This window comes from Pseudomonas sp. LPB4.O (genome assembly GCF_038383825.1).
Taxonomy (GTDB): domain Bacteria; phylum Pseudomonadota; class Gammaproteobacteria; order Pseudomonadales; family Pseudomonadaceae; genus Aquipseudomonas; species Aquipseudomonas putida.
On record NZ_CP151298.1, the window covers coordinates 2,520,218 to 2,634,532 of the forward strand.

General features: G+C 59.6%; 102 protein-coding genes (2 of these 102 only partly in view). 71 read left to right on the plus strand and 31 right to left on the minus strand.

All coding sequences use genetic code 11. The features are described from left to right. The 3 genes in view from MRBLPB4O_RS11290 to MRBLPB4O_RS11300 are tightly spaced (at most 12 nt apart) and all read left to right on the plus strand, a layout consistent with a single transcriptional unit that may run on beyond the window. Positions 1 to 3, plus strand: partial view of a glucose 1-dehydrogenase gene (locus MRBLPB4O_RS11290; RefSeq protein WP_341798469.1) — the end only. It extends 774 nt beyond the left edge of the window; 3 of the gene's 777 nt are visible here — the last part of the coding sequence; the start codon falls outside the window, past its left edge; its stop codon occupies positions 1 to 3. Positions 4 to 15: 12 nt separating this feature from the next. Beyond that, entirely contained in the window at positions 16 to 1,227 is a 1,212-nt protein-coding gene (locus tag MRBLPB4O_RS11295; RefSeq protein WP_341798470.1) for an acyl-CoA dehydrogenase family protein, read from the plus strand. Positions 1,228 to 1,237: 10 nt separating this feature from the next. Beyond that, positions 1,238 to 2,392: an acyl-CoA dehydrogenase gene (locus MRBLPB4O_RS11300; protein WP_341798471.1), complete on the plus strand. Its 1,155-nt coding sequence runs from the start codon at positions 1,238 to 1,240 to the stop codon at positions 2,390 to 2,392. A 60-nt stretch (positions 2,393 to 2,452) separates the two neighbouring features. On the opposite strand, the gene MRBLPB4O_RS11305 is transcribed toward MRBLPB4O_RS11300, so the two are convergent. Continuing rightward, positions 2,453 to 3,247, minus strand: coding sequence for an IclR family transcriptional regulator (locus MRBLPB4O_RS11305; RefSeq protein ID WP_341798472.1), 795 nt, complete (start codon positions 3,245 to 3,247; stop codon positions 2,453 to 2,455). Positions 3,248 to 3,573: 326 nt separating this feature from the next. Here MRBLPB4O_RS11305 and MRBLPB4O_RS11310 point away from each other — a divergent pair, with 326 nt between their 5' ends. Both MRBLPB4O_RS11310 and MRBLPB4O_RS11315 read left to right on the plus strand, forming a co-directional pair. Next, positions 3,574 to 4,488 carry an SDR family oxidoreductase gene (locus tag MRBLPB4O_RS11310; RefSeq protein ID WP_341798473.1) on the plus strand — a complete coding sequence of 305 codons (915 nt, stop codon included), beginning with the start codon at positions 3,574 to 3,576 and terminating at the stop codon, positions 4,486 to 4,488. An 81-nt stretch (positions 4,489 to 4,569) separates the two neighbouring features. Further along, positions 4,570 to 5,364: an enoyl-CoA hydratase-related protein gene (locus tag MRBLPB4O_RS11315; RefSeq protein ID WP_341798474.1), complete on the plus strand. Its 795-nt coding sequence runs from the start codon at positions 4,570 to 4,572 to the stop codon at positions 5,362 to 5,364. A gap of 93 nt (positions 5,365 to 5,457) precedes the next feature. Here the strand turns inward: MRBLPB4O_RS11315 and MRBLPB4O_RS11320 are convergent, their stop codons facing one another. From MRBLPB4O_RS11320 to MRBLPB4O_RS11335, 4 genes are read right to left on the minus strand one after another with little or no spacing between them, the layout of a single operon-like run. Further along, positions 5,458 to 6,654, minus strand: coding sequence for an acetyl-CoA C-acetyltransferase (locus MRBLPB4O_RS11320; RefSeq protein ID WP_341798475.1), 1,197 nt, complete (start codon positions 6,652 to 6,654; stop codon positions 5,458 to 5,460). 19 nt (positions 6,655 to 6,673) lie between these two features. Further along, positions 6,674 to 7,930 carry an acetyl-CoA hydrolase/transferase C-terminal domain-containing protein gene (locus MRBLPB4O_RS11325; RefSeq protein ID WP_341798476.1) on the minus strand — a complete coding sequence of 419 codons (1,257 nt, stop codon included), beginning with the start codon at positions 7,928 to 7,930 and terminating at the stop codon, positions 6,674 to 6,676. Further along, entirely contained in the window at positions 7,923 to 8,939 is a 1,017-nt protein-coding gene (locus MRBLPB4O_RS11330) for a nitronate monooxygenase (RefSeq protein WP_341798477.1), read from the minus strand. The genes MRBLPB4O_RS11325 and MRBLPB4O_RS11330 overlap by 8 nt, the downstream gene beginning before the upstream one ends. Positions 8,940 to 8,944: 5 nt before the next feature. Next, positions 8,945 to 9,430 (minus strand): PaaI family thioesterase, encoded by a 486-nt coding sequence (locus MRBLPB4O_RS11335; RefSeq protein WP_341798478.1) that lies wholly within the window; start codon positions 9,428 to 9,430, stop codon positions 8,945 to 8,947. Positions 9,431 to 9,749: 319 nt separating this feature from the next. Here MRBLPB4O_RS11335 and MRBLPB4O_RS11340 point away from each other — a divergent pair, with 319 nt between their 5' ends. Genes MRBLPB4O_RS11340 through MRBLPB4O_RS11360 form a run of 5 tightly spaced genes read left to right on the plus strand, consistent with a single transcriptional unit; the run spans position 9,750 to position 17,639 of the window. Then, positions 9,750 to 11,333: a DUF1302 family protein gene (locus MRBLPB4O_RS11340; RefSeq protein ID WP_341798874.1), complete on the plus strand. Its 1,584-nt coding sequence runs from the start codon at positions 9,750 to 9,752 to the stop codon at positions 11,331 to 11,333. A 29-nt stretch (positions 11,334 to 11,362) separates the two neighbouring features. Continuing rightward, on the plus strand, positions 11,363 to 12,736 hold the full coding sequence (locus tag MRBLPB4O_RS11345; protein ID WP_341798479.1) for a DUF1329 domain-containing protein: 1,374 nt from the start codon (positions 11,363 to 11,365) through the stop codon (positions 12,734 to 12,736). A gap of 57 nt (positions 12,737 to 12,793) precedes the next feature. Then, positions 12,794 to 13,876: a YCF48-related protein gene (locus MRBLPB4O_RS11350; RefSeq protein ID WP_341798480.1), complete on the plus strand. Its 1,083-nt coding sequence runs from the start codon at positions 12,794 to 12,796 to the stop codon at positions 13,874 to 13,876. Positions 13,877 to 13,887: 11 nt separating this feature from the next. After that, positions 13,888 to 16,287 (plus strand): MMPL family transporter, encoded by a 2,400-nt coding sequence (locus tag MRBLPB4O_RS11355; protein ID WP_341798481.1) that lies wholly within the window; start codon positions 13,888 to 13,890, stop codon positions 16,285 to 16,287. Continuing rightward, entirely contained in the window at positions 16,284 to 17,639 is a 1,356-nt protein-coding gene (locus MRBLPB4O_RS11360; RefSeq protein ID WP_341798482.1) for an MFS transporter, read from the plus strand. The genes MRBLPB4O_RS11355 and MRBLPB4O_RS11360 overlap by 4 nt, the downstream gene beginning before the upstream one ends. A 104-nt stretch (positions 17,640 to 17,743) precedes the next feature. On the opposite strand, the gene MRBLPB4O_RS11365 is transcribed toward MRBLPB4O_RS11360, so the two are convergent. From MRBLPB4O_RS11365 to MRBLPB4O_RS11385, 5 genes are all read right to left on the minus strand, one after another. Further along, a complete protein-coding gene (locus MRBLPB4O_RS11365; protein ID WP_341798483.1) occupies positions 17,744 to 18,190 on the minus strand; it encodes a PaaI family thioesterase in 447 nt (148 codons plus the stop codon). Positions 18,191 to 18,198: 8 nt separating this feature from the next. Beyond that, complete coding sequence (locus MRBLPB4O_RS11370; RefSeq protein ID WP_341798484.1) at positions 18,199 to 18,975, minus strand: enoyl-CoA hydratase; 777 nt, start codon at positions 18,973 to 18,975, stop codon at positions 18,199 to 18,201. 43 nt (positions 18,976 to 19,018) lie between these two features. Continuing rightward, positions 19,019 to 20,659 (minus strand): electron transfer flavoprotein-ubiquinone oxidoreductase, encoded by a 1,641-nt coding sequence (locus MRBLPB4O_RS11375; RefSeq protein WP_341798875.1) that lies wholly within the window; start codon positions 20,657 to 20,659, stop codon positions 19,019 to 19,021. A 63-nt stretch (positions 20,660 to 20,722) separates the two neighbouring features. Beyond that, complete coding sequence (locus MRBLPB4O_RS11380; protein ID WP_341798485.1) at positions 20,723 to 22,330, minus strand: MFS transporter; 1,608 nt, start codon at positions 22,328 to 22,330, stop codon at positions 20,723 to 20,725. Between the two features lie 79 nt (positions 22,331 to 22,409). Then, a complete protein-coding gene (locus MRBLPB4O_RS11385; protein ID WP_341798486.1) occupies positions 22,410 to 24,917 on the minus strand; it encodes an alpha/beta fold hydrolase in 2,508 nt (835 codons plus the stop codon). 162 nt (positions 24,918 to 25,079) lie between these two features. Here MRBLPB4O_RS11385 and MRBLPB4O_RS11390 point away from each other — a divergent pair, with 162 nt between their 5' ends. Together MRBLPB4O_RS11390 and MRBLPB4O_RS11395 are read left to right on the plus strand one after the other, a co-directional pair. Beyond that, on the plus strand, positions 25,080 to 25,880 hold the full coding sequence (locus MRBLPB4O_RS11390; protein WP_341798487.1) for a crotonase/enoyl-CoA hydratase family protein: 801 nt from the start codon (positions 25,080 to 25,082) through the stop codon (positions 25,878 to 25,880). Between the two features lie 22 nt (positions 25,881 to 25,902). Next, complete coding sequence (locus tag MRBLPB4O_RS11395; RefSeq protein WP_341798488.1) at positions 25,903 to 27,138, plus strand: CaiB/BaiF CoA-transferase family protein; 1,236 nt, start codon at positions 25,903 to 25,905, stop codon at positions 27,136 to 27,138. Positions 27,139 to 27,368: 230 nt separating this feature from the next. Here MRBLPB4O_RS11395 and MRBLPB4O_RS11400 read toward each other — a convergent pair whose 3' ends face one another. From MRBLPB4O_RS11400 to MRBLPB4O_RS11420, 5 genes are read right to left on the minus strand one after another with little or no spacing between them, the layout of a single operon-like run. Then, positions 27,369 to 28,145, minus strand: a complete 777-nt coding sequence (locus tag MRBLPB4O_RS11400) for an enoyl-CoA hydratase-related protein (protein ID WP_341798489.1) — start codon at positions 28,143 to 28,145, stop codon at positions 27,369 to 27,371. Positions 28,146 to 28,170: 25 nt separating this feature from the next. Beyond that, positions 28,171 to 28,935: a glucose 1-dehydrogenase gene (locus tag MRBLPB4O_RS11405; protein WP_341798490.1), complete on the minus strand. Its 765-nt coding sequence runs from the start codon at positions 28,933 to 28,935 to the stop codon at positions 28,171 to 28,173. 23 nt (positions 28,936 to 28,958) lie between these two features. Beyond that, a complete protein-coding gene (locus MRBLPB4O_RS11410; RefSeq protein WP_341798491.1) occupies positions 28,959 to 30,245 on the minus strand; it encodes a CoA transferase in 1,287 nt (428 codons plus the stop codon). Positions 30,246 to 30,247: 2 nt separating this feature from the next. Then, positions 30,248 to 30,727, minus strand: coding sequence for a MaoC/PaaZ C-terminal domain-containing protein (locus MRBLPB4O_RS11415; RefSeq protein ID WP_341798492.1), 480 nt, complete (start codon positions 30,725 to 30,727; stop codon positions 30,248 to 30,250). Positions 30,728 to 30,776: 49 nt separating this feature from the next. Beyond that, on the minus strand, positions 30,777 to 31,955 hold the full coding sequence (locus MRBLPB4O_RS11420; RefSeq protein ID WP_341798493.1) for an acyl-CoA dehydrogenase family protein: 1,179 nt from the start codon (positions 31,953 to 31,955) through the stop codon (positions 30,777 to 30,779). A gap of 376 nt (positions 31,956 to 32,331) precedes the next feature. Between MRBLPB4O_RS11420 and MRBLPB4O_RS11425 the strand changes: the two genes are divergently transcribed. From MRBLPB4O_RS11425 to MRBLPB4O_RS11510, 18 genes are all read left to right on the plus strand, one after another. Continuing rightward, positions 32,332 to 32,700: an OB-fold domain-containing protein gene (locus tag MRBLPB4O_RS11425; protein ID WP_341798494.1), complete on the plus strand. Its 369-nt coding sequence runs from the start codon at positions 32,332 to 32,334 to the stop codon at positions 32,698 to 32,700. Between the two features lie 58 nt (positions 32,701 to 32,758). Beyond that, complete coding sequence (locus tag MRBLPB4O_RS11430; RefSeq protein ID WP_341798495.1) at positions 32,759 to 33,910, plus strand: thiolase; 1,152 nt, start codon at positions 32,759 to 32,761, stop codon at positions 33,908 to 33,910. Continuing rightward, complete coding sequence (locus tag MRBLPB4O_RS11435; RefSeq protein ID WP_341798496.1) at positions 33,907 to 34,704, plus strand: enoyl-CoA hydratase-related protein; 798 nt, start codon at positions 33,907 to 33,909, stop codon at positions 34,702 to 34,704. Before MRBLPB4O_RS11430 ends, MRBLPB4O_RS11435 begins: the two co-directional genes overlap by 4 nt. Before the next feature lie 10 nt (positions 34,705 to 34,714). Then, positions 34,715 to 35,503 carry an enoyl-CoA hydratase-related protein gene (locus MRBLPB4O_RS11440; RefSeq protein WP_341798497.1) on the plus strand — a complete coding sequence of 263 codons (789 nt, stop codon included), beginning with the start codon at positions 34,715 to 34,717 and terminating at the stop codon, positions 35,501 to 35,503. Positions 35,504 to 35,513: 10 nt separating this feature from the next. Continuing rightward, the gene (locus MRBLPB4O_RS11445) at positions 35,514 to 36,305 is read left to right on the plus strand and encodes an enoyl-CoA hydratase/isomerase family protein (protein WP_341798498.1); all 792 of its coding nucleotides are present in this window, start codon (positions 35,514 to 35,516) and stop codon (positions 36,303 to 36,305) included. Positions 36,306 to 36,308: 3 nt separating this feature from the next. Further along, complete coding sequence (locus MRBLPB4O_RS11450; RefSeq protein ID WP_341798499.1) at positions 36,309 to 37,160, plus strand: SDR family oxidoreductase; 852 nt, start codon at positions 36,309 to 36,311, stop codon at positions 37,158 to 37,160. A 1-nt stretch (position 37,161) separates the two neighbouring features. Next, positions 37,162 to 38,307: a CaiB/BaiF CoA-transferase family protein gene (locus tag MRBLPB4O_RS11455; RefSeq protein WP_341798500.1), complete on the plus strand. Its 1,146-nt coding sequence runs from the start codon at positions 37,162 to 37,164 to the stop codon at positions 38,305 to 38,307. Positions 38,308 to 38,317: 10 nt separating this feature from the next. Further along, complete coding sequence (locus MRBLPB4O_RS11460; protein ID WP_341798501.1) at positions 38,318 to 39,514, plus strand: acyl-CoA dehydrogenase family protein; 1,197 nt, start codon at positions 38,318 to 38,320, stop codon at positions 39,512 to 39,514. A 2-nt stretch (positions 39,515 to 39,516) separates the two neighbouring features. Beyond that, a complete protein-coding gene (locus MRBLPB4O_RS11465; RefSeq protein ID WP_341798502.1) occupies positions 39,517 to 40,671 on the plus strand; it encodes an acyl-CoA dehydrogenase family protein in 1,155 nt (384 codons plus the stop codon). Between the two features lie 17 nt (positions 40,672 to 40,688). Next, on the plus strand, positions 40,689 to 41,852 hold the full coding sequence (locus tag MRBLPB4O_RS11470; RefSeq protein ID WP_341798503.1) for an acyl-CoA dehydrogenase family protein: 1,164 nt from the start codon (positions 40,689 to 40,691) through the stop codon (positions 41,850 to 41,852). 10 nt (positions 41,853 to 41,862) lie between these two features. Continuing rightward, positions 41,863 to 42,675, plus strand: coding sequence for an enoyl-CoA hydratase (locus MRBLPB4O_RS11475; protein ID WP_341798504.1), 813 nt, complete (start codon positions 41,863 to 41,865; stop codon positions 42,673 to 42,675). 63 nt (positions 42,676 to 42,738) lie between these two features. Beyond that, positions 42,739 to 43,656, plus strand: a complete 918-nt coding sequence (locus MRBLPB4O_RS11480) for an SDR family NAD(P)-dependent oxidoreductase (protein ID WP_341798505.1) — start codon at positions 42,739 to 42,741, stop codon at positions 43,654 to 43,656. Between the two features lie 70 nt (positions 43,657 to 43,726). Then, a complete protein-coding gene (locus MRBLPB4O_RS11485) occupies positions 43,727 to 44,596 on the plus strand; it encodes a MaoC/PaaZ C-terminal domain-containing protein (protein WP_341798506.1) in 870 nt (289 codons plus the stop codon). A 13-nt stretch (positions 44,597 to 44,609) separates the two neighbouring features. Continuing rightward, positions 44,610 to 45,806: an acyl-CoA dehydrogenase family protein gene (locus tag MRBLPB4O_RS11490; RefSeq protein WP_341798507.1), complete on the plus strand. Its 1,197-nt coding sequence runs from the start codon at positions 44,610 to 44,612 to the stop codon at positions 45,804 to 45,806. 28 nt (positions 45,807 to 45,834) lie between these two features. Next, the gene (locus tag MRBLPB4O_RS11495; RefSeq protein WP_341798508.1) at positions 45,835 to 46,968 is read left to right on the plus strand and encodes an acyl-CoA dehydrogenase; all 1,134 of its coding nucleotides are present in this window, start codon (positions 45,835 to 45,837) and stop codon (positions 46,966 to 46,968) included. A gap of 540 nt (positions 46,969 to 47,508) precedes the next feature. Next, the gene (locus MRBLPB4O_RS11500; protein ID WP_341798509.1) at positions 47,509 to 48,258 is read left to right on the plus strand and encodes an electron transfer flavoprotein subunit beta/FixA family protein; all 750 of its coding nucleotides are present in this window, start codon (positions 47,509 to 47,511) and stop codon (positions 48,256 to 48,258) included. Further along, on the plus strand, positions 48,259 to 49,191 hold the full coding sequence (locus MRBLPB4O_RS11505) for an FAD-binding protein (protein ID WP_341798510.1): 933 nt from the start codon (positions 48,259 to 48,261) through the stop codon (positions 49,189 to 49,191). It abuts the gene before it with no gap. Positions 49,192 to 49,311: 120 nt separating this feature from the next. Continuing rightward, a complete protein-coding gene (locus MRBLPB4O_RS11510) occupies positions 49,312 to 50,847 on the plus strand; it encodes a long-chain fatty acid--CoA ligase (RefSeq protein WP_341798511.1) in 1,536 nt (511 codons plus the stop codon). A 48-nt stretch (positions 50,848 to 50,895) separates the two neighbouring features. Here the strand turns inward: MRBLPB4O_RS11510 and MRBLPB4O_RS11515 are convergent, their stop codons facing one another. The 4 genes from MRBLPB4O_RS11515 to MRBLPB4O_RS11530 all read right to left on the minus strand — a co-directional run bounded on the left by MRBLPB4O_RS11515 (position 50,896) and on the right by MRBLPB4O_RS11530 (position 54,492). After that, the gene (locus tag MRBLPB4O_RS11515) at positions 50,896 to 51,807 is read right to left on the minus strand and encodes a LysR family transcriptional regulator (protein ID WP_341798876.1); all 912 of its coding nucleotides are present in this window, start codon (positions 51,805 to 51,807) and stop codon (positions 50,896 to 50,898) included. 76 nt (positions 51,808 to 51,883) lie between these two features. Beyond that, entirely contained in the window at positions 51,884 to 52,834 is a 951-nt protein-coding gene (locus MRBLPB4O_RS11520; RefSeq protein WP_341798512.1) for an SDR family NAD(P)-dependent oxidoreductase, read from the minus strand. A 61-nt stretch (positions 52,835 to 52,895) separates the two neighbouring features. Continuing rightward, a complete protein-coding gene (locus tag MRBLPB4O_RS11525; RefSeq protein WP_341798513.1) occupies positions 52,896 to 53,216 on the minus strand; it encodes a 2Fe-2S iron-sulfur cluster-binding protein in 321 nt (106 codons plus the stop codon). Between the two features lie 19 nt (positions 53,217 to 53,235). Next, positions 53,236 to 54,492 (minus strand): FAD-dependent oxidoreductase, encoded by a 1,257-nt coding sequence (locus MRBLPB4O_RS11530; protein ID WP_341798514.1) that lies wholly within the window; start codon positions 54,490 to 54,492, stop codon positions 53,236 to 53,238. A 226-nt stretch (positions 54,493 to 54,718) separates the two neighbouring features. Between MRBLPB4O_RS11530 and MRBLPB4O_RS11535 the strand changes: the two genes are divergently transcribed. From MRBLPB4O_RS11535 to MRBLPB4O_RS11630, 20 genes are all read left to right on the plus strand, one after another. Beyond that, the gene (locus tag MRBLPB4O_RS11535) at positions 54,719 to 55,966 is read left to right on the plus strand and encodes a cytochrome P450 (protein WP_341798515.1); all 1,248 of its coding nucleotides are present in this window, start codon (positions 54,719 to 54,721) and stop codon (positions 55,964 to 55,966) included. A gap of 4 nt (positions 55,967 to 55,970) precedes the next feature. Beyond that, positions 55,971 to 57,575, plus strand: coding sequence for a GMC family oxidoreductase N-terminal domain-containing protein (locus tag MRBLPB4O_RS11540; RefSeq protein WP_341798516.1), 1,605 nt, complete (start codon positions 55,971 to 55,973; stop codon positions 57,573 to 57,575). A 57-nt stretch (positions 57,576 to 57,632) separates the two neighbouring features. Further along, positions 57,633 to 58,796 (plus strand): serine hydrolase domain-containing protein, encoded by a 1,164-nt coding sequence (locus tag MRBLPB4O_RS11545; RefSeq protein WP_341798517.1) that lies wholly within the window; start codon positions 57,633 to 57,635, stop codon positions 58,794 to 58,796. A gap of 58 nt (positions 58,797 to 58,854) precedes the next feature. Beyond that, positions 58,855 to 60,069: a cytochrome P450 gene (locus tag MRBLPB4O_RS11550; protein WP_341798518.1), complete on the plus strand. Its 1,215-nt coding sequence runs from the start codon at positions 58,855 to 58,857 to the stop codon at positions 60,067 to 60,069. Further along, a complete protein-coding gene (locus MRBLPB4O_RS11555; RefSeq protein ID WP_341798519.1) occupies positions 60,066 to 60,230 on the plus strand; it encodes a rubredoxin in 165 nt (54 codons plus the stop codon). The genes MRBLPB4O_RS11550 and MRBLPB4O_RS11555 overlap by 4 nt, the downstream gene beginning before the upstream one ends. Before the next feature lie 274 nt (positions 60,231 to 60,504). Further along, complete coding sequence (locus MRBLPB4O_RS11560; protein ID WP_341798520.1) at positions 60,505 to 61,866, plus strand: aromatic ring-hydroxylating dioxygenase subunit alpha; 1,362 nt, start codon at positions 60,505 to 60,507, stop codon at positions 61,864 to 61,866. Then, positions 61,863 to 63,569, plus strand: a complete 1,707-nt coding sequence (locus MRBLPB4O_RS11565; RefSeq protein WP_341798521.1) for an FAD-dependent oxidoreductase — start codon at positions 61,863 to 61,865, stop codon at positions 63,567 to 63,569. The genes MRBLPB4O_RS11560 and MRBLPB4O_RS11565 overlap by 4 nt, the downstream gene beginning before the upstream one ends. A 45-nt stretch (positions 63,570 to 63,614) precedes the next feature. Beyond that, positions 63,615 to 64,598 carry a thiamine pyrophosphate-dependent dehydrogenase E1 component subunit alpha gene (locus MRBLPB4O_RS11570; protein WP_341798522.1) on the plus strand — a complete coding sequence of 328 codons (984 nt, stop codon included), beginning with the start codon at positions 63,615 to 63,617 and terminating at the stop codon, positions 64,596 to 64,598. Next, a complete protein-coding gene (locus tag MRBLPB4O_RS11575; protein ID WP_341798523.1) occupies positions 64,595 to 65,584 on the plus strand; it encodes an alpha-ketoacid dehydrogenase subunit beta in 990 nt (329 codons plus the stop codon). The genes MRBLPB4O_RS11570 and MRBLPB4O_RS11575 overlap by 4 nt, the downstream gene beginning before the upstream one ends. Before the next feature lie 22 nt (positions 65,585 to 65,606). Next, the gene (locus MRBLPB4O_RS11580) at positions 65,607 to 65,837 is read left to right on the plus strand and encodes a lipoyl domain-containing protein (RefSeq protein WP_341798524.1); all 231 of its coding nucleotides are present in this window, start codon (positions 65,607 to 65,609) and stop codon (positions 65,835 to 65,837) included. Between the two features lie 22 nt (positions 65,838 to 65,859). After that, entirely contained in the window at positions 65,860 to 66,669 is an 810-nt protein-coding gene (locus tag MRBLPB4O_RS11585; protein ID WP_341798525.1) for a 2-oxo acid dehydrogenase subunit E2, read from the plus strand. A gap of 71 nt (positions 66,670 to 66,740) precedes the next feature. Next, complete coding sequence (locus tag MRBLPB4O_RS11590; RefSeq protein ID WP_341798526.1) at positions 66,741 to 68,282, plus strand: AMP-binding protein; 1,542 nt, start codon at positions 66,741 to 66,743, stop codon at positions 68,280 to 68,282. Between the two features lie 56 nt (positions 68,283 to 68,338). Then, positions 68,339 to 69,553, plus strand: a complete 1,215-nt coding sequence (locus MRBLPB4O_RS11595) for an acyl-CoA dehydrogenase family protein (protein WP_341798527.1) — start codon at positions 68,339 to 68,341, stop codon at positions 69,551 to 69,553. 10 nt (positions 69,554 to 69,563) lie between these two features. Next, positions 69,564 to 70,685, plus strand: a complete 1,122-nt coding sequence (locus MRBLPB4O_RS11600; RefSeq protein WP_341798528.1) for an acyl-CoA dehydrogenase family protein — start codon at positions 69,564 to 69,566, stop codon at positions 70,683 to 70,685. A 143-nt stretch (positions 70,686 to 70,828) separates the two neighbouring features. After that, positions 70,829 to 71,446 carry an SDR family oxidoreductase gene (locus MRBLPB4O_RS11605; protein ID WP_341798529.1) on the plus strand — a complete coding sequence of 206 codons (618 nt, stop codon included), beginning with the start codon at positions 70,829 to 70,831 and terminating at the stop codon, positions 71,444 to 71,446. Beyond that, positions 71,443 to 72,228 carry an SDR family oxidoreductase gene (locus tag MRBLPB4O_RS11610; RefSeq protein WP_341798530.1) on the plus strand — a complete coding sequence of 262 codons (786 nt, stop codon included), beginning with the start codon at positions 71,443 to 71,445 and terminating at the stop codon, positions 72,226 to 72,228. The genes MRBLPB4O_RS11605 and MRBLPB4O_RS11610 overlap by 4 nt, the downstream gene beginning before the upstream one ends. 67 nt (positions 72,229 to 72,295) lie before the next feature. Next, positions 72,296 to 72,856 carry a nuclear transport factor 2 family protein gene (locus tag MRBLPB4O_RS11615; protein WP_341798531.1) on the plus strand — a complete coding sequence of 187 codons (561 nt, stop codon included), beginning with the start codon at positions 72,296 to 72,298 and terminating at the stop codon, positions 72,854 to 72,856. A 28-nt stretch (positions 72,857 to 72,884) separates the two neighbouring features. Further along, positions 72,885 to 74,057, plus strand: coding sequence for an NADH:flavin oxidoreductase (locus MRBLPB4O_RS11620; RefSeq protein WP_341798532.1), 1,173 nt, complete (start codon positions 72,885 to 72,887; stop codon positions 74,055 to 74,057). A 60-nt stretch (positions 74,058 to 74,117) separates the two neighbouring features. Beyond that, entirely contained in the window at positions 74,118 to 75,407 is a 1,290-nt protein-coding gene (locus tag MRBLPB4O_RS11625; RefSeq protein ID WP_341798533.1) for an MFS transporter, read from the plus strand. Between the two features lie 58 nt (positions 75,408 to 75,465). Next, positions 75,466 to 75,891: a carboxymuconolactone decarboxylase family protein gene (locus MRBLPB4O_RS11630; RefSeq protein ID WP_341798534.1), complete on the plus strand. Its 426-nt coding sequence runs from the start codon at positions 75,466 to 75,468 to the stop codon at positions 75,889 to 75,891. Between the two features lie 55 nt (positions 75,892 to 75,946). On the opposite strand, the gene MRBLPB4O_RS11635 is transcribed toward MRBLPB4O_RS11630, so the two are convergent. The 5 genes from MRBLPB4O_RS11635 to MRBLPB4O_RS11655 form a co-directional block, all read right to left on the minus strand. Continuing rightward, complete coding sequence (locus MRBLPB4O_RS11635; protein ID WP_341798535.1) at positions 75,947 to 77,944, minus strand: methyl-accepting chemotaxis protein; 1,998 nt, start codon at positions 77,942 to 77,944, stop codon at positions 75,947 to 75,949. 172 nt (positions 77,945 to 78,116) lie between these two features. Further along, a complete protein-coding gene (locus MRBLPB4O_RS11640) occupies positions 78,117 to 80,597 on the minus strand; it encodes an MMPL family transporter (RefSeq protein WP_341798536.1) in 2,481 nt (826 codons plus the stop codon). Between the two features lie 76 nt (positions 80,598 to 80,673). After that, a complete protein-coding gene (locus tag MRBLPB4O_RS11645) occupies positions 80,674 to 81,726 on the minus strand; it encodes a YCF48-related protein (protein ID WP_341798537.1) in 1,053 nt (350 codons plus the stop codon). Positions 81,727 to 81,830: 104 nt separating this feature from the next. Further along, on the minus strand, positions 81,831 to 83,201 hold the full coding sequence (locus tag MRBLPB4O_RS11650; RefSeq protein WP_341798538.1) for a DUF1329 domain-containing protein: 1,371 nt from the start codon (positions 83,199 to 83,201) through the stop codon (positions 81,831 to 81,833). A gap of 14 nt (positions 83,202 to 83,215) precedes the next feature. Continuing rightward, positions 83,216 to 84,946, minus strand: a complete 1,731-nt coding sequence (locus MRBLPB4O_RS11655) for a DUF1302 family protein (RefSeq protein ID WP_341798539.1) — start codon at positions 84,944 to 84,946, stop codon at positions 83,216 to 83,218. A gap of 359 nt (positions 84,947 to 85,305) precedes the next feature. On the opposite strand from MRBLPB4O_RS11655, the gene MRBLPB4O_RS11660 reads away from it, so the two are divergent. The 3 genes from MRBLPB4O_RS11660 (at position 85,306) to MRBLPB4O_RS11670 (ending at position 87,944) form a co-directional block, all read left to right on the plus strand. Continuing rightward, positions 85,306 to 86,196: an enoyl-CoA hydratase/isomerase family protein gene (locus MRBLPB4O_RS11660; protein WP_341798540.1), complete on the plus strand. Its 891-nt coding sequence runs from the start codon at positions 85,306 to 85,308 to the stop codon at positions 86,194 to 86,196. A gap of 16 nt (positions 86,197 to 86,212) precedes the next feature. Next, on the plus strand, positions 86,213 to 87,061 hold the full coding sequence (locus MRBLPB4O_RS11665; protein WP_341798541.1) for a MaoC family dehydratase N-terminal domain-containing protein: 849 nt from the start codon (positions 86,213 to 86,215) through the stop codon (positions 87,059 to 87,061). A gap of 91 nt (positions 87,062 to 87,152) precedes the next feature. Next, positions 87,153 to 87,944 carry a CoA ester lyase gene (locus MRBLPB4O_RS11670; RefSeq protein ID WP_341798542.1) on the plus strand — a complete coding sequence of 264 codons (792 nt, stop codon included), beginning with the start codon at positions 87,153 to 87,155 and terminating at the stop codon, positions 87,942 to 87,944. A gap of 10 nt (positions 87,945 to 87,954) precedes the next feature. Here the strand turns inward: MRBLPB4O_RS11670 and MRBLPB4O_RS11675 are convergent, their stop codons facing one another. Next, a complete protein-coding gene (locus MRBLPB4O_RS11675) occupies positions 87,955 to 88,278 on the minus strand; it encodes a 2Fe-2S iron-sulfur cluster-binding protein (RefSeq protein ID WP_341798543.1) in 324 nt (107 codons plus the stop codon). Positions 88,279 to 88,465: 187 nt separating this feature from the next. On the opposite strand from MRBLPB4O_RS11675, the gene MRBLPB4O_RS11680 reads away from it, so the two are divergent. Further along, the gene (locus MRBLPB4O_RS11680) at positions 88,466 to 89,242 is read left to right on the plus strand and encodes an SDR family oxidoreductase (protein WP_341798544.1); all 777 of its coding nucleotides are present in this window, start codon (positions 88,466 to 88,468) and stop codon (positions 89,240 to 89,242) included. Here the strand turns inward: MRBLPB4O_RS11680 and MRBLPB4O_RS11685 are convergent. The 5 genes from MRBLPB4O_RS11685 to MRBLPB4O_RS11705 form a co-directional block, all read right to left on the minus strand. Continuing rightward, on the minus strand, positions 89,207 to 90,223 hold the full coding sequence (locus MRBLPB4O_RS11685; protein WP_341798545.1) for a helix-turn-helix domain-containing protein: 1,017 nt from the start codon (positions 90,221 to 90,223) through the stop codon (positions 89,207 to 89,209). The two genes, MRBLPB4O_RS11680 and MRBLPB4O_RS11685, sit on opposite strands and share 36 nt — an antisense overlap. Before the next feature lie 90 nt (positions 90,224 to 90,313). Beyond that, positions 90,314 to 91,090, minus strand: a complete 777-nt coding sequence (locus tag MRBLPB4O_RS11690; RefSeq protein WP_341798546.1) for an SDR family oxidoreductase — start codon at positions 91,088 to 91,090, stop codon at positions 90,314 to 90,316. Next, a complete protein-coding gene (locus MRBLPB4O_RS11695; RefSeq protein ID WP_341798547.1) occupies positions 91,087 to 91,899 on the minus strand; it encodes an SDR family NAD(P)-dependent oxidoreductase in 813 nt (270 codons plus the stop codon). The genes MRBLPB4O_RS11690 and MRBLPB4O_RS11695 overlap by 4 nt, the downstream gene beginning before the upstream one ends. Positions 91,900 to 91,940: 41 nt before the next feature. Further along, on the minus strand, positions 91,941 to 92,420 hold the full coding sequence (locus MRBLPB4O_RS11700) for a VOC family protein (protein WP_341798548.1): 480 nt from the start codon (positions 92,418 to 92,420) through the stop codon (positions 91,941 to 91,943). A 46-nt stretch (positions 92,421 to 92,466) separates the two neighbouring features. Then, positions 92,467 to 93,066 carry a TetR/AcrR family transcriptional regulator gene (locus tag MRBLPB4O_RS11705; protein ID WP_341798549.1) on the minus strand — a complete coding sequence of 200 codons (600 nt, stop codon included), beginning with the start codon at positions 93,064 to 93,066 and terminating at the stop codon, positions 92,467 to 92,469. A gap of 172 nt (positions 93,067 to 93,238) precedes the next feature. Between MRBLPB4O_RS11705 and MRBLPB4O_RS11710 the strand changes: the two genes are divergently transcribed. From MRBLPB4O_RS11710 to MRBLPB4O_RS11775, 14 genes are all read left to right on the plus strand, one after another. Then, complete coding sequence (locus MRBLPB4O_RS11710) at positions 93,239 to 94,060, plus strand: metalloregulator ArsR/SmtB family transcription factor (RefSeq protein WP_341798550.1); 822 nt, start codon at positions 93,239 to 93,241, stop codon at positions 94,058 to 94,060. 122 nt (positions 94,061 to 94,182) lie between these two features. Next, the gene (locus MRBLPB4O_RS11715) at positions 94,183 to 95,202 is read left to right on the plus strand and encodes an alcohol dehydrogenase catalytic domain-containing protein (RefSeq protein WP_341798551.1); all 1,020 of its coding nucleotides are present in this window, start codon (positions 94,183 to 94,185) and stop codon (positions 95,200 to 95,202) included. Between the two features lie 67 nt (positions 95,203 to 95,269). Then, positions 95,270 to 96,454: a DUF1214 domain-containing protein gene (locus MRBLPB4O_RS11720; protein ID WP_341798552.1), complete on the plus strand. Its 1,185-nt coding sequence runs from the start codon at positions 95,270 to 95,272 to the stop codon at positions 96,452 to 96,454. A gap of 12 nt (positions 96,455 to 96,466) precedes the next feature. After that, the gene (locus tag MRBLPB4O_RS11725; protein ID WP_341798553.1) at positions 96,467 to 97,255 is read left to right on the plus strand and encodes an SDR family oxidoreductase; all 789 of its coding nucleotides are present in this window, start codon (positions 96,467 to 96,469) and stop codon (positions 97,253 to 97,255) included. Between the two features lie 60 nt (positions 97,256 to 97,315). Beyond that, positions 97,316 to 98,479: a sulfotransferase gene (locus tag MRBLPB4O_RS11730; RefSeq protein ID WP_341798554.1), complete on the plus strand. Its 1,164-nt coding sequence runs from the start codon at positions 97,316 to 97,318 to the stop codon at positions 98,477 to 98,479. 30 nt (positions 98,480 to 98,509) lie between these two features. Further along, entirely contained in the window at positions 98,510 to 99,286 is a 777-nt protein-coding gene (locus MRBLPB4O_RS11735; RefSeq protein ID WP_341798555.1) for a 3'(2'),5'-bisphosphate nucleotidase CysQ, read from the plus strand. Beyond that, on the plus strand, positions 99,279 to 100,181 hold the full coding sequence (gene cysD, locus MRBLPB4O_RS11740; protein WP_341798556.1) for a sulfate adenylyltransferase subunit CysD: 903 nt from the start codon (positions 99,279 to 99,281) through the stop codon (positions 100,179 to 100,181). The genes MRBLPB4O_RS11735 and cysD overlap by 8 nt, the downstream gene beginning before the upstream one ends. Further along, on the plus strand, positions 100,181 to 102,085 hold the full coding sequence (gene cysN, locus MRBLPB4O_RS11745) for a sulfate adenylyltransferase subunit CysN (protein WP_341798557.1): 1,905 nt from the start codon (positions 100,181 to 100,183) through the stop codon (positions 102,083 to 102,085). Before cysD ends, cysN begins: the two co-directional genes overlap by 1 nt. Before the next feature lie 41 nt (positions 102,086 to 102,126). Next, complete coding sequence (locus MRBLPB4O_RS11750; protein WP_341798558.1) at positions 102,127 to 102,876, plus strand: SDR family oxidoreductase; 750 nt, start codon at positions 102,127 to 102,129, stop codon at positions 102,874 to 102,876. A 143-nt stretch (positions 102,877 to 103,019) separates the two neighbouring features. Then, complete coding sequence (locus MRBLPB4O_RS11755) at positions 103,020 to 104,027, plus strand: phytanoyl-CoA dioxygenase family protein (protein ID WP_341798559.1); 1,008 nt, start codon at positions 103,020 to 103,022, stop codon at positions 104,025 to 104,027. Positions 104,028 to 104,138: 111 nt separating this feature from the next. Beyond that, on the plus strand, positions 104,139 to 104,966 hold the full coding sequence (locus MRBLPB4O_RS11760; protein ID WP_341798560.1) for an SDR family oxidoreductase: 828 nt from the start codon (positions 104,139 to 104,141) through the stop codon (positions 104,964 to 104,966). 80 nt (positions 104,967 to 105,046) lie between these two features. Next, a complete protein-coding gene (locus tag MRBLPB4O_RS11765; protein ID WP_341798561.1) occupies positions 105,047 to 106,543 on the plus strand; it encodes an aldehyde dehydrogenase family protein in 1,497 nt (498 codons plus the stop codon). A 99-nt stretch (positions 106,544 to 106,642) separates the two neighbouring features. Continuing rightward, on the plus strand, positions 106,643 to 107,617 hold the full coding sequence (locus tag MRBLPB4O_RS11770) for a nitronate monooxygenase family protein (protein ID WP_341798562.1): 975 nt from the start codon (positions 106,643 to 106,645) through the stop codon (positions 107,615 to 107,617). Positions 107,618 to 107,702: 85 nt separating this feature from the next. Continuing rightward, on the plus strand, positions 107,703 to 108,680 hold the full coding sequence (locus MRBLPB4O_RS11775) for a nitronate monooxygenase (protein WP_341798877.1): 978 nt from the start codon (positions 107,703 to 107,705) through the stop codon (positions 108,678 to 108,680). A 26-nt stretch (positions 108,681 to 108,706) separates the two neighbouring features. On the opposite strand, the gene MRBLPB4O_RS11780 is transcribed toward MRBLPB4O_RS11775, so the two are convergent. Then, complete coding sequence (locus MRBLPB4O_RS11780) at positions 108,707 to 109,525, minus strand: metalloregulator ArsR/SmtB family transcription factor (protein ID WP_341798563.1); 819 nt, start codon at positions 109,523 to 109,525, stop codon at positions 108,707 to 108,709. 282 nt (positions 109,526 to 109,807) lie between these two features. Between MRBLPB4O_RS11780 and MRBLPB4O_RS11785 the strand changes: the two genes are divergently transcribed. From MRBLPB4O_RS11785 to MRBLPB4O_RS11795, 3 genes are all read left to right on the plus strand, one after another. After that, on the plus strand, positions 109,808 to 111,082 hold the full coding sequence (locus MRBLPB4O_RS11785; protein WP_341798564.1) for a hypothetical protein: 1,275 nt from the start codon (positions 109,808 to 109,810) through the stop codon (positions 111,080 to 111,082). Next, positions 111,079 to 112,485, plus strand: a complete 1,407-nt coding sequence (locus tag MRBLPB4O_RS11790) for an acyl-CoA reductase (protein ID WP_341798565.1) — start codon at positions 111,079 to 111,081, stop codon at positions 112,483 to 112,485. The genes MRBLPB4O_RS11785 and MRBLPB4O_RS11790 overlap by 4 nt, the downstream gene beginning before the upstream one ends. Positions 112,486 to 113,138: 653 nt before the next feature. Next, positions 113,139 to 114,315, plus strand: partial view of a DUF1329 domain-containing protein gene (locus MRBLPB4O_RS11795; RefSeq protein WP_341798566.1) — the 5' portion only. Its footprint extends 194 nt past the window's final position; the window shows 1,177 of its 1,371 coding nt (coding positions 1-1,177); it begins with the start codon at positions 113,139 to 113,141; its stop codon lies beyond the right edge, outside the window.

Consider the following 114,315-nt stretch of genomic DNA (forward strand, 5'->3'; position numbering starts at 1 on the left):
TGAGCGAGGCTACCCATGAATTTTAAACCCAACGCAAGCAGCGAAGCTTTCCGAGAGGAGGTCCGCACCTTCTTGCGTGAGTACCTGCCTGCCGACATGGCGTGGCGTGGCCAGCAAGGCTACTTGCCGGGCGATGATGACTCGCTGAAGTGGACAAGAATCCTGCATGAGGCCCGCGGTTGGTCGGTGCCTTTCTGGCCGAAGGAGCACGGCGGCACCGACTGGACTGCAGAACAGCGGTACATCTTTGAAGAGGAATGCTACCTGGCCGGTGCGCCATCGCCCAACCAACAAGGCGTGACACTGGTTGGCCCGGTGATCTGCGAGTTTGGCAGTGACGAGCAGAAGCGCCGGTTCCTGCCGGCAATACAAAAAGGTGAAGTGTATTGGGTGCAAGGGTTTTCAGAGCCTGAGGCGGGGTCGGACCTTGCTTCGTTGCGCACCACTGCAGTTCGCGACGGCGACCATTACATCGTCAATGGTCAGAAGATCTGGACCAGTAACGCAATTTGGGGGCAGTGGTGTTTCCTGCTCGTGCGCACCGACACTGAAGCCAAGCCGCAAAAAGGCATCTCCTTTTTGCTCGTAGACCTTGCCACGCCAGGGGTGACGGTGCGGCCGATCACCAGCCTGGACGGCTGCAACCACTTGGCCGAGGTGTTCTACGACAACGTTCGGGTGCCTGTAGAGAATCTGGTGGGCGAGGAAAACAAAGGGTGGGGCTACACCAAATTCCTGCTGTTCAACGAGCGCGCGTTTCTCGGTGCCGAAGCGCCGGCGCTCAAGCGATACCTGGCCAAGATTCGCCGCTATGCCTCGCAAGAGCGAGCCCGTACGCTGCCGCTGATTCAGGACCCCACGTTCGCCAACCGCTTGGCCGAATACGAGCTGGAAGTAATGGCGATTGATATGGCTGTCAAACGGGTGTTGCACCTGGGGGTTAGTGAGCAGACCGGAGGCATGGCGATCGGCTCGATGCTGAAGGTACGCGGGTCCGAGCTGCACCAGAAACTGACCGAGATGCTGGTAGAAGTGCTGGGTGACTATGGGGCTGTCTACTACCCAGATCCGAATGAGGACCGCGCGCTGCGCGATCAGCGATTCACGGGCCCAGCGTTCGCGCCGGGCATGGCGGCTGAACTGTTCTATCGCCGGGCTTGTTCCATCTATGGTGGGGCTGCCGAAATACAGCGCAACATCATCGCCAAGGCAATGTTCAATCTTTGAGGGGAGTGGCATGGATTTCAATCTGAGCGATGAGCAGCGCATGCTCCAGGAAAACGCCAGGCGCTTCATGGAGAAGGATTACGCTTTCAGCAGGCGCAAGGCCATTGCCACCAGCGGCGGTTTCGAACCGCAGGTCTGGCGGGAGTTTGCCGAAATGGGCTGGTTGGCCGCAGGCATCCCCGAAGCGTTTGGCGGTATAGGCTTCGGCCCCGTGGAAACGGCAATCCTTGCGGAAGAGATGGGGCGGGGTTTGCTGCTCGAACCGTACTTGCACGGGTGCCTTCTGCCCGCAGCGGTGCTGCAGCATTGCGCTGATGAGGCGCAGCAAGCCGAACTACTGCCCGTGATCGGGTCGGGCGAAGCGCTGATGGCAGTGGCTTGCAGCGAACCTGAATCCCGAGGGGACGTGGCGTGGGTAACAACGACAGCGCAGCGACGGGGTGACGGCTACGACCTGAATGGCCACAAGAGTGCGGTGGTTTGTGCCGCGCAAAGCGATCGGTTGATCGTGGTCGCTCGTACTGCCGGGGAGCCTGCGAGCCTTGATGGCCTGTCACTTTTTCTCCTGGACCGAGATACGCCTGGCATGTCAGTGGAAACGGTACGCCTTCTTGACGGCACACCGGCTGCGGATTTGATCCTCGACAATGCAGTAGTCCCTGCTGATGCCCTGCTGGGTAGGGAAGGCCACGCTTATGTCGGATTGCAACGGGCTATTGATGAGCTGATCGTGCACCAGTGTGCAGAAATCGTAGGTGGGATGGAGGATGTGCTTGCGCTATGCGCCGACTACCTCAAGACCCGAAAGCAGTTTGGGGTGCCGATTGGCAGCTTCCAGGCGCTTCAGCACCGTATGGCTGACATGGCTATCGAAACCATGCAGGCGCGCGCTAGCCTGCATCGGGGCCTGGCTATATTGGCTGGCGATGCCCCAGTGCACGAGCGCAGCGCCCAGATCTCGGGTTGCAAGGCACAGGTCATGCGCAGCGCAAAATTCGTCACCGCGCAGGGTATACAGCTGCATGGCGGCTACGGATTGACGGAGGAGTTCAGGGTTGGTCATCACTACCGCCGCCTTGTGCTGAGCAATGCGTGGTGGGGCGGGTTGGAGTATCACCTGGCGCGCTACGCGCGCTCAATGCAGGGTATGGGTGCTGCTGCATAGTAAGGGCGCAATCGGGGCCTGCCGGTATGCCGGCGGCCCCTTGGCAAGTGCACGAGCGAATCAGTGCTTCAGCTGGCCCGATGCCTCAGCGGCGGTTTCCAGTAGCAATGGCCGCAAATCATTGAGCTTATGCTGCATCCGTTCAGCAGGCGCTGCGATCACCAACGCTGCGGCGACGGTGCCATCCGTGTCAAAGACGGGGGCGGCAATACCGGCTGCGCCCTCGCTGAGCTCACTGATACTGATGGAGATGCCGCTCTCGCGGATTTCCTTGAGCTGTTTCTTGAGTGTGCTGCGATCCGTGACGGTTCTCCAGGTCATCGCCTTGAGCTTGGCAGTGCGCAGGTAACGCTCTTGCGTTTTTTCGTCTTGGTAAGCCAGGAGCAATCGGCCAGGTGCCGTGCAATGCAATGGCCGAGGTGCGCCCAATGGCGATACGTAACGCACAGGGTTCTGCGAATCGATGCCATCGATATGGGTGACCATCTGGGTCTCCATGTCAATGACCGACAGGTAGATGCTTTCGCCAGTCTTACTTGCGAGGTCGTGCAGGTACGGACGCATCATCTTGGAGAAATTCCGAGTGGCCAAGATATTGCCGGCCAGCCGATAGATGAACGGCCCAAGGTGATAGCGGCTGGTTGTGTGGTTAAGGTAACCCTCGGCGACCAGCGGCCGCAGCAACGTCAGCAAGCTGCTCTTGGGAGATTCCAGGGTGCTGCTGAGCTCTGCCAGGGACATCCCGTCCGGGGATTTAGCGAGGACCTCAAAAAGACCAAGAATCCGAGTGACCGATCGAGGGCCCAGCGAAGCTGGCGTTTCAGTGGCGTCCACTTCATCTTCCCTTTTTTTCATGAATTGACCCTTGTGGGTGAAATTGTTGATGCAGCGGGCACTCAGCGGCGCCTTGCAAGTCACGTGCAGTATATCAAATACCGTTCAGTTGTGACCCTCCATTTAGATTAGTGCCGATTTCGCCCTGCGCACCGCTATTTGTCTCGCTTTCAGCATACCGTGTGAGCGGCAAGCCATAACTCAAAGGTACTTAGTAACCTACCTAATGTTTGCGTATGCGAACAACGTTCATTATTATGATTTGCAGCTGAGCTGTTGCGAGCTATCAGCAATGCATGGCCCTGTGCGCTTTTGCAGCGCGCGTACAACGTTATGGAGCAAATCATATGGCGGTAATGGTCGAAGGTAAGGTCGTTCTGGTGACTGGCGCCGGCGGTGGTATCGGGCGTGATATTGCCCTGCTGATGGCGCAGCATGGGGCCAAGGTCGTGGTCAATGATGTCGGCGCTTCTGTGTCGGGCGAGGGCGCAGATGTGGGCCCGGCACAGCGGGTGGTGGACGAGATCATTGCTGCCGGTGGCGAGGCCATGGCCAATACGGACAGTGTCTCGGACCAGGCGGGCGCTGCGCGCATGGTTGAGCAGACGGTGCAACGATTCGGCAGGATCGATTGCGTGGTCAATAATGCGGGCATTCTACGTGACCGGTTCTTCCACAAAATGAGTGCTGAAGAGTTCGATGCGGTGCTCAAGGTTCATTTGTACGGGTCATTCTACGTCAGCCGCGCTGCGGCTAACTATTTCAAGGAGCAGGAGGCGGGCTGCTTCCTTCACATGACCTCTACCTCAGGGCTCATCGGCAACCTTGGCCAGGCCAATTACAATGCTGCCAAGCTGGGCATCATGGCCTTGTCCAAATCCATTGCGCTGGACATGGAGCGTTTCAATGTGCGTTCGAACTGTGTCGCGCCCTTTGCCTTCAGTCGCATGATTGGTGCCATCCCCACCGACACCCCAGAGCAGCAGGCGCGGGTCGAGAAAATCAAGCAGATGACACCCGCCAAGATCGCCCCTATCTGCGTCTACCTGGCCAGCGATCAAGCCCAGGCTGTCAATGCGCAGGTGTTTGCCGTGCGCAACAATGAAATCTTCCTGATGAGTCAGCCTCGGCCGATCCGCTCGGTCCAGCGGTCCGAGGGCTGGACGCCTGAATCCTTGGCCGAGCACGGCATGCCCGCCCTCAAGGGCTCGTTCGTACCGGTCGAGCGCTCGGGTGATGTGTTCTCCTGGGACCCTGTTTGAGCCCAGCGTCATGACACTGGCAAGGTCGCTTCGCCTATATTGATGATGCGCCCGGATAGGGGCAGCAAGATGAGGACACCAATGAATCTTTCAAGCTACGAGGCGCTCAAGCTAGAGCGCAATAACGGCATCCTGACGATCACCCTGAATCGGCCGGATACGCTCAATGCCATTGATGATGATATGGATAAAGAGCTGTCGAGGGTGTTTATCGAGGCGGGTCATGATGCCGATACCCGGGTAATCGTTCTGACGGGCGCCGGGCGTGCGTTCAGTGCCGGCGGTGATATCGAAGAAATGCAGAAGGTCATCGACGAGCCTCAGCGCTTTTTCGATAGTATGCGCCGGGGCAAGCAGATCGTTTTTTCAATGCTCGATTGCCAGAAGCCCATCATCGCCAAGATCAATGGCCATGCCATTGGCCTGGGCGCGACCCTGGCGTTGTACTGCGATATCAGCTACGCGGCGTTGCCGGCCAAGATTGGTGACCCACATGTCGCTGTTGGCTTCGTTGCGGGCGACGGTGGGGCAGCGATCTGGCCTCAATTGGTCGGGTTTGCCAAAGCAAAAGAGTACTTGCTCACCGGTGATGCGTTAACCGCCGAGCTTGCCGAAAAAATCGGCCTGATCAATTACGCAGTCGCCCCCGAGGCGCTGGATGATCGGGTTCAGGAAATGGCTACGCGGCTTGCCAACGGCGCAGCTTACGCCATCCAGTGGACCAAGGCGTCCATGAACATTGTGCTCAAGCAAGCGGTGACATCCGTCATCGACGCGTCGCTGGCCTATGAGGCATTGTCGAATTTGACTGAAGATCACCAGGAAGCGGTGAACGCATTCCGTGAAAAGCGCAAGCCAGTCTTCAAAGGGCGGTGAGCGCTGTCAGGCGAATGGGTTTCAAGACAACGGGCCGCATGCGGCCCTTTGCTCAGTGTGGGAACAGTGTAATTTCCTGTTCCCACGTTACAGCTAGTAGCGTTCGAAGATTGCAGCCAACCCTTGGCCGCCGCCGATGCACATGGTTTCCAGACCGTAGCGTCCTTGGCGTCGCTGCAGCTCATGCAGCAATGTGGTCAACATGCGCACGCCCGTAGCACCAATGGGGTGGCCCAGTGAGATGCCCGAGCCATTCACGTTCAGCCGTTCGGTGTCATGCCATTGCCACCCCTTCAGAACCGCCAGCACCTGGCAGGCGAACGCCTCATTCAACTCCACCAGGTCCATCTGCTCCAGGCTCAGGCCAGTCCTTGCCAGCAGCTTGTGCACGGCGGGCACCGGGCCTATGCCCATTTGCGAGGGCTCGCAACCCGCAGCTGCCCAGCCAACCAGAAAGCCCATGGGTTCCAGCCCCAATTCGGCGAGCTTGTCCTCGGCGACCACCAAGCAGGCCGCTGCCGCGTCGTTTTGCTGACTGGAGTTGCCTGCAGTCACGGTGCCGTCACGCACCAGTGTGCGCAATTTGCCCAGGCTTTCCAGGTTGGCATCGGCACGGATACCTTCATCGCGACTGAATAGAAGGGGTTCGCCCTTGCGTTGCGGCACACTGACCGGGACGACTTCGGCTTCGAACCGGCCTTCGGCCCAGGCTTGTGCTGCGCGACGGTGGCTTTCGATCGCGTAAGCATCGCTTGCCTCACGGCTGATGCCATAGCTGCGGGCAAGATTTTCTGCCGTTTCGATCATCCCGGAGATGAAGCCGAAGCGTTCTTCCGGTTGTGAGCGTTCACGTCCCCGCTCGAGGCGGTCGTGCAATTTTACCGTGCCAGCCCGTGAGCCCCAGCGCATATCGGTGCTGTAGTACTCGATATTGCTCATGCTCTCGACGCCACCCGCGACCACTACATCAGCGGCGCCGGTTTGTACCATCATGGCGGCACTCAAGACCGCCTGCAGGCCGCCACCGCAGCGCCGGTCCAACTGCATGCCCGGCACTTCCACCGGCAGGCCAGCCTGCAGGCCGATCCAGCGGCCCACGCAAGGGGTTTCGCTGTTGGCGTAGGACTGGGCGAAGACGATATCGTCGATACGCGCGGGGTCCAGGCCGCTTTTGTTCAAAACTGCGTTCACTACATGGGCGCCAAGTACCTCTACGGCAAGTGGCCGCAGGCTACCCCCGAAAGTACCGACGGGGGTTCGCAAGGGGGCGACAATTGCTGCACGTCTCATGGTGGGCTCCTGTTGCCAGCTAAAGGCTGGCGGCGTCTCGTTTCAGTTGTTCGCGATAATCGGGGTGGGCAATTTCAATCATGCAGCGGGCACGCTGGCTGAGGCTCAAGCCGCGCAGGTCGGCAACGCCGTACTCGGTAACGATCAACCCGGCGTCGCTGCGGGGGGTGCTGACTGGGCCACTGAGCCGGGAAACGATACGGCTGCGCGCTCCGGCAGTGGAGGGTAGGGCAATGACTGGCAGGCCGCCGCGGGACTGTCGTGCCCCGCGCAGGAAGTCGACAGCGCCACCGAGCGCGCCAATGTAGTTGTCACCCACGCTTTCAGCGTTGATTTGCCCGGTCAGGTCAACCTCGATTGCCGAGTTGATGGCCACCAGTTGATGTTGAGCCGCGAGGGTTTGCGCGCAATGGGTATAGGCGGTAGAGCGCATGCGGATGGACGGGTTGCCATGAGCAAAGCGGTGCAACGCCTCACTGCCCATCAGTACGCCAGCCACCGTGACCCCTTTGTCCAGGCGCTTACGGGAATTGGTAATCACGCCGCGTTGCATGAGCTCGGCTACGCCATCGCCGATAGTTCCCGAATGCACGCCTAGCTCGTGATGACCGTGCAGGGCCTGAAGTACGGCTTCCGGCATTGCACCAATACCCAGTTGGAGGGTGGAGCCGTGCTGGATGCGCTCGGCAACGCGCTGGGCGATGTCGCGCTCTACCGGGCCGGGCGCTATGGCTCGGCTTTGCAGTGGAGGACGGTTGGTGTGCACGATCAGGTCAAGTTCGTTGGCGTGCAGGTAGCGCTCGCCATACGTCCAGGGGCATGCCTGATTCACTTCCGCAATGACCAGCCTGGCCTTCTCCAAGGCAGGTAGAAGGTATTCGTGGGCAAGCCCAAGGCTGTACCGCCCCAATGCGTCCGCGGGAGCCAGTTGCAGCATCAGCACATCCACCTGCAAAAGGCCTTGGCGGATCAGGTTGGGAAACTCGGAATAGTGGCTTGGCAGAATCTGAAGGGCGCCTGCCTTGGCCAGCGCCCTGTTCTCGCCGCTGCCGCAATAGGAGAGGAACTCAATGCAGTCGGCATGCTCGGGGCGACAGGTGTCGCTGTCGGTTATCCCGAGGAAAACGCGAAAATTGCCGATACGCTGACGCTGTTGCATCAATGCGCGGGTCAACGCCAGGGGCTCGGCATTGGCCTGCCCCCACATCACGGTATCTCCGCGCTTCACAAGGCCGCTGAGGTCGGGTGAGTGTTCGCAAGTCAGCAATTCAGTCATGGTCATTTGTCTTGTGGGGGCGGGTCAGTTGGCCGAGACGCGTCATGGCATGGCGCGCATCATCGATGATGTCGTCAAAGATGGCCTCAACAGGCTTGATGGCGTCGGCGAATACCACAGCAGGGCCGTAGTCGAGCATGCCCAGGCGGCTGTCGCCGCTTCTATAGGCCTCGGTTGCAAGGGCGCCAACCACGTGCGGCCGGTACTGCTCGAAGTCGCTGGCCCCAGTGGCATCGAGCGCGGCAACGGCCTTGGCGCTTTCGTTGAGGAGCACCCGGTGATGGTCCCGCAGGCCGGTCTTGACCACGATGCTCTCGGTGCCGTCGCCGCCTACCACCTGGGCTTTATAGGCTTCATGGATTGCCAGTTCCTTGGCCACCAGCATGCGAGAACCCATGAGGATGGCGTCGGCACCCATGGCCAGGGTGGCCGCCAGCTGGCGGCCAGTGCCTATGCCCCCGGCAATCACGATCGGTACGCTGAGTTCAGCCGTGGCCTGTGCAGCCTGGACCATGCTGCTGATGCCATGAATGCCGGGGTGACCGCCGCAGTCGTTACCAACCACGATGACCGCATCAACGCCTAGCCGTGCGGCACTGCGCGCGTAACGTACGGCGGGTACTTTGTGCAGCACCTTGATGCCCGCGTCGCGCAGTGCCGGTAGCACTGCTTCGGGGCTGGCGCCAGCGGTTTCCACGCACTTCACGCCTTCTTCGATAAGCACCTGTATCTGCCGCTCAAGGCGTTGGGCTCCGCCAGCCTGGCGAGAGATATACAAGTTGACGCCAAAACCTTGGCCGCCTGTGAGCTGCCGACAGCGTAGCAATTGATCGCGAAACACCGCTGGGTCAGGGAAGCCGGCCGCGACCAGAAACCCCATGCCGCCCGCGTTGACCACCGCAGCTACATACTCGGCGTCTGCAAGTGCCGGGCCCAGGCCGCCACACAGAATCGGGTGACGAATGCCGAGAAGTTCTGTGATGCGGGTCGTGAACAATGACTCTCGCATTGCTGTTACCTCTGAAATGAAGCGTCCGGCGAGGCTGCCGTGGGCGGATTGAGCGCAAGCGCTGGGTGTGCTTCACGGCTCATGTAGAGGGTGCAGCGGCCGCTGGCCAACAGCGTGCCTGCGCTGTCCAGCACGCGTGCATGCGCCGTACACAGGCGCCCACCCAGATGCACCACGCAACCTTCGACGCGCAGCGCACCGGGTGTGCCTGCGCGATGAAAATCGGTTTGCAGGCTGACGGTGCTGACCCCGCGACCACTGACGCACATCGCCGCGTATCCGCAAGCGACATCGATGAGGCTGGAGATGACGCCTCCGTGCACCCGCTGCAATGCCTCGGTGCCAAGCATCTCTGGACGGCTCGGCAGGTGCAGTTCGATACCGTTCTTGCTGACCCGGTGAACACGAAGTTGCAACCAGGAGCTGAATGCATTGGCGTCGATGACCCGTTGCAGCTGCGTAGATGTCAGGGGGTGCTCTATAGCGTTCATGTGCCGCTGTGCCCTCGGCGCGCTTTCGGAAAAAGCTTGTAATGCAGTGACGAATTCAGATGAATTTATACTGAACGCCGTTCACATATCAATACGATTGTTCGCTTGATGGGCATTTTAAGGACGATCGCCAGGTAGGTTCCTAACGGGTTGCTCGCTGAAAAGGCTAAAGCCACGCGGCTTTGAAATTTTCCCATGCCTCCTTGCGTGCCGGAATTATCTGGTCTATTTATGGAACTCCATTCATAAATATGAATTTGCGACTGCCGTACCCTTCCAATAAAAAAGCCAAAATGGGTTATCAATGATGATGAAGGCGATGTCACCGGGGCGCTTGCAGCCCCATTTGCTGGGCGTAGCGATCGCGTGCATGACGGTAGGCCAGGCCCAGGCGTTCGAAGTTGACTTGGGTGATTCCGATTTCCGTCTCCGTTGGGATAACACGGTGCGTTACAACTGGGCCATGCGCTTGCAGGACCAGAGCCATTTGATCGACCGCGCAGGGGGTGGCGCTTACGACCAGAGCAACGCCGCGTTCGACAAATACGACACCATCAGCAACCGTCTTGACTTGCTCAGTGAGATAGACCTGAACTACCAGGGGCGTTACGGTGCCCGTCTGAGTGCAGCGGCCTGGTACGACGAGGCGTACGACGGCAAGAACCCAGCGACAGTCCCCGGTGGCACGAGCTACGTTGACAATCGATTTACCCCTATCGTAAAGCGGTATTACGCAGGCCCTTCCGGCGAGTTTCTTGACGCCTACGTTTATGGCCGCTTTGAGCCCGCAGGGCTCCCGACGGACCTGCGCCTTGGCCAGCATGCGGTAATCTGGGGCGAGGGGTTATTCGGCAGCACTAACGCAGTTTCGTACTCGCAAGCGCCGGCGGACCAGCGCAAAGCGACCGCCAACCCAGGTGCATCGGCCAAAGAAACGGCCTTGCCGATAGACCAGATATCGTTCATGACCCAGGCCAGCGACCAGATTGTCGTGGCAGGCCAGTACCTGTTCGAGTGGGACCCGAATCGTATCCCGGAAGGCGGCACTTACTTTGCGGGGAGCGATGCGATACTCGAAGGCCCCAACGTTGGCCGGGGCAAGGCTATCGAGGGCGACAAGGGGGACTACGGCCTGTCGGTGCGTTATCGACCGGACTGGTTTGATGGCACGCTGGGCCTGTACTACCGCCGTTTCGATGAAAAGTCTGCGTGGGTCTCCCAGCGTGACTTCGCCACTGGTCTGGTGCACGCCGTCTACGCCAAGGATATCAAGCTCTATGGCCTGAGCGTCAGCAGCAACATCGGGGGTACGTCGGTCGGCGCTGAGTTGTCCTATCGCGAGAACATGCCGCTCAACTCCAGTGGTGCCGCTGCTGACCAGGCTCATCGCCTGGAGGGCGCGCGCGGCTCTACGTGGCATGCCTTGGTCAATGCCGTGCAGACCTATGGTGATAGCGCGCTCTTCGATTCGGCCAGCCTTTCCGGTGAACTGGCCTGGGCCAAGCTGGACAAGGTCACTGACAACCGCAGCGCCTACCGCGCCAAGGGTTACAACGCCGGCTGCGGCAGCAACGCCAAGATGCTCGGTTGTTCCGATGATGAGTTTTACTCTGTCGCGGTGGCCTTTACCCCGACATGGGTCCAGGTGTTCCCCAGCATCGATCTCAAGCTGCCGATTTTTCTTTCTAGAAACCTCAGTGGCAACGCCCCTACCAATGGCGGTGGCAGCGAAGGGTTCACCACCGCCAAGGTGGGTATTTCTGCAGAAGCCTATTCACGCCATTTCGTAGACCTCGCCGTTACCTATTACGACCAGAAGAAAAGTGACTCGGACAACCTGATTCTTGGGGCGCCGTACCTGGACAAGGCGTGGGTGTCGTTGACCTACCAGACGACCTTCTGACCTGCCGATATTCACCACGAGGCAAATCCATGTTTAGAAAAATGTTTGTAGCTTGCGCACTGGCAGGCCTGAGCAGCAGTGCCCTGGCAGCAGTCAGTGCTGATGAGGCGGCCCAACTGGGCAAGACCCTGACCTTGTTCGGATCTCAAGCCCAAGCCAGTGCCGACGGGAAAATACCCGCCTACGATGGCGGCCTGCCGACCACCACCAATCCGCCAGGCTTTGTAAAAGACAGCGGCAAATGGGTGAATCCGTACGCTGCAGAGAAGCCGATATACGTCATCACGGCAAAAAACATGGCCGAATACGCGGACAAACTGTCGGAAGGCACCAAAGAAATGCTGCGGCGTCAGCCCAGCTATCGTCTGGACGTCTATCCCACACACCGCAGCGTCAGTTACCCACAATTCATTCTCGACAAGACCCGCAACAATGCGACCCAGGCCACTCTGACCAAAGGCGGGGATGCCCTTGAAGGCGCCATTGGCGGCATTCCTTTCCCGATCCCCAAAACCGGCCAGGAGGTCATGTGGAACCACATGGCCAGGTACAGCGGGCTCGCGGTCGAAGATCACATGCGCAACTTCTACGTCGACAGCAACGGCAAATTGATCAATTCGGGTGAAATCAAGCTATCGCGCAACTTTGCGTTTCATAACCCGGAGGCAACCGCTGAGTCGGTCAAGAAGAACGATTCGTTCATCTTTCAAAACGCCTACCACTTTACCGGGCCGGCCCGCAGCGTCGGTGATGCGACCATGTATTACGACACGATAGACATGGTCGACATGCCCCGGCGGGCCTACACCTACTCGGCCAGCACGCGCCGGGTGCGCTTGAGCCCGGACATCGCCTACGACACGCCAATTGCGTCACAAGGTGGTGTGACCACCTATGACGACGCCGAGCTGTACACCGGGCGTCTTGACCGTTTCGACTGGAAGCTGGTGGGTAAGCGTGAGCTGTACATCCCTTACAACACCTATGACCTCAGCTTCAATGTCGGCTCTGACAAGTCACTCACGCCCAAGCACGTGAACCCCGACCATGTGCGCTGGGAGCTGCACCGGGTGTGGGTGGTGGAAGGTACCCTCAAACCCGGTGTACGGCATGTGTACAGCAAGCGGGTGTACTACTTCGACGAGGACTGGTCAGGCGCAGGAGTAACTGACGAATACGATGGGTCGGGCAAGCTCTACAAATCGATGCAGCAGGGGATGAGCCAGCTGTATGACAAGCAGGCGCCCATGTCGCGTACCTATTGGGCGTATGACTTTGCCACTGGGGCTTACTCTTTTTCCCAGCACTATGCCGACCTGAAGTTTGGCTGGCGGGTGATGGATAAGCTCCACCCGCGCTCGACTTTCACGCCAGAAGCCTTGCAGGCCCGCAGCGGCCGCTAATCATCGGCGATCGCCCCTGGCGCAGTGGCGCTCGGGGCCACCTACAAGGAGTGGCCGATGTCACTGATACAACGAAATCTGGTGCTCGTTGCCGGGCTGTTGTTGAGTGTCGCTTGCGCAGCGGCAGCCCAGTTCCGCGACCCGCTGGACATTCCAGCCCGCCCCAGCACGCTTGCCCAACACAGCATGCTCACCGCTATCGCCCAAACGCCCGGGGGGCGTTGGGTGGCAGTGGGCCGCCGTGGTCACGCGTTATATTCCGACGACGGCACTACCTGGCATCAGGCCGAGGTGCCGGTCTCTGTAGACCTTGTTGCCGTGCACTTCCCCACACCGGATCAGGGCTGGGCGGTTGGGCATGGAGGCGTCATCCTGCACTCAGCCGATGGCGGCAAGACTTGGCTCAAACAGTTGGATGGGCGTGCACTGGCAGACCTGTTGATCGCGTACTGGAAGCCGCTTGCCGCGAAGGCTGATGAAAGTGATGCCGGTCCGTCATTAGCACTGTTGGATGCCGAGCGCTTCAAGGTGGAAGGGCCAGGCCGGCCGTTTCTGGACGTGCGCTTTAAAGACGCCCTGAGCGGATACGCAGTCGGCGCCTACAACCTGCTGCTCGCAACCGAAAATGGTGGGCAAAGCTGGCAGGTGCTCTCTGACAAGACCGACAACCCAGGCGGATTGCACTTCAATGCGGTCCGGTTGGGTGAAGCAGGGCAAGTCTACCTGGCGGGGGAACAAGGGCTGCTGTTGCAAAAAAATCTCCAGACCGGGCGATTCGACTCTCTCTCGACACCCTACAGCGGCACCTGGTTCGGCATGCTCGAACAGGGTAGCCGCCTGCTGCTATTTGGCCTGCGCGGCAATGTGTATGTCAGCCATGACCAGGGCCAGCACTGGCGCAAGGCAAATACCGGTACTGACAACACGATTACCGCCGCGACCTCGTTGAAGGATATGCAGGTGGTGCTGGTGACTCAGGCCGGCGAAGTACTGATGAGTGAGGACAGCGCTGCGGAGCGCTTTCGGCCGATCGTCAACCCAAGAGCCATGCCGTTGTATGGCGTAGCCCCGGCGGGCAAAGCTGCCGTGATCGCTGTGGGTGCTGGTGGGGTAGTGAATCTCGAACTTGGACGTCAGTGAGGAATACCCGCATGACCATTTTCCAAGACAGCGGCGCCGGCGATCGGCCTGCAGTCAGTGAGGCTGCGCAGTTCGACCCGTATTCAGGCAGCTACCTGGAGCAACTGCTGTTCAATCACCGCTTGTTCATCATGCTGGCGTGCGCCTTCCTGACGGTGTGGTCTGCCTTCCAAACCAGCAAACTGCAGGTGAATGCTGGTTTCGAGGAGATCATTCCGCAGTCCCACCCCTATATCCGTAACTACCTTGAAAACAAAGCGGACCTGCGCGGGCTGGGTAACAACCTTCGCGTTGTGGTCGAAAACACCCAGGGTGACATTTATGACCCTGAGTACCTCGAGGCGCTGAAGCAGGTCAATGATGCACTGTTCCTCATGCCTGGGGTAAATCGCTCTTTCGTCAAGTCAATCTGGATGCCGGTGGTACGCTGGACCGAGGTGACCGAAGAGGGCTTTCGTGGCGGCCCGGTGATGCCGGACACCTATGACGGCTCCGCTCGGGCCATCAATGAGCTACGCACCAATGTCAGCCGTGCTGGGTTACGGGCCAACCTGATAGCCAACGACCAACGCTCGGCAATGATCATTGCGCCGCTGCTGGAGCGTTATGCTGACACCGGCGAGCCGATCAACTACGGCACGCTACACGGCCAGCTCGAAGCGGTGCGAGCGTTGCAAGATTCCGCTCTGCCAGACAAACCCGGGAAGATTCGCATCCATATCGTTGGCTTCGGCAAGTTGGCGGGCGACCTGATCGCGGGCTTGTACCAGGTCATGATGTACTTCGCTGTCGCAGCGCTGGTCACAATCGTGATCCTTTACTGTTATACCCGGTGCGTGCGCAGCACCCTGTTGGTGGTTGCCTGCTCACTCGTGGCGGTTGTCTGGCAGCTGGGCATGGTGCGGGCTTTGGGCTATTCACTTGACCCTTATTCGGTACTGGTGCCATTCCTGGTGTTTGCCATTGGCATTTCCCATGGCGCCCAAAAGATGAATGGCATCATGCAAGACATCGCCAGAGGAACGGACAAGTATGTCGCCGCACGCTTTACTTTCCGTCGCCTGTTTCTGGCCGGTTTGACGGCTCTGGTCGCTGACGCGGTTGGCTTTGGGGTGCTCATGATCATTGACATCCCTGTCATCAAATCGTTGGCGCTGACAGCAAGCATTGGCGTGGCAGTGCTGGTGTTCACCAACCTTATCTTGCTGCCAATCCTCCTGTCGTACCTGGGCGTGGGGGCTAATGCCGCGCAGCGCAGCCATGAGTCGAGTCAGAACCCGCCGGGAGCCTGGGACGTCCTTGTACGCTTCACCGAGCCCAAGTGGGCGCTCATGGCTATCGGCATTGCCATGGCGTTGGCGGCCGCGGGCTTTGTCATCAGCTTGCAACTGCAGATAGGTGACCTGGACGCAGGGGCTCCGGAGCTTCGGCCCGATGCACGTTATAACCAGGATTCGGCATTCATTACGGGCGACTACGGGCTTTCCAGTGACCAGTTTGCGGTCATGGTAAAGACGCCGCCCGGCGGCTGCGAAGCATGGCAGACACAGATGGAGGTTGACCGCCTGGAGTGGGCGCTGCAGCAGGTGCCGGGCGTGCAAAGCACGGTGTCGCTGGCGGGCGCTGTCAGCCGGCTGTCTTCGGCGCTTTTCGAAGCATCACCGAAGTGGATCACCATCAGCCATAACCAGGCCTTGGTCAACACCTCCGTGCTGCGTGCGCAGGAGGCCAACCCGGACCTGGTCAACTCGGACTGTTCGCTGGTGCCCGTTATCGCTTACCTGGCTGACCACAAGGCGCAGACCCTTGCTCGGGTCCTGGCTGCGGTGGAGGCCTTTGCCCGTGAGCATGATTCCGATCAGCTGAAATTCTTGCCGGCTGCAGGTTCCGCGGGCATTGACGCGGTGACCAATATCGTCGTGCGTGACGCCAACCGCACCATGCTGCTGTTTGTTTACCTGGCGGTTGCCGCTCTGTGCTTCATCACCTTCCGCAGTTGGAGAGCGGTTGTGGTGGCGCTGGTGCCACTGGTGGTGACGTCGATCCTGTGCGAGGCGCTGATGGTGGCACTGGGCATTGGGGTAAAGGTAGCGACGCTGCCGGTCATTGCCTTGGGCGTCGGTATCGGGGTCGACTACGCACTGTATTTGCTCAGTGTGCAATTGGCACAGCAGCGCAACGGGGTGCCACTTGCAGAAGCCTACAGGCGTGCCTTGCTGTTCACCGGCAAGGTAGTAGCACTGGTAGGCATCACCCTTGCTGCAGGTGTCATCACCTGGGCCTGGTCACCCATCAAGTTCCAGGCAGATATGGGCATCCTGCTGACCTTCATGTTCCTCTGGAACATGCTGGGTGCGCTGGTACTCATTCCTGCCTTGTCCTGCTTCCTGCTGCGGAGTACTGCACGATGAAATTGGAAACTCCTGATTTGGCAGCCAATCTGCAACCTTTCCCCCGGGCCACGACCGCGTGGTACATGACTGCGGTCTTGTTCCTGCTTTATTGGTTGTCGCTGCTGGATCGGCTGGTTATCTCGTTGCTGGTGGACCCGATCCGACGGGACCTGGGCATCACCGACTTTGAACTGTCGCTGTTGCAAGGTTTTGCTTTCGGTCTGTTCTATGCGGTCTGCGGGCTGCCCCTGGGGTGGTTGGTCGACCGCTTCAGCCGCCGCTGGGTCATTTTTGGTGGGGTAACGATATGGACGCTTTCAACCACCTTCTGCGGCCTGGCGCATAACTACTGGCAACTGTTCCTGGCGCGTATTGGCGTGGGGGCGGGGGAGGCCGCGTTAAGCCCTGCTGCCTATTCGCTCATGGCTGACAGTTTTCCCGCGCACCGGCTGACAACTGCCCTGGCGGTATATTCACTGGGCTCGCTGTTTGGAACAGGCATGGCCTACCTGATGGGTGGCGTGATCGTCGGCTTGGTGGCAGAGCATGAGTCGGTACTGCTGCCTATCGTGGGTGAGGTTCGTTCCTGGCAGATGGTGTTCATTACCATTGGGTTGCCGGGCGTATTGCTGGGTTTACTGGTATTCACTTTCCGCGAGCCGGCCAGGCGCACAACGTTGCCAGTTCGGCCTTCCACCGCGCTCGCAACTGCCATGTTCGGGGAGGTGTTCGCCCATGTACGCCGGCACGCGCGGTTTTTCTTCTGTCACCATATCGGTTACACCCTCTGTGTAATGGCCGTTGCCGGGCTGGCGTTGTGGGCGCCTTCCTACTTGCATCGCGCGTTTGCCTGGAAGCCTGCTCAGATTGGTGTGTGGCTTGGGGTGGTAGGCACTCTGGGTGGGGTAATGGGTGCTGTGGGATGCGGACAGCTCATCGACCGACAGATCGCGCGCGGGCGTTTGGACGCACATATGCGCTTGTTCTGTTTCACATCGCTGGTGAGCGTGCCCATCGCAGTCGTCGGGGTGCTGTGGCACGATCCTTACGTGTTCCTGGCCGCGTTTTTTATCATCCAGATACTGGTGAGCCCGATCATGGGAATCTCAGCAGCGGCATTGCAAATTGCCACACCCGCTGAGTTGCGTGGGCGTTTGTCATCTGTCTATCTGTTTGTGATGATTTTGCTAGGGATTGGGGCTGGGCCGTCGGTGGTCGCGGCTTTCACTGACTTCATCTTCAAAGACGATAGCAAGGTGGGGTACTCACTGGCATTGATCTTTGCCTTGGCGTTGCCTCTGGCCGCGCTGGCCTTGCACCTGGGCAGGCCGGCGATGCGTCTGGCGGTGAAGGAAAACATGGTGCGCTAGTGTGTACGGAAGTCGCCGAGCGGCATCAAAAAAAGAGGCGTCATACTGCACGCCTCTTGAAGGGGTCCATCGAAGGGGTATTGTTTAGCGATGCGCGATGATGCTCACGGCGCATCATCGCCAGGCAGGTTAACGAATTTGAAGATACCGCTGGCAGTCGCTACCAGCCTTTCCTCGTCGTCAACCAGATCACCCTCGCAAAACGCTAACGTCTTGCTGGCGTAGCGCAGCTTGCCACGGGCTGACAGTCGACCGCCGCTGCCGCCCCCAGGGCGCAGGAAGTTGGTTTTCATTTCCACCGTGACGCATGAACGTTTTTGGCCATCAGTGGTACGCGCTGCAGCCGCCATGGCCATGTCTAGCAAGGTCATCATCAGCCCGCCATGTGCCTGAGCGGCGCCGTTGAGGTGCTTTTGCTTAAGTTCGACAACCAGGCAAGGTGGCTCTGGCTCTGGTTCGACAAGGATATCCAGATGGTCCAGAAAGGGCACCTCGACGCGGTATTCAGCATACCGAACTGCCTTGGTGGGGAGCGAACGGTGCTTGGTCATGGGGCCTCCTATCGGTGCTTGAACTGCGCTGGGCGTTTTTCGACGAATGCAGCCAGCCCTTCGCTTTGGTCCTCTGTACCGAATGTCACGTAGGCCATGCGGCGCTCGTACAGCACACCTTCGCTGAGGCTGCTCTCAAAGGCCCGATTGACGCATTCTTTTGCCAGTGCCACCACCGGCTGCGAGAACCCAGCCATTTTTCCCGCCAATGCCAACGCTTCGGACTGAAGGTCAGCCAGTGGCACAATCCGGCTGACCAGTCCGCTACGCTCGGCTTCGTCGGCGAGCATCGGACGGCCGCTGAGGATCATCTCCATCGCCTTGTACTTGCCAATGGCGCGCGTCAAGCGTTGTGTTCCCCCTGCACCTGGGATGGTGGCCAGGGTGATTTCCGGCAACGCGAATCGGGCGTTATCCGCAGCGATGATGACATCGCACATCATCGCAAGCTCACAGCCGCCACCTAGCGCCAGGCCACTCACCGCAGCAATTACCGGTTTGCGGCAGCGCGCAGCACGCTCCCAGTTGGCGGTGATGAATTGGCGTTTGAACACGTCCATCATGTTCCATTCGCGCATCATCTTGATGTCTGCGCCTGCCGCAAACGCTTTTTCGCTGCCGATCAGTACGATGGCGCCAATGGCGTCGTCGGCCTCGAGGTCGTCGAGCGCGGCGGTCAGGTCATTCATCAGCTGATCGTTCAATGCGTTGTACGCTTCAGGCCGGTTCAGGCGTATCAGGCCGACCTTGTCCTGCTTATCCAGAATCAGGGTTTCGTAAGGCATCATTCCGCTCCTGTACAGACACGCATAAGGCGCCTGGGTTGTCTTACATGTTGGGGTAGTTGGGGCCGCCAGCGCCTTCAGGGGTGACCCAGGTGATGTTCTGAGCAGGGTCCTTGATGTCGCAGGTCTTGCAATGCACACAGTTTTGCGCGTTGATCTGGAAACGCTTGCCGCCATCGTCTTGTGTCACGACTTCATAAACGCCGGCGGGGCAGTAGCGCTGCGCCGGTTCGTCAAAACGGGGCAGGTTCCAGTTCAACGGTATGTCCGGGTCGGTAAGCCTCAGGTGGCAAGGCTGCTCTTCCTCGTGATTGGTATTGGACAGGAACACCGACGACAGCTTGTCGAAGCTGAGCTTTCCGTCGGGTTTTGGGTAGGCAATCCGGGTGCATTCGGCGGCGGGTTTCAGGCAGGCGTGATCTGGCTTGGTGTCGTGAAGGGTGAAGGGCAGCTTGCCGCTGAAGATGTTCTGATCGATGAAGTTGAACGCCCCGCCTACCAAGGCGCCGAACTTATGCAAGGCTGCGCCGAAATTACGGCTGCGGAATAACTCGTCGTACAGCCAGCTGGCTTTGAACCCCTCAACGTATCCGTCAAGCATATCGCCGCCTTCGCGGCCTGCGGCCAATGCGGCCGCTACTGCTTCGGCGGCGAGCATCCCGGATTTCAAGGCGGTATGGCTACCCTTGATCTTGGCAAAGTTCAAGGTCCCCAGGTCGCATCCTATGAGCGCCCCGCCGGGGAAGATCATCCTGGGCAGCGAGTTCAGGCCACCTTTGCAGATAGCCCGAGCCCCGTAGGACACGCGTTTGCCGCCTTCCAGGTATTGCTTGACCACGGGGTGGTGCTTGTACCGTTGGAATTCGTCGAATGGCGACAGGTAGGTGTTGCTATAGGACAGGTCGATGATCAAACCCACCACCACCTGGTTATTCTCCAGGTGATAGAGGAACGAACCGCCAGGGTTGTCGTCATTGAGCGGCCAGCCAGCAGTGTGGACCACCAACCCAGGCTGGTGCAGGGACGGGTCGATATCCCAGATCTCCTTGATCCCGATACCGTAGTGCTGTGCATCAGCCTCACTATCCAGCTGATAATTACGGATAAGTTGTTTACCTATATGGCCTCGGCAGCCCTCGGCAAACAAGGTGTACTTGGCCCTCAACTCCATCCCCGGGGTGTACAGGCCATCTTTGGGCTGGCCCTCCCGGTCCACGCCAAGATCCCCGGTGACAATGCCGCGTACGACACCATCGTCGTCGATCAACGCCTGCTGGGCGGCAAAGCCAGGGTATATCTCCACGCCCAGGCGCTCTGCCTGTTGGCCGAGCCAGCGGCACAGGTTGGCAAGTGAAATGATGTAGTTGCCCTGGTTATGCATGGTCTTAGGCACAAACAACCCTGGGATCTGGGTGGCTGTCTCTGGGCCTTGCAACAGGTAGATGTCGTCTCGCGCCACCGGTGTATTCAGTGGCGCGCCGAGGGCTTGCCAGTTGGGGAACAATTCATTCAGTGCTCGAGGTTCGAACACTGCGCCAGAAAGAATATGCGCACCCACTTCAGAGCCTTTTTCAACTACGCACACGCTGATTTCCTGGCCTGCCTCGGCAGCAACCTGCTTTAGCCGACAGGCAGCGGACAGGCCGGATGGCCCAGCGCCGACGATCACCACGTCGAACTCCATATACTCACGATCGGACAACAGATTTCTCCTATGCCACGTCTTCGGTGGCGTCTGGTTTCACGGTTACGGCGTGGGAACGACGAGCAGGTAGTGAGACACGCTAGGGGTCGTCCCTGGCTGCAGGTAATGCGTCAATTGTTTTTCTTGTTCTTGATCGGCGAGCGTGCTCCTGCGGCGTTGCAGCAAGTGCTCGCCCCAGGAGGCTGTGACAAAGCGTTCGCTGAATCGCTGCGGATCAGCCAGGTCTCGAAAGAGCAGCCACTGCGTGGCCCCATCGCGTTTGCGAACGTGGCCCAATCGGGAAATCAGCTGACAGAAGTCCTGCTGATGCTCGATGGCCACGTGGTAGTCGACTTGCACCACCACTGGCCCGTCATTGACGTCTGGGCTGATAGCTACGCGGTGGTCAGCCCAGTGCGAGGACAGTGTGACCTCTGCCTCTCGCCCCATTCGCAAAGGGTAATGGCGGGTAACGGCCATGCCGAGGACGATCAAGCCGGCTGCCAGGGTCAAGGTCCACGACACGCCCAGTTGGTTGGCTACAGCGCCCCAGAGCATGCCGCCAATTGCCATGGACCCTTGGAAGGTGAGCATGAAGATGGCCAGCGCTCGGGCCCGTACCCAACCCGGCAGGGTTGTCTGGAAAGCCGCGCTGGTCGTCGAATTGAAGTTGATCCAGGCTGCACCCGCGAGTACCAGGGTAGCGCTGATCAATATCAAGTAGGGGGCCCAGGCGGCGATCAGCATGGCAAGCAGAAAAACCAACGTGGATAACGTCGAAAGGCGGTGAAAGTTGCTGATGCGCGGCCTTAGCTGGTTCAGGACGATACCGCCCACTACGGCACCGGCACCGAGGCTGCCAACCAGCAGGCCATAGCCGCCCACGTTGTCTGTGCCGGCAACCAAGGGAAGCAGTGCCCACAGGCTGCTCGCACAGCTGACGAAGAAAAGCGTGCGCAGGATGTGACCGTGCAGCGGGTGGGCATGCCGAACATAGCGCAGCCCTGTGCGCATGGCGGCGAGCAGGGGCTCTTTGGACGCGGGCGGGGTAGTGCCCGGTCGATAGGCAAAGACGAAGATCCCCAGAACGCTCACCAGCAGCACGATGTTCAAGGCAAATACCCATTCCAGGCTGGAATTGGCAATGATGATCCCGGCCAGGGCAGGGCCGACAGCGCGCGCAGCATTGTAGGCGATGGCATTCAGGTTGATCGCCGCGCCAAGAACCGTACGAGGCACTGCGTCGGAGGTGGTCGCCTGCCAGGCAGGGATGCTGACGGCGCTTGCGCTACCGAGGCTGAACGCCAGCAGCAAAAGCCCCCAAGGTGTCAGCTGGCCGCTGGTCAGCAGCAAGTAGAGCAGCAAAGTGGCCGCCAACATCCAGGCGTGGGTCCAGATCAGGATACGTCGCTTGTCGAGCAGGTCGGCGTAGACCCCTGCCGGCAGGCCAAAGAGAAATGCAGGCAGGGTAATCGCGGTCTGCACCAGTGCCACCATCAACGGAGACGGGTCGAACTGAACCATCAGCCAGGCTGCGGCCACATTCTGCATCCACAAGCAGATGTTGGCTGTGAGGGTTGCGCACCATACGGCGCGGAACAGCGGGTAGCTCAGCGGTGGCAGGTTGACTGCCGGTGAGGCTCCAGGAGTGCTCTGGCCGTCTGGCTGCATACAGGGTCCGTGGGGCCTAATGGCCCGGTTTGTTATTGTGAACGCTGTTTATGATTCTGAATGCGTTTGCGCGATACTGTCAACCGGGCTGTTTCTGTGAAGCCAGCAATGCACGCAGTACCGACACAAGCGCAAGCGGTTGATCCAACATCAGATGATGATGGCTGTTGGGAATACCGATAGCACCGCGACAATGACGCAGCCGGGCAGCGATCCTTTTTGCACGCCAATGTTCAACGACGATGCTCTCTTCGCCGTAGACGAAATCCACCGGGACATCGATGCTCTCCAGCAAAGCATCGCCATCGGTCTCGGCGAGGGTGAATGGCAGGGCAGGGTCGAGTCGCCAGTGCCAGCCCTGCGGGCTAGAGGCGATGGTGTGGAATGCGACATGCTCGAAGGTATCGGCAAGGGGCAATGGCTGTGCGGGGATCACTCGATAGCGTTCGCGGATCGTGCGGTAGTCGGGGTAATGCCGAGCGCTGCCGCTGCGCGCTGGGGGAAGAGGGAATGCTGACTTGGGCTCATCGAGGAAGCGAACCCGGCTGTCGATTATCACTGCCTGCTGAACCAGGTCTGGGCGATCGGCGCAGACGCGCAAGGTGCGCAGTCCGCCATAGCTATGGCCAACCACGGTGGCGGGACCTAATCCGTTCTCGAGAATGGCAATAAGGTCGTCGGTGAAAGCTTGTGCGCTGTAGCTGCTGCGTGGCCCGCTTTGACCCATACCCGAGAAGTCCATTGCATAAACGCGGTACCGATCAATGAAGAAGGGGGCGATGAAATCCCACCAGTGGCTGTTTGCCCGATAGCCGTGGGCGAACAAGAGTACCGGCTTGCTGGAGTCGCCTGCGTTCCAGCTGCGGTAGTGCAGCCGGGTATCCGTGCATTGCACATAATGAGAGAGCGTGGGCGTATTCACGGCGCGCAACAACCAGGGCTGAGCCTCGATGTATCGAGGCGCCGGTAATTCCTCGGCAGCTTCCGGCGAACTGTCCAGGGCAGCAGCCAAGCTGGCGAGTTTGGCTTTCCAGATCTTGCCCGTGCTGCCTTGGGGCAGTTGCGCCAAGAAGACGATGCGGTTAGGGCGCTTATAGGGAGCAATCAGCTCGCGTAGCGCACAATCGATCTGTTGTGCATCAATTTCGTGGCCGGGGCGAACCTCGATGAAGGCAACGATTTCCTCATCACCATCGGCAAGCGCTCGCCCAACAACACCTGAGGCGACGATAGCCGGCAGGCTGTTGAGCGCGGCCTCGACCTCGGCGGGATAGACATTGAAACCTGAGCGAATGATCATTTCCTTTTGCCGGCCTACCACCGCCACGGCGCCATCCGGCAGCCGGCGGCCCAGATCGCCGGTTGCGACCCAGCCGCCTGGGCGCAAGGTGGCGGCGGTTGCGGCCGGGTTGCGGTAGTAGCCGAGCATCGTGGCGGGGGCACGCATCCAAAGTTCGCCGATGCCGCCCTCGGGCACGTCAAGGCCGTGGTTATCGACAAAGCGAAGCTCCACGCCTTCTTCAGCAAAGCCGACAGTGCCGGGCTCGCTTGTGCGATCGGCCCGGGTACGCGCTCCCGGTGCGCATTCTGTCATGCCGTAGCCGTTGACCAGCGGCAACCCGAACAATGCCTGTACACGCTGCTGCAGCGTGTGATCGAGTGGTGCGCCGCCACTGCTGATGTAGCGCAGACGATGCCCTGACACATCGAGCTTTTGCGTGGCGATGTAATCGAGCAAACGTACGTAAACCGTCGGTACGAATGACAAGTGCGAGATGTCACCTTGGGCAATGGCGTTGGCCAGCTGTGGCAGTTCGAGTCGCCCCATCAAGCGCAGGCTGGCACCGGCGACCATCACCGACATCAGGTTCGCCACGCCCATGATATGGGCGAGAGGTGCGACGCCGTTGTAACAGTCCGTCGGACTGACCTGGCGCGAGCGGCTGAGAATGGAGCCTAGCGCCAATAGCCCCGCATGGCTGTGCATGACCGCCTTGGGCTGGCCGGTGGTGCCGGAGGTGAAGATGAGTAGACCCACCTGGGCATCCGGCATTTGCGGTTCGGCGCGAACTTGCGCATGGGTGGCGCCTACCGCGAGCGCCCCGGCCAACAAACCCTCGACTCGCGCCGCGCCTGCGCTTTGGGCATGTGCTGCGCAAGCCATGCTGTCCGCAGTGGCATACACGCACACGCGGGGTTCAACGAGTGCTTGCAATCCGGCCAGCTCTGCCTCTGGCAATCTTGCGTTGACCACCGCCGGCCACGCTTCCAGCGCTTGGCAGGCAAAAAGTGCGACCACAGCGCCGATATTGTTCTCCGCAACAATCAGGACCCGATCGCCGACAGTGACACCCCTCGCGCTTAGCAGCTCACTGACTTCATCGATGGCGCGGGCCAGCAAACCATAGTCAAGCGCCAGGCTGGCGTCACTCAGAGCAGGTGCATGGGGGGTGACGCGAGCCCAATGACGGACGACGTCGCAGGCCAGAGACAAGCCGGGAAGAGCCCCTGGAGCGATTTGTGACGAGCTTTCTTGAGGAGTCATGGCATTCACGTTGGCAAGGTTGGCAGGTAAAGTGTTGTTCAAATATAAGACCGATGTTCTACTATGTGAAGATATTTGATGCGTCGCAGCTTCGCACTGAGCTCAGCACCAAGGCGGATTTCAATCTGGGAGCAGGGCATGGCACGGCGATGCGTCAGCAGTGAAGGCCTCCATCAACCGTTAGTCTGAAGAGGATTGCCCCCCATGAGTGAAGCTCAACGCGACCCGGATGGTCGTATAAAGCTGGAGCAGCGAGGCCCCTTGTTGCTTATCGGCATCGATCGTCCTGAAAAGCGTAACGGGTTCACGCCAAAGATGTTTGCCGAGCTGGCGGCTGCCTATACCCGTCTGGAAGAAGATCCTGAGCTGCGCGTAGGCGTGCTGTATGCCGAAGGCGACCACTTTACGGCTGGCCTGGACATGCCGAAGTGCGCGCCACTGCGCAAGGAAGGTAAACCCTACATACCACCTGCCGAAGTCGACCCTTTCGGCCTGCGTGAACCGATTCGTACCAAGCCCATGGTCATGGCACTGCAGGGCATCAGCTTCACTGTTGCCATCGAGTTGATGCTGGCTGCGGATATCGTCATCGCTGCGCAGAATTGCCGCTTTTCGCAAATCGAAGTCAAACGCGGGATCATGGCCGGTTGCGGCGCCACGTTCAGGTTTGTGGAGCGTGCAGGTTGGGGTAATGCCATGAAACTGCTGCTCACCGGAGACGAGTTCGATGCCGCCGAAGCGCTGCGACTCAATTTTGTTCAAGAAGTCGTACCGGTAGGCGAGGAGTTGCAGCGCGCCATCGAGCTGGCGGAGCGCATTGCCGAGCAGGCGCCGCTGGCGGTACAAGCGACTTTGCAGAACGCTCGTACGGCGGTAAACCATGGCTGGCAAGCGGCTTATGCCTCGATTGCCAATACCCAGCGCAGGCTGTTCAATACCGAAGATGCCAAAGAAGGCGTGCAATCCTTTATCGAAAAGCGGCCTGCCCGTTTTGTTGGGCGATAACAAAAAAAGAGAGGAAACGACGATGAGTAAGGGCCCGCTTAGCAATGTTCGTGTGCTCGACATGAGCCGCATCCTCGCCGGCCCCTGGGCCGCGCAGATGCTTGCCGACCTTGGGGCTGAGGTGATCAAGATCGAACGGCCTGGCAAAGGTGACGATTCACGCCAGTTCGGCCCGCCTTTCCTGCAGGATGCGCAGGGGCAGAACACGCGAGAGTCTTCGTTCTACATCAGCACCAACCGCAACAAGAAATCCATCACGTGTGACATTGCAAAACCCGAAGGCCAGGCGCTGATCCGCCAGTTGGTGGGCAAGTGCGACGTTCTGCTGGAAAACTACAAGGTGGGAGACCTCAAGCGCTATGGCTTGGACTACGCCTCGTTGCGGGAAGTGAACCCGCAGCTGATCTATTGCTCGTTGACCGGATTCGGCCAGACCGGCCCTTACGCTCCGCGACCCGGTTACGATTCGATCTTCCAGGCCATGGGCGGGTTGATGAGCATCACCGGCTTACCCGATGAAACCCCCGGCGGCGGCCCCATGAAAACCGGGCCGAGTCTGGCAGACATCCTGGCTGGCCAATACGCGGCCTATGCCATTCAAGCGGCGCTGTATGCGCGCGACGTCAATGGTGCCCCGGGGCAGCATATCGACATTGCCCTGCTCGATGCCTTGATCGCATCGACCTCCCACTACGCCAGCCAATACCTGGTGTCGGGCGACGTTCCAGTAAGGCGGGGCACCGAGGGCAATGGCGGCATGCCTTCGCGTATGTTCCGCTGTGCCGATGGCGACATCATGATTGTTGCCGGCAACAACGAACAGTACGCCCGTTTTTGTGAGGTGCTCGGCCATCCGGAGCTGACGCTGGATGCGCGGTTCGCCGAGATCCCCCTGCGCGTGGTCAACCGCCGTGCCCTGGGCGAGGTGTTCGAACCATTGGTGGCCACGTGGACAGTGCTTGACTTACTTCGCGCCCTGGATGAAGCAGGCGTGCCGGCGGGCCCTATCAACAACCTGGAACAAGTCTTCGCCGACCCGCATGTGCAGGAACGTGGCATGTGCGTGGAAAGTCCGCACGCCTCTTCAGCGAATGGCAAGGTCAGGATGGTCGCCAACCCGGTCAAGTTCTCGGCTACCCCCATCGTTGACTACAAGGCACCGCCAACCCAGGGTGAGCACACCGACAGCATCCTGGGCGAATGGCTGGGCCTGGATGAGACTGAAATAAAAGCGCTGCGTGAGAAGCGTGTGATCTAGCGCAGAGTGGCGCCACCGCTGTTCCGTCGTTGCCTGTACCCCACCCGGCCCGCTTTGCGTAGCCGGGTTTTCTTTTGCTGGGAATCGGCATGAATGCAGGGCAAAAAAACGCCGCCGGCATAAAGCGGGCGGCAAAAGGGTACCAAGCCAAGGTGCGCCGATAACCCCGCAGTCACCCTGGCGATGCGCACCAGGGGCTGACAGCAGTCATCGTGCGAGCATTCGGATGATCACTTCACGTATTTTCGGAACTCAGGCTTGCGTTTCTCGCGGAAGGCATTACCGCCTTCCTTGGACTCTTCGGTGTCGTAGTACATGGCCAGGGCTTGCATGGCGAATGCGCCAATGCCACGAATGTTCTCGTTATCCATATTGAAGGAGCGCTTGGCCAATGCAATGGCGGTCGGGCTCATCTGCAGGATGTCGTCACACCATTTTCTGACTTCGGCATCCAGCTGGTCTGCCGGCACAACCGCATTGACCAGGCCCCAGTCCAGAGCTTGCTGCGCGGTGTAGCGTTTGCACAGGTACCAGATTTCGCGCGCACGCTTGTCACCGGCAAGGCGGGCGAGCAGGGCGGTGCCGAAGCCTGGGTCGACCGAGCCAACCTTCGGCCCCACCTGCCCAAGCTGCGCTGTATCGGCGGCAATCGCCAGGTCGCAGAGGGTCACCAGCACGTTACCGCCGCCAATGGCGTAACCGTTGACACGCGCGATGACCGGCTTGGGGATGTCACGGATAATGCTTTGCAGCTCCTCGATCGGCAGGCCTACCACCCCGCGCCCCTTGTGCCTACCGCCGGATTGATCGCTGCCGGTGCAAAAGGCCTTGTCACCCGCGCCGGTGAGCACCACTACGCCGATGTCCTTGTTGTAGCCGGCTTGGCTGAACGCCTGTATCAGTTCCTCACAGGTGTTGGCGGTGAAGGCGTTGTAGACCTGGGGACGGTTGATGGTGATGGTGGCGATGCCGTTGTCTTCGGTGTACAGGATATCTTGGAATTCCATGCTTCACTCCTTAAAAAATTCAGGCTCAGCCGACCATCGTCAAGCCGCCAGATACGCTGATCACCTGGCCGGTGATGAACGCAGCATCGTCACTGGCCAGGAACAGCACCGTCCCGGCGATGTCGTCTGGTTGCCCCATGCGACCAAACGGCACTGCCTTGACCAGCCCGGCCTTGATCCGCTCGCCCTTTTCGCCCTGGGCGAGGTTGTCCAGCAATGCTGTTGCGGTAGGCCCTGGGCACACGACGTTGACCGGTATCTGCTGGCGGGCCATTTCCCGCGCCATGGTTTTGCTGAAGGCAATCAGGCCGCCCTTGCAGAAGGAATACACAGCCTCCATCGAGGAGCCAACGCGGCCGGCGTCGGAAGAGATATTCACCACACGGCCATGCCCGCGCTCGCTCATCCGGCGCAATACTGCATGGTGCATGTTGAGCGGGCCGTACAGGTTGATGGCGACAACCTTGTCCCAAAACGGCTTTTCGGTCTGAAGGAAGAACGCACCTGTGTCCCAGCCAGCGTTGTTGACCAGCACGTCGATGGGGCCCAGTTCTTCTTCCACGCGCGCTACTGCCGCGTGGACTACTTCATGGTCGGTGATATCGACGCCGTAGTCGCGGGCGCGACCACCGGCTGCTTCTATTTCGCCAACCAAGGCGCTTGCAGCCTGGGTGTTCAGGTCGAACACGGCCACAACCGCGCCGGCTTCGCTGAAGCGTTTGCAAATGGCGCTACCAATGCCACCCGCGCCCCCGGTCACTACTACGACTTTATCTTTCAGTCCTTTCATCACGAGTACCTTTGAGTCTTTTATCAGGGACGCGGCTGAGCCGCGGCTTCAGGATTCATGCCCTCAGCGCTTGCGTGCAGGGCAGGTGCCGGCGCCGTCGCTGCAGCCGCTGCACGACCAGCGCAAAGGGCACTGATCTGCTCATGGCTGTAGCCCAGCTCGCCGAGGATTTCACTGCTGTGTTCGCCCAGATTCGGGGGCAAATAGCGCACGTTGCCAGGGGAGGCGGAGAACTCCACGGGGATCGAGGTCATGACCAGTTCCCCCTCGGTCGGATGCTGGACTTTCTTGAAGAATTCGGTCTCCTTCAGATACTCGTCATTCATCATGTCGTGCAGTTCGCGGACCTGACCATGGGGTACGTCGGCCTCATCGAACAAGGTTTCCCAGTGCCCGGAGGTCTGCGTGGCGATCACTTCCCCAAGGATGCTGTACAACTCATTGATATGGCGCATGCGCTCGGTCATGCGGCAGAAGCGAGGATCTTCCAGCAGCTCAGGCCGGCCGATTGCGGTCAACACACGTCGCCACTGCTCGTCATTGACCGCCAGCAGGCAGATGTAGCCGTCGCGCGTCGCGTATGGCCGGCGATTGGCCGAGAACATTCGGGTGTAGCCCAGGCCGTCGGACTTGCCCAGCGCGCCCTCCCAGAGGTGTTCGAACAAGTTGAACTGCAGCATGGTCTCCATCATCGGGACGCGCACTTCCTGTCCCTGGCCGGTGCGCTCGCGGTGCAGCAAGGCCATGCTGATGGAGGAGGCCAGTACGTAACCGCAGAATTTATCGACGATGACCGTTGGGAAATAGCGCGGGCGGCCGTCGCTATCGCGGTTGATCGCCGCCAGACCGCTCTCGCCCTGGATAACGTCATCGAACGCCGGCATGTTGGCGTACGGACCGTCGCTACGGTAGCCAGGCGCGAAGGCGTAGATGATCTTGGGGTTGCGGGCGCTCAGTTTTTCATAGCAGATGCCCAGCCGCTTGGCTGCGCTCGGCCGCATGCTATGCACGACGACATCGGCTGTTTCAACCAGTTTGAGCAAAGCCTCCATGCACGCCGGCTGCTTGAGGTCGAGCACCACGCTGCGTTTGTTGCGGTTCATGATGAGGTAGAACACCGACATACCGGGATTTCGACCCGGGCCGTTCTGTCGGTTTTGATCGCCGGTTGGCGGTTCCACCTTGATCACGTCCGCCCCCATGTCGCCCAGAATCTGAGTGGCGACGGGGCCAAGGACGTTGATCGTGAGGTCGATCACACGCAGCCCCGACAGCGGGCCGGTGGGTTGTGCCAATGCCCGTTGGGTCATGATCAGTCAGCCCTGTAGTCCTTGCCTTTAACGAGGCGCAGGGGGGTGTACTCCTGCACCAGCGTGCCATCTTGCTTGTAGATGCGGTTGCGGGTACGCACCAGGCCCAGCCCAGGCCGGCCCTTGCTTTCGCGGCACTCGATGACCTCACACTCGACATGAATGGTGTCACCGACGAATACCGGGCCCTTGATGTCCAGTTCCATATTGAGGAACGCAAAACCCACCCCTTGCATGGTCGCTTGGGTAAGCAAGCCTTCTGCAAACGTGAACACCAGGGCCCCAGGGGCAACGCGGCCCTTGATGGCGGACTGTTCCTTGAGGAATTCGACATTGGTGAAAAGCACTTCGAGCATGCCGGTCACGGAGACGAAGTTGACAACATCCGCCTCCGTGACGGTGCGGCCCACGGTTTTGAAGCGGCGCCCGACCGGGAGGTCTTCCCAGTGAATGCCAAGGCCCACGGTTTCGATCTGTTCCATTCTTGTTGTTCCCTAAGGTTGGTTATTTGGAACTGCAACTGATTGCGACTTAACGGGGTTTGGCGTCGTTGCGGGCAACACGTCCGAGCACGCTGTCGGCAATGATGTTTCGCTGAATCTGGTTGGTGCCCTCGATGATCTGCACCACCTTGGCGTCGCGGAAGTAGCGGTTGATCGGGTATTCATTGGAAATGCCTGCGGCCCCGAACAGCTGCACGGCGTCAGTGGCGACTTTCATCGCCACGTCCGAGGCGAACATCTTCGACATGGCCGCCATGGGGGCGAGTGTGCGGCCGGTAACGCCGGCATCGACCATGGACGCGGTGCGATAGACCAGCTGGCGGGCAGCTTCGGTCTGGGTGACCATGTCTGCGATCATCCAGCGTATGCCTTGGAAGTCGCTGACTTTCTGTTTGAAGGTGACGCGGTTCTGGATGTAGTCCACCGAATGATCGATGGCGCCCTGAGCCAACCCCACCGCCCTGGCGGCCACCAGTGGACGGCTGGTATTGAGCGCCTCCATGGCGATCTTGAAACCTTCGCCTCCCTCGGGGCCGAGGCGGTTGGCGACCGGCACGAAGGCGTCATCGAAGAACAGCGGGCAGGCTGCTACCCCCCTGGCTCCCATCTTGTCTTCTGGCGCACCAATCGTAAGGCCGGGCGTATCGCGATCAACGATGAACAGGTTGATGCCCAAGCCCGTGCCATCCTCGGCGACAGTCTTGGCAGCGACCAGGATGAAGTCGGCGATGTTGGAGTTGGTACACCAGATTTTCGAGCCGTTCAGCACATAGCCGCCTTCGGTACGGCGTGCAGAGGTCTTGATGCCGGAGACATCCGAGCCGCTTTGCGGTTCGGTGATCGACAGGGCACCGCGCAGGTCGCCGCTGGCAAGACCTGGCAATAAGCGTTGCTTCTGTTCCTCGGTTCCGCCAGCGAGGATTGCCCCGAACGGCGTCCATTGCACAACGAGCAGGTAGCCGGTGTTGTAGCAGACACGCCCCAGTTCCTCGACGGCTATGCAGGCCGACAGCAAGCTGTTGGTGCCACCGTATTCAGTCGGAAACGGCAGGGCGAACAGCCCCAACTCTTTGAGAAGCGCGAACATGTCATGGGGGTATTGCGCCGTGCGATCGATCTCGTCTGCGCGTGGCGCAACTTTTTCCCGAGCGACCCGACGAATCAAGTCCTGGATCTCACGCTGCTCATCGGTCAATTCGTAGTTCACGGTTCTGTTGGCTCCCATCGAGGACTGCTCACCCACTGCGTTCAATGTCGTTCGGGGTGGAGTGTTATTCTGAACGCTGTTCGTAAAAGTAAACGACGTATGTTGAGGGTGTCAAGGCGCACTGAGCGGGTAAACCGTCATCGCGGGTTCTGATTTTGTACTTGAGCCAAGCCAGGCGGGTGTTCAGGCGTGTCGCGGAGTTACTGGGCTGCAGACACAAGGGGTGGGAAAGCGCAGAAAATAATGGAAACGCCGTTTGGCATAGTGCATAAGAGGAGGGGAAACGGTATCGAGCAGCTTGACGGATCAAGATGTCAGCGTTTAGCATTCGGAACATCGTTCATAAAAACTAATTCTGCAGCTCAACGGAGGGCTTATGCAAAGCCTGTTGCCAGAATCGGATTACCAACAGTTCCTCACTGAGGGGCGTTTCATGCTGCAGCGCAGTCGCCAGAACGGTGGTTACTGCTTCTACCCCCGCGTAGCTCAACCCGGTACCGGCAATACCGACCTGGAGTGGGTACAGGCCAGTGGCCGCGGTGTGGTGTATTCCTCCACCGTGGTCCGTCAGCGCCCCCCGACCCCTAACTACAACGTCGCCTTGATCGACCTGGAGGAGGGCGTGCGCATGATGTCCCGGGTTGAGGGTGTGGCGCCCGAAGACGTGCAGATAGGCATGAGCGTGCGGGCAAAGATCGTTCAGCTCGACGATGGCGCGCCGTTGCTGGTGTTCGAGCCAGCCTGACCTGACGCACGGCAAAACCATTCGCAACCTGCAGCAATAACAACAAAGGCAGGAAACTATGAAACAAAGTCTTCGTGGACAAACAGCCATCGTGGCGGGAGCCACATACGGGATGGGCGAGGCGCCAGGGCTGTCGTCCATGGACCTGGCCGCTGCTGCCAGCGTACGTGCCCTGGCGCAGGTGGGGCTGACACCTGCTGATGTGGATGGGCTGTTCGTCAGTGTGCCTGACGACATGCTCTCTGGGCTTACCTTTTCTGAGTACCTGGGCATTCACCCCCGGTTCACCGACAACAACCGCACCGGTGGTTCGGCATTCCAGATCTATGCCCATACTGCCGCGATGGCCTTGGCCTCGGGGCAGATCGATGTCGCACTGATTGCCTACGGTAGCAACCAGAAAAGCGCCTCGGGCAAACTGGTGCAGTCTTCACGCCCGTCGCCCTGGGAAACCCCCTATCGGCCGATGAACCCTGTGTCTTCCTACGCGCTGGCGGCCGCACGGCACATGCATCAGTACGGCACCACCCGTGAACAGCTTGCCGAGGTTGCCGTTGCGGCGCGTAAGTGGGCGCAACTCAACCCCGATGCGTACATGCGCGATGAGCTGAGCATCAGCGACGTGCTGGGTGCGCGCATGGTTTCTGACCCCCTGACCGTACGCGATTGTTGCCTGGTGACCGACGGTGCTGCAGCGGTGGTCATGGTTCGGGCCGACCGTGCCCGTGATCTGGCCAAACGCCCTGCTTATGTACTGGGCGCCGGTTCTGCTACCACGCACCGTGAGATTGCGTCGATGGCAGACCTGACGGTTACCGCTGCGCGGGAATCTGGCCAGCGTGCCTATGAGATGGCCGGTGTCAGCCCCTCGGATATCGATGTGGTGATGCTCTATGACGCCTTCACCATCAATCCGATTCTGTTTCTCGAAGACCTTGGGTTCTGCCCGAAAGGCGAGGGCGGGCGCTTTGTATCGGGCGGCGCGATCGCACCCGGTGGCCGGCTCGCAGTGAATACCAACGGGGGCGGCCTGTCGTGTGTGCACCCAGGCATGTACGGCCTGTTCACCATGGTTGAAGCCACCCAGCAGCTGATGGGGCAATGCGGCGCGCGGCAAGTGGCCGACGCCAAGCTGGCGATCGCCCACGGCAATGGCGGTGTGCTGTCGAGCCAGGCAACGTTGATCCTGGGTACGGAGGAGACGCTGTGAGCGAGGTCCAGGCAAATACCGACGATATTGTCCAGGTCGAGTACGACGAAGGCGTCGCCATCGTTACCTTGAACTACCCCCAGCGGCGCAACGCCTTCTCGCTGAAAATGCGCCAAACACTGTATGAGCGCCTCTATGGCCTCATGTATCACGACGCTGAATGCCGGGCCATTGTGCTGACCGGCGCCAACGGGGTGTTCTGCGCGGGTGGCGACATCTCCGAAATGAAAGACCGCACGGTGATGGAGTACCGCGAACGCAACCTGCTGCCGCTGAACATCTTCCGCCTGCTGGTTGAAGGGCCTAAAGCGGTGATCGCTGCTGTCGAGGGGTTTGCCATGGGCGCAGGCGTTTCGCTCGCCGCAGCCAGTGACTACGTGGTCTCTGCGCCCGATACCCGCTATGCCTGCGCATTCGTCAAGGTTGGGCTGATGCCCGATACCGGGCTTTTCTGGTCGCTCGCTCAGCGCGTGGGCGCTGGGAAAGCGCGTGAACTGATGCTCACCGCCGATGAATTCAATGGCGAGCAAGCCTTGCATAGCGGCTTTGCCAACCAGCTCGCGCCCGCTGGCGACACTCGCCAAGCCGCATTGGAGGTGGCTCGCCAGTATGCGCGGATGCCACCCCTGGCTGTCGCACACCTCAAGGCTGCGCTGGCCAACGGCATCGGCTCGCTGGATCAAGCGATCGAGACCGAAGTGAACCTGCAGCCAATCATGCGCCGCAGCCAGGACCATCAGGAGGCAGCAAAAGCCTTCATGGAAAAACGCCCTGCCGTGTTCGTTGGCAACTGAGGAGAGCACGATGTCCGAACATACCGACGAACGCATTCAGGTTACCCGCGATGGCGAAGTGGCCATCATCACCCTCAACAATGCTGAGCGCCGTAATGCGATGGGGCGCCAGATGCGCCTGGCGTTGCGCGACACCGTGCATCGGCTCATGGTCGCCGACCCTGAGTCCCGGGCTGTGGTGCTGACAGGCGCTGGCGGGCAATTCAGTGCCGGCGCTGACATTTCCGAGATGACCAAGCGCACCGTACTGCAGAGCCGAGAGATCCTTGCAGAGTCCTGCGAAGTGGTGCGCGACCTGCTCGGTGGCCCCAAGCCTGTTGTGGTGGCAGTGGAAGGCGTGGCATTCGGCGCCGGCCTGTCGCTGGCCGTGGCGAGCGATTACCTGGTAGCGGCATCGAACGCACGGTTCTGCGCCGCCTTCCTGCGTATAGGGCTGATTCCTGACACCGGCGTGTTGTGGACCCTTCAAAACAGGGTGGGGCCCGCCAAGGCGCGCGAGCTGCTGTCGTTGGCGCGAGAAATTGACGGCGTCGAAGCCGGGCGCATTGGCTTGGCCAATCAAGTGGTCGAGCCAGGACAGGCGCTGAGCGTAGCCATCGAGTACGCCAAGTCTTTGGCCAAATTACCCCCGCTGGGCGTGGCCTTGACCAAGACCGCGTTGACGTTTTCAGCAGACGAGATGGACGCTGCGTTACGCGCCGAAATCGACTATCAGCCGTTGTTGCGTCAGTCGCGCGATCACCTGGAGGCGGCTAATGCCTTCCTCGAAAAGCGCGCCCCTGTATTTACCGGCCAATAAGGAACCTGTGATGACTCAACACAGCGAAATCGTCCAGGTCGAGCATCGGGGCGGGGTGGCAATTGTCACCATGAACTACCCGGAGCGTCGCAACGCCTTCTCACTGAAGATGCGTTTGGCACTGCTGGAGACGTTTCACCGGCTTCATCATCAGGACGACACTTGCCGCGCCATCGTGCTGACCGGTGCAGGTGAACACTTCTGTGCCGGAGGTGACCTTTCGGAGATGACCACCGCTCCGTCTTCGTTGCTGGACATGCGTGAGCGCATCAGCATCGGGGTCCGGCTATTCCGTCTGATTTTCACCGGCGACAAGCCTGTGGTGGCAGCTGTTGAAGGCAACTGCATGGGGGCTGGACTGTCGCTCGCCGCGGCCTGCGACCTGACCGTCGGGAGTGAGTCGGCCAAGCTGGCTTGCTCTTTCGTCAAGGTGGGTTTGTTGCCCGATACGGGGCTGTTGTGGACCCTGCCGCAGAAAGTCGGTGCCGGCAAGGCCCGCCAGTTGATGCTCAGCGCCGAACCGTTCGACGGCGTCAAAGCTGGCGAACTGGGGCTGTTCAATCAGGTGGTGGCGCCGGGGCAGGCCCTGGAGGCAGCGGTGCAGCGTGCCCAGAAGCTGGCTCAACTGCCACCTGTGACATTGGCGTTGCTCAAAGCTTCGCTGGTGCGTGGGGGTGACAGCGTGGAGGCCGCCTGGCGCCGTGAGGTCGACCTCAACCCGCTGACGCGCCAGACCCAGGATCACCAGGAAGCCGTTGCGGCCTTCATGGAAAAACGTCAACCGACTTTCAGCGGGAATTGAAGCATGTACGCAAACGACCTTTTGGCTGGCAAGAAAATCCTCATCACCGGCGGCGGCACGGGGCTGGGCAAGAGTATTGGCAAGCGCTACCTGGAGCTGGGCGCTGAGTTGGTGATCGCCGGGCGCCGCAAGGAAGTGCTTGAAGCGACTGCCGAAGAGTTCCGCGCTGCACTGCCGGGGGCACGTGTCGCCACCGTGCAAGCTGATGTGCGTGACGCCGAATCGGTCGAAGCCATGATGGAAGAGGTATGGCGCAGTGGCCCGTTGGATGTGTTGCTGTGCAACGCCGCCGCCAACTTCATCGCGCGCACCGAAACCTTGTCGCCGCGAGCAGTAGATGCGGTCTTGGACATTGTCCTGCACGGCAGCTTCTATTGTGCGATTGCAGCTGGCAAGCGCTGGATTGCTGAAGGGCGCCCGGGCAATGTGATCAGTACGGTGTCCACGCCAACCATGACGGGGTCGGCCTTCACCGCGCCCAGCGCAGCGGCCAAAGCTGGCGTGCTGGCCATGACCCGCAGCCTGGCCGTGGAGTGGGGGCCCAAGGGCATTCGTCTGAACTGCGTAGCACCGGGCCTGTTCCCCACCCCAGGTGCCTGGGAGCAGCTCTATCCGCCAGGTTCGCAGGTGGAGCCGCAGGAAAAGAGCGTGCCTTTGCGGCGCTTTGGCGATCACCGTGAGCTGGCTGACCTCTACAGCTACCTGGCTTGCGATGGTTCGTCCTACATCACGGGCGAAATGGTGGTGATTGATGGCGGGCGCTGGATGCAAGGGGTTGGCGGGCCCAGCTTCCGTGCCATGCAGGACTGGAATGAAGAGCAATGGCAAGCGATGCGCGGCCAGGGGCGCAGCTGACATGGCCGGGCCACTTTCCGGAATCAAGGTTGTCGAGCTTGCCGGCATCGGCCCAGGTCCGATGTGCGCCATGTTGTTGGCAGACCTGGGCGCAACGGTAATCCGCGTCGATCGTAAACAGCCGGCCAAGCTCGGTATCGAGCGTCCGCTGCAGTACAACACCCTGCTGCGCAACCGCTACGCGGTCGCCGTCGACCTCAAGGACCCGGCCGGGGTGGAGACAGTACTGCAATTGGTGGAACAAGCCGACGCACTGATCGAGGGTTTCCGCCCTGGGGTGACCGAACGCTTGGGCCTGGGCCCGGATGACTGCCTGGCGCGCAACCCACGCCTGGTGTACGGCCGGATGACCGGCTGGGGCCAGGACGGCCCGCTGGCCAAATATGCTGGGCATGACCTCAATTATCTGGCCTTGACCGGTATCCTCGATGCCATTGGTCGTGAAGGGCAACCGCCGAGCATCCCGTTGAATCTGGTGGGGGACTACGCGGGAGGGTCGCTGTATCTCGCGCTCGGTCTGCTGGCTGGCATCCTGGAGGCGCGTGGCTCGGGTAAAGGGCAGGTGGTTGATGCAGCCATCGTCGATGGGGCTGCACACTTGGCGAGCACCTTCTTTGGCATGCTGGCTGCTGGCATGTGGAAAGAGGGGCGGGGCACCAACATTACTGACAGTGGGTCACCGTTCTACGACTGCTACCTGTGTTCCGATGACAAGTTCATCAGCGTTGGCCCGATCGAAAGCAAGTTCTATGACGAGTTGCTGCGGCTGATGGACCTGGACCCGCAGCTCTTGGGCGATCAGATGGATCGCGAGGCGTGGGCCAATGCCAAGAAGGTGCTCGCCGCACGTTTCCGTACCCGAAGCCGTGATGAATGGGTGGCGGTGCTCGAGGCCAGCGATGCTTGTGCCACCGGCGTGCTGACGTTCTCTGAAGCCGCAGGGCACCCGCACTTGCGCGCCAGGGGCACGTTCATCGTGGTCGACGGTGTGACTCAACCTGCGCCAGCGCCCCGTTTTTCCCGCAGTGTGCCAGTTACGCCTTTCGCACCGCAGCCCATCACGCCAGCCAATACCGACGCCGCGTTGTCCGCCTGGTTCACCCCGGAGCGGGTTGAGCAATTGCGTGCCACCGGCATCATCGACTGAGGAAACCCCTATGGATTTGCGATTTACACCGGAAGAACTGGCTTTTCGCGATGAGGTCAGGGCTTTTCTGAAAACGGCAGTGCCGGCGTCGATTCGGCGCAAGGTTGAATATGGCCAGCGACTCTCGAAAGCAGAAATGGTCAGCTGGGTGCGAATCCTCAACGCCAAGGGCTGGGCCTGTCCGGCTTGGGCGCCCGAGTGGGGCGGCCAGGCCTGGAGTGCCACCCAGCACTACATCTTCAAGGAAGAGCTGCACATGGCGCCCGCGCCGGAGCCGATCTCTTTCAACATGAACATGATCGGCCCGGTTTTGATTGCATTCGGGACGCAAGCGCAGAAGGAACATTTCCTGCCGCGTGTGGCGAACATGGACTACTGGTTCTGCCAAGGGTTTTCCGAGCCTGGTTCAGGATCGGACCTTGCCTCATTGCGTACCAGCGCCGTACGTGAGGGTGATCACTATGTCCTCAATGGCCAGAAACTCTGGACCTCCACGGCCCATCATGCTGATTGGTGCTTCATGCTGGTGCGCACTGACGCTACGGCAAAGAAACAGCAGGGCATCAGTTTCCTGCTCCTGGACATGAAGACGCCTGGCATTTCAATTCGCCCGATTGTCACCCTCGATGGCCACCACGAAACCAACGAAATGTTCCTGGATAACGTTCGGGTTCCGGTGGCCAACCTGATTGGCGAGGAAAACCGCGGTTGGGATGTCGCCAAGTTCCTGCTCGGTAGTGAGCGCGGCGGCATCGCCCGGGTCGGCCTGTCGAAATTCCGCGTAAGACGGGCCAAGCAACTGGCTCGCAGCGTGGCCACGGGCGCAAGCGTTCTGGCGGACCAACCACGCTTTCGCGAACGGGTCGCGGCCTTGGAGGTTGAACTCAAGGCCCTGGAAATGACCCAGATGCGCGTTATTGCCGACAGCGAGAAGTACGGGCACACCCCAGACCCGCGCAGTTCGATCCTGAAAATGAAAGGCTCGCAACTGCAACAGGCGGCGACTGAGCTGTTGATGGAGGTGGCAGGCTACAACGCGATTGAGTACGACCAGGCGTTCGTGGTGGGTGAGCGCGAGGTACAGCATGACGATGATTGGGCGCGCACCATCGCGCCAAATTACTACTGGGTGCGCCATGTCTCCATTGTCGGGGGCTCCAACGAAATCCAGCACAACATCCTGGCCAAAACTCTGCTCGGACTCTAAGCATGAATTTCGATTTCAATGAAGAACAGCGCATGCTCAAGGACGCGGTCGACCGCCTGGTCGGCGACCGTTATGGCTTCGAGCAACGCGGTCGCTATCTGGACACGAAGGAAGGCTGGAGCCGGGAGCTGTGGGCTCGCTACGCCGACTTGGGCTTGCTGGGTCTGCCGTTTACCGAGGCCGATGGTGGCTTTGACGGTGGTCCAGCTGAAACCATGATTGTCATGGAAGCGGTGGGCCGCGGACTGTTGCTTGAGCCTTACCTGGCCAGCGTGGTGCTCGCCGGTGGGTTGTTGGCCAGTGCTGGCGATGCGCAGCAGCGGGCCGAGATCCTCCCACCCCTGATCGCCGGCGAGCGTCTGTTGGCTTTTGCCCACAGCGAAGCCCAGGCACGTTACGACTTGGCAGATGTCGCTACGCGGGCGCGCCGCGAGGGTGACCATTGGGTGCTTGATGGCTGCAAACGCTTTGTGTTGCATGGCGACTGTGCAGACCAGTTGATTATCTCCGCCCGCACCAGCGGTGAACGCCGGGACGCCGATGGCATCGCGCTCTTCATCGTTGATGCCAAAACCGCAGGTGTTAGCCGCCGGGGTTACCAGACCCAGGATCGCCTTCGCGCTGCGGACATTACGCTTGATGGCGTGCGCCTGCCGCTGGCGGCGCTGCTGGGATCATCACGGCAGGCCTTGCCGCTGATCGAACAGGCGGTGGATCGCGCCGTGGCTGCGTTGTGCGCCGAGGCGGTCGGGGCCATGCAGCAGGCTTTCGACATGACGGTCGAGTACCTCAAGGTTCGCAAGCAGTTTGGGGTGTTGATCGGCTCGTTCCAGGCGCTGCAGCACAGCGCCGTGGACATGTTGGTAATGATCGAGCAGGCGCGCAGCATGGCCTATTACGCCAGCATGATGGTGAACGATGGCGACGCCCTTGAGCGTCGCCGTGCCATCGCTGCGGCCAAAGTGCAGATCAACCGTTCGGCACGCTTCGTGGCGCAACAGGCTGTGCAGTTGCACGGTGGAATCGGCGTCACCGAGGAATGTCAGGTGGGTCATTACATGCGCCGCCTGTCCATGATCGAAATACTGTTCGGCGATGCCGACCACCATTTGGCGCAACTGGCTAGCGATGGCGGCCTGATCGCCGCAGACGCTTGAATCGACGAGAGAACGCTATGAAACATGACGCAAACGATCCGTACCGTGAACTGCGTGACTCCCTGCGAGGCCTGTGTGGCGAATTTCCTGATGAATACTGGCGTCAGATCGACCATGCGCGGGTCTACCCTGAAGCGTTCGTCGACGCACTGACCAAGGCGGGTTGGATGGCCGCTTTGATTCCCGAAGAATACGGTGGTTCGGGGCTAGGGCTGGCTGAAGCCTCGGTGATCATGGAGGAGATCAACCGCAATGGCGGCAACTCCGGGTTCTGCCATGGCCAGATGTACAACATGAATACCCTGTTGCGTAATGGTTCCGACGCACAGAAACGCAAGTATCTGCCCAAGATCGCCAGTGGCGAATTGCGCCTGCAGTCCATGGCCGTGACCGAGCCTACCACCGGCACCGATACCACCAAGCTACGTACCACAGCGGTCAAGAAGGGTGATCGTTACGTGGTCAACGGGCAAAAGGTATGGATTTCCCGCGTCCAGCACTCGGACATGATGATCCTGCTGGCGCGTACCACGCCGCTGGCCGATGTGAAGAAAAAGTCCGAAGGCCTGTCCTGCTTCCTGGTCGACCTGCACGACGCCATCGGCAAAGGCCTGGATGTCCGGCCTATTCCCAATATGGTCAACCACGAGACCAACGAGCTGTTCTTCGATAACCTCGAGATCCCGGAGGAGAACCTGATTGGCGAGGAAGGCCAAGGGTTCAAGTACATTCTCGACGGGCTCAACGCCGAGCGCACCCTTATCGCCGCCGAATGCATCGGTGATGGCTACTGGTTTGTCGACCGTGCGACCCGGTATGCCAATGACCGTGTGGTGTTCGACCGGCCAATCGGGAAAAACCAGGGCATCCAGTTCCCCATCGCTGAAGCCTACATGGATATTCGGGCTGCCGACCTGATGCGTTACCGCGCCTGCGAGCTGTTTGACGCACATCAGCCGTGCGGGGCCGAGGCCAACATGGCCAAGCACTTGGCGGCTACTTCATCCTGGAAAGCGGCCAACGCTTGCCTGCAAACCCATGGCGGCTTCGGCTTTGCCTGTGAATACGATGTAGAGCGCAAGTTCCGCGAGACTCGCCTTTATCAGGTGGCCCCGATCTCCACCAACCTGATCCTGTCCTATGTAGCCGAGCACATCCTCGGTTTGCCACGGTCGTTTTGAGGGAGCTGGCATGAGCTACGAGAGCATTCTCTATGAGGTCAAGGACCGCATCGCCACCATCACCATCAATCGGCCTGACCAGCTCAACAGCTGGAATGACCAGGTGGCGACCGAAGTGTATGACGCCATGCAGGCGGCGGGAGCGGACAAGGGTGTGCGCGTGATTGTCTTCACCGGAGCCGGCAAGGCATTTTGTGCGGGTGGTGACATCAACAGCTTCGGCGGTGACCCCAACGGCCTGATGACCAAGCTGCCGCGGCCCTTCGACATGCGCAAGCGAGCCGACTGGCAGACGCGGTGCTCTTACTACCCGGCCATCCCCAAACCGGTGATCGCCATGCTCAATGGCGCCACTGTTGGCATCGGCCTGATCCATGCGTTGTTCTGTGATATTCGTTTCGCTGCCGAAGACGCCACGATCACCACTGCGTTCGCCCGCCGTGGCCTTACCGCTGAGTACGGCATGGCCTGGATCCTGGAGCACCATGTTGGCCAGGCTCATGCGCTGGACCTGTTGCTGTCCGGCCGCAAGATCAAGGGCGTGGAAGCACAACGCATGGGCTTGGTAAACCTCGCGGTGCCGGCCGAGCAACTGGCTGAGCATACCTATGCCTACGCTCGCGACCTGGCTCAGAACTGCTCACCACGCTCGATGCGCGTGATGAAGCAGCAGTTGTGGGAGGTGCCGTTCCAGACCTGCCATGAGGCCGTCATGAGCGCTGGTCTGGACATGCCCATTGCCAATCAGGGGCCGGATTACAGGGAGGGTATCGCCAGCTTCATGGAAAAGCGCCCACCGCAGTTCCCTGACGACGAATGCTAAGCGTACAAGGCCCAGCGCACCCCCGGTGCGTAACGGCACAACTAACAACAAGAGGAATACGCAATGAGTGGAATGGTTGAAGGCAAAGTGGTTGTAGTCACCGGCGCAGGTAACGGCATCGGCCGCGCCATCGCGCTGGCCATGGCTGCCGAGGGTGCACGTGTCGTGGTCAATGACCTGGGTTCGTCCGTGCATGGCGAGGGCCAGGATGCAGGGCCGGCCCAGCGCGTGGTCGACGAAATCAAGGCCGCTGGCGGTGAGGCGGTTGCCAGCACCGACAGCGTGGCGGGTTGGGACTCGGCACACCGTATCGTGCAGACCGCCATGGACACCTTCGGCCGTATCGACACGGTGGTGAACAACGCCGGTATCCTGCGCGACCGCATGTTCCATAAAATGGACGAGCAGGAATGGCAAGCTGTGCTCAACGTGCACCTCAACGGCTCGTTCTTCATGGCACGCGCAGCCGCGCCGCACTTCCGCAGCCAAAGCTCGGGTTGCTATATCCACATGACGTCCAATACCGGTCTGGTAGGGAACATCGGGCAGGTCAACTACGCAGCGGCGAAGATGGGGATCGTCGGTATGTCCAAGGCCATTGCGCTGGACATGGCCAACTTCGGCGTGCGTTCCAATTGCATCTCACCAGCTGCCTGGAGCCGCATGATTGGCGCGGTGCCCACCGATACGCCAGAGAAAAAACTGCAAGCCGAGCGCATGGAACGCATGATGCATCCATCGCGCCAAGCGCCACTGGCTGTGTTCCTGGCATCCGACCAGGCCCAGGATGTTTCTGGGCAAATTTTCTACGTGCGCGCCAATGAAATCATGTTGGTCAGCCAGCCTCGCGTAACCCGTTCGGTGCACCGTGACAACGGTTGGACCCCGCGCGATGTCGCCGAGCACGCCATTCCGGCCTTGCGCTCGAGCTTCCTGCCATTGCACCAGACCCATGACGTCTACAGCTGGGAACCGATCTGAGCCCTACGCGACCGATCCCCATCGGCGCCGCCGGTGGGGCGAGCCTGAGACCCGACTACGAGCTAACCCTATGCTGAACTATGAACGCGTCAAGCACTGGCCCATTGAAGAGGTCACGCGCACGTACACGGAGCGCGACACCATCCTTTATGCGCTGGGTCTGGGAGTTGGTGGCGACCCGATGGATCCTGTCCATCTGCGGTTCACCTTTGAGGAAGGACTTCAGGCGGTGCCAACCTTGGCGGCGGCGATTGCCTGGCCAAAGCCATGGATGACCAACCCCGAGACCGGTGTCAATTACCTGAAACTGGTACACGGCGAGCAAGACACCCGCTGGTTCATGCCCATGCCAGTAAGCGGCACGGTCATCAGCCGCACCCAGGTCAATCGCATCTGTGACAAAGGCGAAGGCAAGGGCGCGATCGTCGAGCTGCTGCGCGATATCATCGACGCGGCCAGCGGCGAGCGCATTGCCCAGACGCGCCAGGTGTCGTTCTTGCGTGGCGATGGCGGCTATACCGCCCAAGGTGGCCGCAGCGATGAGCCGCCGCAAAGCCTGCCAGCCGTGCCTGACCGCGCTCCGGATTTCGAGTATGAATTGCTCTCGCCTGCGCAGGCTGCGCTGATCTACAGGCTGTCTGGCGATGCCAACCCGTTGCATGCCGACCCTGAAGTCGCCGCGCGTGCGGGTTTCAAGCAACCAATCCTGCATGGCCTGGCCACCTACGGCATGGCCGCGTTCGCTGCAATCAAACGCTGCGCTGAAGGCGACGCCAGGCGGCTGAAGCGCATTGCCGCCCGTTTTACCTCGCCTGTGTATCCTGGCGAAACGCTGCGCTTTCAGTTCTGGAATGGCGAGGGTAGCCAAGTCCATCTGCGCGCTCGTGTCGACAGCCGCGATACCGTTGTGCTGAACAACGGCGTGATCGAGCTCGCCTGAGGAGTATGAGTCGATGAACTTTCAGCAAAGCAGCGAAGAACTGGCGTTTCGCCTGGAAGTTCGTGCCTTCGTAGAGCGCGAGCTACCGGCCGATATCCGTGATCGGGTGTTGGACTTTCAGCACCTGGGGCGCGAGGATTACGTGCGTTGGCAGCGCATCTTGCAGCAACGGGGCTGGGGCGCGCCGGGCTGGCCGATAGCCTTTGGCGGTACCGGCTGGACGGCTGCGCAACGTAATATTTTCGATGAGGAGTGCTTCACGGCAGGTGCCCCCCGGCAAATGCCGTTCGGGTTGTCGATGGTGGCGCCGGTGCTGCAGAAATTTGGCACCCCGGAACAGCAAGCCCGGTTCCTTCCGCGCATCCTCGACATGAGCGACTGGTGGTGCCAGGGCTACTCCGAACCTGGTGCTGGCTCTGATCTGTCAGCGCTGCGCTGCCGCGCCGAAGTCAGTGGCGATGGGTACCGGGTCAATGGCCAGAAGATCTGGACCTCGTTCGCCCAGTGGGCAAACTGGATTTTCTGCCTGGTGCGTACCCATCATGAAGGCCGACAGCAGGAGGGCATCTCTTTCCTGCTGATCGACATGGCCAGCCCTGGTATCCAGGTACGCCCGATCAAGACGCTCGATGGCGGGCACGACGTCAACGAAGTGTTCTTCGATGATGTCTGGGTGCCCCGTGACAACCTGGTTGGCGAAGAGCACAAAGGCTGGGGAATCGCTAAATACCTGCTCGGGCATGAGCGCACCAACATCGCCGGTCTAGGCAACTGCAAGCGCTTCATGCGCCGACTGCGGGAGATCGCTGCCAGTAGCCAGAAGAAGGGCCGCCCGCTGCTTGAAGATGTTCGGTTTCGGGACAAGGTGGCCGCTATCGAGATGGAACTGCACGCCCATGAATGGTCACTGCTGCGTTTGATCGACCAGGAGGGCAAGGGCCAGGGCAAAGGGATTGAGGCTTCGCTGCTGAAAATCCGTGGGTCCGAGATACAGCAGCGGCTGACCGAGCTGATCATGGAGTGCGCAGGCCCTTACGCGGTGCCGTTCGTACCCCAGGCGCTGGAGGGTGATACGCAGGTCGATACTGCCAATGGGCAACTGCTCAATGCGTTGGCATCGCACTACCTGGACTGGCGCAAGATCTCGATCTACGGCGGCTCCACGGAAGTGCAGAAGAACATTATTGGCAAATTGACCCTTGGCTTGTGACCGGCGCTAACGCCCTGGAGGTTTTGCAATGGACTTCTCCCTCGATGAAGAGCAACAGATGCTCGCCGACATGGTCGCTCGCTTTGTCGAGCGTCAGTATGAGTTTGAGACCCGCCGCACCCTGGCCCAAAGCCCGCGAGGCTGGTCCGAGGACAACTGGTCGTCCTTGGCTGAAACGGGTCTGCTGGCCCTTGGCCTGGATGAGCAATATGGCGGTCTTGGTGCCGGCGCCGAAGAAACCCTGGTGGTGATGGAGGCCTTCGGTCGCGGACTGGTACTGGAACCCTTTCTCGCCACCGCGCTGGTGGGGGGGCCGTTGCTCCAGCGGGTGGGCAGCGCGCAGCATAAAGAGCGGTTGCTGCCTTTGCTGGCGCGCGGCGAGTGCCGCGTCAGCCTCGCTGCACTTGAGCCACAAAGCCGCTTTGACCTGGCGGATGTGACGTGCCAAGCCAGTGAAACGGGCACTGGCTATCGTTTGAACGGACGCAAGAGCGTGGTTTCACACGGTGACTCTGCCCACTGGTTGATCGTTTCGGCCAGAACCCGCGGGGTGCAGGACGACCATGATGGTATCAGCCTGTTCCTGGTTGAAGCAGGGTCGCCTGGTGTCAACGTGCGCAGCTTTGCGGGGCTGGATGGTCAGCGCGTTGCTGAAATAGAACTGTCCGACGTCAGCGTGAGCCGGGAGGCGCTGTTGGGCGTTGAGCACAAGGGGTTGGCGGATCTGGAGTGGGCAGCAGACCGAGCTTGCTTTGCCTTGTGCGCAGAAGCGGTTGGATGCATGGACCGCTTGATTGAGTTGACAGTCGAGTACTTGCAGACGCGCAAGCAATTCGGCAAACCCATTGGCAGTTTCCAGGCGTTGCAGCATCGTGTGGCAGAGATGCTTGGTCTGAGTGAGCAGGCGCGGTCCATTACCCATTATGCCGCCGCCAACCTCGACAATGCCCGTGCCGATGAGCGTGCGCGGGCGGTATCAGCGGCCAAGACACTGGTGGGGCGCGCGGGTAGGGTTATCGGGCAACAGGCCACCCAGTTGCATGGTGGCATGGGCATGACTGATGAACTGGCGGCCGGTTGGTACTTCAAGCGTCTGACCACGATCGATATGAGTTGGGGGGATAGCGATCACCACACCGAGCGATATGGTTCGCTGATGTAGCCGCGGCTGCGCCTTGTTCGTACGCACACATACACCGGGCCGCCTAGCGGCCCGGTTTGCGTTGGAGGTGAATTCGCAGGGTTTAGCGGAGCATCGCCAGACTCGCAGAGGGGGTGTTGCAGGTATAAGGCTGGGCATGACATGCCGCGATGCGTGCTCGCAGTTCCATCTGTCGAGCTTCGACGACAAAGTGGGCGACGATGACCAGTGCGAAAACCGACAGCGAAAGGCTCAAGGGTAAAGATAGCTTCATGTCGTTTATACCTGCTTCTGAGCAGTGTTATTGGAATGGGTAGCGCCTGTCCCTCGGTCAGGATGCGTGGTCCCTTGGAGGGCAGGTCAGGCGCTATCCGGATCTTGCCACAGCATCAAAGTAAACTGAACGCTGTTTGTAAATATAAATAGCATGTGTGCGCAGACCTGCCAGCAGCAGAAGACGAATGGTCGCGATGCGTGCTGTTCAACCGTATCAGAAGGTTTGACAACCCTCCGAACTTTGTTCAACATCATGAATAACGTTCGTATAGATGCGAGGTTGCGATGAAAGTTCTGGTAGCTGTGAAGCGTGTGGTCGACTACAACGTCAAGGTTCGCGTCAAAGCGGATAACTCGGGCGTCGACCTGGCCAACGTCAAGATGGCCCTGAACCCTTTTTGCGAAATTGCGGTAGAAGAAGCGGTTCGTCTGAAAGAAAAAGGGGTGGCCACTGAAGTCATCGTGGTCAGCGTGGGTTCAAATGTTGCGCAGGAACAATTGCGTACCGCGCTGGCCCTGGGTGCTGACCGGGCCATCCTGGTAGAGGCGGGCGACGACCTCGGCTCCCTGGCTATCGCCAAAGCGCTCAAGGCGGTGGTGGACAAGGAGCAGCCGCAGCTGGTGATCCTTGGCAAGCAAGCCATTGACAGTGACAACAACCAGACCGGTCAAATGCTGGCTGCGCTCAGCGGGTACCCTCAAGGCACCTTCGCTTCGAAGGTCGAGATCGCTGGCGACACACTCAACGTTACCCGCGAAATTGATGGCGGCCTGCAGACGGTGGCCCTGAAACTGCCAGCGATCGTTACCACCGACCTGCGCCTTAACGAGCCACGCTATGCCTCGCTGCCCAACATCATGAAGGCCAAGAAAAAACCACTGGAAACTGTAACGCCAGATGCACTGGGCGTGGCGCTGACGACAACCTTGCAGACTGTCAAGGTCGAGGCCCCTGCGGTACGCGGTGCGGGTATCAAGGTCAAGTCGGTGGCTGAACTGGTCGAGAAACTGAAAAACGAAGCGAAGGTAATCTGAATGACTATCCTGGTTATCGCTGAACATGAGAACGGCGCCGTAGCACCGGCCACCCTGAACACGGTTGCAGCTGCCGCCCAGATTGGTGGTGATGTGCACATACTGGTCGCAGGCCAGAACGTCGGTGGTGTCGCTGAAAGCGCTGCCACGATTGCTGACGTGGCCAAGGTCCTGGTTGCCGACCATCCTGCCTACGCCCACCGGCTGCCTGAAAATCTTGCGCCGCTTGTCGTCGAGCTGGCGGCAGCGTACAGCCATGTGCTCGCCCCGGCGACCACCAACGGCAAGAACGTGTTGCCCCGTGTCGCAGCGCTGCTGGACGTAGACCAGATCTCTGAAATCACCGCGGTCGTATCGGCCGACACCTTCCAGCGCCCGGTGTATGCGGGTAACGCCATCGCGACCGTGCAGTCGAGCGCCGCAGTGAAGGTGATCACCGTGCGCAGCACTGGGTTTGATGCAGTGGCCGGGCAGGGCGGTCGTGCCAGTGTTGAAATCGTCAATGCTGTGCATGATGCAGGCACTTCTACCTTCCTTGAAGAAACATTGGCCAAGTCCGATCGCCCCGAACTGACCGCAGCAAAAATCGTCGTTTCTGGCGGCCGCGGTATGGGCAACGGCGACAACTTCAAGCACCTCTACAGCCTCGCCGATACACTCGGCGCTGCGGTGGGTGCATCGCGTGCTGCAGTCGATGCGGGTTTTGTACCTAATGACATGCAGGTGGGCCAAACCGGCAAGATCGTCGCGCCGCAGCTGTACATCGCCGTAGGCATCTCAGGTGCCATTCAGCACCTGGCCGGCATGAAAGATTCCAAGGTGATTGTCGCGATCAACAAAGACGAAGAGGCGCCGATTTTCCAGGTGGCTGATTACGGCCTGGTCGCTGACCTGTTCGAGGCTGTACCGGAGTTGACCGCAAGCCTAAAGTGATGAACCCGGGCGTCGCAGGATTTCAGTAAACTGTGTACGCCCCTTCAGGTGGGGCAGATCCCTGCACCTTGCACGGTTGCCAGGCTGCCCACCCAGGCCTCATCAGCAAAAGAGATAATAATGAAGACACTCGGTGAGTTGCTGGAACGCAACGCGCGCCTGTTTCCCCATCAAGAGGCGGTGGTCTACGACGATCGCCGCATCACCTATGTGCAATTGCTGGAACGTGCCCGGAGATTGTCATCTGCACTTTATGCGCGCGGCATGCGCCATCAAGACCGCGTCGCGGTCCTGGCGATGAATTGCAACGAGTATTTCGACGTATACGGCGCGTGCCAGCTGACCGGTTACATCTGCGCAACTGTCAATTTTCGGCTTGCTGCCCCTGAGATCGAATACATCCTGCAGGACAGCGCCCCCCGGGTATTGGTATTTGAAGACCAATACGCCGATGTGATCGACGGGCTGCGGCCGCAATTGAAGTCTGTTGAACACTATCTGTGCATAGGTACTGCCTGCCCGCCCTGGGCGCAGCCTTATGAGGTGGTGATGGCCGAGGCGGATACCGCCGGCGCCCCGTTGCGCGCGACGGCTGAGGATATCGTCCATCTGGTCTACACCAGTGGCACCACGGGACGCCCCAAAGGTGCGGCGCGTAGCCAGCGTGGCGACCTTGCATTGGCGCAGAATCAGGCCGAGGTCATGGATGTGCGCATCAACGGCCGTGTCTTGGTGATGATGCCCATGTTCCATGCTGGCGGTATTTCAATGATGCTGTCGGAGTTCTGGCATGCTGGCTGCGTCGTGCTGCACCGCAAGTTCGATGCCCGCGAGGTGCTACGAACCATAGAGCGCGAGCGTGTAGTCACCGTGCACATGGCACCGACCATCGTGCAACAGGTGCTGGACCTGCCGGACATCCGCGATTACGACTTGTCCAGCCTGGAAACCATCCTGTATGCCGCTGCCCCGATGCCTGTGGCTGTGCTGCGTCGCGGTGTCGAGCTGCTCGGGCCGATCTTCGTCAACTCCTGGGGTATGACTGAAACCAGCGGTACCGTCTTGCCCCGTCATCTCCACAAGCTAGAAGGTAACGAGGATGACCTGCGACGGCTGGGCTCAATAGGCCAGGCCATGGCCTATTGCGACATCCGCATTGTCGATGACCACGAGCAGGATTGCCCCGACGGTACTCCTGGCGAGATCTGGATCCGCTCGCCTGCCAACCTGGCTTACTACTGGAACAACAACGCAGCCACGTTGGACGCGCTGCGCGATGGCTGGTTGCGCACAGGGGATATGGCCTGGCGTGACGAGCAAGGCTTTTTGTACTTGGTCGACCGCAAGAAGGACATGATCATTTCCGGCGGTGAGAATATCTATTGCCAGGAAGTCGAGCAGGCGCTGATGTTCCATCCGCAGGTTGGCGACGCTGCAGTCATCGGCGTTGCACATGAAAAGTGGGGGGAGACCGTAAAGGCTATCGTGGTCCTCAAGGACGGTGCCGAGTTAACCGCCGATGAGCTCATCGAGTACTCCGGTACGCGCATCGCGCGTTACAAGCGGCCCACCAGCGTGGATTTCGTGGCCGAACTCCCGCGCTTGCCCAGTGGCAAGGTCAATAAAATTGCGCTGCGGCAGTTGTTTTCTGCATAACTAGCTGAGGCTGCGCTACCGTTGGAGCTCCCCCGGCGGTAGTCCCGGTCACCCGACGTGGGCACGGGCTGGGGCTGCGATCTGTCTACCCGTTGGGTAGTGCTCGAGCATGAAATCGACGAACGCGTGGATCTTGCTCGACGCCCTCCGGCCTTGCGGGTATAGCAGCTCCATGGTCGGCGCAGTCATGGCCCAGTCCGGGAGCACCTGGCAAAGCGCGCCACTGCGCAAGTGCTCCTCCAGATAAAACCCCATGCCTTGCATGATGCCCTGCCCATCGAGCGCCGCCTCGATCTGGATGCACCCTTGGGTGATGGACAGGCTGCACGGCAGGTCCAGTGTCTTGCGATGCCCATGCTGCTCGAAAGCCCATGGGTGCATGCGACCGGTCCTGGTGTTTCTATAGCTGATGCAGGCATGTTCAAGCAGGTCTTCTGGAACTTGCGGCATCTTGCACGTCGCAAGGTACCGAGGCGAGGCGACCGTGAGCAGCGGGGTATGGCCAAGCTGACGGGCGATCATGCTCGAGTCGCCTAATGGGCCGAGGCGCAGGATCACATCGTGTTGGCTTTCGACCGTGTCGTAAAGCTGCTCGGAGTCTGAAAAGTCGAGTTGGATATCCGGGTAGCGGCTGCGAAACAGCGAAAGTAAAGGCACCACCAGGTACTGGCTGATGATGCTTGGCGCATCGACCCGTAGCCGCCCACGGGGCTGCACGTGCGAGCCGGCCAGCAAAGACTCGACGTCGGCGATCTCGTCATGCAGATGGCGGCAATGCGCATAGTAGATCGTACCTTCATCGGTGAGGTTGATGCGCCGTGTGGTACGGTTCAGCAGCCGCACCGCCAAGGTGCGCTCAAGGTTGCTCAGATGGGTGGAAACCATCGAGGGGGAAAGGCCCAATGCAGTTGCTGCACTGCTGAGGCTGCCGTGATCGACGACAGCCATGAAAACTTCCATGCAGCGCAGCTTGTCCAAATCCCTCTCCCGCCTAAGCAAACTGCATGGATTCTAACAGGACAATCCTTGAGTACGGCTAGTGGCCGAGCGTCTGTTCAATAATTGCGAATTCATCGGACAAGGATTCAGGCACGCTGTACTGACTGATATCGCTGATCTGCTGGAAGTGTTCGGCCAGCAGTTCTGCGCTCACCGGATTGTCTCGTGGGCCCGCCCAGCCTTTCGATAGCCCGATAAAGGCGCGGGCATAGCGACCCAGCGCTGCAGAGTAGATCGCCCGTGTGCTGGAGCAGGCCTCGCTCGCGAGGTAGACCACTAACGGGGTAACGAACTCGGGCAGGTAGGAAGTGCCCAGTTTCTCACCCAAAGCGGCATATTGCGCGGTGAACGCAGCGAGCTGCTTTGGGTCCATCGCGGCCTCCATACGACTTGTGGCGACCGGCAACAAGGCGTTGCACTGTATACCGTGTGCGCGACCTTCCAGCGCAAGTACATTCATGATACCCAGCAGCCCGGCTTTGGCGGCGGCATAAGCGGCCTGCTGAGGGTTACCGAACGCAGCGGCGGCAGAGGACGTGAAGACTACCCGGCCATAACCGTGCTTTTTCATGACTTTGTATGCGGGCTGGGTGACGTAGACAGCGCCTTTGAGGTGGACATCGATGATCGAGTCGAGGGTGTCGTCATCGATGTCCTCGAAGCAAGCGTTACGCAGGTGACCGGCATTATTGATAACGATATCGACCTTGCCGAAATGATCCAGTGCCATTTGCACGATGTTCTCGCCACCGGCCCGGCTGGCCACCGAGTCGTAACTGGCGACAGCCGTGCCACCCGCAGTGCGAATTTCCTCAACTACCCGATCGGCCATGCCTGGCGAGCTACCTTGGCCATCGAAACGTCCCCCCAGGTCATTAACGACCACTGCGGCGCCTCTGGCCGCCAGCGCCATTGCAAAAGTACGGCCTAGCCCACCCCCGGCGCCGGTGACAATTGCGACCCGGTTGGTGAAGTCAATTGCAGTCATATGATCCTCACTTTTTATTGTTGTTTTCGGGCGTACGGCACCCGCGAGCTTGCGTAACTACTCAAAAACTGGAAGCAGGCAACCGGATTACCAGCCCGTCGAGTTCTGGGGTGACCATGATCTGGCAGCTCAGACGGCTGTGCTCTGTGACGTCCACCGCGCACGTCAACATGTCGTGTTCGTATGGTTGGGCGGCAGGCATGTGCTGGGCCCACTCCCGGTCCACGTAGCCATGGCAGGTGGCACAGCTGCAACTGCCGCCACAGTCCCCCAGGATGCCAGGCACCTGGTTGTTGACAGCAGCTTGCATGACCGAGAGGCCAACAGGGGCGTCTATCCGCTGCTCGCTGCCGTCCGGCTGGATGAAGGTGATTGTGGGCATGGCTATCCTCGTAGCGGGTTCAGGCGCGGGTCAGCAAGTCTTTGACGGGAATGGCGTCGTCAGCCAGGCGCAGAGGGTCGACATGGATACGCTCGCTGATCAGCCGTTTGGCCACCATGAATTCCGGCGCGCGGTTCACCGTATCGACGGCCAGGACCTGACCGTCTTTCAGGTAGAAGGCGGCGAAAGAGTCTGTTTCAGGTGCCCCGCGCAACACCAGTTGGTCATAGCCTTGGGACAGGCCGACCATTTTCAGCTTCAGCTGGTACTGGTCCGACCAGAACCACGGAACAGACGCATAGGCCTTGGGCTTGCCGCAAAGAGATGCGGCCACGCAGCGTGCTTGTTCCAGTGCGTTGGGCACCGACTCCAGGCGCAATCGCCTACCCAGGATTGGGTTGGGGTGGTTGGTGCAGTCGCCTGCTGCGTAGATGTTCGGGTCGCTGGTTTGACCGAACTCGTCCACGACAATGCCGTCGTCCACAGCCAGGCCTGCTTGCACTGCCAGCTCGACATTGGGCACAAGTCCGATGCCGACCACGACCAAGTCGGCTGGCACGCAGCTGCCGTCAGCGCACAGCACTGCCGTGACGACCCCACCGCAGGGCGTCAGCCGCACACCCTGCACTTGGCAGTTGGTACGAATATCCACACCCGCCTGGCGATGTCGCGACAAGTAAAAGGCCGACAGTTCCGGCGCAGTGACACGCGCCAGCACGCGCGGTAGCGCCTCCAGCACCGTGACCTGCAGGCCGACCTCTACGGCCACGGCAGCAACCTCAAGGCCAACGTAACCGCCGCCGATGACAACCAGGCGCTTTCCCGCTTCGAACTGTTGGCGAATTCGTTCGACGTCTTGGAGCGTACGCAGGTAATGGAAATTGTTGGCGTTTTGCGCCTGCTCTATCTGCGGTATCGGAAGGCGTCGAGGCCTGCCGCCTGTAGCCAGGATCAGACGGTCGTAGTGAATGGTCGTACCGCCTGCGAGCTCGATCGTGCAAGCGCTACGATCGATCGCACTGACTCGTGTGCCGCTGATGAACTCCACATCAGCCTGGTCGAAGGTCGTTTTGGGCTTTATCAGCAGGCTTTCAGTTGTGGCAGCCCCGCAAAGGTAGGCTTTGGACAGCGGCGGGCGATGATAGGGAAGGGTGGGCTCTTCGCCAATCAGAATGATGCGGCCTCGCCAGCCATTATCACGTAAATGAGTTGCCAACTCAGCGGCGGCATGCCCCGCACCGACGATGATGGCAGTGCCTGTAACAGCTTCAGTCATATCGACACCTTTGGTCAAAGCCCGCCAACAAAGGGCGGGGAAGTGAGCAAAGTATGCCTGTTAAATAGCAGAAGATTATTCAATTTTATTGAAAGATCCTGTCAGTCGTTCTGGATTTATTCCCTCTAGGCAGTTGCATAGAGTGGCCAAAACCGATCTTCAGGCAGCGGCTGTGAATGCTCAGTGCGTGACGTCGGGACAATAAATAAAGGCGGAGAAGCAACTGATGAGCGCAGTGAGCCCACTCGAGGAATTTGATGATCCATCCTTCGATCCCTTTCTGGAGGATGCCTTGGTGTTTGGCGAGCATATGGATCCTTATCCGAAGCTCGCCGGGTTGAGGCGTGAAGCTTCAGTGCTTCAGGGGGAATACCGCGTGCTTATGGGACTTGCTCCGGATGTCACCAGCCCCGCAGGCGCGATGCATTTTTGTGTGCTGGGCTATGACGAAGTAGCGCAGGTGCTGGGAGACCCGCAGACCTTCACCAATCACGCCTACACCTACAACCTGGGCATCAGCTTCGGGCGCAGTATTTCCACCATGGACGCTCCTGAGCATCCGCGATTTCGCAGAATTTTCCAGAAGGCGTTTCTGCCTCAGACGGTCGCTGCCTGGGGTGACGAACTGGTCGACCCCGTGGTGCATGAGCTCATGGAGGCGTTCGTTGATCGGGGCGAGGCGGACTTGGTGCAGGCATTCACCCTGCATTATCCCTTCCGGATCATTTATCGGCAGCTGGCGCTGCCGCCGCAAGATGTCGCCACCTTTCATAAGATGGCGATTGCGCAGACTGTCGTTGCCGTCGATGTGGCTCACGGCACGGAGGCGTCACGTAAGCTCGGCATCTATTTCAAAAACCTGGTCGCCGAGCGCCGGCGTAACCCCGGGAGTGATTTGGTCAGCGCTTTGGCCCACGCCGAGGTCGATGGTGAGCATCTGCCCGAGGATGTATTGATTTCCTTCCTGCGCCAGTTGGTCAACGCCGCGGGGGACACTACTTACCGTGCCACCAGCGTCTTGCTGAGCGCCTTGCTGCGTCATCCACAACAGCTAGAGGCAATCCGCCAGGACCGATCCTTGATCCCGCAGGCAATCGAGGAGGCCGTGCGCTGGGATGGTCCGGTATTGATGCAGTCCCGTTTTGCCAGCAAGACGGTCACGCTCGGGGGCGTAGAAATCCCTCAAGGTGCCTTCATCGATGTCATCGCCGGCTCCGCCAACCGCGATGAGCGCAAATTCCCCGATCCTGACCGCTTCGATATTTTCCGCAAGCCCCAACACCGTCACTTCGCGTTTGCCTTTGGCCCCCACGTCTGTATTGGCCAGCATCTGGCACGTGTCGAGATGACCCGCGCGCTCAATGCACTTCTGGACAAATTGCCCAACCTGCGGCTGGATCCGGACAAACCTGCCCCACAGATACGTGGCGCCATGATGCGGGTCCCGCACTCGATCCATGTGAAGTTCGGTTAAGCCTATGAACGACTACGACTACATCATCGTGGGTGCCGGCTCTGCGGGTTGCGTCCTGGCCGATCGACTGTCCGCCAGTGGGCTTCACCGGGTTCTGCTGATAGAAGCGGGGCCTGAGGATCGCAACCCCATGGTGCGGATGCCAAGAGGCTTTGGCAAGTTGCTCAACGACCCCACTCACGCCTGGCATCTGCCCGTGACGGTGGACCCCGCCAGTGGGCGCACCCAGGAGATATGGGCGCGCGGCAAGATGCTGGGTGGCTCAAGCGCCATAAATGGCATGGTGTATATGCGCGGGCACCCTGCGGACTATGACGAGTGGGCCGCTAATGGCGCCAGCGGATGGGGTTGGGAGACCATGGCCAAGGCGTTTCGCAGCATCGAGAAACACGCGTTGGGCGAGTCAGTACTTAGGGGCGGACAAGGCCCGCTGAAGGTCGGGCCTTATGCTCAGCGTTGCGAAGTGGGCGAGGCGGTGATACAGGCCTGTGAGAGCCTGGGCTTGCCCCGCAAGCTCGATATCAACGAACTGGACCACGAAGGTGTCGCCTACCTCACCTATACCCTGTCAGGGGGAGTGAGGCAGAGCGCTGCGCATGCGTTTCTCAAGCCGGCCCGAAAACGGCTCAATCTGAAGGTCTTGACCGATACCCAAGTACAGCGCGTCCTCTTCGAAGGGCAGCGGGCTGTCGGCGTCAGTGCACGCAACGGGAATGCAGAACCCTTTGAATACCGCGCGCGCCGGGAGGTAATCCTGTGTGCTGGCGCTTTGCAATCGCCTCGCTTGCTGCAGTTGTCTGGCATCGGCAACAGCAGCTTGCTGGGACGATTGGGGATACCCGTGATTGCGCACAGCCCCAATGTCGGACAGAACATGCGCGAGCACTTGCTGTGTTATCTGCAAACGCGCCTGAGCACTTGGCGCGGCAGCCAGAATCGAGAATTTTCAGGCGTGCGGCTGCTCAAGAACGTCATCCAGTATGGCCTCTCGCGGCGCGGCGTCATGGCGCTCGGGTCCTTCCCGGTCGGCGGTTTTTTCAAGACTCACCCGGATCTGGATCGTCCCGACGCTCAGCTGATGATGGCCCCTTACTCGATGGACTTTTCCTCACCGACTTACCGCTTCGAACCCCATCCGGGCATGCAGCTGTTCACCTACCCATTGCGTCCGCGTAGCCAGGGCAGCGTTACGATCGAATCTGCTGACCCTGCCCAGCCTGCGCGGATCGTCACCAACTACCTGGCCGATGAGTACGACCGGCAGGTATCGATTGGGGCTTTTCGAGTCATGCGCAAGGTCATTGCCAGCGCGCCCCTCAAGCCTCTGGTAACGGCCGAGACCTACCCCGGCGCGCAGGTGCAGAGCGACGAGCAGATTCTTGAAGAATTCCGCCAACGGGGGCAGTCGGGTTACCACGCTTGTGGCACCTGCGCGATGGGGGCGGATAGCGCCTCGGTACTGGATCCCAGGTTACGTGTCAGGGGTGTGCAGGGGCTGCGGGTAATGGACCTGTCGGTTATCCCGTCAATGGTTTCCGGCAATACCAATGGCCCGATGATGGCCATGGCATGGCGCGCAGCGGAGCTCATCCTGGAGGATGCTCGCTGAGCCCGCCTCCAGTATTGATCCTTCACTGAATTTCACGGCACATGAGAGAGGTAAGCCATGCAGCAGAACTTGGATCCGCGCGCTCAGGCGTTGGTGCAGCATGCGCTGGACCACGCGACCACTGCCAGCGGTGAGGTCGGGTTGCAGGTAGCAGCGTATCTGGACGGCAAATTGATCATCGACGCCTGGAGTGGCATTGCCGACCCGCGCAGCCGGCGCCCGGTGGACGGCGACACGCTGTTCAACGTCTACTCCGTAACCAAGGCCGTAGCGGTGACGGCCCTGCATATCCTGGCAGAGCGGGGGCATATCGAATACGACGCGTTGGTAAGCCGGTATTGGCCCGAGTACGCGGCCCAAGGTAAAGGGGCCACTACTGTGCGGGATGTGCTCACCCACAGGGCGTGTATTCCTCAGATGCCAGCGGGGGTTACGCCTGAGTTGATGTGCGACTGGGCCTGGATGACCGATGCTATTGCGCACTTGAAGCCGCTGGCAGAGCCTGGCAGCAAGACCCTTTACCTGTCCATGACGTTTGGCTGGATCGTCGGCGAACTGGTGCGTCGGGTGGACCCGGGGCAACGCTCGCTCGGCCGGTTCGTGCGCGAGGAAATCGCCATACCTTTGGGTATCGATGATCTGTGGATCGGTATTCCTGACGCTGTCGAGCACCGCGTTGCGACGCAGGTCAACGCCATGGTTGCCAGCCCCATCCAAGACCTGCCACCGCTGTTTCTGGCTTCGATGCCAGAACAGGTCGCGCTGGTGCCCGAGGTGTTCGAGCGGGCGGATGTGCGCCGGGCCGAGGTGGCAGGGGTGGGCGGTATTTTCAACGCGCGTTCACAGGCGCGTTTCTGGGCCTTGCTCGCCAATGGTGGCGTGCTGGATGGCGTGCGCTTGCTGTCAGCGCAGCGGGTGGCTTCGTTCAGCACACCCCGGGCCAACAGCCAGGAACCGGACGCTGTGATGTTTGGATTCCCTATTCCTATCACGGAAGGCGGTTTCTGGTTCGGCGGCGATCATCCACCAGTCGGCTGCGTGCACAACCCAAGAGCGATTTGCCACCCGGGGCAAGGTAATTCGATCGGCTGGGCTGACCCTGACCTGAACCTGGCGGTCGCCATTTGCCACAACCGACTGTTCAACCCTACATCTGTCGCACAAGACCCGCTCTTCCCTGTGGCGCAGGCGATTCGCCAAGCCGCCGCGCTGCTGCGTTGAAGTGATTAACCAGCCAGACAATACAACTACAAAGCTGTAAGCATCCGTGGAGGCCCCGATGATCCAACCTACAACATGGACCGTACCTGACCATGTCCCCGAAGACCGTGTGGTCGATTTTGATTTCATGAACCCGCCCAATGCAGTCAACGATGTTCACCTGGCCTGGAAAAAACTCCACGAAGGGCCGGATATCGTTTGGTCGCCGTACAACGGGGGGCACTGGATTGCCACGCGGGCCGATGACATCGAGGCCATTCAGAAAGACCATCAGCGGTTTTCTCATGCCCAGGTCAATGTACCGCCGAGCCAGGACCTGCCCCTGGTGCCCCTTGAGCTCGATCCGCCCGAGCACACCGGCTACCGTGCGCTGATTGCACCGGCATTTTTGCCACAAGCCATCGCCGAACTGGAAGATGACATTCGCGCCCTGACGGTTGAGCTGATCGAAGGCTTCGCGGAGAAGGGCGGATGCGAGTTCGTGAGTGAGTTCGCCAAGATGCTGCCCATCGTGATCTTTCTGCGACTGGTCAACTTGCCCCAGGAGGATCGACTGGAACTACTGGAAATGACCGAGTTGGCCGTACGTGGCAGCGTCGATGAACGACATCGCTCCCAGCAGATGCTCGCGGGCTACATCGGTAAGTGGATCGAGGCCAGGCGCCGTGACCCTGGCGCCGACTTGATAAGTCGGATCGTCAACGCAAAGGTCAATGGAGAGCCGATTGCACCTGAGCGTATGTTTGGCCTGCTCACCGTGGTGATATTCGGTGGCCTGGACACAGTTGCAGCAATGATGAGCTTCATTTGCCGTTTTCTGGCAGAGCATCCCGCCGAGCGCAAGCGCCTGGTAGAGCAACCAGCGCTCATTCTCACCGCAGTCGATGAATTGATAAGGCGACACGGCGTTACCAATACTGCGCGAGTGGTTGTAGAGGATGTGCAGTTCAACGGCGTGACGCTCAAGCAAGGCGACCAGATCCAGGTGCCAAATGCACTGTTCGGCCTTGATGAGCGGCGATTCAGCAATCCACTGATGGTGGACCTGGAGCGCAAGCCGGTTTTGCATGCTGCTTTCGGCAACGGCCCACACCGCTGCCCTGGCTCATTCCTGGCCCGCATGGAAATCAAGGTTTTCCTGCAGGAGTGGCTCAAGCGCATTCCTGACTTTGAAACTGTGCCTGCCGACCCACCTCGCTGCGCGTCGGGCATGGTCAACGGCCTGCTCTATCTGCCGCTGCGCTGGCAAGTGGCAGGAGGGAGGATGAAATGAAACAGTGGCAATGCATATTCTGTGGGCACAGCTATGACGAGGCTTTGGGTTGGCCTGATGACGGTATCGCCCCAGGCACCCGCTGGGAAGACGTGCCTGATGACTGGGTCTGCCCCGACTGCGGGGCCACCAAAAGCGATTACACCATGGTTGAGGTCTGATCGGAGGAGGGCACCGACACATCCCCTCCATTTCCCCTTTCGTATTGCACGGGGAGAAACCGGCAGTTGTTAATGCCAGGCCAATCCCCGCCCGCCTTGTTTGCAATGGATGTTTCGCAGTGATCAGCGATTTCTGACGCGTTGACACCCAATCTCGCCGCGTTTATAGTCTTGAACATCGTTCACAATAATGCAGGGTCGGTAATGCCGGCTCGCCAACAAAAATACGAGCCCAGGCAGCATTTCACAGGCTGCTGATGAAGGAGGTTTGCAGATGTCTGCTCGAGAATCGGCACCGAAGACCGTACGGCCTGACTTTGTACCCCGCGAAGCTTATTTGTCCAAGGATTACGTCCAGCTTGAAAAGGAGCGGATGTGGCCGAAGATCTGGCAGGTGGCCTGCCGACTCGAAGAAATCCCCAATGTCGGTGACTACGTTACCTTCGACGTCATCGACGAGTCCATCATTGTCACCCGCCTGACAGGTGACAGGATCAAGGCCTACTACAACGTCTGCCAACACCGCGGCCGCCGCCTTACCACTGGCTGTGGCCATGCCACCAAGTTTCACTGCAACTACCACGGCTGGCAGTGGAACCTCGATGGCAGCGTACTGCGTATTCTCGATGAGCAAGACTGGGCCGGTTGCCCGAACATGAGTCATGACGAACTGGCGCTCAAGGAAGTGCTGGTCGATACCTGGGGCGGATTCGTATTCATCAATATGGACCCCAATGCTGAGCCGTTGGCCAAGTACCTTGCGCCGGTGCCCGAGATCACCGATTGCTACGAATTCGAGAAGATGCGGTACCGCTGGTACAAGTCGGTGCGCCTGCCGTGCAACTGGAAAGTTGCACTGGAAGCCTTCAACGAGGGCTATCACGTCGCAGCGACGCACCCACAGATCCTCGATACTCAAGGTGACGACGTTACCCGCAGCTTCGCCTTCGGCAAGCACGGCATGTTCGACTATTCAACTGCAACCCGCCTGCCGGGTACTCCATCCCCGCGCACTGGCAAGCCGATCCCGGATGATATCCGCCCGGGGATGGTCAAGTTCTACCAGATCATGGAAGACCAGTTGAAGGCGATTTTCACCGATCGGGACAACGAGGCGACCAAACGGTTGATGACGGAAGTCGAGCCGACTCAGGACCAGATGCTGGTGCTGGGCAAAGCCATGCAGTTTCAGGTCGAAGCGGCCATCGCCGACGGCGCTGGCTGGCCGAATATTTCCATGGAACAAATGGCTCGCGCAGGTACCGATTGGCATGTCTTCCCCAACCTGGTGTTCCTCCACTATCCAGACGGGGCACTGTTCTACCGCGCCCGTCCTGATGGCGATAACCCCGACTCCTGCATCTACGATATCTGGTCGCTGAAGCGTTATGCGCCGGGCCAGGAGCCAAAGCTGGAGCGCGAGTTCTACCACGGTGTGGACGACTGGAAGAACGACACGGTAAAGAACTTCGGTCTGATCCTCAGTCAGGACTTCCAAAACATGGGGCAAGTGCAGGCGGGTATGAAGTCACGGGGCTTCAGCGGTTCGCGTACGAATCCGTTGCAGGAATCGTCAATTTCCAACTTCCACCGTGAACTGCAGGAATACCTGTTCGGCACGGAGTCCGCGCAATGAGCCAATGGGATGAGTCGTATGATCTGGTGATCATTGGCAGCGGTGGTGGCTCCATGTGCGCTGCACTCAAGGCCAAGGAACTGGGCAAACGTGCGTTGATCATCGAAAAACAGAGCAAGATCGGTGGTTCGACGGGCTACTCGGGCGGTGTCTGGTGGGTGCCGAACAATGCGGTGATGAAGCGTCATGGCGTGGATGATTCCTACGAGCGGGCCCGGCAGTATTTCGACAGCGTCGTCACCTACGAAGGCCCATCTACCAGTGTCCCGCGCCGTGAGGCGTTCTTGCGCACGGGCCCTGTGATTGTCGACTTTCTAGAGCGCAAGGGCATGGCGTTCGAATACGCCGACGGTTGGTCCGACTATTACGATGACCGCCCGGGCGGCGAGCCACGTGGCCGCTCCCTCGTGGCCAAACTGTTCGATGTGAAAGAGCTGGGGGAGTGGGAAGGGCGTCTGTCGCGCTACCGCGGTCCCGCCATGCCAGCCAATTCCAATGAATTCCCAACCCTGTTCCTGCTCAAGCGCACGTGGGCAGGCAAGCGTAAGGCCATGCAACTGGGCTTGCGCCTGCTCAAGCAAAAGGTTCGCGGCCAGCATGTGCTAGGTGGCGGTGCCGCCATTCAGGGGCGCATGCTACAGATCGCGCTACGCGAGCAACTGCCCATCTGGACCGAGTCTCCAGTCGAAGAACTGATTGTCGAAGACGGCCGGGTAGTGGGCGTAGCTGTGCGCCAGGGCACTCAGCTGCGGCGTATTCAGGCACATGATGGCGTGCTGATCAACACCGGTGGTTTTTCGCACAATGCCGAAATGCGCAAGCGCTACCAGCCGCAACCGGCATCGGCGGCGTGGACCAACGCAAACCCAGGCGACACCGGCGAAGTGATCCAAGCCGCCATGCGCCTGGGGGCAGCCACTGATTGCATGGACGAGGCATGGTGGGTGGTCACCTCGCTCGGTCCGGGCGAAACATTGCCGGAAGGCGCGCGCACGCCCACCGGTGAACCGTTGCCGTTCATGCATCACCTGGACTTGTCCTTGCCCTACTCGATCATGGTCGATCAGGACGGCGAGCGCTTCTGCAACGAAGCCGGGTCGTACATGGAAATCGGCCAGCGCATGTACCAGCGTCAGGCCGAAACAGGCAAGGCCGTGCCAAGTTGGGTGGTGATGGACAGCCGACAGCGCAAGTTCTACCCCTGGGGCACCGCCATGCCTGGCCAGGTCCCTCAGCAATGGCTGGACAGCGGCTACATGATCAAGGCCGATACGCTCGAGGCGTTGTCGAGCAAGTGCGGCATCGATACCGGCGGGCTGCTCAGAACCGTCAAGCGCTTCAACCAGTTTTGTGTCACGGGCAAGGACGAAGATTTTGCCCGCGGCGGCAAAGCGTTCGACCGTTGCCATGGAGACCCGACCATCAAGCCCAACCCCAACCTGGGTGCGATCGAGCAAGGCCCGTTTTATGCGGTGCGCATGTACCCAGGCGACGTCGGCACTGCTGGCGGCCTGGTGACCGATGAATATGCGCGGGTGCTGCGCGAGGACGGCCAGCCGATTGCCGGGCTCTACGCCACGGGCAATGCGACGGCAGGGGTAAGCGGGCGAGCGTATCCGGGGGCCGGTACCAGCATCGCGGCATCGTTCATCTTTGCCTACATCGCTGCTGCGCATTCGGCAGGGCAAGAAAAGATCTGGTGAGTACGTACTCAGCCTTGTGATTCGGTTCGAATGGAGAGCATTGAAATGACAGCCTCAATTCCAGAAGGCGAGATCCTGGTCGGCATCTACCGGCGCATGACGCGGATCAAACAGAATGACGACCGTTTTCGTGCGGTGTTGAAGTCCGGCAAGCTGGTCATGCCGTATTACTCGCCGCGCGGGCAGGAAGTGATTCCCTCGGCAGTCTCGGCATGCCTGAACGACGAAGATTACATCTGCACCATTTACCGCGGCGTGCATGACATGATCGCCAAAGGTATTCCGCTCAAGGACCTCTGGGCCGAGTTTGGAGGCCGTGCAACCGGCACCTGCAAGGGCAAAGGCGGCCCTATGCATGTCACCCACCCGGCCACGGGCGTGATGGTAACCACCGGTATCGTCGGCAGCTCGATGCCCATTGCCAACGGCCTGGCCCTCGCCGCGCAGATTCGCGGTGAGAAGCGCGTCAGTGTGGCTTATTTTGGTGACGGTGCGAGCAACATTGGCGCCTTCCACGAAGCGCTGAACATGGCGTCGGTGTGGAAGTTGCCAGTGATCTTCGTGTGCCAGAACAACGGTTACGCCGAGCACACCAAGTATGCCTACGGCACCTCCGTGGCAAATATTGCACAGCGCGCAGCGGCTTATTCGATGCCCGGCATCACGGTAGATGGCAACGACCCGGTGGCCACTTATCGCGCAGCCCGCGAAGCAGTCGATCGCGCGCGGGACGGCCAAGGGCCGTCTCTGATCGAAGCCAAGACGTTCCGGTTCCATGGTCATGTGTTCGGTGACGCCGACGGCTACATGGACAAGGGCGAAAAAGATGCCTGGATGGCAAAGGACCCGGTGCCTCTGCTGCGTAGCTGGCTCATCGCAACTGGCCTTGCCAGCGAAGACTACCTGGCCAGTATGGAAGCCGACATCGAGCGTGAAATCGACGAGGCCGTCGAGTTTACCTTGAACAGCCCCTACCCGGATCTCGCGGAACTCCAGCGCGACATCTACAAGGATGAGGTCACTGTATGAACCAGCCAGCCAAGATCAACAGCATTCAAGCGATCAACCAGGCAATAGATGATGCCATGGCGGCCGATGTCAACGTCATCGTGCTAGGTGAGGACGTGGGTGACAAGGAGGAGGGCGGTATCGTCGGCGTAACCCGCGGCCTGTCCAGCAAGTACGGCGATTCACGGGTTCGCTCCACACCGATCGCCGAACAGGCGATCATTGGTGCGGCTATCGGTGCGGCCATTGTCGGCATGCGCCCGGTGGCAGAAATCATGTTGATGAACTTCACCACCGTGGCCATGGACATGATCATCAACCATGCCGCGAAGCTGCGCTTCATGTCAGGCGGCCAAACCCACGTACCCATGGTCATCCGCACCATGACCGGTGCGGGTTTCGGTACCGGTGGGCAGCATGCCGATTACCTGGAGGCCTGGTTTGCCCATACCGCCGGTATCAAGGTGGTAGCCCCCTCCAGCCCTGCGGACGCGTATGGCTTGATGCTTTCGGCGATCGAGGACGACGACCCCGTACTGTTCATTGAAAACATGCCGACCTACTGGGCACCCGGCCCTGCGCCTGAACGTGGAAAGAAGATCCCGTTGGGCAAGGCCAATGTCCTGCGCGAAGGTACCGACGTCACGCTGATCAGCTATAGCCGCCGCGTTCTGGACTGCTGTGCGGTGGCAGAGAAGCTGGCGGCTGAGGGTGTCTCGGCCGAAGTGATCGACTTGCGCACTATTTCGCCGTTGGACACCGGCACCTTCCTCGCTTCGGTAGCCAAAACCGGCCGTGCGGTGATCGTCCATGAGGCGGTCAAGCCATTCGGGGTCGGGGCTGAAATCGCTGCGCTGATCTACGAATCACTTTACGGGCAGCTCAAGGCCCCCGTTCAGCGCGTAGGGTCCAACTACGCGCCTGTGCCTTTCTCCAAGCCGCTTGAAGACGCACATGTTCCCAGCCTCGAGCAGATTGAAGCGGCTGTCCGCGCAACGCTCAAGTGAAATTCAACCCAAGGAAACAGCCATGAGCACCCAGATCCTGCTGCCCAAACTGGGCTTTTCAATGAATGAAGGTACGTTGTCCGAGTGGCTGGTTGCAGACGGCGCCACCGTCGAGGAGGGGCAGATCATCTATGCCCTGGAAAGCGACAAGTCGATCCAGGAGGTTGAGGCGCCTGCGAGTGGCACCTTGAAGATCATTGCTGAGGCCGGTGAAACCTACGAGGTTGGTACGGTGTTGGCCGAGATCGTCTGAAACGTCAGGTAGGGAGAAGCTAATGAGTGTCGAGAGCCCAGCGGCCAAACAGCCCAGTAACACCCAAGCCGCTCTAGCTGAACCGCTAAAGTTCGGGAGCGATCTGCCGGCTTGGCCACAGGTCGATTTTGGCGAATTTGGCGAGATCGAGACGCGGCCGCTCAGTCGTGTGCAAGCGTTGACGGGCAAGTACATGGCGCGCAACTGGGTGATGATTCCCCATGTCACGCACCATGACGATGCTGACATCACCGAGCTCGACGTCCGCCGCAAGGCCCTCAACGAGGCTGGGGCCACTACCAGGCTTACCCTGCTGCCCTACCTGATAAAGGCCGTTGTCGGCGCGCTGCAGAGCTTGCCACAGTTCAATGCATCACTGGACGGCAGTGGCAAGAACCTGGTGCTGAAGAAGTATTTCCACATCGGTGTGGCGGTTGATACCAAGTTTGGTCTGCTGGTACCCGTGCTCCGGGATTGCGACCGCAAGACCATTCATGAGCTGGCTGCCGAGCTGCAGGCCATTTCTTCCAAGGCGCGGGACAAAGGCCTGGCAATGACCGAAATGACCGGCGGTTGCTTCACCATCAGCTCGTTGGGAAGCTTCGGCGGCACGGCGTTCACGCCGATAGTCAACGCGCCGGAGGTGGCCATTCTTGGTGTTACGCGAACACAGGACAAACCCCGTCGCGGTGCTGGCGACGCCATTGAATGGCGCCAAACGTTGCCGTTGTCATTGAGCTATGACCACCGGGTAATCAACGGGGCCGATGCCGCACGTTTTACTGCCAGGCTGGCCGAGTTGCTGGCAGACCCTGCCGCCCTGGAGGGCTGACCGCACACTGTTTGTACCCTGCATAAACGTAATCCGTTCTACAACAGCCTGATAAGAATGACGGAATATCGATGAAGACTCTTGGTGAGATGACAGAGCGCAACGCTCGCTATTTTCCTGCTGGCAATGCTTTCACCAGCGCGTCGCGCCGGGTGAGCAATTTTGAATTAGCCGTGCGTGCGCGTCGGCTTTCATCCCATCTCTATCGAGCGGGCCTGCGCCGCCAGGACCGCGTGGCGATCCTGTCGACCAACTGTGTTGAATATTTTGAAACCTACCGTGCCTGTGAGTGGGCAGGCTTTATCGCGGCAACGGTGAATTTCCGTCTGGCGGCGCGGGAAGTTCATTACATTCTGCAGGATGCCTCGCCCAAGGTGCTGGTGTTCGAAGCGCAGTACACGGCGCTGGTCGACCAGCTGCGTGGCGAACTGCCCTCGATCGAACACTTTATTTGCATTGGCGTAACCCCGCAGTGGGCTACACCGTTCGAGCAAGCTGTTGGCGACGGGGACGAGGCGGGGCCTCCCATCCGTTCGCAGCCCGAAGATTTCGCCTACCTGATGTACACAAGCGGCACCACCGGCACGCCGAAGGGGGTAGTCCGAACCCACCACGCCATGTGCAGAACGGCAGAAAGTTGTGCATTGGTCACAGGTTTCAGCGGTGCGACGAGGGTATTGCAGACCACCCCGGCCTTTCACATTGGTGGCATTGGCTTCGTCAACTCCGCAGCGTGGATGGGTGGTTCAACGGTGGTGCAAGCGGGCTTCGATCCCCTCGCGGCAATGCGTGCTATCGAGGATGAACGGGTTTCATTCACGTTCATGGTCGCCGCCATGCTGCAGTCATTCCTTGACCACCCGCAGATAGACCAGTTCTGCCTCAAGTCCCTTGATCATGTGGTCACGGCTGCAGCGCCTATTCCAGTCCCGCTGTTGAAACGTGCCATCGACAAACTCGGCCCGATTTTCTCAGTCCAGTATGGGATGACTGAAAGCAATGCCTGTGCGTTACCACGTCATGAGGTAGACCCGTATGGCAGCGCCGACCAGATCAGACGTCTGGAATCGGTGGGTATCCCTGGCCCCGGGTTCGACCTGCGCATCGTCGATGACGAAGGCCGGGACTGTGACCAGGGTGTGCCTGGTGAGGTGTTGCTGCGCTCCGATACCCAACTGACCTGCTATTGGAACAATTCGGTAGCCACCATGGAAGCGCTGCGCGACGGCTGGTACCACACCGGTGACATGGGCTACCAGGATGCCGATGGCTACCTTTTCCTGGTCGATCGCAAGAAAGACATGATCATTTCCGGCGGTGAAAACATCTACAGCCGGGAAGTTGAAGTCGCGCTTGAGTTGCACCCCCACGTCGTTGAGTCCGCAGTCATTGGGATCCCGGACAGCAAATGGGGGGAGGCGGTGAAAGCCTTCATCGTACCGACTGCGGGAGCACACCTCAGCGAGGCCGAACTGATCGGCCACTGCAAGTCGGTCCTTGCAGGATATAAGTGCCCCAAGGCCATCGAGTTCGTCAGCGAACTACCGCGGATCGCCACCGGGAAGATCAACAAGGTGGCTCTGCGTCAACGCGCTCAAGCTAGCCATGGTTAGGTGAAGATCATGCTGCCGCCCAGACCTACCCTCCATCGACAATGAGAGACTGCAGTATGAATTTCGAATTCAGCCCCGAGGATGAGCGCTTCCGTCAGGAAGTCCGGCAGTTTTTTCAAGAAAGCGTAAGCCCCGAAGTAGCACACTTCGGCTACGTGGGGGCACACCCTCCGCCCCGCGATGTTCTGCGCCAATGGCAGAAAACCCTTCACGCAAGGGGCTGGGGCGCGCCGCACTGGCCAGAGGCCCATGGTGGTACCGATTGGTCACCCATTCGCAAGCACATTTTCCTTGAGGAGATGCTCAACGCCAATGGCCTGGACTACGGCTGGCAAGGCACCCACATGATGGCCCCCGTGGTGATTGCGTTCGGCAACGCGTGGCAGCAGCAAACCTTCCTGCCTCCTCTGCTGGCAGGCGAGGTGTTCTGGTGCCAAGGCTTCTCCGAACCGAACGCAGGCTCGGATTTGGCCAGCCTGAAAACCCGTGCCGAACTTGACGAAAGCGGGACGCACTACGTGGTCAATGGCCAGAAAATCTGGACCAGCGATGCGACGATTGCCGACTGGGGCTTCTTCCTGGTTCGTACTGATTCGACCGTCAAGCCGCAGCGGGGCATTTCGTTTCTGCTCATCGACATGAAAACACCTGGTATTACCGTGCGCCCGATCATTTCCATCGACGGTGGGCATGGTCTGACGGAGGTTTTTCTGGAAAACGTCCGGGTGCCGAAGGAGCAGTTGGTCGGTGAGCCAGGCATGGGGTGGACCTATGCGAAATACCTTCTCGAGAAGGAGCGGACTTCCAGCGCATTCATCTACTTCAACAAGCGGGAGTTGGAAAAGGCCAAGGCCATCGCTAGATCGGAAATGATTGACGGTATACCGCTGCTCGATACCCCGGCGTTCGCCCGCAAGGTGGCGGAAATCGAATGCGACATTCTGGCGCTCGAATGGTCGGTACTGCGCATTCTCGCCAAGGAAGAGCTGCGCGATAACCTCGATGCTGTTGTCTCGACATTGAAAGTACGAGGTTCAGAACTGCAGCAGCGCGTAACAGAGCTGCAGGTCGATGCCATGGGGCCTCGCGCTCTGCGCTTCTTCACGCACGACATGCTGGAACAGGACGTACCTGAGGCTGCAGATGAAGTCTGGCCGGGCCACATGCTGGGACGTACCAACATGTACTTCTTCCAGCGCGCCGCGACCATTTACGGCGGGGCACGTGAAGTGCAGAAGAACATCATCGCCAAACTGGCTTTCGGACTCTGAGGGTTTTCACATGGATTTCAATCTTTCCGAAGAGCAGTTGATGCTGCGCGATGGTGTAGAGCGTTATATCCGCGAGGATTACGGTTTTGAGCAGCGGCGGCACCAGGCGACTGCTGGTGAAGGCTTCAGCCGTGAACATTGGCAAACTTTTGCAGAACTTGGCTGGCTTGCATTGACACTGCCAGAGGATGTTGGCGGGCTGGACTGCTCATTCGTCGAGGCTGCAGTAGTACTCGAATCGTTTGGCCGGGGCATGGTGCTGGAGCCTTTCATCAGCAGCGTGATGTTGTGCGCGCGCATCGTTGACCGCTCGGGTAGCGACTACCACCGCAAGGACTTGCTGCCAGCCCTGGTCGAAGGGCGGATGTTGCTTGCGTTTGCAGACAGCGAGTCGGGGTCGCGCTTCACGTTGGGGTGCGTCGACGATACCGTAGCGCGTCGTGCCGGCGATGGTTATCAGCTTGATGGCTTGAAGACACTGGTCTTCGATGCGCCCTCTGCCGACAAGCTCCTGGTCACTGCACGCCTGGATGACTATCAGCACCCGGCCGTATTCATCGTTGACCGCAAGTCCCCCGGCGTTGAGGTCATCGAATATGCGCTGGTAGATGGTACGCGGGCCGCCGATGTTCGGTTCAACCGGGTTGAGCTGGCTGCGGCGGCCTTGCTCATCGAACCTTCGCGCAGCCAGCCGATCCTTGAGGAAGCCTACGACCGTTCGGCGTTGGCCGTGGTCGCGCAGAGCCTTGGCGTGATGCACGGGGTCATGGACATGACGGCCGAGTACATCAAGACCCGTAACCAGTTCGGCCAGCCTATCGGCAAGTTCCAGGCCTTGCAGCATCGTATGGCTGAAATGTTCGTAGAAGCGCAACACGCACGGTCCATCCTGTTCCGCGGCATGGCATACCTCGACAAGCCCGCCAATGAACGCCGCCGAGCAGTCTCGGCGGCGAAGGCCGCGACTGGCAAGGCTGGGCGGTTTGTTTGCGCCCAAGGCGTGCAACTGCATGGTGGTATCGGCATGACCGAGGAGTATCCGGTTGGCCACTATTTCCGTTTCATGACGCTGCTGGAAAAGCGCTTCGGTGACACTGATCACCATTTGGCGCGCTTTGCCAAGGGGTACTGACAGTCGTGTAGTCACCCACCCTTTCACTTGAATGAGACGGGCTAGCCATGAGTAAGGCAGGACAGAACACGCCGTTGCTGAACGCCACCAGGGTTCTGATTGCGATACCCGGATGCCCCAGTTTACGCGGCCTGGCGGATGCCATGCGTGATCAAGGAGCGGCCTGCCAGGTACTCGACGCCGACCAGGACTTCACTGACCTTGCGGCTGTCGAAGCCGCAGTCGCTCGGGCCAAGCTGGCATTGGGGGGCATCGACGCGGTTGTCCTGGCTGTGGGCAATGCGCAGAGCCGCGATGCCCAGCCCGTGGTGGCGCTTTCGCCGGAACAGTGGAGTTCGGCCTTGTTGGCTCCGCTGCGCACCAGCCGCCATTGCTTGCAAGCAGTGTGGCGAGCACTGACCCCTGGCTCGGCGAGTGTCGTGCTGGTTGGCCCTAACTTTTCACTCACGGGGGCAGGCGGGTTTGCTGCCCTGTCTGCTTTGAGCGAGGCGCAGCGCGCAATGATGAAGTCGGCAGCGCGTCAGTGGGGAGGGCAAGGTATCCGGCTCAATTGGCTTGGGCTCGATCCCACTGTATTCGCGGGGCAACTGGTGGGCGCGGCCCTGCCGCTGAGTCCGGAAATGGGCCCACCACCGCCTGCGCTCGGGTTCGTCCCGGGGATCGAGACGGGGGTCGTGCAAACAATCGCGATGCTGGTCGGCGCTCGTGCCGTGACCGGTGCATCGATCCCCGTGGACGGTGGCGTATGGATGGTCCCATGAAAAAGACAATGCCGAGCAACAGCCTCGCGGGGCAAACTGCCCTGGTCACCGGAGCGGGCGGAGGTATCGGGAGGGGTATCGCTCTGGAGCTGGCCGCCGCGGGTGCGCGGGTAGTGGTAGCGGCGCGACGCAGTGCTACTGGCGAGGAGACCGTCCGGCTGGTGCAGGCCGAGGGCGGGGAAGCGCTGGCAATTGAAGCAGACGTCACGTCTCTGTCAGACATGCAATCTGCGGTCAAGGCCGCCCTGGAGCATTTCGGAGGGCTGGATATCCTCGTCCATAACGCCACCCACGGCGCCTCTGGTCATCCTAAACAACTGCAGGACTTTGTAGACGAGGACTGGGACGCCCAGGTCGCTGTTGACCTTGTGGGGGCACACCATTGCGCACTATCGGCCCATGAAGCGTTAAGCGCCAGCGGCGCCGGCCGCATGATTCTGCTGTGTTCGACATTCGGCCTCCACGGCGCCGCCCTGAACCCTGCCTACGCAGCGATCAAGGGGGGTATTCGTGGCTTGACCAAGGCCCTGGCACGCGAGTGGGGGCCGCAGGGCATCACAGTCAATGCTATCTCGCCTTCAGCGCTTACGGCGGCATCGGCAGCGTTCTTCGACAGCAACCCAACACTGCGCGATGCGTACATCGCCAACTTTCCCCTCGGTCGCATGGGCCATGAACGTGACGATATCGGCAGGGCGGTGGTTGGGCTGTGTGGCGAAGGCATGGGGTACATCACGGGCCAGATCATCCAGGTCGATGGCGGGCTTTATACCGCGGTTTGAAACGGAGAACGAAGATGAATCGACTGACAGGCAAAGTTGCCATCGTGACCGGTGCTGCATGGTCGGCATGAGTCAGGACCTATTGCTGCAACGTCTGGAACGGGTGGAAGCGCACCTAGCCATAGGCCAGTTACCTGCACGCTATGCCTTGGCCGTAGACTCCCGCGATCTTGACGGCCTGGTTGGCCTGTTCGTGGACGATGTCGATTGCGGCCGCTGGGGCAAGGGGCGTGAGGCGCTCGCGGCGTTCTACGGCTCCGAGCCGATTCTCAAGGCGTTCCATCGCTGCGTTCACCAGATCTGCGGGCAGACCATTGATTTTCAGGATGCGGACCATGCCACTGGCACCGTGTATTGCCGGGCGGAGCATGAGGACGGAGAGCACTGGGTGGTCATGGCCATCTGTTATTTCGACCACTACCAGCGCCGGGATGGGCAATGGTTTTTCGTTCGACGCGATGAGCGCCACTGGTACTCCACCGACTGGTTGCAACGCCCTGGCAATCCCCAGTGGCAGAACTGGCCGGGCAAATACACGACCGAGCGCCACCAACCGCGCCTGCCCTCGAGTTTTCCAACCTGGGAAGGTTTCTGGTCCGGCTCTGGCAGCAACGCCCCTCGCCGATGATCTGTCACGCTATTTGAGGTGTTACTCCATGGACTCGCTACTGGCTCCACTGTTCGACCCCCTGCGCATCGGCTCGCTTCAGCTGAAAAATCGCATCGTCATGTCGCCGATGACCCGTAACTTCAGCCCTGGGGGTGTACCTGGCGAGAGGGTAGCCGGATATTACCGGCGACGTGCTGAAGGTGAGACCGGGTTGATCATCACCGAGGCCGTCGGGATCGATCACCCCGCAGCTTTGGGCGAGGCCGGGATCGGCGAATCGGATTTGCCTCACTTGTACGGTGAAAGCGCGCTAGCCGCCTGGCGCCGAGTGGTACAACAGGTCCATGAGGTCGGTGGTGTGGTCTTCCCGCAACTCTGGCACCAGGGGGTCATGCGCCGTCAGGGCACAGGCCCACACCCAGAGGTCGCTTCCATGCGGCCATCGGGCATTTGGGGACCGCAGGGAGGGCTGACCTCATCCCCGGATAGCTATGTACAGAGCCAACTGGTGCCTACCGAGCCCATGACTGAACGGGATATCGCCGACGTCATCCAGGCCTACGCACGCAGTGCTGCCCACGCCCGTGACTGCGGTTTCGATGGTATCGCCATACATGGCGGTCATGGCTACCTGATCGATAACTTCTTCTGGTCGATCACCAACCAGCGGCGCGATAGCTGGGGTGGCAACCATCGCGAACGCAGCCGCTTTGCCGCTGAGGTGGTGCGTGCCATACGCAGCGCTGTGGGCCCGGAAATGCCGATCGTGTTTCGGTTCTCGCAGTGGAAGCAGCAGGATTTCAAGGCCAAGCTGGCCTACAACCCCTCAGAATTGGAACAGATGCTGACACCGATCGCCGAGGCGGGCGTTAGCGTCTTCGACGCCAGTGTGCGCTTCTTCGACCGCGCAGAATTCCCCGATCAAGGCGGTGAAGATGGCCTTTTGAACCTCGCCGGCTGGGCTAAGAAGCTGACCGGTTGCTTGTCCATGACAGTGGGTGGGGTTGGCCTGAACAACGGTATGTATGACAGCAACAAGAAAGGCGGGGCGCAGGCCAGTGACAACTTGCCTGCGTTGATGAAGCGATTTGATCGCGGTGAGTTCGACCTGGTGGGTGTTGGTCGCTCATTGCTGCAGGACCCACACTGGGCACGCAAGGCACGCCTGGGCCTTGATTTCGATGCGTTTTCCAATGAAGCGCTGTCGGCACTTAACTGACACATCCCGCTGCGATCACCTGACGTGCATCGCCTCATTCCAATAACAAGAGGGTGCAGCATGACTGCCCAAGACAACGATCAATGGCGTATAGCCATGCGTGAATGGCGCGAGCACTGGCGCTTAGGGCTGGCGGCATTGCTAGGCACGGGTGTGTGCCTTTCGGTGTGGCCTTCGGTGTCCAGCCTGTTCGTTGCGCCGCTGCAGGCAGCGTTTGGCTGGAGCAGGGGAGACATCGCACTGGCGCACAACGCCAGTCTCGCAGCCGCACTTATCGCTCCGGTGCTTGGCAGGCTGGTGGACCGTGTCGGTGTGCGTCCGGTGTTGCTTGCGGGGGTAATACTGACCGCCTGCGCCTATTTTTCACTGGCTTTGATGCACGGACCGCTACCGCTCTATTACTTGTTGTACGGGCTGCTCAGCGTATGCGGTGCAGCGACCACGGGTTTGACCTTCACCCGGGTGGTCACCGGCGCTTTCGAGCGCTCACGGGGACTGGCGCTGGCCATCACTCGATCAGGTCTGGCGTTATCGGGCGCTTTGTTACCACCGGCGGTGTTCGCCATTATCGCCACCTATGGCTGGCGCACAGGCTTCGTCGCCCTCGGTGGACTGATTTTGCTGACCGCTTTACCTACGGCCTGGTTATGGATAAGAGGCGCGAGCGTAGCTCCCACTTGCACCCCTGTGGGTAGCAAAGCTGAGGTTTCACTATGGGGGCTTTTGAAGAACCACAAAGTGATCCTGGTGTGCCTGGCCTCGGCATTGAACTATGCCCCGATCGTTGCCTTGCTCTCGCAGTTCCAGCCGTTACTGGTAGGGAAGGGGCTGGAGGCCGCTAGCGCCGCTGCACTGATCGGGGTGGTCGGCGTATCGGCGCTCATCGGCGCCTTTGTGACCGGGACGCTGGTCGACCGGATCTGGGCACCGCTGGTGGCTTGCCTATTCACCCTGGGCCCCGCGATAGGCTGCCTGTTGTTGCTACCGGAATCGCTCGAGCCCTGGATGGCGGTTATCGCGTTGGTGTTGCTCGGCCTGGGCCAGGGAGCCGAGATCGACGTCGTGGCGTTCATGATCGCGCGATATTTCGGCATGCGCTCCTACGCCTCGATTTACGGCATCAGTGTTTTCTGCATCGCCGTGATGATCGCTGTGCAAGGCTCCCTGATTGGGCTTTCGTACGATTACTTCGGCAACTATAACGTGGCATTGATGGTGGCAGCCGGCTGTTTCGTGTTGGCGGCGCTCAGTTACCTCGGTATGGGGCGGTACCCGACGGGTGAACAGGTATCCGCAGCCGCGATCGCTGCACGGGGCTCACCTGACGCGAGCGTGGCGCCCTCGAAATGACAGCCAAACCAGGCCGGCATCTTCTGCCGGCCTTCGCATTCGACCAGGAGCTTTGACAATGTCTGACAATGAAAACTGGAAAGCCGGTTACGACCTGATGGTCCGCATGATGGGCCCGGAATTTGCCAAAACAATGGAGGCCAACGTCAACTCAGGGCGTTTCGCCGCTGACGTCGGACGCATGGCCGTGGAACACGCATTCGGCGCCGTATGGTCACGCCCCGGGCTGGATCTGAAGACGCGTAGCGTTGTCGTGATCAGCACGTTGATCGCTCTGCGTCAGACCGAGGAGTTGCGCAATCATTTGCGCTTCGGCATCACCAACGGCCTGACAGCCGATGACATTCAAGAAGTGATCATTCAAACCGTCCCCTATGTTGGGTTTCCGGCGGTTTCCAGCGCGTTGGCCGTAGCGGTTGAGGTGCTGCGCGAGCGTGGCATGGACGGCGGGGCTCAAACCGCTGCTGAGACAGGACTGTTGTAACCCGCAATGAGAAGGGGCGGCCACGGCCATGATCGCCCCTTCAGTGTTCAGCGTCCTACACGCTGAAACGGCCTACGGCAACCTTTAGCTGTGAAACCAACATCGACAGTTGTCGGGACGCCTCCTCGGAGTGACCAGCACCGGCGGCTGTGCACTCCCCGGCACGGTTGATTTCCACGATAGTGCAATCCATCTCCATGGCAACCGCATGCTGCTGCTGGGCTGCAGCGGCGATTTGCAGGCTTTGTTCAAGGATGCGGCCAGCGCAGGCCAGGATGTTGCCAAAGGCGCTTTCCACCCGTTGCGACTGAGTCCTGCACAGGTTCGCCTTCTCATGGCTGGCGCTCATGGTGCTGACAGCGATGCTGACCCCTTGCCCAAGTGCTTCGATCATGTCCTCGATTTCGCGAGTGGACTGCTGGGTACGCTTGGCCAGGGTACGAACCTCGTCGGCCACCACGGCAAAGCCCCTGCCTTGCTCGCCGGCTCTTGCCGCTTCGATGGCGGCATTCAAGGCGAGCAAGTTGGTCTGTTGTGCGATGCCGTTGATGACATCGACGATGCGACCTATCTCATGGCTGTTTTGGGCAAGCTGGTTGATGGCCGTGACCGACCTTTCCATTTCCCCGCCAAGGTCTGCGATCGCGCCTACCTGCGTGCCCACCAGGGCCTGGCCGGTGATGGTCTGCTGATTGACCTGCCGGGCGCTGTCCACGGCCAGTGCTGCATTCCCCGCCACTGAATCTGCGGTCGACGACATCTGGCTCATGGCCGTTGCCAGCACGCCGATCTGGTCACGCTGATTCGAAATGGCCTGAAAGCCTTGAATAGAGTGCACTTCGACCTGCGCGGTGCTGTGTGCCACCTGTGCGGCGGTGGCGCTGACACCAACGATCAGCTCTCGTATGCGGGCAAGGGCGCGAGCAAGCGTGCGGCCGAGCTCACCCAGCTCGTCCCGGCTTGGCGGTACGTAGGCGGCCGTCATATCGCCATTGGCGACCTGCTCGAGCAGCTTACCCAACCCTCGCAGTGATGAACGAATGGATAGGTAGTAGCCCCCGAACAGGTAGGCGATGGTCAATAGCAGTAACACCTGCAGGGCTACGAAGGTCAGCAAATTGGCGACCTGGCGGTCGACCCGGCGTTGCAGGTTTTCGCCAATTCGATCGATCACTGCGCTGTTCAGCTGGTAGGTTTTAGCCATCTCCTCACTGACCTGGACGAAAAAAGTCTGCCACGTACCCTTGAGCTCATCGCCTACCAGCAATTCATTGGCCAGCAGGCGCTGCTGTTGAGCCAGCGTTTGCAAGCTTTGCGCGCCTGGTTGGTCCAGCGCTGGATCGTGCAGATCCGCAAGCGTCTGGCGGTACTCGTCTTCCAGGCCGCCCAGGGTCATAAGGTTTTGTTCCAGCCGTATGGCGTTGGCTGATCCGAGTTGCTGGTCGAGCATAACCAAGGCTCCGAGCCCACGGGTCGTGCCCAGCGCTGCGACGACCCGCGGCGTACTGCTGGTCACCAGGTCGACCAATTGCCGGTTCACACGGCTTCGATCTTGTGAGAGACCGGCTTCGGAAACAATTGCCTTGTTCAAGTTCAACGCATGTGCCAATTGCTTGCGGCGGATTTCCAGTTTGGTTGACCAGCGTGCCTCTTGATTGGCAGCGCGCAGGCCTGCGACGAGTGCGTCGCGCTTTTCGCCAAGAACACTTTCCTCGCCCCAGGGTATGCCGTCCAGACGTTGTAGGGCCTCAGCTTCAAGGGCCTCAACCTGCCTGATCGCCTCGGCGGCGCGGCCTGTAGTGCCATGTACCAGCAGCAACTCAGACAGATCGACGAGTGTTTGAAGATCCCGACTGACATCCAATGCCGTGCGTAGTGTGCCCAGGCTATCCAGTTCAACACGGGTTGTAGTGATTTGCCCGTAGATATCGCGGGTCAGGTAATACTCGGCTGCCAGCAATGGCAGCAGCAGCAGTGCGCAGATCAAGCTGGACTTCAGGGTGAAGCTCAAACGGTTCATTAACACGATCGCTGGGGTCAGCAAGAATTGCATGTCGGCTTCCTTTCCCGTTTGGGTATCGGTTCTTGTTGTAAGGGGCGGGCACATCCAACGTGCGGTCGCACGGGTGCAGGACCGGTTGCAGGTGAGTGCGGCCAGGGGGTGTCGAGAGAGGTCTTGATTGGAGCAGCCTGCCCGGGCGGGCAGGCTGCTGTAACGCGGATACCTAAGCAGTTCTGGCCGTTGCGGCCTTTTTGTGACTTGGCTCGGCTGCCGCTTCTGAGCGCATTTCTGGCGCCTCCAGGCTGGCCGCCTGTGCCTGTTGACGCTGTTCACGGCTTTGCAGCAGGAAGTACGAAAGTGCCGGAATCAGAATCAGAGCGCCCAGCATGTTCCAGAGGAACATGAACGCCAGGAGAATGCCCATGTCCGCCTGGAACTTGATCGGTGACCATGCCCAGGTGATCACGCCCGCGGCCATGGTCATGCCGACCAACGCGACGACCCGCCCAGTGAACTGCAAGGAAGCGGTGTAAGCCTGGAACAAGGTGACACCACGGCGCTGCAACAGCAGCTGCACCGACAACAGGTACAGCGCATAGTCGACCCCAACGCCAACCCCCAGTGCGATCACCGGAAGGGTCGCTACCTTGACCCCAATACCAAGCCAGACCATGAGTGCTTCGCACAGTACCGTGGTGATCAGCAAAGGAATCAATGCGACCAATACGGCACGCCAGCTGCGGAACGTGATAAGGCACAGCAGGATCACACCCACATAGAGCAGCCCATGCATTTTGTAGAATGACTCTTTCACCACAATGTTGGTCACCGCCTCGATTCCCGCACTCCCGGCAGCTGGCAGGAATTGCACTTCGGCGCTGTTGTGCTCTTTGGCAAATGCTTCGGCGCGTTCCAGCACGCGGCTGAGGGTACTTGCCTTGTGATCGCTCAGATACGCCATGACCGGGAACACCGAGCATTTAGGGTTGAGCACGTCCGGATTGTTGACCAGCACTTGCGAGGCCGCGTAGCCCAGCGACCGCGGCTCGCGGATGATGCTGTTCCATTTGAAGTAGCCTTCATAGGTGCCCGCGACGCCACGCTTGGTGAGCGTGGCAAAGGACTCAGTGGCTTGCACACCCGGGACATGGCTCAGTTCCCAGCCCAGCCGATCTGCTTCGAGCAAGTTGCTGAAATGGTCACAGACGTTAGGTTGGGTCTTCACCAGGATCGCAAACTGGTCGTTGGACAACCCGTAGTTCGCCGTGACGAACGCGACATCCCGGTTGTAACGCGATTCTGGCCAAAGTTCGGGGGCGCCAGCACTGAGGTCGCCGATTTGCAGGTCGTGGCGAACGAACAATGCGGCGGTGCTAAGCAGGGCAGCGACGATTACCGCGCACCATGCCCACTTACGTTGGGTAAAGGCTGCAAAGAAGGCCCAGATCCGGGTGGGTTGGCTGTGATCGCCGCTCTGCTCGCGCAACGAGCGCTCGGCAGCGTGCTGGCCCACACCCGTGTAGGAAAGAAGGATAGGGATCAGTATCAGCTTGGTGAAAATCAGTACCGAGACGCCGATGCTGGTGGTCAGCGCGAGATCCCTGATCACCGGGATATCGACAATCATCAGCACCGCGAAACCAACAACGTTGGCCAACAGAGCTGTGAGTCCCGCCATGAACAAACGTCGGAAGGTGTAGCGCGCCGCTACATACTTGTGAGTCCCACGCCCGATGTCCTGCATGATGCCGTTCATTTTCTGCGCACCGTGGGACAACCCGATGGCAAAAATGAGGAAGGGCACCAGGATCGTATAAGGATCCAGTTCGTAACCTGTCAGATGCATGAGCCCCAACAGCCAGACCACGCCCAATATTGAAACGGCGACCAGCATAAGGGTACTGCGCAGACAACGCGTGTAGCCATATACGAACACGGTGGCGATCAATGCAGAGATGCCGAAAAACATCAGGACTTTGTCCAAGCCCTGGATCAGATCACCCACCAGCTTCGAGAAGCCAACGATGTGAATTTTGATACCGTCACGTTCCTTGCTGCGCACGTTCTCTTCAAGGGCTTGAGACAACGCTTTGTAGTCAATGGGCAACCCAGTGTCGGCGTAGCGGTCCAGTACTGGCACGGTGATCATCGAAGACTTGTAATCATTCGCCACTATCCGTCCTGGAGCCCCAGAGCGATTCAGGTTCTCGCGTAACTCAGCGAGCTTTTCCGCAGAGCCATCGAAATGGTCGGGCATGACCGGGCCGCCGCGCATGCCATCTTCGGTTACCTGGTTCCAACGCAGGATCGGGGTCCATAGCGATTTCATCCAAGGCCGATCAAGGCCGGGCGTCAGGAACACCTCATCGTTGACCTCCCGCAAGGTCTGGAGATAGGCCGGGTCGAAGATATCGCCGTCGGTATTTTCGACCACGATACGCAGGCTGTTGCCCAAACCACTCAGTTCGTTGCGGTTGTCGATGAAGTTTTGAATGTAGGGGTGTGAGGTGGGGATCATCCGGTCGAAATTGGCGTTCACGACCAGGCGTGTTGCTTGCCAGCCCAGAATCAAAGATACCAATGCAATGATCAGTATGATCACCGCGCGGTAATTGAAAATAAGTCGCTCGACGCGGTTACCGGTCTTCTCATCGAAATCTCGACGATGCGTGATCACGGGATATTTGTCCGTGGCCTGGTCCATCTTTATAGCCATCGCGGTTTCTCCGATGGGGAAGCAGGTGCTCGCGCTGTCCAGAGGACGCACGACTCATTGTTGTTCAGGGTTGCGCGACGAGCCGTACCCCATCAGGGCCGATTGCCACGAGTCCGGAACTGGCAGGGGTCACCCCATAGACAGGCATGCGACCAGCCGATAATTTGCTGGCAATGCGACTGCCGTCTGCACTGCTGACCAACAAGGTTCCACCGGCGGTGGCCAGCACGAACCTGCCATCAGCCAGCTGAGTGCCCGCGTTGATCGCGTCACTGCTACCGGTATCCAATTTGATCCAGGAGTTCCCGTCGTCACGGCTGATGAATGCATTGCCGCGTAGGCCGAAGACCACCAGCAAGCCCTCTCGGCCTGTCAGGCCAAAGAACGAGCCAGGGTAAGGGCTCTCAAGCTTGACGAAACGCTGCTGGTCCCGATCCAGTCGCATGAGTAGCCCCAATTCACCAACGATGTAGACGTGGTCGCCTACCTTTTTGATGGCATGCAGCGAGTATTCATCGGGGTTCTCAGTACGGTCCATCCATGGCTGCCAGTGTTTGCCGCCATCGTCGGTGTGCAGGATCAGGTTGTACGCGCCTATAGCCCAACCGTTTTTCTCGTCATCGAAGTACACATCCATCAGTGGCCGTACGGGCCCGCTCTGCTGCAGTGTCTGTGCGTTCTCTTTTGCCCGATCCAGGGCTTCACTGCTGCCAGTCACCCTCGCGTAATATTGAGTCGAGAGCTCGCCGATCTGCCGCCCATCCAATTGGTGTGTCCAGCTTTTTCCGCCGTCTTCGCTGTGCAAGACGACGCCGTCATGACCCACCGCCCAGCCCTGCGAAACGGTGGGAAAATAGACCGCAGTCAAGTCGCTGCTTAGAGGTACTTTGCTTTGGGTAAAGTGCTCGCCGGCATCCATTGAGCGCAGTACATGGCCCCGTGGGCCTACTGCTACCAACTGCTTGCCACCATTACCCGCGAGCCCGTAGAGCGCCGAGCGAACAGCTCTGTCTGACATCATCGCGGGCTGATCGAGCGGGTCGGTGAAGGCTAGGGCGGGGGCTATGCAGGCACACATTCCTCCGCTCAACGCCAGCACCTTGAGTAGTGCTTTCATTATTCTTCTCCCAGTCTTGTAGAACACCGGTGCAACGTGGAACACCGGTCATCGCTATGAAAGCGGAACGACAGCAGCAGGCGAGCCTGCTGCTGTCGTATCCATCAACGCTGCGATTGACGGGCCAGCGATTCAGGCGTGAAGAACTGGACAGGTTGCATCTTGGCTTGCGGGAAGATGCCGCCGCGAGCCCCGCCGGTGATGCTGGAGTGGTAGTAAACCCCAGTGGCGAAGTCGAACAACCAGGTGGACGACGTGTGCGGGATCTGTTTGTCGTACATTTGATAAGCCGGCATGTAGACGCCCTTGGCCAATTTGCCTGAAGCATCCCACGCATCCGTCATGCCAGCGCCGAGGATGTCCTCATCGTAGTAGAGGGTACGCTTGGGCTGGACGTGCCGCATGCCTGGTTTCAGGGTCAACTCGACCACGTGTACCCGGTGCAGTTCCCAGCGGGTGGCCTCAGGGTTTGGGTGATTCGGCTGGAGAAGGTCATCGGGCGAGGTCGACGCCCAGTCGTAGTTGTTATAGGGAATGATCATCTCTTTCTTGCCCACATACTTGAAATCGTACCGGTCTTGCTTGCCCGAGAAGCCGTAGATTTCGTCGTAGAGCATGGCGCCGCCCGATGTGGAGACCGGGAAGTCATACTCGGCGTCCGGCGAGCGCCGCACCCGACGTTGGCCTGGGGAGTAAGCCCACGTTGGGTTTGGCGTCGCTACCGGGTTGAGGTAGAAGCGCTGCAAGTTGCCCTCACCCACGTTTCGAGAGGGGGCCGTGTAGATGTTCAGCTGGGTCAGATAGGTGCCGATAGACGCGAACTTGTCGACATCCAGCTCCTTGTTGTAGTACTGCGCGTCGCCCCGGTTGTTGATGCCCCCTGTCAGTACGCGGCTGCCCTTGGAATCGACGTACCAACCCTCACCCTTGGTAATGTTGGATTCACCTTTATATTGCAGTTGAGCATTCCAGACGACCTCATGACCTGTTTTGGGGATGGGGAATGGAACACCACCAAAGCAGCCCTCGACGGCCAAGCCGTCCTCGATGGTCTTACAGCGGGTGGCATTGGCAATACTGTTCTGATTGATCCAGTCTGGGTAGTTCGCGGTCCGGTGCGTCGGGTAGACCGGCACTTTGTAGGTATCCGGGAAGCGCTTGATCAGCGCTTTGGTGCTTTCGGACAGCTTGTCGGCGTACTGATCGACGTTTTTCGCGGTGATCACGTACAGCGGTTTTTCATTGGCGAATGGATTGACCCAATGCCCGCTATCAGGCTGAAAACCTGCTGGTTTGCTTGTAGTGGGAAGGCCGCCAGTGTAGGCAGGAATGGTGCCGTCCTTGTTGCCTGCGATCTCGGCCCCCCACGGGGTGAGCGACTTACCCAGCTCGGCGGCTTCCTGGGGCGAAACGGCTGCATGAGCGGCACTGGCTGAAAGGATGGCTAAAGCCAGCGTTGGGGTCGTTATTTTCATGCTGGAACTCCCGATCAGAATGCGGTCTGGTAAGTAAGGATCAGCGTGTCACGGTCATGCAGGAAGCCCAACCCGGAGTATGCGTTGGCGCCTCCAATATTGCCGGTACGGCCATGACGTGCGGTATAGGCAAGATCAAACTGGTGCTTCATGGAGCCAGCGAAATACTCCAGGCGCGGGCCCAGCTTGACCAGATAGGAATCCTCCGGTGGGATACCTGCGTTCTGGGCAGCCGGGTTACCGTACAAGCCGTAGGTGGCGAAAATTGGGAAAGATACATCCAGGCTAGGCATTACCTGTTGCCAAACCGGTGTGAACGAAACACTTGCAGCCGCAGCATTGCGCGTCGAACAGCCACGCAGCAGCTCGTTATCTTCGCAGCGCCCTGCAACCGACCCACCCTCGCTGTCGCTGGCGTTGAAGAATGACTTGTTATCGGTCACTTTGACCAGATGCATGTAGTCAAACTGAGCAGCGACTGCGCCGCTGTCGAAGAATGCGTTTTTGTTGATGGTGAACACGCCGCTGAGCAAGGCATGCACGGTATCACCGCGAGCGCCGTCCAGGTTCGAAGGTTCCGGCTGGCCGATTGCGACAAAGGTCTGCCCGGTAGTGTTGAGTGGCATATTGGTCCGGTAGTTGACTTCGGCACCGATACTGACGGACTTATAAACGCCGTTCCAGGTCAGACCGTACAACTCGATATCCTTGGCGTACACAGCCCGGGCATAGGGCGCGGTAGGGGAGCTCACGATGACTTGGTTGGCCCAGCTGGCATACTTGTCGTCGAATTTCCGATACCACAGGCCGAAGCTGCTATCCATGCCCCAGCTCGGTGACCAGCGCAGGCCGACCGCGATATCACCATTGTCGCCTTCTTTCGCATCGCGACGCGCTACACCTGGCGCCAGGAAATCCGGCCCAAGCAAAGCACCATCGGACACGGCATAGTAAGTGCCGCCTTCCGATACCCGCGATGGCTCGAAATCGTAGGTGTACTGGAACATCAGAGAGAGTTCCGGAACCAGTTGCCAGGTGGTTGCAAACTGGCCAATGGGCAGTGACGTTTCCTTGGCCGAAGCGCCTGGGCTAAGGTCGCTCAGCAGCCCATCGTTTGGTGACATGGAGTAAGACACACTGCTGCCGTTGCCAAACAGGAACTCGCCTGGTAACCAGGCGAAGCTGCCCACCTTGGCATTGAGCTCGGTAGACCCGATATTGAAGTTGCCCCACACGAAGTAGTCACGAAACTCAGCCGATGGACCAGCGTAGTAGCGATCGACAACACTCGAGTAGCGGTTGTTGCGGTAGTTGGCCACGCCTTCGAGGCCTGGGGCGCTTTCGCTCTTGTCCGGGAAATTGTGGTCGTACCAGGCCGCGCCGCTCACCCGCAGACCGTACTTGTCCTGCCAGTTGAGGTCGAATTCGCTGAACAGATCGAGGCGCGACAGAAACACATCCCCTTTGTCGGCCAGGCGATTACCCTCGTCAAAGCTTGGGTTGTTTGCCAGATTATTATCGCGACCATCGACGCGCCAGCCTTGGTTGTAGCGCACCGTCGTGTCCAGGCTCATATTGAGGTCGGGGTTGCCGCTATCGATGCGCAAGGCGAACGCTTCATCGCTGGCCCCCATGGCCAGGCAAAGCCCAGCAAGCATCATCGGCGCTGCGGTGAGGGGGCGAGTAACTAGCATTTTCCTTTTGTCCATCTGAAGTGCCCTCTGAATTGTTGTTTTTGTTTTCATTCGAAGCGCAGTGGCGTAGAGGAGCTGCGCTCGTAAATCTGTGCAATACCAGGAGCTCTGCTTTTAACCCATGAGGCAGCTGGCTCATGACAAGCGCTCTGACTTCCGGTCCCGCGGCTGCATCCTTGTCGGCACGCAAACGGCTTTTCTTGAATCATGTTCACATACACGCACACCATTTATATGAGCAACCCGGGAGCAGTGCAAGTCCTCCCGAGTGATTGTGCGTGCTAATTTCATACGGTCGTTTCAATTGGAGTGAGGCACCTCAACGGAGGCGCTCTGTGCGCTTGCCATGTTTCAAAGAAAGGTAATATGCTGAACGTCGTTCGTAATCGTGAATACGTGGGGGTTGCGTTATGCCACAGTCCAAGGTGCATAGAGAATGCCTGGGTCCGGTCGCACTCCTGACACTGGACGGGCCGCCAGTCAACGCGTTCAACCTGGGTATGCGCCGTGAGCTACACGATGCGCTGCAATGGACCGGCGCGGATCGGCAAGTGAAGGCGGTGGTCATCACCGGTAGCGGGCGAGGTTTTAGTGCAGGGGGCGATATTCGGGAATTTGGTACGGCTGAGGCCGGTGCGCTACCCGGGCTTTCGAGCCACATCCACATAGCCATTGAACGCTCGCGCAAGCCTGTAATCGCGGTTGTGCAAGGTTTTGCCTTGGGCGGCGGCCTGGAGACCGTACTGGCGAGCCATTACCGCGTTGCCGAAACAGATGCATGGATCGGGCTGCCAGAAGTCACTCTGGGTACGCTGCCATTGTCGGCCACACAACGCCTGCCGCGCCTTTTGGGGCTTGTCCCCGCTGTGCGGTTGATGATCCAAGGGCAGCGAGAAAAGGTATCTGCGTTTTATCAGACAGCATTGTTTGATCGCGTTGTCGATTCGGGGCAAGGGGTCTCGAACGCCTGTGCCTGGGCAGCCGAGATGGCGGCTTCGCCATTGTGCTACGCCGATCTGAAAAGAAGGCTGGTGCGTTCCCTGCCCATCCCAGGCAATGACCTGCAGCAGGATCTGATAGAGGCGAGGCAGTTATTGCAAGGCAGGACTGATGCCGCCTCACACGCGTTACTGCAAGCCGTGCAGGCGGCCGTCGATAGCCCAGACTTTGATACGGGGCTCGCTTGCGCTCGACGCTTGTACGACCAACTCATGTCCAGTGAAGCGCTGCTGCATGGCCGTGATCGATTTCTTGCCGGGGCGCCTGAAACAGGCGTCCTGGCAGACCACAAGGCCCAATAACAGAGGATTGGCTAGCGTGCCTATCGATGAAAAGCTACTTACTCAATGGATCGGTCGCCAGCAAACCCAGCGCGACCTGTTGACGTCGGTTCCTCTTGGCGCACTCGCAGCCGTACTGGATCATGAAGAGCACGCCTATGGTAGCGATGCTCAAGTGCCGCCGCTGTGGCATTGGCTCTATTTCCTGCCCTTGGCGCGGCAATCGAATGTTGGCGCCGACGGCCATCCACAGCGGGGTGGTTTCCTGCCCCCGGTTAGCCTGCCGAGGCGAATGTGGGCAGGGGGGCGGCTCAGTTTCAGTGGCCCGTTGCCGGTAGGCTCTGAGGTAGAGCGTATTACCACGATCACTGACGTAACGCACAAAGCTGGCCGCAGCGGAGAACTGGTGTTCGTCAAGCTGTTGCACGAGCTGTCAGTGGATGGCGAAGTTCGCGTGCGCGAAGAGCAAGATATCGTCTATCGCGATGCACCTGGCCCGGATGATCCGCCCCCAACGCCTCAGTCCGCACCGACAGGTGCACAGTGGATAAAAGAGATCGTGCCGGACCCGGTTCTGCTGTTCCGTTATTCGGCCTTGACCTTCAATGGCCACCGCATCCATTACGACCGCCCGTATGCCACTGAAGAAGAAGGCTACCCCGGGCTGGTAGTGCATGGCCCATTGATCGCCACGCTACTCATGAACCTGCTGCGCGAACAGTTACCGCTGGCACACGTCACCGCATTTTCCTTCCGCGCAATGCGCCCCGCGTTCGACCAGCGGCCGCTGCGCCTATGCGCTCGCGTTGAGGCTAACAGGGTGCATTTGTGGGCGGAAGATGAGCAGGGCTTCCTGTGCATGGACGCCCGAGCAGAACTCGACTGATGCAGCGGCGCAAACCGCTGTGCACCGACCTGATTTGGGTGCTGCTGTGGGCGCTGGTCATCGTCATGACGTTAATGGGCACGAGGTGAATATGCGTTCTTGTCTTTTCGTACCTGGAGACCGCCCAGAGCGGTTTGCCAAAGCCCTGGCGGCCGGTGCCGACAGGGTCATTCTTGACCTTGAGGATGCGGTGGCCCCAGGTAACAAAGGGGCTGCGCGGGAGCACATTGCAAGGGCGGTCGAGGAGGGCGCGCAGGTCATGGTCCGCATCAATAGCCCAGGCTCAGATGCGTTTGCCGAAGACCTGGAGTTGATCCGCCGCCTGCCCGTGAAGGCCGTCATGCTACCCAAGGCGGAATCTATCGAGCCTTTGCGCGCATTGGCCGCGGTTACCACCGCCCCCATCGTGCCGCTGATTGAAAGCGCGCTGGGTGTTTGGCAGGTGATGGACGTTGCCAGGGGGGTGAACGTAGAACGGCTAGCGTTCGGCTCGATTGATTTTCAGGCTGACGTCGGGTGTGCGCACACAGACGAAGCCCTGCTGTATTCACGCTCGCAGATCGTCCTTGCATCCCGTGTGGCTGGCCTGCAAGCGCCGATTGACGGCGTGTCGGTCATACTCGATGACAGCCAGGTGATTGCTGCCGAGGCCAAGCGCAGTCGAGCACTGGGCTTTGCTGGCAAGCTCTGCATCCACCCGCGCCAAGTGCCCATAGTGAACCTGGCATTTACGCCCTCGAGTGAGGAGCTGGCCTGGGCACGTCGCGTAGTGCAAGCCAGCAGCCGATCAGCGGGTGCGGCAGTTTCAGTCGATGGCGCCATGGTCGACCTGCCGGTGCTTGTCAGGGCACGCAGTCTGCTGGCAGTCGTGGGAGAGGGCTGAAAACGCTCGCTCAGTACTGTGATGCTGGCAGCCGCACGACCAGACCATCCAGAGCGGGGCTGACAATGACCTGGCAAGTGAGGCGGCTGTTCTCGGTGACTTCCGAGGCACAGCTGAGCATGTCGCGCTCATACCCCTGAGCTTCAGGGATTTGTGCAGCCCAGTCTGCTTTGTCGATATAACCATGGCAGGTTGCACAACTGCAGTTGCCGCCGCAATCGCCGAGAATTCCGGGTACCCGATTGTTCAAGGCAACTTGCATCAGGGACTGGCCGACCTCGGCTTCAACGTGCTGTTCGCTGCCATCGTGCTGAATAAAGATGATCGTAGGCATTCTTGTTCTCTCGCCGCCTCTTGGCTGGGGCCGGTCAATCCATGGCACCGACACCGTTGTGAAATGTGTGTGACACAGATATGTTATTTGGAACGTCGTTAGAAATACTGAACGACGACGCAGGCCGCTGTCAAACCGGCGCGATCGCGGCCTGCCCTCATTACTACCCACTGTGCAGGAATTTTCAATGACGCAGAATAATGCTTTCCGTCTCGATGATCGTATTGCCGTAGTAACGGGAGGCGGTGCAGGCATCGGCCGCGGCATCGCCGAAACCTTTGCCCTCGCTGGCGCACGTGTGATCGTGGCAGATCTGGACGCAGCTGCAGCGCAACTGACCGCAGACGCTATCACCGAAGCGGGCGGGCAGGCGCATGCAGTGGCCGTCGACGTCTCAAATGAACATGAGGTGATCGCGCTCTTTGAGCAGGTGATCGGGCAACACGGCGGCCTGGACGTGCTGGTCAATAATGCGGCGATCTTTCCCAAAAAACCATTTCTGGAGGTCGATACGGCATTCTGGGATAGCCTGCAGGCCGTCAATCTGCGTGGGACATTCCTGTGCCTGCGCGAAGCGATCCGCCATATGAAGGCGGGAAAAGGCGGCTCGATCGTGAATATTTCTTCGGTCTCGTCCATGCAGGCTGTGGTGCATCACAATGGCACCTACAACGCCACAAAGGCCGGGGTAAATAGCCTGACGCGCACCACGGCGCTCGAATTCGGCCCCGATGGAATCCGGGTGAATGCCGTGCTCCCAGGCGGGATCCCCACGCCTGGGGCGCGCACAGCATCGGCGGCCATTGAACTCAAGGGGCCAATAATGGGGGAAGGGCGCATCCCACTGGGAGGGATGGGTGATGTGCAGGATATTGCCAATGCAGCCTTGTTCTTGGCCAGCCCTGCATCACGTTACATCACTGGCCAACTATTGGCCGTAGACGGTGGGTTCCTGGTTAGCTGAGGGCGCCTGAAGGCGCGCGTCGTTCTTGTGGAGTACTCGGTACTGACTCGGACTGGTACCGGCATGCTCCTTGAACACCTTGCGGAAGGTCTGCACATCGCTGTATCCGCAGAGGGTGGCGATCTGCGCGATCGAGCGACTGGTACGCAATAGCAAGCCCTGTGCTGATTTGATTCGCAGTTGTCGAACGTACTCTTGTGGCGTGCTGCCAAGATGCCGCTGAAAATGCCGCAACACTGTCTGTTGGCTGACTGCCATGGCCTTGGCCAGCTCAGAAATGCGTACGTCCTGGGCGAATCTTTCTTCCAACCACAACTGGGCGTTCGCGGTGAGGGCGTCGTCAGCGAGATGGTCTTCAGCCGACTGATGCAAACTGGTCACATCGCTCAACCAACGGGCCAGTTCTGGCGTTGTAACATGCTCGATCAGTCGGGTGATCAACTGCATGTCCGCCGCCAGCCCACTACCAGTGATCACCCGGCCATGCTCGACCACGGCGCTGCGATGCTCGACGCGAATATTGGGGTAACGACGTCGGAAAAGTGGCAGAAGAGTACGTCCTATTGTTGCCGTACCGCCGCTTAGGAGCCCTGCTTCAGCCAAAATGAACACTGCTGAGCCGCTCGCTGAAATCAGCGCGCCGCCGGCGTGCTGGCGGATCAACCATTCACACAGGGTAGTGTGTTTGGCAAGCCAATCAGGGAGAGACAGCTGCTCGTCCAGGATGACAGCGGGCAAGTGAATCAGATCGAATTGCAAGCCGGCGTCCAGTCCGCCGTCGGAGGGCAGGGTGCGGCCTCCGGCTAATTTTGCGGCGCGGCCATCGGTTGTGAGCAAATGCACCCGGGTCTGCATGGTAATGGGTTGGCGCGTGCGATAAAGCTCCACGACTTGTCGGCCGATGAGCTCGAACGCATCGAGAAATACGCCCAGGCTGGAAAGGTATGCGCCTGTGATGCCTACTACTGCAAAGCCCGACATGGAGTGGTCCTTGGATCAGGAGAGCTGCTGCCGGAGTATGCCGCAAGCACGGTGTGAGGCGCACCCTTGGACGACTGGCAAGGGCTGGACTCATACAAATCGCGCAGGGTTCAAAACCGGGCCTGCCAGGTGCTGGCCTCCGTCGCCGTGCAGTGTTTCACCATTGACGAAGCAGCAGGCATCAGAAGCCAGGAACAACGCGGCACCACCCACGTCCTCGACTGGATCACCAAGGCGCCCCAGCGGCAGTTGCCCGATCATGAGGTCTATCACCCTGGGGCGTAAAGCATGGCAGTGTCGCACTTCGGGGGAATCGGCCAACGGTAGCAGCAGATTGGTGGTTATCTGATATCGCCCCCAATCCAAAGCGGCGGTGCGGGTCAGCCCGACAAGGCTCCAGGCCGCAGCGTTGTAAGCCGCCAGGCCTTCATTGATACCCTCTCCATAGCGGTGCCCAACGTTGATGATGCGCCCAGCGCCCGCCAATTGCATCGCTGGCACCGCGCACTGCATCGCGCAGATTGCTGCCTGCACACGTGCAAATGCCTCGTCGAATGCGGCGCGAGGCTGGTCTTCCAGAGGAGCAATGGTGGGTATTGGCAAGACGTTATTGATCAGCACATCCACACCGCTCAGCGCAGCGATAGCCATTTTCAAGGTGGCGCCGATCTGGCCGTCAAAGGCGGCGGCATACGCCAGCGCAGAACCGCCCTTGGCGCTAATGACCTCGGCGACCTCAGTGGCTGCGCTGAGCATGGGGTCCAGCACAGCGATTGAAGCTCCCTCGCGCGCCAAGCGGATGGCGATGCCGCGGCCAATGCTGTCGGCGCCCAGTACCAACACCTTTTTATCTTGCAAAGCGTTCATGGCGCGACCTTCTGGGCGGGTGATTCCAGGGCATGCAACTGAGGTAGGCCGAGCAGATTCTGACCGCCATCGATGAAAAGCGATTGCCCCGTGATAAAACGGCTAGCCTCACTGGCAAGCCCTAGCACTGCCGAACCTATGTCCTCTAGCGCCCGACCGTGCCGACGCATGGGTGTCTGCCGCGCGACGGCTTCGAGCTTTTGCATATCGTCGCCATAAAACGCTTGGTATGCGGCGCTCCAGCCGGAGGGCAGCACCGCATTTACCGTGATATTGTGCTGTCCCCACTCATTGGCGAGCGTGCGGGTCAGTCCTCGGATGGCTTCTTTGGTTGCGTTATAGGCCAAGCCGTAACGGCTGCCGTAGGCGCCATTCACGGATGCGAAGTTAATGACTCGACCGGCACCTGCCTGAATTAACCACGGCAGCGCGGCTTGCGCAGTCCAGAGCGAGGCGTACAGCCCGGAGCGAAGCGCCACATCGAGCAACCCATCATTGTCATCTGAGCAGGCATGGGCCAAAGGCGGAACCACTTGGGCATTATTAACCAGAATGTCGAGGCGCCCGAAGTGCGTAGCGGCTTCGCGGACCAGCGCTTGGGCCTGGTGTTTATGGCTCAGATCGGCCTGCAGGAAAATCGCTTGCGCACCGAGCTCGCGTAACGCCTGCGCGACTTTGTCTCCGCGCTCCCGTGAGCGCCCGTTGACGATCACCATTGCACCTTCCTGCGCGAAACGCTGGGCGATGCCTTCGCCCAACCCTTGGGTAGAGCCGGTGACCAATGCTACCTTTCCGCTTAGTCGAGTCATGCTGTTTCTCCGTCGTTCCCCATGCGCTAATCCCACCATGCCTACCCGGTCAGATTCGCATCGCCATTGATCCATTGCGCCAGCCGATCAGCGAGCTGCATATCCGCCAGCTCGACGAAATATCCCAGCTGGCTGACTGTGTCGAGGTGGATGATGGCGGGGTGGCCTTGGGCGTTGAGGTTGTCGATGGTCTCGAAGCAGACCTGCGCTCCCCCTGGCCGCTGCTCCAGATTGGACGTCGCATAACCCAGATGGAAAATGCCTTCCCCCCGACTCTCCAGCCATTCGGATGCGCTGCTCTGGCCGCTACCAGGCTCTACCATTTCCAGATAAAGATCGCCCCAGCGCGCGAACGCATTGCGGTTGGCAATCCGCTGTTCGATACCCCGGTAACGCCCGGTGTAATCAGTATCGAGCCGGCGAAAACGCCCGAGGCCGAACAGGGTTCGATAATGTTCCATGCTGGCTTCCAGATCGCGTACGACAACCCCGATCTGGTAGAGCTTTCCGTCGAATTCCATTGTGTTGATCCTTCGTTCAAACGGTGGAAAAGCGGCTGACTTCACATCAACGACCAATGCCTGTGCAGAACAGCCGTGTGTATTGTTCGATGATATGGGCCACGTCCTGTCCGGCATTGCGCTGCAGCCTCATGGCTGCGCAATGACACAGGTCGATCAGCGCGCGGACAGCCAGTGGGCAATCGATCGAGGTGTCTAACAAGCCCTGAGCACCTGCCTGTTCGAGCATTTCCTGGAGCAGCGTCCGATACTGGCGAGACTGGGCACTCACTGCCTCTTGCTGTTCCGCACTCAGGTATCGGCGTTGCTCTGCAAGCACAATCATGCAGTCCCGATGGGCATCCAGGTCATGAAGGTAAGCGTGGATAACTGCGTAGACCCTATCGGACAGCGAGGCGCTTGGCGTTTTGCTGATCTCCCGCAGGCGCGCAGTGGCCGTTTCAACTGCGTAAAGGCACACCGCATCCAATGCGGCTTCCTTGGTGGGAAAGTAGTAATACAAGCTGGCCTGTTTGAGCTCAAGCCGGTCGGCAATATCTTGGGTGCGGCACCCATGAAAGCCCTTTTCAGCAAAAACCGAGGCGGCGGCCATGAGGATTTCCAACCGGCGCTGTGTGAATTTGCCGGTGGTGGGCTTGATCGGCATCTGCAGTGTCCGCGCTCAAATTAAAAATGTCCTGCCAAGGTAAGCGACCCCTCTCCAGAAATTCAATAGTGCTATAGAAAATAATCGCTGAATGCCCTGCATGCGGGTTGACACATAAGCCGATGCTTATTCTTAATGCTGTACGGAATCCAAGTCCAAGGATACATAAGTAATGGCTTATGATGAAACGTTACGAGCGCTTGCTGATCCCAGCCGGCGAGCCCTCTATGAAAGCCTGGTGCGGGTGCCTGCCCATACCGCCGCGCTGGCCGAGGAATCACGCCTGAGCCAGCCGGCTGTATCGCAGCACCTGAAGGTGCTGCTAGAGGCTGGGTTGGTGTCTCAGCAGCGTGACGGACGGCGCACGTTGTATGCGGCAAGGCCCGGAGCATTGGACGACTTGATGAGCTACCTCGGGGGGCTGGCAGCAGCACCTGCCAGCGCCGAGCGCGGCCTACCGCACACGCTTGAAGCTGATGCAATCGCCTTGGCCGCGCTGCGTTGGGCGCGGGAGTGGCCGGGCCAGGATCCGAATGTCTACGCAGTGACCCAACGCTTGCTGTTGATGGGGCGCCATGTCGAACGGGCGCTGAAGGAAACCGCTGAGCGTCATGGCCTGCAAGGCAGTGAGCTGCTGCTGCTGGATGCGATCAATCTGACTCCTGGCCATAGCCTAACGCCTTCTCAATTGCAGATGCGGCTGGGGCTGACCAAGGGCGCGGTCACCAAACTGATGAACAACCTTGAACGTCTTGGGCTGATTTGCCGGTCCGCTTCCCAGCAGGACCGTCGTATCAGTCATGTTGCGTTGACCCCCAAGGCTCAGGGCATGCTGAAGACCATTCTCGACCACCACGAATACGGCGCCGACCATGCCGCCGCCAAGCGCCTGCCTGCCAACGGTCTGACCCAGCTGGCGCACCTGCTGCAACACTTTCACGGGTTGATGGAGGGTGAGTTGGCGCGGCGCGCTGCGTCAGGCAATTCTGAATAGCGTTCAAAAAAACTGTTGACGATAAATGTTTCCTGGTGAACTATTAGGTCAGGCGGTTGAGACCTGTCATCTAAAAGATGGGCGGTAGCAATGCCAAACGTACTCACCTACGGAGAATAATAATGAGATCAGCGGTGTTTCACGCAGCCGGAGAGCCCTTGGTGATCGAGACGCGTCCCGATCCCGCACCTGGCCCTGATGAAGTGGTCATGAAAGTTCACAGCTGCGGTATCTGCGGCACCGACCTTCATATGACCGAGGGGCATTCGCCCGGCTTTGACTACCCAGCCGGTACGGTCCCTGGGCATGAATATGCAGGCGAGGTGGTGGCGGTGGGGGCCGAGGTTCAGGGGCTGCAGATCGGCGACAGGATCAGTGCCTTGCCATTCACCGGTTGCGGCCATTGCCTGGCCTGCCAGCGCGGCAGCCCAAGCCATTGCGTAGCGTTCCGCGGGCTTGGTAGTGGCTTTAGCGAATATGTCGCAGTCAGCGAGCGCACCTCGATCAAGCTTCCAGACTCATTAACCTACGACGACGGTGCCCTGCTGGAGCCTATGGCAGTGGGCCTGCATGGTGCAGCCATGGCGGGCATAACGCCTGGCGCCACGGTACTGGTCCTGGGGGCTGGCCCTATCGGCCTGGCAGCCGCATTTTTTGCGCGCAAATTGGGCGCTGGCCGAGTCGTGGTCGCCGCCAATTCCACCCGCCGTCAGGCGCTGGCCCTGCAAATGGGCGCTGATGCATTCATCGCCCAAGGCCAGGGGCAAACGCTTGCTGCCGCGGCCACCGAGGCCTTCGGTGCAGCGCCAGACATCGTGCTCGAGTGCGCGGGCCAACCAGGCTGCATCAGCCAAGCCATCCAAGCCGTGAGCCGCGCTGGAACCGTGGTGGTGCTGGGCTTCTGTACCACAGCAGACAGCTTTGTGCCAGCGACAGCGGTATGGAAAGAAATCACGTTGCGTTTTTCCAACACATACACCGTGGGTGATTTCCAGTATGTGGCACAGGTGCTTGCGCGTGGGGCGCTGGAGCCGCGGGCAATGATCACCCAGCACGTTTCGTTGGACGAGGTGCCGTCCGTATTCGAAGCGCTGCGCACGCCCAGCGGACAATGCAAAGTCATGATTCATCCCTGGGCGTGAATCGTCGGCGGACCTGCTCCCGCTCTTTCATCCATCTATCCAGATGCGTTTCACCGGAGGTGACTGAATGAATGCTTCCCTGCAACCGTGGGCGAGCTACGTCGACCTGCTCAAAGCCGCCAGCGAAGTCGAACTACAGCTTTGGGACCCGCTTGACGAGCACTTGCGTGCCGAACTGTATCGCCAATTCGCCATGAACCTGTCGCAAGGTTACTTTCTGTATTTCCAGGCGGACCCCGATTACCCCGACTGGGCACCTTTCGAGAACTCGGTGTTTCTTGCCCAGCCCAACCCCGACGCGGTCTATCACTTCAGCGCCGTCAGCGGCGAGGGGGTCTACCGCGTGTCAGGTAACAGAGGAAATGTGCCGGTGGCGGGCTTCGCGACAGGCAAGCACATGATCGGTATGGGCAACCCACCAGGTCCGGGCTTCAATAACTACGACCTTGACCAGCTGGACATCGCCGAGGACGGCAGTTTCGAGGTCATCTTCAGCAGCGAGCGGCCAGAAGGCTATCAGGGCGACTGGTTATACCTTCACCCAGAATCACGCTTCTTGCTGTTGCGCCAGTTTTCCTACGATTGGGGGAATGAGCGCGACGTCAAGGTGTGCATCGAGCGCCTGGGGGAGCAGCCGCTAAAACCACGTATGAGCGTGGCTACGATTGACCAGCAATTGCGGGATCTGTTTGGCGGTTACGTGAAGCGTCTGTCACAACTGTGCCAAGGGATCATCGCCAACAGCCGCAGCAACCGGCCGCCGCACGAGATGAAGCTGGTCACGTTTGCAGAGCTGGGTAATGGAGATGACTGGCCACAAGCCTATTACGAATGCACCTACGACTTACAGTCTGACGAGGCGCTGATTCTGGAAACCGAACTGCCGCAACGCTTGGTGTATTGGAACGTTCAGGTCGTCGATGCGTTGTGGAATCAGGTCGAACTCGTTCATCGCCAGAGCAGCCTCAACGGTCATCAAGCTCATGTGAATGGCGACGGGAAGTTCCGCGCAGTGCTGTCCGTGGAAGACCCAGGCGTTGCGAACTGGCTGGATACCGGCGGCAACCTCAAGGGCATGTTGATAGGACGGTGGTACCGTAGCAGCTCTCATCCCACGCCCATCCTGAAGAAAGTCAAACTCGCCGACCTGGATGAGCACCTGCCATTGGATATGTTGCGCGTCACCCCGGTGGAGCGCGGCGAGGCCCTGCGCGTGCGGCGCCTCGGGGCGCAATTACGCCGGCGTTGGTAGGAGGCGGCCAGCATGGAACAACTCAATGGCAAGGTGGCGGTCGTGCTGGGTGCCTCCACGGATCCGGGCATGGGCAGCGCTATCGCCCGATTGTTCGCGGCGCATGGCGCCAAGGTTGTGGTCGCGGCCAGACGCATCGCACCACTTGAGCAACTGGCATGGGACATAGGCGGCAGTTGCCTGCCTTGCGACGTGACCTGTCAGGCTGACCTCGAGCGCCTGGCAGAGGTCACATTGCAACGCTACGGTCGGCTGGACATTGCCGTCAATGCTGCGGGCATCGGTTTGAGCAAGCCGTTTGCCGAAACCCGCGAGGAAGACCTGGACCAGGTTTATCGCACCGTTTTCAAAGGCTCGTTCCAGTTTTTGCAAAGCATGCTGAGAGCGATGTCCGACGGGGGGGCGGTGGTCATGCTGTCGTCGGCCATCGCCCGTATCGGCTTCCAGGACCAGGCGCTGTATGGCGCCTGCAAGGCCGCCGGCGAGCATGTGGTCCGGGCCGTCGCCGATGAGTACGGCGTGCGCGGTATCCGTATCAACAGCATCGCCCCCGGCCTGACCGAGAGCGGAATGACCCAAGGCTTCACCGAAGTGCCCGGCGTGCGCCAGGCCTTCGAGCGGGCGTACCCGCTGGGCCGCTTGGGCACCGTGGACGATGTCGCCCAAGCCGCATTGTTCCTGGTCAGCGAGGGGTGCTTCATGACTGGCCAGACCTTGCAGGTGAATGGCGGCCTGACGCTGCGCCGCAATCCTACCTTTGCCGAAATCCAGGCAGCCATCGCTTCTGCCAGGCCCGGGTAGCTGCAGCGACTGCAATGTGGCGTCCGCCACTTTCTATCACTAGCTAACGAGATAACCATCGTGACGATATCCGCCAACTTCAAGGGCGCGGAGGGGCAGTTGCACGCCGCCGCCAGCGCCGCAACGGGTTTGACCGACTTTGGTGACCCTGCTGAATATCTCCCGGGCTTGCAGCGGCTGCTGGCTGCTCTGGATGACAATGGCCCGGTCTTCAAGCCAGGCGGCCGCGAGTTTGCCTGGAATCTGCTGGTCGGGATTCTGGTTTCACGCTTGCTCAGCGAGGAGGGCTGGAAAACACATCCAGGATGCTTGCAGCATCGCGTAACGCGCCCGCTGATTGTGATCGGCATCCCACGCACGGGCACCACGGCACTGCACAAGTTGTTGTCGATGGACCCGCAATTCCAGGGGATGGAGCGCTGGCTCACTGCGTTCCCGATGCCGCGCCCGGAACGCCACACCTGGGCCGCGAACCCTTGGTACCAGGCTTGCGTGGCAGGCCTTGAACAGTTTTTTGCAGCGGCGCCACACATGCGTGCTGCCCACGACATGCGGGCCGATGACGTGGACGAGTGCCTGGAAGTGCTGAAGCAGAATTTTTGCAGCAACTTCTTCGGCTCCTCCCTCCGTGTACCCGATTACGACCGTTGGTGGCTGGAGCAGAGCGAGGCGAGCAGTTATCGGCGCCTGCGCAAGGTCATTCAGTTGATCGGCGCCAACAGCCCGGAGAAGACCTGGCTGTTGAAGAACCCTGGGCACGTGGCCCAGGTCGGCAACCTGCTGGATGTGTTTCCCGATGCTTGTGTGATCCAGACCCATCGCGCCCCGGCCAGCGCCCTGCCTTCGCTGTGCAGTGTACTTCGTGAGGCTCGCAGCATTCTGGAGGAGGGTGTCGATACGCGGGCCATCGGGGAACGAGAAGCCAGCTACTGGGGCGCGGCAGTCGAGGACGCACACCGCGCAAGGGCCAGGGCGCCCGGCCAGTTCCTGGACATCCTGCAACAGGACATCCAGCGCCAGCCGATGGCCGTGATCCAGACCATCTACCAGCACTTTGGCCTGACCTTAAGCGATCAAGCGCGCGCGCGGATGCTTGAGCGGATAAGCGCCGCGCCGGAAGCCCGACACGGTGAGCACCGTTATAGCGCTGAAACCTATGGCCTGGACCCAGACCGGGTCAATCAACGGTTCGCCCCCTATATCCAGCGCCAGGCCCTGGCCTGAGCTACTTCCTGTACTACAAGAGGTATCCCAATGCCCGATCTGACAATAGACGATGCCGAACTGGCATCACGCCTGGCAACCGCTGCCGGCGAACATCTGCTCAGGCTGAAAGAGCATGGCCTGTTATCCAGTACCTACCTTGGCGTACATGGTGATCGCCTGGCGAATACCTTGCTGACTGACTTGCTGCGCAGGCATCGCCCTGATGACGGCCTGCTTTCAGAGGAAGAGGCGTCCGACGATGCTCGCCTCCACAAGCAAAGGGTGTGGATTGTCGACCCGCTCGATGGCACCCGCGAATATGCGGAAGGCCGACCGGATTGGGCGGTGCACGTCGGTTTGGTCAAGGACGGCAAAGTCGACGCGGCTTGCGCTGTGAGCCTGCCAGCGCTGGGCAGCGTGTTCAGTGCAGCTGCCCCAATCGTTCTACCGCCAGCGCCAGCGGGGCGCATGAAAATCCTGGTCAGCCGCACCCGAGCGCCGCGGGTCGCCGAGCAGGTAGCACTGCGGCTGAATGCGCAATTGGTGCCCATGGGGTCGGCAGGCGCGAAGGCGATGGCGGTGGTGCGGGGTGAGGCCCACGCCTACCTGCACGCTGGTGGCCAATACGAGTGGGATTCTTGCGCCCCCGTGGGCGTAGCGCTGGCGGCGGGCCTGCATGCTTCGCGCATTGACGGTAGCCCCTGCAGCTACAACCAACGTGAAGTGTTCATGCCTGATCTTCTGATCTGCCGGCCAGAGGTTGCAGCCGCTCTCCTTTCGACCATTGCCGAGTGCCAGCGGCACGAGGAGCTCCAACATGACTGATTTGACCCATCTGCAACGCCTTGAGGCAGACAGCATCGATATCCTGCGCGAGGCGGTATCGGAGTCAGAAAACCCGGTAATGCTGTACTCGATCGGCAAGGACAGCGCAGTGATGCTGCATTTGGCACGCAAAGCGTTCTTTCCGTCGCGTCCGCCGTTTCCGTTGTTGCATGTAGACACGACCTGGAAATTCCAGGCGATGTATCAGATGCGCGAGGAGATGGCGAAAGCGTCGGGCATGCAGTTGCTGGTTCATCGCAACCCCGAGGCCGAAGCACAGAATATCAACCCGTTCACCCACGGCTCGGCGCTGCACACTGACATGTGGAAAACCGAAGGGCTGAAGCAGGCGCTGGCCCTGCACAAATTTGACCTGGCATTCGGCGGCGCACGCAGGGATGAGGAAAAGTCCCGTGCCAAGGAGCGGGTGTTCTCATTCCGATCAGCCCAGCAACGTTGGGACCCCAAGGCCCAGCGCCCGGAGTTGTGGCGGTTGTACAACGCGCGCAAACACCCAGGTGAGAGCATCCGCGTATTCCCGCTTTCCAATTGGACCGAGCTGGATATCTGGCAGTACATCTACCGCGAGAGTATTCCCATTGTGCCGCTCTATCTCGCCGCTGAGCGGCCGGTGGTGGAGCGCGACGGCACGCTGATCATGGTCGATGACGAGCGCATGCCGCTGCGAGATGGCGAACGCGTGCAAATGCGCAGTGTGCGGTTCCGCACACTGGGTTGCTACCCATTGACCGGGGCAGTGGAATCCCAGGCAGACACGCTGCCGGCCATCATCCAGGAAATGCTGCTGTCCACCACCACTGAACGCCAAGGGCGCGTGATCGATCATGACAGCGCAGGCTCCATGGAAAAGAAAAAAGTCGAGGGGTACTTCTAATGAACGCTAACACTGCACTCATCGAGCAAGACATTGAGCAGTACCTCAACCTCCATGAGCAAAAGACGCTCTTACGGTTCATCACGTGCGGGAGCGTCGATGATGGCAAGAGCACGCTGATCGGCCGTCTGCTGTATGAAGCGAAAGCCCTGCTGGAAGACCAGATGACCACCCTGGAGGCCGATTCGCGCAAATCTGGCACCCAGGGCGACCAACTGGACTTTGCCCTGCTGGTCGATGGGCTGAGCGCCGAGCGCGAGCAGGGCATTACCATCGATGTCGCCTATCGGTTCTTTTCCACCGACAAGCGCAAGTTCATCGTCGCCGATACCCCTGGGCATGAGCAGTACACCCGCAACATGGTGACGGGCGCTTCTACCGCCGATGTTGCGATCATCCTGGTCGATGCTCGCAAAGGCCTGCTGACCCAGACGTTTCGCCACAGCTACCTGGTGTCTCTGATCGGCATCAAGCATGTGGTGCTGGCGGTGAACAAGCTCGACATGGTCGATTACGCACAGGAAGTGTTCGAACGTATTGATCAGGCCTACCGCACGTTCGCTCAGCAACTGGAATTCAGTTGCATCCAGAGTATCCCGCTTTCAGCCCTCAAGGGCGACAACATGACCGAACCTAGCCCTAATACCCCTTGGTATGCAGGGCCTAGCCTGATGCAATATCTGGAGAGCGTCGATATTGGCAATGTCAGTAACGACGCCCCTCTGCGCATGCCGGTGCAATGGGTCAATCGGCCCAATCTCGATTTCCGGGGTTTTTCCGGACGCGTGCTAGGGGGCTCGCTCAGGCCAGGTGACAATGTGCGGGTGTTGCCATCGGGCAATTGCAGTACGGTCAAACGCATCGTCACCTTCGACGGAGATCTTGATCTCGCACAGCGGCATCAGTCCATTACCGTCACCTTGGCAGACGAAATCGATGTCAGCCGCGGCGACGTGCTGGTGGCAGCAGGCGACCCGGCGGAGGTTTCGGACCAGTTCCAGGTCACGCTAGTGTGGATGGACGCCAACGAGATGCTGCCCGGCCGCCCTTATCTGCTGAAGATGGGGGCAAGCACCGTCAGCGCAACGTTCTCGACGCCGAAGCACCTTGTCGACGTGAACACGTTGCAGCACCTGCCGGGCAAGACGCTGCAACTGAACGATATTGCGGTCTGCAACATGGCGCTGGACCGACCTCAGCCGTTTGATTCGTATACCCAGAATCGCGACATGGGCAGCTTCATCGTCATCGACCGTATCACCAACCTCACAGTCGGGGCGGGGATGCTGCAGTTTGCCCTGCGCAGAGCGCAAAACGTGCACTGGCAAGCCGTGGAGGTGAACAAAGCTGCCCGTAGCCGGCTCGCTGGGCATAAGCCTGTCGTGCTCTGGTTGACAGGGCTTTCGGGTACGGGCAAATCCACCATTGCCAACCTGGTCGAGCAGCAGCTTCATGCGCTTGGCGTACGTACCTACCTGCTTGATGGTGACAATGTACGCCATGGGCTCAACAAAGACCTCGGCTTCACGGCCGCTGACAGGGTCGAGAATATCCGTCGTATCGCCGAGGTTTCCCATCTGATGGTTGATGCAGGGCTGGTGGTAATCAGTGCATTCATCTCACCGTTCAGGGCCGAGCGCGAACTGGCCCGCAGCCTGGTGGAGGAGGGTGAGTTTGTCGAAGTCTTCATTGATACCCCGCTGGCAGTTGTGGAACAGCGCGATCCCAAAGGTCTGTACAAGAAAGCGCGCCAGGGAACCTTGAAAAACTTCACCGGCATCGACTCCCCCTACGAAGTGCCGCTCTCGCCGGACGTGTACATCGACACGACACGCCAAAGCGCTTTGGACGCTGCGCAGCAGATCGTTGCATGCCTGCGTGAGCGCGGCGTGGTGGCCAGGTAGGTATTGGCCGGCTTGGGCAATTTCAAACGGAGGCTATTTCCATGGCTCGAATTGCGGAAAAGGTAGCGGTGGTCACAGGGGCAGGCGCGGGTATTGGTCGGGCAATGGCGCAACGGTTCGTGCAGGAGGGCGCGCGGGTGATAGCCGTGGACCTTGATACCGTCGAACCTCTGCCTTCGGGTACGGCTGATAACGCCACGGGCAGTTTCGAGTCTTGGCCCTGCGATGTCAGTGACCCAGCGGCGGTCGAGGCATTATTTACGCATGTTCATGCGCGCTATGGCCGGCTCGATGTGCTGGCCAATAACGCCGGTATCGGGCCCGCGCAGCGGGTGCCAACGCATGAAGTGACACTCAAGGATTGGGATCGCGTCATCGATGTGAACCAGCGCGGTGCGTTCTTGATGATGAAAAGCGCCTTGGTGTTGATGATGGCCTCAGGGGGAGGCTCGATCATCAATACCGCTTCTGTCGGTGCATTTTCAGCCACCTCCAACTCCATCGCCAATCTGGCATCAAAGGGTGCGTTGCTGATGATGACGCGGGCGGCGGCCTTGGAGTATCGAGCCCATCGCATTCGCGTTAACGCAATTTGTCCGGGCATGACGCGCACGTCGATTTTTGAGGGGCTTTCCGATGAAAGCATGGCCAGCCTGTTAGCCAGAACCAGCGCCCGCATGATCGAACCGCACGAGGTAGCAAGCCTGGCGCTGTTTCTGGCAAGCGACGAGGCTGCAGGAATAACCGGTGCCATGCAGGTGATCGATGATGGGCGCTCAGCAGGAGCGTAATCAATGGATACAACTAAACGACGCTTGTCGAATTCACCCCCTAATTATGTTGAATGCGACCCTAATGCCGGCCGGAAAACCGGGTCAGCATGGGACATCATCAACCTCGTTGACTGAACCCAAGTCAGAAGGAAAGACGGTGTATGAACAATAACAACGCACAAACCGTACCGTTGAACCCGCCCAGGCAAATGGGCCAATTGAAAACTGCGAATCACCTGCTCGGCGACCGGAAAGCGCTCGATCAGGCATGGGAACGCGATGGTTATTGGTACTTCAAAGGGGTCCTGGACAAGGGTGTTATCGGCGAAATGCGTGCGCGCTGGATTGATTATCTGCAGCGCCATGGCCTGATCGATCCTGGCGTTACCGAAAATCGTTATAACGGCGCCAGCTTTGAAGGCAAGAGCGTGTCCCCAGCCGAGCTCGCGCGCGTCGGTGAGTTCAACCACAACGACATGCATCGTATGTTGACCGAAAACCCCAAGATCGTCGCGACCATGAAAGAACTGCTCGGCGACGATCCGTTCTGGCTGCCCATCGCAGAATACCGAGCCAATCCACCGGTAGAGGATCCAGGCCAGAACCGGTTCATCTACCCACATCAGGACGGCTTTTACAGTCGCGGCCTGGAAATGAAAATCTGCTGGGTACCCATCGATACTGTTGACGATGAAGTCGGTGGCTGCGCCTGGGTTGAGGGCGCGCACCGCGGCCCCATCTTGCATGACGTGACCAACCCTCCCTCATTCCCTATTCCGGCCAACCTTATTCCCATTGAAGGCTGGAAACGGGCTGATTTCGAGCCGGGCGACATTGTGATCTTCGATTTGAATCTCCCCCACAGTGGTTTGACCAATCTGTCGAAAGACCGCTTCCGGATGTCCATGGATATCCGCGTCACCGAAGCCTCGGGCAAGGTGCCATCGATTGGAAAGGTACTCGGCATTACGCCCGACCAGGTTACCCTGCGTGACCAGCGCACTCAGCAGGAAAAAAGCTTTGCGATCGTCCCGCAGACCTATGTGCGCGGGACCGACGGGAAGAAGCGCGAGGGTGATGACATCCCGAAAACATTCCAGATCGGCGAGACAGTGCTAGTCAACAGCGACGATGGACTGGTCGCGACACTGGTGCGGTCGATCCACTGACCCTCTACCTGGCAGGCTAGCTACCTCGCCGCACAGCACTTTGTTGAAGGGCGCTGCGGCGGGGCGTTCGGCTGCCGGCTGAATACCTGCTTGTATCTGGAGCGCTGAATCATGCCTCAACCCAAAAACTACAACGCAACGATGGCTGGAAAGGTCGCAATCGTCACCGGCGCTGGCGCCGAAGGCGACGGCATTGGTATTGGTCGGGCAATTGCCGTCGTCCTCGCCGGTGAAGGGGCCAAAGTGTGCCTTGTGGACCTGGATGCCCAGCGAGCGCAAGACACGCTCAATCAGATAGAGAGCATGGGCGCAGAAGCCTTCGTTATCAGCGCAAATGTCACCCTGCGTGATGACTGTGCCCGAATCGTCGAGGAAACCATGCGCCGTTATGGCCGCCTTGACGTGCTGGTGAACAATGTTGGTGTGGCTACGCCGGTCGCTCTGGAGGCGGACGATGAAGAAGCATGGACGCGTGTGCTCAACATCAACTTGACCAGCGCGATGCTGATGAGCCGTTACTCGGTGCCTGCGATGACCCAGAACGGTGGGGGCTCGATCATCAACATTTCGTCGATAGCGGGCATACGCGCCCACGGCAGTATTGCCTACGGCCCTTCGAAAGCCGCCATGGCAGCATTGGCACGCGAGCTGACGGTGTTGTATGGCCGTCAAGGCATTCGGGCCAATACCGTTGCGCCTGGCCATGTACTCACCCCCCTGGCGATGTCGCTTCTACCCGAACAGATGCGCGTCAAGCGGCGCAATGTCGGCCCACTCGGTATCGAGGGTGATGGGTGGGATGTTGCGTTGGCCGTGCGCTTCCTGGCCAGTGATGAGGCGCGCTTCATCACCGGCGTGCACCTCCCGGTAGACGGCGGGGTGACCGAAATCGGCCCACTGTCTGCCCATGCGTTGATCGAGGCTGGCGCCGCGCAATAGCGCTGACAGGGGGTAGAGGAGACTGTCGCGTAGGCCATCAACAGCCATTTACAAACGGCACTGCGAAAGGAATTCCAACGATGAAATTCATCGCTCCAAACGCTGCGGCGCACGCAGCGATTGCCGCGACACTGCCTGATGTCAATCTACTGATCGGTGAGCGGACCATCGCGCGAGGGAGTGGTGGGACTTTCAGCCACTGCAACGCCGCCACTGGCCAGTTTCAGATGGAGATCCCCCTGGCTGGCCGGGACGAAGTGGATATGGCAGTGGCTGCTGCCCGCGCCGCATACCCGGCGTGGCGCCTCACGAAGCCGGCGCATCGCCGGCTGATTCTCGATCGTTTCGCAGGCCTGATCGACCAGAACATCGACCGGTTTTCACAGATGGCAGTGGTCGAAAACGGCATTCCCATCAGCACCATGGTCGAGGGCATTGCCCCTCGTGTCATCAACTGGGTGCGCTACTACGCCGGCTGGGCCGACAAGATAGAAGGCTTGGTGACCGGGAGCCCAGCGGGAGGAGGCCACTTCGAGTACACAGTGCCTGAGCCCTATGGTGTCGTGGGGCATATCATCACCTGGAATGCGCCTTTACTGTCGTTGGCAATGAAGGTCCCGCCTGCGCTTGCGGCCGGTAATTGCGTTGTCATCAAACCGGCCGAGTTCACCCCGTTCAGCGCCCAGCTTTTCGCGGAGCTGGCGTTTGAAGCAGGTGTGCCGCCTGGGGTCATCAACGTATTGCCAGGAGGAGTAGCGGCAGGCGCAGCACTCGTGAGTCATCCTGGCGTCGACAAAATCTCATTCACTGGGGGGCCTGGTGCGGCGCGCGCAATCATGCGGTCGGCCGCGGACACCCTGAAACCCTTGGTGTTCGAGTTAGGAGGCAAATCGGCGAATGTTGTGTTCCCCGATGTGGATGTCGCGGCTACTGCCGCTTACTGCGCTACGTTTGGGTTGTCCAACAGTGGCCAAGGCTGCGCTTTGCCTACCCGCTTGATCATCCATGAGGAGATCTACGAGCGCTTTATCGATGCGCTTCAAACCACCATTGACCATATACCTTACGGTGACCCGCTTGACCAAAGCGTGATCGTGGGGCCTTTGATCAATGCCACTGCCTGTGAGCGGGTACAGGACATGATCGACACCGCGCGTGCAAGCGGCGCCGGCCGGTTTTTCGACCATGCGGTGACTGCAGGTCCCCCGGGTAACTTCATCCCGCCGACGTTGATTGCAGATGCCGACCCGTATGCATCCATTGCTCAGAAGGAAGTGTTCGGCCCTGTGCTATGTGCCTTCAAATTTCGTGATGAGCAGGAAGCTGTAGCCTTGGCCAATGCGACTGAGTACGGCTTGGCCGCCTACATTCAGACCACCAACCTCAATACTGCCCAGCGTCTGGTTGATCGGTTGCATGCGGGGACTGTGTATGTCAACCGTGCAACTCCGGCCCTCCACCCAGGCTCACCTTTTGGCGGGCTGGGGAATTCCGGATTTGGTCGCGAAGGCGGCAAAGCTGGCCTGGATGAGTTCATCCGTACCAAAGGTGTGGGTGTCAGCATTTCAACAAGCTGAAGAGCGCGAGCATTGTTCACTCCATGGTTGCGTGCTATTTTGAATGGCGTTCAAATATAAGAACAATTCGTGATCCACCGCAACAGGAGAGAGGGCGTTATGAAGACCGCAGTTACCGAGCTGCTTGGCATCCGCTACCCGATCGTACAAGGGGGCATGATGTGGGTGGGGCGCGCTGAACTTGCCTCTGCTGTTTCCAATGCCGGCGGGCTTGGCATCTTGACCGCCCTTACTCAGCCGACACCTGACGCATTGCGCGCCGAGATCGACCGGTGCCGAGGCCTCACAGACCAGCCGTTTGGGGTCAATCTAACGGTACTCCCTTCAGCCAACCCACCACCCTACGCTGACTACCTGCAGGCCATTATCGAAAGCGGAGTGAAGATCGTCGAAACCGCAGGTAATTGTCCTAAAGAGTTTTTTGATCGTCTGAAAGCGGCTGGAATCAAAATCCTGCACAAATGCACATCGGTACGTCATGCCCTGAGCGCACAGCGCAATGGCGTCGATATCATCAGCATCGATAGCTTTGAATGCGCTGGGCATCCTGGTGAGGATGATGTGGGTGGCTTGGTCCTGATACCGGCCGCGGTCAAAGCCCTGACTATTCCCGTGATTGCATCTGGCGGCATTGCCGACGGCTACGGCCTGGCGGCTGCGCTTGTACTGGGCGCCCAGGGGGTCAACATGGGTACCCGGTTCATGCTTACCCAAGAGGCGCCGATCCATTCCAACATCAAGGAATCGGTTGTTCAGGGCAGCGAGCGTGACACGGTGGTTATTTTCCGCACGTTGAAAAACAGTGGCCGGGTCTTCCGTAACGAGATTTCCGAACAGGTGGTAGCGATCGAGCGTCGGCCGGGTGGCTGCACGTTCGAGGATGTCCGACCCTTGGTGATGGGCGCGCGTGGACGCGCGACACTGGAGTCGGGCAACGTCAACGATGGATTGGTCTGGGCGAGCCAGGCGATCGGTTTGATGAATGACATTCCCACCTGTAAAGACTTGCTCGAGCGCATGATCAGCGAATGCCGCAAGCAGCTGGCTCAAGCAACCCTCTTTGCTTCGGCGTGAGCGGGAACCCGTAGGCAGTGACCGTGCTGAGCGCATTCGAGCCAAGCGGTTCAGGGTCACTGCACTTCAGAACTGATCTCTTGGAATTGCCATGTTCAAGACCAGAATTACAGAACTCTTCGGTATTGATTACCCGTTGATTCAAGGTGGCATGCGCTTCGTTTCGCGCGCAGAGCTTGTAGCAGCGGTAGCGAACGCCGGCGGGCTTGGCTTTCTTTCCGCGCACAGCTTCCCTTCACCTGGTGCTTTGCGTGAGGAAATCGAGAAGGTTCGCAGCCTCACGGACAAACCATTCGGCGTCAACCTTACGATCTTGTCCAAACTCAGCGTCAAGCCTGAGGACAGCGCGAAAGTGATTCTGGACGCTGGGGTGACATGCGTGGAAACGGCGGGTGGCAATCCCGCGTACTTTATTGCCGCTTTCAAGGAAGCCGGCATCAAGGTACTTCATAAATGCACAGCCGTGCGTTTTGCCCTGAAAGCACAGCAGCTCGGTGCAGACGCAGTCAGCTTGACCGGCTTTGAAGCGGCTGGTCATCCGGGCGAGGACCAAGTGCCCAATATGGTGCTGATCCCCGCAGCGGTCGACCAACTCACTATCCCTGTGGTAGCCAATGGCGGATTCGCCGACGGCCGTGGTTTGGTGGCAGCATTGGCGTTGGGTGCAGAAGGGATTGCAATGGGAACACGGTTTTTGATGGCCCGCGAGTCACCTATGCCCGAAGCAGTCAAAGCCCGGTATCTGGCGGCGACGGAGCGTGATACCACGCTGATCTGCCGCAGCATCGGCGACTCCACTCGCGTGCTCAAAAATGCGCTGACCGATCAGATTCTGGAGCTGGAGCGGGCAGGGGCGGACCACGACCAACTGATGACCTTGGCGAGCAGCCAGCGCTGGGTGAGTGCAGTGGAGCGTGGCGACGCGGATGATGGCGCCTACGCTGCCGGGATGGGGGTGGGCCTGATTCGCGACATCCCGAGCTGCGACACGCTTGTGCAAACCATCATTGCTGATGCCCGTGCGATCATCAATGAGCGGCTGTTGCGCTACGCAGCGCGGTAGAAGTCTGGCCTTCCCGTAGCCTGCTGTCAGGTGTCGGGAAGGGTACCCAGCAAACTCTCCAATACATCGTCCAGGCCCTCGCGCTGCGTCTGTGAAAGCGCATTGAACCCGGCGTAGCTCTGAGTGAACTGCTCATGGCTGATCGCCTCGAAGGTCCGGGCGCCCGCTGCTGTCAAGCGCACCTGTACCGAGCGACGATCCACTTCGTCACTCGTACGCTCAATCAAGCCTGCCTGTTCAAGACGGTTCAGGCGCTTCGCGATGCCCGTCACGGATATCAGCGAATGCCGACCTAATTCGGTCGGCGTGCAGGTACGGTCATTCCCGAGCCTTTTCAAAGTGCCCAAGATCATCGCTTCGCCCACATTCAGCTGGTAAGCGGCCGCGGTGCGGGCGAGCAGGCGCTCCATACGGTGACCCGCCACATAAAACCGTCCAGCCAATGAGACTGTTTGAGCGTCGACCTCGTCGTTGACGGCTGCCCAATCCAATGTCCGTGCCCCGCCTCGTTCCTGAATGACCAGCGGAGTACGCTTCGCGTCCGTTTCGCCTGGCGCAGGGGCAACGAGCGACAGCGCATAATTGCTCAATGCCTTGAGCACCCCCTGCGATTCATCCATCACCGCATAAATGCGCTGCTGGCCCCGTTTGGCTTGTTGCACCAATCCTGCGTCCTTGAGCACCTTGAGGTGCTGCGAGACCGCTGAACGTGACACTGGCACCTGCTGTGCCAATGCGCCCACATGGCTTGGGGCCTTCGCCAGGATTTCCAGCAATGCGCGCCTGGTGGGATCAGCCAGAGCAATAAATACAGCCTGTAGATGCTCAGATTGGTTAGTAATCACTTACGCATAAGCCTCGAGGGTGTGGTTTGCACACACTAACAGCACGCTTGGATCCTGGCCAACGCTATTTGTTTTGCAGGTAAAACCCCCTAGAGCGCTGCATTTCGTGCAGTTGACGCCGAGAATAAACCGGTATATTAATTTCCACGGGAAAACAAAACGCCGTTCACATAAAAGAACAACACTGTGAGGTAAGCAATGACTCCCGTACGTAAGCAATTGTTGTCGCACATACTCGACCCCGACAGCGCGTTCGATCAGCCGCCGGCCAACGTGCATGACATGCAGATCCAGGCTGCCCAGGAGCTGTTCCGAGAGCGCATCGAGCAGATACCGCTCCTGCGCCACCGCGCCGAGGAAGCCGGGATCACCCACATCGACAGCCTCGAACAACTGGTGCCGCTCCTTTTCTCGCACACGGTTTACAAGTCCTACCCGCAGTCCTTCATCGATAACAATCGGTGGGACCGCATGCTGCAGTGGCTGCAAACGCTATCGGTTGCTGACGTCAGCAATGTAAACGTGGACGGCGTGCGCGATGTCGATGAATGGCTCGAGCGCCTGTATGAAGCCGGCCACCGCCCATTGGCCACCAGCGGCTCGAGTGGCAAATGCTCATTTCTCAATCACACCGCCGGCGACCAGGAAAACAAGGCGCTGCATTACAAGCATGCCACCGGCTGGCCATTTGCGAAGGCGGAGCCCAATCGTGCCTTGTTCTGGCTTGGCCCGATCAAGGGATACAACAGCGCTATCGAATCGGCGCAGATCGGCCGCGTTAATTGGGGTCGGCCGGGTGCAATGTTTGCTTTGACTGAAGAGCCGTTACTGATCAGTGAAGTGAGCCGTGCTGCTGCAATGCGCAAAGCCATCGCCGAGGGCACCGCGCTGCCTGAAGAAATCCAGGCTTTTGAAGCGTCAGCACGGGTGAAAGCGCAAGAGGGCGCTGCGGCCATGCGCCTGCTTGCCGAAAAAATCCTCGACCACCGCCATGAGCCGATCATGGTCAGTGGCCTTTGGGCCCAGCACATGATGATTATCCAGTGCGCACGGGAGCGCGGTATCGGCGACGGTGAGTTCCACCCTGGGGCCATTATTCAGGCGGGCGGCGGTATCAAAGGCGTCGCACTGCCTGAAGACTACAAAGAGCAAGTGGAACGCTTCTACGGCAACGTCATCCGCCCTGCGGCCTATGGCATGACTGAAATGGCCCAGCTGATGCCCCGCTGTGAAGCCGGGCGCTACCATCGCGCCCCGGGCTTGATCTGGTTGATTACCGATGAGCCGGGGGAGCGCTTGCTGACGCCAGCAGATGCCGACGAAAACGATAGGGTCGAAGGCCGCTTTGCATTCCTTGACCTGCTGTTCGAAGGACGCTGGGGGGGCGTGATCACCGGCGACAAAGTGACCGTCGACTTCTCTGACCATTGCCCTTGCGGGCGCCACGGCCCCACCTTGCTCGACAACATCACGCGTTTTAGCCAGATTGGCCAGGACGATCATATCGGGTGCGCGGGAACGCTCGATGCCTACATCCGCGGAGCGCTTGCAGAATGACCACTTCCTCAGTTGCACAACCCGCAGCCGAAGCGGTTGCTGTTTGCCACATCATCAAGGGCGATGTGGTACTAGGCGCCGAGTCGGAGCATGGGCCTGCCCACGCGCGGTTCGCTACCCCTCGAATTGACCTCGATCAGCTGGTTTGGAAGCGGGATAAGCCTGGCCCGGCCTTCGATACGCCAGTCAGCGAGATCATTGATGTATTGGAGCAGACCGGCCAGTGGCTCAAGGCAGACCCTGAGGGGCTGGTAGCCCAAGCCTTGGAGAACTCCCTCAAAACGGGGCCGTTGCCGCGGCATATCATGGAGTTTTCCTATGAGAATATTTCAGCGCCGTTCAATCGGGCGGGCCTGGAATTCCAGATTCGCACTGAACTGGGCGGCTCCGATGTGCTCGACGGCTGGCGCGAGATCAAGGATTCCCCCAGTGGACGGCAGAGCCGCATTCGCGCATTTCCACCCAGGTTGATTCATATCGTTGCAGGAAACGCCCCGGGCGTTTCTGCATTGACGGTTGTACGGGGAGCCCTGACCAAAGGCGTCCACCTGCTCAAGTTGCCTTCCAACGACCTGTTCACAGCGCCAGCTATTTTGCGAGCCATGGCGAGCGTGGCACCTGGGCATCCGCTGACGCGCTCGTTCTCTGCAGTGTATTGGCGAGGAGGCGATGAGCAGGTCGAGCGTGCGCTGTTCAGGCCGCAGTTCTTCGACAAGGTGGTCGCTTGGGGCGGGGATAGCGCCATCCGCAGTGTCAGCAAGTACATAGGTCCTGGTTTTGAGCTTGTGTCGTTCGATCCCAAAACCTCGATCTCGATGATTGGTCGTGAGGTGTTCGACTCACCAGAGACACTGGCGGCTGTCGCCGACAAGGCAGCCTTCGATGTCACCCTCATGAACCAGCAGGCTTGCGCCTCCAGCCGCTTTCAGTTTGTCGAGGGCACGACCGAGCAAGTCGACCGCTATTGCGCGCTGTTGCAACAGCGCATGAATGTCGACCGACCTATGGCTTCGGCAATCGGACCGCGAGTACCGGCAGAGCTGCGTGACGAGATCGACGGTTTGCGAATGCTCGAGCCCGCCTACCGGGTGTGGGGTGGCTACGGTGGGGAAGGCGTGGTTATCCGTTCACAAGATCCCGTTGACTTCCACCCTGATGGCAAGATCGTCAATGTCGTGCAGGTCCAGGACCTGCAGGATGCGATACGCCATGTGAACATCGCCACCCAGACGGTGGGTGTCTATCCAGCGCAACGCAAAGCACTGCTGCGCGACCGGTTGGCAGGGGCGGGGGCGCAGCGGGTGGTGAATATCGGCGGCTCGGCCGGCATAGAGGCCGGCTTGCCTCATGACGGCTTCAATCCTCTGCAGCGCTTCGTTCGCTGGGTGAACGACGAGGGCTGAGCAGCTGCATGCGCAGCCATGACGCCGCTGCGCGGCGTCACTCCCTCACACACGGCTCAACTCAGTGAGGGTACATAGCAACAGGAAACCTGCCGACGATCTTAGCAACCCGCAGGTTTGAAGCTGCGCCAGGTGGCGCGAGGCCTAGAGCTGACTGTGTCGAGCGCCCAAATCAGCTCGCAGACGCAACTCGCCCTAAAGTTGGCAACGCGTTCTGCAGTCGTTTTGGCAAAGGCTCTCACCTATTAGTTACATGTAACGCAAAAAAAATGCTCAGCACCAAAAAAGTGGTTAACCCCTTAAAAACCCTTACACAACAACGATAATGCTCACTGTTAAGCGGCCTATTTGTCCTACAGAGGGCTTGGCGAATTCAGCGACAGCACAAAAGCCTTTGCGTCGAAAAATAGGTGCCTTTAACCTTGCTGTATGTTTTCACGGCCTGAAACCGAGGCCTCAAAAACAAAAAGGAAAATCCCTACTGCACCTCGAATGAAAACAAGAACAAAAATTCAGAGAGCAATTCAGATGAAAAAGAGAGATGCCTGGTTCTCCTACTCCCGCTCGACCGCCTGCAACGGGTCAGGTCCACCGACAGCAGAACAATCCGAGCCGACGAATTACCAAACTGCGTTCCTATCGGGAGTTCCCGCATGAAAATAATGACTCCAACACTGGCTATCGCCATTCTTTCAGCCAGTGCCGCTCATGCCGCCGTATCACCCCAGGAGGCCGCTGAGTTGGGTAACTCACTGACTCCCTGGGGTGCTGAAGTCGCAGGTAACAAGGACGGGACAATTCCCGCCTACACCGGAGGGCTTTCCACTTCAACGAAGCCGGCTGGATTCAAGCCGGATACCGGGCATTGGGCTAACCCGTTCGCCGATGAGAAGCCGATATACGTCATTACGGGAAAGAACGTCGACCAGTATGCGGACAAGCTTTCCGAAAGCACCAAGGCCCTGCTCAAGCGCTTTCCGGAAACCTACACGGTCCCGGTTTATCCCACCCACCGGTCCGCGAACTACCCGGACTGGGTGAACCAAAACAGCGTCGCGAATGCTACCCGCTGCAAGACAATCGAGAATGGCTTGGCAGTTGAAGGCTGCTTCGGCGGCGTACCGTTCCCAATTCCCAAGACGGGCAACGAGGTCGTCTGGAACGCCTTGTTGCACTTCAAGGGCGTCTCCAACATCACCAAGGGTGAAGGTTGGTACGTCGATGCCAGAGGCAATCGCGTGCTGACCGGGGGCATCAACAACCGTGCGGACTCTCAGTACTACAACAAGGCGCTGGACATAGAGAAGTTCGCGTCCATCGGCACCTACCTGACCCAGCTGAACATATACACTGCCCCCTCTCGTAACGTGGGCGAAGGCAATCTGCAGCGGTTCTATCTCAATCCAGTCGCAACACCAAACCCTACTTGGAATTACTCCCCAGGCCAACGGCGGGTACGGCGCTCACCGGACGCCGAGTACGACTTCCCGGTTTCCACCTCCGGCGGAGCCATGCTTTACGACGAAATCTACGGATTCTCGGGCAAGCAAGACCGTTACGATTTCAAGTACGTGGGCAAGAAAGAGATGATCATCCCGTACAACAACTACGATTGGTCGGCATCCACGCCTGATGACCTCCTGAAGCCTAATCACCCCAATCCGGAAGCCGTGCGCTGGGAGTTGCATCGTGTGCATGTGGTCGAGGCGACACTTAAGCCCGGCATGCGTCATGTTCAGCCCAAGCGCCGCTATTACTACGATGAGGACATTCGCTCTGCTGGTATGTCGGATGCTTGGGATGCGTCCGGCAAACTCGCCAAGGGCATCT

Excerpts from the sequence above, each read along its gene's own strand:
- MRBLPB4O_RS11650 (WP_341798538.1), bottom strand. The coding sequence starts at position 83,201 with ATGAAAATAACGACCCCAACGCTGGCTTTAGCCATCCTTTCAGCCAGT.
- MRBLPB4O_RS11330 (WP_341798477.1), bottom strand. The coding sequence starts at position 8,939 with ATGCGAGAGTCATTGTTCACGACCCGCATCACAGAACTTCTCGGCATT.
- MRBLPB4O_RS11465 (WP_341798502.1), top strand. The coding sequence starts at position 39,517 with ATGAATTTCGATTTCAATGAAGAACAGCGCATGCTCAAGGACGCGGTC.
- MRBLPB4O_RS11350 (WP_341798480.1), top strand. The coding sequence starts at position 12,794 with ATGTCACTGATACAACGAAATCTGGTGCTCGTTGCCGGGCTGTTGTTG.
- MRBLPB4O_RS11765 (WP_341798561.1), top strand. The coding sequence starts at position 105,047 with ATGAAATTCATCGCTCCAAACGCTGCGGCGCACGCAGCGATTGCCGCG.
- cysD (WP_341798556.1), top strand. The coding sequence starts at position 99,279 with ATGACTGATTTGACCCATCTGCAACGCCTTGAGGCAGACAGCATCGAT.
- MRBLPB4O_RS11390 (WP_341798487.1), top strand. The coding sequence starts at position 25,080 with ATGAGTGAAGCTCAACGCGACCCGGATGGTCGTATAAAGCTGGAGCAG.
- MRBLPB4O_RS11690 (WP_341798546.1), bottom strand. The coding sequence starts at position 91,090 with ATGAACGCTTTGCAAGATAAAAAGGTGTTGGTACTGGGCGCCGACAGC.
- MRBLPB4O_RS11405 (WP_341798490.1), bottom strand. The coding sequence starts at position 28,935 with ATGAAAGGACTGAAAGATAAAGTCGTAGTAGTGACCGGGGGCGCGGGT.
- MRBLPB4O_RS11495 (WP_341798508.1), top strand. The coding sequence starts at position 45,835 with ATGGACTTCTCCCTCGATGAAGAGCAACAGATGCTCGCCGACATGGTC.
- cysN (WP_341798557.1), top strand. The coding sequence starts at position 100,181 with ATGAACGCTAACACTGCACTCATCGAGCAAGACATTGAGCAGTACCTC.
- MRBLPB4O_RS11685 (WP_341798545.1), bottom strand. The coding sequence starts at position 90,223 with ATGTCGGGCTTTGCAGTAGTAGGCATCACAGGCGCATACCTTTCCAGC.
- MRBLPB4O_RS11335 (WP_341798478.1), bottom strand. The coding sequence starts at position 9,430 with ATGAACGCTATAGAGCACCCCCTGACATCTACGCAGCTGCAACGGGTC.
- MRBLPB4O_RS11660 (WP_341798540.1), top strand. The coding sequence starts at position 85,306 with ATGCCACAGTCCAAGGTGCATAGAGAATGCCTGGGTCCGGTCGCACTC.
- MRBLPB4O_RS11545 (WP_341798517.1), top strand. The coding sequence starts at position 57,633 with ATGCAGCAGAACTTGGATCCGCGCGCTCAGGCGTTGGTGCAGCATGCG.
- MRBLPB4O_RS11305 (WP_341798472.1), bottom strand. The coding sequence starts at position 3,247 with ATGAAAAAAAGGGAAGATGAAGTGGACGCCACTGAAACGCCAGCTTCG.
- MRBLPB4O_RS11645 (WP_341798537.1), bottom strand. The coding sequence starts at position 81,726 with ATGAAAGCACTACTCAAGGTGCTGGCGTTGAGCGGAGGAATGTGTGCC.
- MRBLPB4O_RS11450 (WP_341798499.1), top strand. The coding sequence starts at position 36,309 with ATGTACGCAAACGACCTTTTGGCTGGCAAGAAAATCCTCATCACCGGC.
- MRBLPB4O_RS11395 (WP_341798488.1), top strand. The coding sequence starts at position 25,903 with ATGAGTAAGGGCCCGCTTAGCAATGTTCGTGTGCTCGACATGAGCCGC.
- MRBLPB4O_RS11540 (WP_341798516.1), top strand. The coding sequence starts at position 55,971 with ATGAACGACTACGACTACATCATCGTGGGTGCCGGCTCTGCGGGTTGC.
- MRBLPB4O_RS11625 (WP_341798533.1), top strand. The coding sequence starts at position 74,118 with ATGACTGCCCAAGACAACGATCAATGGCGTATAGCCATGCGTGAATGG.
- MRBLPB4O_RS11620 (WP_341798532.1), top strand. The coding sequence starts at position 72,885 with ATGGACTCGCTACTGGCTCCACTGTTCGACCCCCTGCGCATCGGCTCG.
- MRBLPB4O_RS11735 (WP_341798555.1), top strand. The coding sequence starts at position 98,510 with ATGCCCGATCTGACAATAGACGATGCCGAACTGGCATCACGCCTGGCA.
- MRBLPB4O_RS11520 (WP_341798512.1), bottom strand. The coding sequence starts at position 52,834 with ATGACTGCAATTGACTTCACCAACCGGGTCGCAATTGTCACCGGCGCC.
- MRBLPB4O_RS11700 (WP_341798548.1), bottom strand. The coding sequence starts at position 92,420 with ATGGAATTCGACGGAAAGCTCTACCAGATCGGGGTTGTCGTACGCGAT.
- MRBLPB4O_RS11640 (WP_341798536.1), bottom strand. The coding sequence starts at position 80,597 with ATGGACCAGGCCACGGACAAATATCCCGTGATCACGCATCGTCGAGAT.
- MRBLPB4O_RS11425 (WP_341798494.1), top strand. The coding sequence starts at position 32,332 with ATGCAAAGCCTGTTGCCAGAATCGGATTACCAACAGTTCCTCACTGAG.
- MRBLPB4O_RS11380 (WP_341798485.1), bottom strand. The coding sequence starts at position 22,330 with ATGCAGCCAGACGGCCAGAGCACTCCTGGAGCCTCACCGGCAGTCAAC.
- MRBLPB4O_RS11315 (WP_341798474.1), top strand. The coding sequence starts at position 4,570 with ATGAATCTTTCAAGCTACGAGGCGCTCAAGCTAGAGCGCAATAACGGC.
- MRBLPB4O_RS11595 (WP_341798527.1), top strand. The coding sequence starts at position 68,339 with ATGAATTTCGAATTCAGCCCCGAGGATGAGCGCTTCCGTCAGGAAGTC.
- MRBLPB4O_RS11580 (WP_341798524.1), top strand. The coding sequence starts at position 65,607 with ATGAGCACCCAGATCCTGCTGCCCAAACTGGGCTTTTCAATGAATGAA.
- MRBLPB4O_RS11550 (WP_341798518.1), top strand. The coding sequence starts at position 58,855 with ATGATCCAACCTACAACATGGACCGTACCTGACCATGTCCCCGAAGAC.
- MRBLPB4O_RS11790 (WP_341798565.1), top strand. The coding sequence starts at position 111,079 with ATGACCACTTCCTCAGTTGCACAACCCGCAGCCGAAGCGGTTGCTGTT.
- MRBLPB4O_RS11340 (WP_341798874.1), top strand. The coding sequence starts at position 9,750 with ATGTCACCGGGGCGCTTGCAGCCCCATTTGCTGGGCGTAGCGATCGCG.
- MRBLPB4O_RS11600 (WP_341798528.1), top strand. The coding sequence starts at position 69,564 with ATGGATTTCAATCTTTCCGAAGAGCAGTTGATGCTGCGCGATGGTGTA.
- MRBLPB4O_RS11555 (WP_341798519.1), top strand. The coding sequence starts at position 60,066 with ATGAAACAGTGGCAATGCATATTCTGTGGGCACAGCTATGACGAGGCT.
- MRBLPB4O_RS11320 (WP_341798475.1), bottom strand. The coding sequence starts at position 6,654 with ATGAGACGTGCAGCAATTGTCGCCCCCTTGCGAACCCCCGTCGGTACT.
- MRBLPB4O_RS11370 (WP_341798484.1), bottom strand. The coding sequence starts at position 18,975 with ATGCCTTACGAAACCCTGATTCTGGATAAGCAGGACAAGGTCGGCCTG.
- MRBLPB4O_RS11355 (WP_341798481.1), top strand. The coding sequence starts at position 13,888 with ATGACCATTTTCCAAGACAGCGGCGCCGGCGATCGGCCTGCAGTCAGT.
- MRBLPB4O_RS11515 (WP_341798876.1), bottom strand. The coding sequence starts at position 51,807 with ATGGAAGTTTTCATGGCTGTCGTCGATCACGGCAGCCTCAGCAGTGCA.
- MRBLPB4O_RS11360 (WP_341798482.1), top strand. The coding sequence starts at position 16,284 with ATGAAATTGGAAACTCCTGATTTGGCAGCCAATCTGCAACCTTTCCCC.
- MRBLPB4O_RS11445 (WP_341798498.1), top strand. The coding sequence starts at position 35,514 with ATGACTCAACACAGCGAAATCGTCCAGGTCGAGCATCGGGGCGGGGTG.
- MRBLPB4O_RS11510 (WP_341798511.1), top strand. The coding sequence starts at position 49,312 with ATGAAGACACTCGGTGAGTTGCTGGAACGCAACGCGCGCCTGTTTCCC.
- MRBLPB4O_RS11325 (WP_341798476.1), bottom strand. The coding sequence starts at position 7,930 with ATGACTGAATTGCTGACTTGCGAACACTCACCCGACCTCAGCGGCCTT.
- MRBLPB4O_RS11605 (WP_341798529.1), top strand. The coding sequence starts at position 70,829 with ATGCGTGATCAAGGAGCGGCCTGCCAGGTACTCGACGCCGACCAGGAC.
- MRBLPB4O_RS11505 (WP_341798510.1), top strand. The coding sequence starts at position 48,259 with ATGACTATCCTGGTTATCGCTGAACATGAGAACGGCGCCGTAGCACCG.
- MRBLPB4O_RS11630 (WP_341798534.1), top strand. The coding sequence starts at position 75,466 with ATGTCTGACAATGAAAACTGGAAAGCCGGTTACGACCTGATGGTCCGC.
- MRBLPB4O_RS11785 (WP_341798564.1), top strand. The coding sequence starts at position 109,808 with ATGCAGATCCAGGCTGCCCAGGAGCTGTTCCGAGAGCGCATCGAGCAG.
- MRBLPB4O_RS11705 (WP_341798549.1), bottom strand. The coding sequence starts at position 93,066 with ATGCCGATCAAGCCCACCACCGGCAAATTCACACAGCGCCGGTTGGAA.
- MRBLPB4O_RS11720 (WP_341798552.1), top strand. The coding sequence starts at position 95,270 with ATGAATGCTTCCCTGCAACCGTGGGCGAGCTACGTCGACCTGCTCAAA.
- MRBLPB4O_RS11455 (WP_341798500.1), top strand. The coding sequence starts at position 37,162 with ATGGCCGGGCCACTTTCCGGAATCAAGGTTGTCGAGCTTGCCGGCATC.
- MRBLPB4O_RS11750 (WP_341798558.1), top strand. The coding sequence starts at position 102,127 with ATGGCTCGAATTGCGGAAAAGGTAGCGGTGGTCACAGGGGCAGGCGCG.
- MRBLPB4O_RS11530 (WP_341798514.1), bottom strand. The coding sequence starts at position 54,492 with ATGACTGAAGCTGTTACAGGCACTGCCATCATCGTCGGTGCGGGGCAT.
- MRBLPB4O_RS11310 (WP_341798473.1), top strand. The coding sequence starts at position 3,574 with ATGGCGGTAATGGTCGAAGGTAAGGTCGTTCTGGTGACTGGCGCCGGC.
- MRBLPB4O_RS11375 (WP_341798875.1), bottom strand. The coding sequence starts at position 20,659 with ATGGAGTTCGACGTGGTGATCGTCGGCGCTGGGCCATCCGGCCTGTCC.
- MRBLPB4O_RS11710 (WP_341798550.1), top strand. The coding sequence starts at position 93,239 with ATGGCTTATGATGAAACGTTACGAGCGCTTGCTGATCCCAGCCGGCGA.
- MRBLPB4O_RS11365 (WP_341798483.1), bottom strand. The coding sequence starts at position 18,190 with ATGACCAAGCACCGTTCGCTCCCCACCAAGGCAGTTCGGTATGCTGAA.
- MRBLPB4O_RS11585 (WP_341798525.1), top strand. The coding sequence starts at position 65,860 with ATGAGTGTCGAGAGCCCAGCGGCCAAACAGCCCAGTAACACCCAAGCC.
- MRBLPB4O_RS11565 (WP_341798521.1), top strand. The coding sequence starts at position 61,863 with ATGAGCCAATGGGATGAGTCGTATGATCTGGTGATCATTGGCAGCGGT.
- MRBLPB4O_RS11725 (WP_341798553.1), top strand. The coding sequence starts at position 96,467 with ATGGAACAACTCAATGGCAAGGTGGCGGTCGTGCTGGGTGCCTCCACG.
- MRBLPB4O_RS11680 (WP_341798544.1), top strand. The coding sequence starts at position 88,466 with ATGACGCAGAATAATGCTTTCCGTCTCGATGATCGTATTGCCGTAGTA.
- MRBLPB4O_RS11715 (WP_341798551.1), top strand. The coding sequence starts at position 94,183 with ATGAGATCAGCGGTGTTTCACGCAGCCGGAGAGCCCTTGGTGATCGAG.
- MRBLPB4O_RS11535 (WP_341798515.1), top strand. The coding sequence starts at position 54,719 with ATGAGCGCAGTGAGCCCACTCGAGGAATTTGATGATCCATCCTTCGAT.
- MRBLPB4O_RS11610 (WP_341798530.1), top strand. The coding sequence starts at position 71,443 with ATGAAAAAGACAATGCCGAGCAACAGCCTCGCGGGGCAAACTGCCCTG.
- MRBLPB4O_RS11410 (WP_341798491.1), bottom strand. The coding sequence starts at position 30,245 with ATGACCCAACGGGCATTGGCACAACCCACCGGCCCGCTGTCGGGGCTG.
- MRBLPB4O_RS11440 (WP_341798497.1), top strand. The coding sequence starts at position 34,715 with ATGTCCGAACATACCGACGAACGCATTCAGGTTACCCGCGATGGCGAA.
- MRBLPB4O_RS11560 (WP_341798520.1), top strand. The coding sequence starts at position 60,505 with ATGTCTGCTCGAGAATCGGCACCGAAGACCGTACGGCCTGACTTTGTA.
- MRBLPB4O_RS11760 (WP_341798560.1), top strand. The coding sequence starts at position 104,139 with ATGCCTCAACCCAAAAACTACAACGCAACGATGGCTGGAAAGGTCGCA.
- MRBLPB4O_RS11635 (WP_341798535.1), bottom strand. The coding sequence starts at position 77,944 with ATGCAATTCTTGCTGACCCCAGCGATCGTGTTAATGAACCGTTTGAGC.
- MRBLPB4O_RS11485 (WP_341798506.1), top strand. The coding sequence starts at position 43,727 with ATGCTGAACTATGAACGCGTCAAGCACTGGCCCATTGAAGAGGTCACG.
- MRBLPB4O_RS11525 (WP_341798513.1), bottom strand. The coding sequence starts at position 53,216 with ATGCCCACAATCACCTTCATCCAGCCGGACGGCAGCGAGCAGCGGATA.
- MRBLPB4O_RS11480 (WP_341798505.1), top strand. The coding sequence starts at position 42,739 with ATGAGTGGAATGGTTGAAGGCAAAGTGGTTGTAGTCACCGGCGCAGGT.
- MRBLPB4O_RS11695 (WP_341798547.1), bottom strand. The coding sequence starts at position 91,899 with ATGACTCGACTAAGCGGAAAGGTAGCATTGGTCACCGGCTCTACCCAA.
- MRBLPB4O_RS11415 (WP_341798492.1), bottom strand. The coding sequence starts at position 30,727 with ATGGAACAGATCGAAACCGTGGGCCTTGGCATTCACTGGGAAGACCTC.
- MRBLPB4O_RS11675 (WP_341798543.1), bottom strand. The coding sequence starts at position 88,278 with ATGCCTACGATCATCTTTATTCAGCACGATGGCAGCGAACAGCACGTT.
- MRBLPB4O_RS11615 (WP_341798531.1), top strand. The coding sequence starts at position 72,296 with ATGAGTCAGGACCTATTGCTGCAACGTCTGGAACGGGTGGAAGCGCAC.
- MRBLPB4O_RS11475 (WP_341798504.1), top strand. The coding sequence starts at position 41,863 with ATGAGCTACGAGAGCATTCTCTATGAGGTCAAGGACCGCATCGCCACC.
- MRBLPB4O_RS11345 (WP_341798479.1), top strand. The coding sequence starts at position 11,363 with ATGTTTAGAAAAATGTTTGTAGCTTGCGCACTGGCAGGCCTGAGCAGC.
- MRBLPB4O_RS11500 (WP_341798509.1), top strand. The coding sequence starts at position 47,509 with ATGAAAGTTCTGGTAGCTGTGAAGCGTGTGGTCGACTACAACGTCAAG.
- MRBLPB4O_RS11570 (WP_341798522.1), top strand. The coding sequence starts at position 63,615 with ATGACAGCCTCAATTCCAGAAGGCGAGATCCTGGTCGGCATCTACCGG.
- MRBLPB4O_RS11655 (WP_341798539.1), bottom strand. The coding sequence starts at position 84,946 with ATGAAAACAAAAACAACAATTCAGAGGGCACTTCAGATGGACAAAAGG.
- MRBLPB4O_RS11460 (WP_341798501.1), top strand. The coding sequence starts at position 38,318 with ATGGATTTGCGATTTACACCGGAAGAACTGGCTTTTCGCGATGAGGTC.
- MRBLPB4O_RS11755 (WP_341798559.1), top strand. The coding sequence starts at position 103,020 with ATGAACAATAACAACGCACAAACCGTACCGTTGAACCCGCCCAGGCAA.
- MRBLPB4O_RS11670 (WP_341798542.1), top strand. The coding sequence starts at position 87,153 with ATGCGTTCTTGTCTTTTCGTACCTGGAGACCGCCCAGAGCGGTTTGCC.
- MRBLPB4O_RS11590 (WP_341798526.1), top strand. The coding sequence starts at position 66,741 with ATGAAGACTCTTGGTGAGATGACAGAGCGCAACGCTCGCTATTTTCCT.
- MRBLPB4O_RS11470 (WP_341798503.1), top strand. The coding sequence starts at position 40,689 with ATGAAACATGACGCAAACGATCCGTACCGTGAACTGCGTGACTCCCTG.
- MRBLPB4O_RS11430 (WP_341798495.1), top strand. The coding sequence starts at position 32,759 with ATGAAACAAAGTCTTCGTGGACAAACAGCCATCGTGGCGGGAGCCACA.
- MRBLPB4O_RS11400 (WP_341798489.1), bottom strand. The coding sequence starts at position 28,145 with ATGGAATTCCAAGATATCCTGTACACCGAAGACAACGGCATCGCCACC.
- MRBLPB4O_RS11490 (WP_341798507.1), top strand. The coding sequence starts at position 44,610 with ATGAACTTTCAGCAAAGCAGCGAAGAACTGGCGTTTCGCCTGGAAGTT.
- MRBLPB4O_RS11295 (WP_341798470.1), top strand. The coding sequence starts at position 16 with ATGAATTTTAAACCCAACGCAAGCAGCGAAGCTTTCCGAGAGGAGGTC.
- MRBLPB4O_RS11575 (WP_341798523.1), top strand. The coding sequence starts at position 64,595 with ATGAACCAGCCAGCCAAGATCAACAGCATTCAAGCGATCAACCAGGCA.
- MRBLPB4O_RS11300 (WP_341798471.1), top strand. The coding sequence starts at position 1,238 with ATGGATTTCAATCTGAGCGATGAGCAGCGCATGCTCCAGGAAAACGCC.
- MRBLPB4O_RS11770 (WP_341798562.1), top strand. The coding sequence starts at position 106,643 with ATGAAGACCGCAGTTACCGAGCTGCTTGGCATCCGCTACCCGATCGTA.